The following is a 114,177-nucleotide window of genomic DNA, read 5'->3' as shown; positions in this document are numbered from 1 at the left end:
GGGGTGGTAATAATTTAAATCTCTCGAACCAATTAAACGCAAATGTCCGATACCCTTCTTGTCGGTGAAGACAATGTGCTTTCTGTCTTCTGAAAGTTTCCAACCCGAAACTTTATACTCGACTGAACGAGTATTCCTCTTGAATTGAGGATAACCTTCTCTTGGTGCGCGTTCCCTTCGACTAAGCTCAGGGCAAGCCCTAGCGCCGTGCGACGGCGCGGGGTCGCACCGCTTCTTCCCTTTGACTTGGTTTTTACAGTTTTCGTAAAAACGAGTAATAGCTCTCAGGGTTCGCTCAACCGCCGTTTGACAAGCATGAGAGTTGAGTTCTTCGACGAATTTAAACTCTTTTCTCAGTCGTGTGTTGTACCGAAATAACTCAGTCTTACCCACACCCCGATGGTCCATCCAGTAACGCAAAACTTTATTGCGGACGAACTGAGTCGTCCGAATTGCTTCGTCGATGGCTTGGACTTGGTGAGGCTTTGGATTAACTTTGTACTCGAGAACAAACACGACTTGATACTTATTGACCTAGTATCATTCTACTATAGCTAGGCTGAAGCCGCAACATCTCTCACCCCGCCCTGGAAGGACGGGGCTTGTTGGTGTCCCGGTCATCTTCTACACCGGCTCGGTCGTCGATCGCCATACAAGAATTCGAGGGTTTCGTTCTCCAAGCTTAATGGGCGATTAAATGAGATAGGCGATCGAAAACTTCTTGCAGACGCGATCGATCGGTATGACCCAACCCCATTTCGAGGAGGGACATTCCGAGTTCGACGGCGTCGTCCGCTTCGAGGATAAAATCGAGTTCTTCTGCACCGCAGGCCATATCCGACGTTCCCGATTGGGGTTGGACTTTAAATTCCAAATGAACTGAGGATTCGCCGGGATCGGGGGAGGTTTCGAGACGGGAAATGCGATCGCCCGTCACAGTCGTACTCGAAATATTACTGGTTAAGGTAATTGCGTGGGTTTTTAACGGATGGGTTGTGGCGCGAACAGTCATAACATCCTTTTCTCCTTACGCTCTTAACACCACCATATAGCCAGTTAGTAATATTTGGTGAAATTTGTTAGGAATCTTTAACCTCCGACGAATGACTCGGAGGGTTTGCCGCCGTTACGACGATCGCGGAAACACCTCGACGGGATAGCCTTTAGGAATCGAGGCGATCAGTTGTTGCGTGTAAGCCTGCTGGGGTTCTCGGTACACGCGATCGGCCGCGCCGATTTCCTCAATTTTGCCGCGATTCATAACCATGATGCGATCGCTCATAAACTTCACCACGCTCAAATCGTGGGAAATAAAAATATACGTGAGTCCGAACTCTCCCTGAAGCTCCTTCAACAAATTCAACACCTGCGCCTGCACCGAAACGTCGAGTGCCGAAACCGACTCGTCGCAAATCACGAACTTCGGATTGAGTGCCAACGCCCGCGCGATACATATCCGCTGTCGCTGTCCTCCCGAAAACTCGTGGGGATAACGGTTCGTGAACTCGGGACTCAACCCCACCCGTTCCAACAACCACGCCGTACGTTCTCGCCGTTCCGTATCGCTGCGTCCGAACCCGTGAATTTTCATCGGTTCCACGATCGCCGCACCCACCGTCATCCGAGGATTGAGAGAACTAAACGGATCTTGAAAAATTACCTGCATATTGCGACGCAAAAACCGCAACTGTTTCTGCGTCAACTGCGCGACGTTGCGTCCTTCAAACCAAATCTGGCCGCTGATGGGTTCGATGAGGCGCAGTAACGTACGGGCGAGGGTGGTTTTCCCGCAACCCGACTCGCCTACCAAGCCCAACGTTTCCCCCGGATATACCTGAAACGAAACCCCGTTGACGGCCATTGCGTAGCGTTGCGCCTGTCCGAACAAACCCCGAACCGGATAGCCCACTTGTAAATCTTTCACCTCTAACAAAGGGGATTGACGCTGGAGGTGAGCGAGTCGTTGCGCCATTTCCAAATCCGAAACGATCGCGTCTTTAGAAGTCGCAGGTGGGGAAGCCGGGGACGCCGTCCGTTCGGACGACAGACGTTCGACGTCCTGGGGATCGACGCGACGGGCTTCTCGAAGGTCCGATTCCGGCGACTCCGATTCCGGCGACGAGGCAGCCAGCGAGGTTCCGTCGATCGTTTGCCCGTTCGCCTCCATAAAATCCGCCACCGTCGGAAGATAGCGCAGGCGTCGTTCCGGCTGCGGGCGACAGGCGAGGAGTCCTTTCGTGTAGGGATGTTGGGGACGCGTAAACAGCTCGCGTACCGAGCCGGTTTCGACGATTTTTCCCCGATACATGACCGCCACCGTATCGGCAATTTCCGCGATGACCCCCAAATCGTGGGTGATAAAAATCATCGACATTTGATGGCGTTGGCGCAGTTCCCGCAATAGGTTGAGAATCGTCGCCTGAACCGTCACGTCGAGGGCGGTGGTGGGTTCGTCGGCGATGAGGAGAGCGGGATCGCAAGAAATCGCCATGGCGATCGTCACCCGTTGCAGTTGTCCCCCCGATAGTTGGTGGGGGTAGCGATCGAGCAGAGCTTGCTTGCGCCGTTCGACGTGTTTGAGAACTTCCCGTTTTCCCGGTTTGTCCAGGGTTTGGCTCAATTCCTCGATCGCCTGTTCCCGCAGCGTATCCTCGTCGGGGAGAAGTTGCACTTCTTGCAAACGGGCGATCGCCTGTCGCTGCGCCTGTTCCTTCGTGACGTTTTGATGGAGTCGAATCGCCTCGATCAGTTGAAACCCGATGGTATAGACCGGATTGAGGGCGCTCATGGGTTCCTGAAAAATCGTGGCGATGCGTCCTCCCCGATACGATCGCAACTGCTTCGGCGACAGACGCAACAAATCGACCGACTGGCGATCGCTCGACTGAGGATCGTCAAACCAGATTTCACCGCCACCGATACGACCCGGAGGCGTCGGGATCAGTCCCATGACGGCCAGAGACGTAACCGATTTTCCCGATCCCGACTCGCCGACCAGGCCGAGGGTTTGACCGTGTTTGACTTGTAAGTCGATCCCGTCCACTGCTCGAACGAGTCGATCGTCAGTTTGAAAGTGAACCTGTAAGTTGCGAACGTCGAGGACGGTATCGTTCATGGGGAAATTGGAGGTCATACGATAGTGAAACAGTGACGGGGGGTGGGGAGACCGACGGCCATTCAAAGAAGCGATTAAAATTTCAGTATCGCAAACTCTTCCATCTTTATCAGCAATTTAGGTCACATCTTCTCACCCCATCGACCCCGCTTTTGACGCTCGAACCAACGCATTAAAACACGTGCTAACCGGGAACTATTGTGACGAACCGAGCCAGAAGCCGGATCTTCAGACATGATATTGGCCAGGAAAATTTGGCGTCCGAGCCGTTCGACCACGTCGCGATCGAGATCCACGGGATGGGATTTTTTTTGAGCGTAGCGAATTAACGCCTGGGCTGAAGGCTGTTGGTTTTGGACGAGAACCGTCTCGAAAAGTTGGCGATCGCCGCAAGCGCGATCGATGGCTCGCACGTGATCGGAGACCGTATAGCCGTCCGTTTCCCCCGGTTCCGTCATGATGTTGCAGACGTAAATACAGGGAACGTTGCGTTTGGCGATCGCCCGGACGATGTCGGGAACCAAGAGGTTGGGAATAATGCTCGTGTAGAGACTGCCCGGCCCGATGACGATCGCGTCGGCCTCGGCGATCGCATCTAGCACGCGGGGCAGTGCGGGGGGACGTTCGGGCAGACAGCCGATTTCCGCGATTTTGCCGCGAGCTTCCGTAATGCTCGATTCTCCTTCAATGCGGCGTCCGTCCTCGAGCCGGGCCCAGAGGGTCACATCCGTTAGCGTCGCCGGAAGGACTTGTCCGCGCACGGCTAGCACGCGAGAACTCGCCGCGACGGCCTGCTCCAAATCGCCCGTAATTTCCGCCATCGCCGTGAGGAACAAATTACCGAAACTGTGGCCGCTCAAGCCGCTCCCCCCGCGAAAGCGATATTGAAACAGCTCCGCCAACAGGGTTTCCTCGTCTGCCAAGGCCGCTAAACAGTTACGAATGTCTCCGGGGGGCAACATTCCGAAATCGCGGCGCAAGCGTCCCGAGGAGCCGCCGTCGTCGGCCACCGTCACCACGGCGGTAATGTTGGCACTATAGGCTTTGAGTCCTCGCAGCAACGTCGAAAGTCCCGTTCCGCCGCCGATGGCAACGATTTTCGGACCGCGATGAAGGCGTCGGCGTTGGATGAGAGCGTCGATCAGCTCGCCGTCGCTTTCGGGTTGCAGGGCGTCGCGAATCGATCCCATGCTGCGGGTTTGTCCCCAAAATACGAACAGAATCCCCGCTAACACGACCAAAGGACCGCTGATGTAATTCGGAATCAGGTTGGTAATGGTGCCGAGAAGACCTTTGGTGAATTGGAGCAGATAGAAAACCGGCGTGAGTTTCGTCCAAATCGCGACGCCCAAACCCACGAACAACACTCCCGTCGCGCTGAGCAGCAACCAGCGTTTGTAAGATAAGCCGGGAGAGAGCCATTTAAACCACTGTTTGGCACGGTAGGGAGTACGAGTGCGGGATTCCCGCTTAATATCCTTCAAAACTTGTTTCATCGCGAAATTTCGACGCTGCTGTAGAAGGGAGATCTCGTGACGCCGAGGGGAGAAGGCGCTCGGAGATCGAGATCGACCCGGATGTCGGCTCGATCGATATGGCAACATGATAGAGCAGTCGTGCTGGTGGACGAGGCGAGATCGATGGACGAGCGATCGAACGGCGATCGGGTAGATTGTCCTCACGAACCGATCGTGGAACTGAAGGGCGTGTCGAAGGCGTTTGGCGAGAACGTCATCCTCGATCGCGTAGACTTGACAGTCTATCGCGGTGAAGCCCTGGGAATTATCGGCCCCTCGGGGACGGGGAAATCGACGATCCTGCGGTTGATTGCGGGGTTGATGCCGCCAGATGAGGGAGAAATTTACGTTAAAGGTCAGCTCCGAAAAGGGCTGATCGAAGACGGTCGCGATCCCATCGGCATCGGTATGGTGTTTCAACAGGCGGCATTGTTCGACTCCCTGACCGTAGACGAAAACGTGGGTTTTTTACTGTACCAGCACTCGCGGCTGTCGCGTCAGCGTATTCGGGAATTGGTCGAAGACAGTTTAGAGCGGGTGGGACTGCCGGGAACGGCGGACTTGTACCCGTCGCAACTGTCCGGGGGAATGCGAAAGCGGGTCAGTTTCGCCCGAGCGATTATCGCCGATCCCGACGATCCGACCCATACGCCCGAGGTATTGTTGTATGACGAGCCGACGGCAGGACTCGATCCCATTGTTTCGACCGTTGTAGAGGATTTGATTCGCGATTTACACCGGGGAAACCGCTACTGTAGTTGTGGGACTTACGTGATGGTGACGCACCAGGAAAGTACGATTCGTCGCACGACCGATCGCCTGCTTTTCCTGTATCGCGGTAAAGTACAGTGGGAAGGCAACGTTGACGAGTTAGATATGACGGAAAATCCGTTAATTCGCCAGTTTCGTACTGGGAGCGTCAGCGGCCCGATTCGAGCGGCGGTGTAGTCGTCGGAAGGTTGACAGGAAGGCACGAGAGGCAATCTATGCGATCGCGAACGCTTCAAGAAGGCTCGTTAGGGCTGTTTGTGATTTTAGGATTGGGGTTGTTAGGCGTGCTGGTGTTGTGGCTGCGCGGCGTCAGTTTGGGACGGCGAACTTATCAGTTCGTCATCGAATTCGAGAACGTGGTGGGGATGCAAGCCGGGGCGCCCGTGCGCTATCGCGGCGTGACGGTGGGGCGATCGACTGAAATCGTTCCCGGTGCTAACGGGGTAGACGTCCACGTGGAAATTTCGTCGGCCGAGTTGAAAATTCTCCGTCCCCAGCGCATCGAAGCCAATCAGGGGGGGTTGATTGCAGAGACGACGATCGATCTGATTCCGCCCCCTCAGCCGATCGTCGATCCGGTGTCTTTGGCGTCTCCCGTGTCGTCGGACTGTAATTCTGAGGCGATCGTGTGCGACGGCGATCGCTTACCGGGACAGGTCGGCATCAGTTTCGAGGAGTTGATGCGGTCTTCGACACAGTTCACCCAAGCTTTCGCCGATCCCGAAATGGTGAGGAACCTACAGGCGTTGCTCGAAAGTACGACTCAGGCGACTGAGGAGATCGCACAACTGGCTCGGGATATGTCGGCGTTGAGCGAGTCGTTCCAAGACGAGATCGCAGTGCTGTCGGATTCGGCGTTGGCGACGACGCAAACCGTCGGACGCGTGGTCGAACAGTTTGGAGCGACAGCACAGGAGATGGAGCGGTTGACGCGAACGGCTAATGAATCCCTCGAAACCAACCGGGCGAGTTTAGTCTCGACTTTGGATAACGTCAATCGCTTGAGTTTGGAGTTAAATCGCGCGGCGGCGGAGTTGACGCCGTTGTTACAGCGCAGCGATCGCACCTTGGAACTGGCCAACGCGAACTTGAGCCGTTTGACGGAATCGCCGGTGTTGGCGGATCTCGAAACGTTGATGGCCAACGCGACGGTGTTGTCGGCCAACGCAGCGGCCGCATCGGCGAACTTGCGCGACTTGTCCGATTCTGTCAACGATCCCTCGACGATCGTGTTGTTGCAGCAAACGTTAGATTCGGCGCGATCGACCTTTCAAAACGTCGAAAAAATTACCTCGGATTTAGACGATTTAACGGGCGATCCGGCATTTCGGGAAAATTTACGGCGCATCGTCAATGGATTGAGCGGTTTGGTCTCGCTCACTGAAGAGTTAGAACGGGAAACTCAACTGGCTCGAACGCTCGTTCCTGGGGAACTGTCGCCTCCGCGCGAACGCGACAGCGATACGAGACGGGTACAGCCTGAAGATGCAGAAAAATCCAGGCGATCGCACCGGGACGATTGAAACTTTGACAGTAACTCGTTAACTGCTCCATCGATCGGGGAAATCGTTGTGGTTTCCAGTGCGATCGCGATCGATTTCGCCATGACAAGCTGCCCATCGGGATAGTAGAGTGTGAACGATTGTTACAAGATTCGCACGTCTGGAGTGCGGCGTTTTGGATGGAGTCTGGTAAGAAATAAATGACCGTTGCGATCCGAAAAAATTGGTTTTCTAACCTACCTGCCGACTTGCTGGCGGGTGCTGTCGTGGCGTTAGCCTTAATTCCCGAGGCGATCGCCTTTTCGATTATTGCCGGTGTCGATCCCAAAGTTGGATTGTACGCCTCTTTTATCATGGCGGTAACGATCGCCTTTTTCGGCGGACGGCCGGGCATGATTTCGGCTGCAACGGGGGCGATGGCGTTGTTAATGGTAACGCTGGTACGCAACCACGGTGTCGAATATCTGTTAGCTACCACACTTCTAACGGGAATTCTGCAAATTGGTTGGGGTTTGTTAAAAGTCGGCAAATATATGCGTTTCGTGTCCAAAGCCGTAATGCTGGGATTCGTGAACGCGTTGGCAATTTTAATTTTCGACGCCCAACTTCCCCAACTGATCGACGTTCCGTGGGTTGTTTATCCGATGGTTCTCGGCGGCTTGGCGATTATTTACATTTTGCCGCGTTTTACGAAAGTGGTTCCGTCGCCGCTGGTGGCGATCGTCACTTTAACGGCGATCGCGGCGATCGCGGGTCTCGAAGTTCCCACCGTCGGCGATATGGGAGAACTCCCGACGACACTTCCGACCTTCGGCGTTCCCCAAGTTCCGCTCGATTGGGAAACCCTAACGATCGTGTTTCCCTATGCTTTACCCCTATCGATGGTGGGATTGCTCGAATCGTTTTTAACGGCCAGCGTCATCGACGAACTGACCGACACCTCGAGCGACAAAAACCGAGAAGCAACCGGTCAAGGTATCGCTAACATTCTCGTGGGATTGTTCGGCGGGATGGCTGGATGTGCCATGATCGGCCAGTCTGTCATTAACGTAAAATCCGGCGGTCGGACGCGCCTGTCTACCCTCAGTGCCGGAATTTTTCTGTTGTTCTTTATTTTGGTACTGGGAACCTGGGTGCGACAAATTCCGATGGCAGCACTCGTCTCGGTCATGATTATGGTATCGATCGGAACCTTTAGCTGGTCGTCGATTTCCCATATCCATCGCCTCCCTCGCGGCGAAACGGCGACGATGGTGACGACAGTTGTAGTGACGATCGCGACCCATAACTTAGCCTGGGGCGTTTTGGCAGGTGTCGCGTTGAGTACGATCTTTTTCTCGCAGAAAATCGCTCAGTTGGTCTTTATCGATTCCGTGTCGAGTCCCGACAAAAACGAACGAATTTATAGCGTCGCCGGACAGATTTTCTTTGTCTCAGTCGAGCGGTTCGTACGAGCCTTCGATTTTAAAGAAGATCTCGATCTCGTGGCGATCGATCTCTCCCACGCTCACCTATGGGATCGCTCGGCGGTGGCCGCTGTCGATAAAGTCGTCTTAGGCTTCCGTCGTAACGGCGTCGAAGTCAAACTCATGGGGTTGAACGAAGCCAGTGCGACCCTCCTCGACCAACACGCCGTTTTCGATAAACCCGAAGCACTGCAAGATTTGAGCAATCACTGAGTTCGTAGAGTTAGTGTTTTGAGTCGGCGTGGCGACCCCAACCGTTGGGGTCGCGGGAACGCTCCATCACTGCTCCATCAAGGCTTGCATTTTGGATTTAAACGCCTCGACTTCGGCGGGAGTCGGTTGCGTTTGCTGCCAACTGTCCCGCTGGCTGAGGCGATCGTTCCAGGCGTTGACGCGAGGGTGAGCCTCCAGGGAAACCCCGAACTGGGGCAACCACAACACCAGGGTTCCGCTGACGATATCTGCCAGCGAGAGGGTTTTGCCGCCGAAATAGGGGGCGTCGCCGAGTTTCTCCTCGAAAAAGTCTAGAACTGTGTGAATCTCTTTGTGGGCTTTTTCAAGTGCCGTCTCGTCCACGGTGCTAAATCCCATCCCGTGACGAATTAGCAGGTTCATTTTGGGCAACAGTTCGTTGGTGGTGACACACTCTACCATTCGGGCGATCGCCAAGGCTTTCGGTTCCATTGGCATTAACGGCGGTTCGGGAACTTTCGCCTCGAGGTAATCCAAAATTGCCAGAGATTCCACCACCACGAAATCGCCATCTTCCAATACGGGAACGTGATGGAACGGATTTAACGCCACGAACTCGGGCTGCAATTGATCCCCATTGAGTTCTAACCGCGATAACTCGAACGAAACCCCTTTTTCAAACAACGCGATCCACACCCGGCGAGCGTTGGCTGAAATCGGATGGTAATACAGTTTGAACTTTGTCGGGGCCGACTCGTGGGCTGTCGGCGTTGGAATCGTTTCAGGTTGCGGAGATGCCCCTTGTAACGTTCCGTCGGGAAGAATTGCCTCGCTGAGATCGGCGTTTTCTAGATTAGCTAAACTCAAATCGGCTTTGAGTAAGTTGGCGTGGGTGAGGTTAGCGTCGGTTAAATCCGCACGGGTGAAAATTGCCCCGCGCAAGTCCGCTCCGCACAAATTGGCACCGCTGAGATCGGCCCAACTGAAATCTGCCCCGCGCAAGTCCGCACGACTCAGGTTCGCGTCGTTGAGAATGGCTTCGCTGAGGTCGATCCCGTGCAAAATGGCGTTATGTAAGTCCGCTTCGCTCAAGCGAACCTGCTCGAACTCGCGTTCTCCGGCGGCGTACCGTCGTAGCAGTTCCTGGGGCGATCGAATTCCTTCCTCGGGTGGGTTTATCATCGGTTCGACGTATCTCGTAATCTCACCACTCCATCATCTCACTCCATCATCTCATTATCCTCCCGTCGTCGAGTCGCTCGGAGAAGCCTTACAATATGTGAAGTCGCCTTGATTTTCGATCGATCGCCGATCGCTTTTGCTCTTACCCTTCGATTGTATGACCGACGTACCCGTTTCCCACATTCGCAATTTTTCGATTATCGCGCACATCGACCACGGCAAATCGACCCTTGCCGATCGCCTGCTCATGCACACTGGAACGGTCGAACAGCGCAAAATGAAAGACCAGTTCCTCGACAACATGGATTTGGAACGGGAACGGGGTATTACGATCAAGTTGCAAGCCGCTCGTATGGACTACAAAGCCCGAGATGGCCAGCACTACGTCCTTAATTTGATCGATACGCCGGGTCACGTAGACTTTACTTACGAGGTGTCGCGATCGCTAGCCGCTTGCGAAGGGGCGTTGTTGGTAGTAGACGCTTCCCAAGGGGTGGAAGCCCAAACCCTGGCCAACGTCTATTTAGCTCTCGAACACGACCTCGAAATTATCCCGGTTCTCAACAAAATCGACCTTCCGGGGGCAGAACCGGAACGGGTTAAGGAAGAAATCGAGGAAGTTATCGGACTCGACTGTTCTCAAGCCATTCACGCCTCGGCCAAACAAGGTATCGGCATTCCCGAAATCCTCGAATCCCTGGTGCATCTGGTTCCGCCACCGCAAGACACGGTTAAAGAACCGCTGCGGGCGTTGATTTTCGATAGTTATTACGACCCCTATCGCGGCGTCATTGTCTATTTCCGGGTCATGGACGGAACCTTGAAACAGGGCGATCGCATCCGCTTGATGGCCTCGAAAAAGGAATACGATCTCGACGAAATCGGCATTCTCGCCCCGACACAACAACCCGTCGAAGAACTCCACGCCGGAGAAGTGGGCTATCTGGCCGCCGCGATTAAAGCCGTTGAAGACGCCCGTGTGGGGGACACCATCACCCTGGCTAAAACCCCCGCCGAAGCCCCCCTTCCCGGTTACACGGAAGCCAAACCGATGGTGTTTTGTGGTTTGTTCCCCACGGACGCCGACCAATTTGAGGATTTGCGGGAAGCCCTGGAAAAGCTGAAACTCAACGACGCCGCCCTCAATTACGAACCGGAAACCTCTAGTGCGATGGGATTCGGCTTCCGCTGCGGCTTTTTGGGGCTGTTGCACATGGAAATCGTGCAGGAACGGCTCGAACGGGAGTACGATTTAGATTTAATTACTACGTCCCCCTCGGTGGTCTATCGGGTGACGAAGACGGACGGGGAAGAGATTCAGGTGGACAACCCCAGTTTGATGCCCGATCCCGTGCAGCGGGAAAAAATCGAGGAACCCTACGTGCGGATCGAGTTGATTACGCCGGAAGAATACGTGGGAACGCTGATGGAGTTGTGCCAGTCCCGGCGAGGCGAGTTTACGGATATGAAGTATCTGACGCCGACGCGAACGACGCTGGTGTACGAGTTACCGTTGGCGGAGGTGGTGACGGACTTCTTCGATCGCATTAAGTCACGATCGCGCGGCTATGCCAGTATGGAATATCAGCTCATCGGCTACCGTCCCAACGATTTGGTCCGTCTCGACGTGATGGTTAACGGCGACCCCGTGGATGCGCTGGCGGCGATCGTTCACCGCGATAAAGCCTATCCGGTAGGACGGGCGTTAGTCGAAAAACTCAAGGAATTGATTCCCCGCCATCAGTTTAAGGTGCCGTTGCAAGCGGCGATCGGTAGTCGGATTATTGCCAGCGAACACATTCCAGCGTTGCGAAAGGACGTGTTGGCCAAGTGTTACGGCGGCGATATTTCTCGGAAGAAGAAACTGTTGAAGAAACAGGCCAAAGGGAAGAAACGCATGAAAGCAATCGGTACGGTAGACGTGCCGCAAGAGGCGTTTATGGCCATGTTGAAACTCGAACAGGAGTAGGGGAAACCGACTGAGGTGGTCAATCTCCCAAACAGATGCCCAACCCGCGAGCCGTTGTGACGAGCGTATCGTTGGGATCGACGGCGCAGTAGGTTTTTATCGCTTCTTCGATGGGAACGGTAATAACCTCGCGATGCTGCCACGTCACCATGCGATCGAACTCTCCTCGGGCGATCGCTTCGACGGCGGCGACGCCGAACGAGGAGGCCAACAGGCGATCGAGTGGAGACGAAATCCCGCCCCGTTGGGTGTGTCCCAAAACCGTTACGCGGGTTTCAGCCCCCGTACAGTCTCCAATTTTATCGGCGAGGTACTGGCCGATACCGCCGAGGCGACATTCGCCAAACTGCTGCATTTTGGTAATGTGTTCGCCGTTCTCCGTACAAACGGCTTCAGATACGATGACGATCGAATAGTGTTGTCCTCGTTGCTGGCGACCTTGAATGGTCTTACAGATGTTTTGTAACCTGTAGGGAATTTCGGGAATGACAATAACGTGAGCGCCCCCTGCAATCCCGGCGTTGAGGGCGATGTGTCCGGCGTCCCGCCCCATGACTTCCAATACCATGACGCGGTTGTGGCTGGCGGCGGTAAAGTGAAGGCGATCGAGGGCTTCTGTGGCGATGTTGACGGCGGTGTCGAAACCGATCGACCGTTCGGTAATGCCCACGTCGTTATCGATAGTTTTGGGAATACCGATAAAGGGAATGTTACCCTCGGTGGCAATGCGATGGAGAATGGCGAGGCTACCGTCGCCGCCGATCCCGATGAGGGCGTCGAGTCCGAGTTGGTGGTAGCCGTTGATGATGTCTTGGGAGCGATCGCAAACGCGACCGTCGGGCATTTTAAAGGCAAACGGATCGCCTTTGTTGGTCGTCCCGAGGATCGTTCCGCCCATCGTCAGGGTGCGATCGACATCGTCGATACTTAGGAGTAGGGCTTTCGGCGGTCGTTCCATCAGCCCTTGGGTCGCTTGGGAGATTCCCCACACCTCCCAGTCATAGGTTCTGGCGCAGCGCACGACGGCGCGAATGGCGGCGTTGAGTCCGGCACAGTCGCCGCCACTGGTGAGAATTCCGATCCGTTTGCGTTGTCCCACGGTGAAGTCTCGCTCGAACACAGAACGATTCGAGTATGAAGCACAGACTTTCTATTCACTGGAAAACTTTTGGGAAACTTTAGGATCGTTATTGCGATCGTTTGCTGACAGGACAGGTTAACTGCTGTTAACACATGGTTTCTAGTGCCGATCGCACGAGATCTTCTGTGATGCGATCGCTAATCGTCGCTCGTCCGATCTCGGTTGGCAATACGAAGCGAACTCGACCGTCTTTGACTTTTTTATCGGTCTGTAATTTCGCAACGATGGCGTCGAAATCCACACCTTGGGGAATTCGGGTCGGAAGTCCGGTTTTCTCGATTAACGCCAACTGGCGATCGTCGCAACGGCGATCCCACAAGTCCATCGCGACGGCGAGACGACTGGCGGCCACCATACCGATTCCGACCGCTTCGCCGTGTAACAGTTCGGTGTATCCCGTCAAGCTTTCGACGGCGTGACCGATCGTATGGCCGTAGTTGAGAATTGCCCGCAGTCCCGCTTCTTTTTCGTCTCGACTGACCACGTCGGCTTTGGCCTGACACGATCGCACTAAAATCTCTTGTAGCAGCTCGGGCGATAACTGGTCGAGGCGATCGAGCTTTGCTGCCGATTCTAACTGTCCGAACAGCTCTGCGTCCCAAATGACGCCGTATTTGATGACTTCTGCCATTCCCGCGCGAAATTCCCGATCGGGAAGGGTTTTCAAAACGTTCGGGTCGATTAATACCAGGCGAGGCTGATAGAACGCCCCGATGAGGTTTTTTCCTTGGGGGTGGTTGACGCCGGTTTTACCGCCGATGGAAGCGTCCACCATCGCCAGTAACGAGGTGGGAACCTGTACGAAGTGAATGCCTCGCAGCCACGTCGCCGCCGCAAAGCCGGTCATATCCCCGACGACACCCCCTCCGAGCGCAACGACGGTCGAAGACCGTTCGAGTTTTTCGTTTAAGGCCGCATCGTAAAATCCCCGAACTGAATCGAAGGTTTTGTATTCCTCGCCGTCGGGGAACAGATAGTGAGACGCCTCGAATCCCGCTGCTTCTAAAGCCGCGATCGCCCGTTTTCCGTAACGATCGAACACGGTCGGGTTCGACACTAGCATCGCTTTTTTACCGAGGTCGAGGGATTTCATCCAACTTCCAAGGCGATCGAGTCCGTCGGAAGCGATCGCGATTTCGTAAGGGTCTTGCGGCAAGTTCACACGAATAACGGGCTGCGTCATGGTTTAATGAAGTTCGATCGGTATTGAGAGAAATAAAGGAGATAGCCAAATGTCTGGTGTTCTGGCGTATCTGTTCATGCTCGGCGGTGCGTTCGGTCTGGCCGTCGTGCTGCTGCTCGGATTGCGTGCTGTTAAATTGATCTAGACCGGCCGCGTTGTCGCTTTGATTCGGACGCGATCGACACTGCGATCGCGTCTGCACTTTTGCCTGCCGAAATTTTCTGCACGGACTCCAGCGCTCGAGCATTTTCGATAATACCGGATGGCTCGAGCCTTCTGCGAGTTCCCGCGTCGATCGCGTTTCGAGGTCGAAGTTTTCGGTTTCGTTCGCTGCGATCGCTATCTAAGTTAATTTATATTAAAAAAACATCCCAAATAACTCTATTTGTGGTATCGAATCCTTCGTTGCGAATCTCACCGTTTTCCCAACACCCGAAGAACCGTTAACGCCGCTCCGTAAGCGGGTTCGTGGCGCGGCCAGACGACCGCTGAGGCGGGAAGCTCTGTCGTAACCTGTTGGGCGAACTGTTGGCGTAACGCCGAGGTTCCGTGCCACAAACCGCCCACCGTCACGATTTCAAAGGGTTCGAGAGGGTCGAATAGCTGTCCCGCGACAGTTTTCGTCGCCAAAGCTAACTCCGACGCCGCGCGATCGACGATCGCCTCTGCGACGCGATCGCCTTGGGACGCGACTTTATCCACCACGGGGGCTAAGGCGGCGATATCTTTGGCCGTCCACCCCCGTCGATAAACCCGTTCCACGAGGTCGCGCAAATCCTGCAATCCCAAATGCGATCGAAAGGCGTCCGATAGGGCTGTGGGTTGCGATCGTCCGTCGAACGCCCGTGCGATCGCTTGTAACCCCTGTCGGGCGATATCGTAACCGCTCCCCTCGTCGCCGAGGAGATAGCCCCATCCCCCCGATCGCGCCGTGTGTCCGAGACGGTTGCGGCCGTAAACGATCGACCCCGTTCCGGCGATGGTAGCGACTCCCACCTCGCGCCCCAAGCCCCCAGCCAAAGCGATCGCGCAGTCGTGACAGACGCAAACGCCCTTCGGAGGTAACGACCACCGTAGCGAGAGGCGATCGTCGTCTTGCAGCAGTTCCACCCAATCTCGAACGATGGCTTCGTCTTCCGGTCGTCCGATTCCCGCCAAACCGAGGGCGATTCCCCGTACCGTTACCTCTTGTCCGGCGATCGCCTCTCGGATCGCATTGAGGAGCGATCGATACGCCGCCTCGCCCCCAACGCTTTGATAGTTCGACGCCCCAGCTTCGCCCCGTCCGAGAATTTTTCCCGTCGTATCGGTCAACAGACAAACGGTCTTCGTACCGCCCCCGTCCACTCCTAAAACTGCTTGCATTGCACGCCAAATAACGATATCCAACAATGATAACTTAGTCACAGCAATCGATTTAGGCAGTTTTAGCCCAAGTCAATATTTAGATTTAGCACGACCAACGAATTTTTAGGTGTTTCACGTCTCAAAATCCAATTTCTCTCTAAAACTATAACCCATTGCAACGTTAATTACCGGCTCTGATTCAGTCCATTTAATGATTTTAAAAGTTATTGCCTTAATTCTTAATCCGATCGAGCCACAAACGATTAAAAATACAGATTTATATCGCTTTTTATTTAAGCAAAATCTTTCTTGCAACACCTTAAATATCTCGAGAAGTCTAATTAAGTGTTCCACAAAAAATCTCTGAAACGATAAAACTTTATTTTCTTCTTTTTGCTCTTTCGTTAATTCTCCATTTTTTGGCTTTTTCGATGGGGTTCTAATTTGCGATTCTCCTAGATAAGCTTTATCGCCACTAACACCTTGCTCACGATCGAACTTCTCGAGAACTTCTCTACAAATCCTAACATCACTCGTGGGTCTGGTTTTTCCGACTACCACATCGACAATATCTTTTCCTTCGGGTAACACAATTAGCTAATTTTTTAATGTATGTCTTTTTTTCTTGCTTGAATAATATTTTTTTCTCTTCATAGCTTGAAAGCCTTTATATGGGCTGCTCTACGCTATCGACTATAAGTTCATAGTAAGTCAATTTCTCGCGAATTTTTTCGAGTTTTTCTGGAGAATTTTTGAGTTTTTCCAAAAGACTAGGAGGTAAACTTTCTTGAAATATTATTTGTCAATAGCTAAAGAATTTATGTCCTGTTGACTCACTGACTTGAAATAGCAGTCCTAAAATTTGGAAACTTAAATTATGTCTCAAATAAACTAGCATCAAAGCAATTTGAGATTCTTCGGATAGTTTAGGATGATTCCCTCCGCCTGCTTTATTGATTCTTATTTTCTGTTTTTCCTGTTCTTGCTTTTTTCGTTGATGGAGAATCTTCCGGGTGCATCTCACTTTTGCAAATACACAAGTTCGGCAATTTGTCAATATCTTCCTCAAGGACTGCTAGAAGGGGATTTACTCCTTTAAGTATTTATACTTATCGCAGAATTGAGATGCACCCAATCTTCCCGAATTCTATCAGAGCTTTTAGGAATTCATAATCGAGTCCCAGCAATCTTTTAGTTTCTTTCGGATGAGATTGAATATAATTCCAAGTGTAATTATTCATTGTTCCGATTCCTTACAAGTAAATTTAATAAGTTTTAGCACACTTTCGTATTTTTATGATATCATGAAGATGTCTACCGTAGTAACTCTGGAAGAACTAAGATATCAAGATTCGCAATGAGAGGTAAGTCTTAGGCTATGGGATGGTTTTTTGGTCTCTGTGTAGAATGTTGATCTGAGCGAGAGATTAAGGCGATCGCTGCCCACTTTGAAAAGCTAAATCTACGACTCTCGAACGGACGTAAGTTCAAATATCGCACGTATATCTACCGAACTGGCGATCGCGCCTTAGTTGATTGGTGGTTCAACCTAATTCCTATTGGACTGAGTGAATCGGGTATTCGGAGTCACGAAGATGCAAATGAAATGACAGAGATTGGCTTTCTACTATATCGGCATTTAAAAAAATCGCCTTCTTTTAGATATGCTCTTGTCGGTGTAGAAGTTGACGCTTTTAGATTCTATCACGAGCTAATACCGAGAAACGGTAAAGCTGATGTAGACTTGAATGGATTAGTTATTTCTGAAAAAATATATGAAGATGCAAATAAGCCTCTTGGGTTCGTTCCTTTTAAGACGGAATACTTTTGGAAGCCTTATAAGGGCGAAGTTTATACGCACTTCACAGACTGAGGTAATGTCGTTCGGAGGATGCCTGAAAAGAAGTTAAAGCTAAAAATTGGAGAGCAAGAGCGTGTCATCAAACACAAATTCTCAGGAGTCAGAATGGGACGGACACATCTCACGATGGAAAGCCGCCTTCGAGATGCCCGTATTGTCTTGGGTGGAGCCATTCCTCCCTTTATTAGGTTTGCCTGAAGTGCTGGTCGATAGACCGTCAGCTTTGAATGGTTTGCCCCAACAACTGAGAGCCTCTTATGATGAAGGTTTTCAAGCGGCGACACAACCGGTTTTTTTTGAAGCAGAAAGTCAGATAATCCGTAGGAGTTTGACTCAAGCACTTGAAGAACTGGCAAGTCGAACATCCGATCGTGTTGCGATGGATTTTGAGCTTTGGGCAAGACGGCACTTCATCAACAATAAAATCCAAGAAACTTTAGCGGCATGGCGTGCTATTTTCTGTGCCAGCGACAGACCCAAACCCGAAAAATCTAGTCATTTATCTACTCGCCTAGTTGAGGCAAATGCTGCCGCCCTGAAGAGAAAATCCAAAGAGCTAGACATAGAGGTTCAGCGTGTTGCGCCTCCACCGACACAAGAAGAAGCAGAGTCGGGTTTAGATTATTCTGAGTACGGCTACATGATTTTATCGATCGCCAACGCTGAATGGACAATTCAATCTCTCAATATTCTGGCCAACAACTTGAGTCCTTCCGAGCGGGATGAGTTGCTAGAGTGGGCGAAGAAGGTGGCAGACCACATTGCTCTCGATGTGGAAAGTTTACAAGGAGAAAGATACTTACAACAGAAAAAACCTTGGCTAGATCTCCCGACAATTCTGACTGGTGAATTCAACTAGCCTAGAGCTACAAAAGAAAAGGAAATCGTGTCAACTTTCAAGGAAGCAGATGCCGCTTACGAGTCTGGAGACTATAAATCAGCATTTTCTATTTTTCTAGCATTAGCTGAAGCGGGTAATGTTAGAGCGCAGTCAATAGTTGGAGGAATGTATTCATTAGGTCAAGGTACTTCAGTAGATTTTGAAAAAGCGATATATTGGTATAGTTTAGCAGCCAAAGCAGGGTATTCTATCGCTCAAAACAATTTAGGAATGATTCTCCTTTGCCGAGATCCCCAAGAGGGAATACACTGGCTGTTATCTGCTGCAGAACATGGAAGTCCGTTCGCTCAACAGGTTTTAGCTGATATCTACTCTGGGCAACTCAACTTACCCGAGCGTTTTCAATCCCAGCATGAAGATTATACTAAGGCTTTAAACTGGTATTTACAAGCTGGAGAAAATAACTCTTCTTATGCCTATCACCGAGTCGGAGAAATGTATTTAGAGGGACAAGGTGGCGATCGAGATATAGCTAAGGCAATACTCTACTTTACCCAAGCCGCAGAAGCTGGGCGGAAATCATCACAAGAATTTTTAGAACGAGCCTATCGTGAAGGACTGCCCGGTTTAGAATCTGATGAAGAAAAAGCCAATTATTGGGCGAGTCGCCTCCAGTCTTTAGAGAATGAGTAGTGATGAGGAGTAATGCTATTTGGATTCTTAAATCCTTGCCACGGAAGAATTTTGGCTGACCAGCATCATTAGAGTGCAGCACTACCCCCCCTTTAGGCATGAGTCCCAAAGAAGTGGAAGCCAAAAAGCAAGATTTGGCAATGCTGAAGAAGTGGGCAGAAATGGGTTTAATCACCTTAATGTATTTAGACGAGTCAGGATGTTGTCCTCAAAGTCCGTTGGTTTATAGTTATGGAGAAGTGGGAAAACAAAAAATAGTCAGGCAAAAAGAAAGAAGAGGAAGACGAATAAATATTATGGGAGTCTGGGAACCCGATCGGAAATTAGAGTATGGACTGATCGGATGTAGTTTTAATGCCCAGAGATATATTCAATTTTTAGATGCCCAAGCTAAACAAGCCAGCAAGAGACTGTTTGAGACCGGACAATTCACAGTAATTGTCAATGACAATGCCTCAATTCACCGAGCGTTAAAAGCCAAAGAAAGGCAGAGTTATTGGAAAAAAACAAGGATTACTAATCTTTTTTCAAGCCAGTTACAATCCGCAAATGACTAGAATGGAAGATCAGTGGTTACACCTGAAGAAAGATGAATTAAGAGGGCGAGTATTTCAAGATGAATATGATTTAGTTGAAGGAATTATAGAGGGAATGAAGCATCGAGGAGAACAGGGTGAATTTGAAGTAGAGCGTTTTATTTTTAATTAAGTGGAGCTACTTATTGTCGGAACTTGCGATCGGTGTCAGGAAGAGGCGAAGGTTTCAGATGCCAAAGAAGCTCTATCTCCAGAGGCAGCTCCAGACGAATTTACGAAAGATAATCCTATAGAGGGCATTTATGGAAGGGGTATTGAGATTTTGGCTGAAGGAAGTTGCAATCACTTACTTCAGAATTCTGCTTGGTCTAATGATTGCGATCCACCAACAGTCTTATTTGCCTGCGATAACAACTGTGAAAATGCTCGAAGCTTAGGATGCGATGACAATGACAATTGGATGGCAATTCCTGGTCCTATGTATGATGCAGATCCTGATGGTTTATGTGGCAAAAATTACTGGATTTATGCTATTGAAACTGGCAAAGTAGCATTAGGGTACGTACGAGATCGATCGATCACCAGAGACCAATATGAAGTGAGCAATGGAATTTTAGCAACACTTGGACTACCCCCAGATGCAAGCTTTGATGGATATGTATTTGACGATCCAAGCTTTATTCGCCAACTCCAAGACTGAATTAGCAATCTTATCTGAAATTTCCAAAAATGCTTTTTCAAGTTTATAATAAAGGGCATCTCGATTAATTCAAGATTATTGAAAAATAGGCTCTACTATTAAGAATCAAGAACGAGATTTCAAGTATTTTAGCTGTTAGGTTTCGAGCCAGAATCAATTTTTCGAGGTTCCCTAAAATTTATTTATCTCGCTTTAATACAAGGGTCTTATGGATATATTAATTTGAGAGAGTTTTTGGAGATTTCCCTAATTTCAATAAATTCAAAAAGTATATCAGTTCAACACTGAAAATATCAACCACTATAAATCATCAAAAAAATCCAGCACATAAGGTTCGATCTTAGATTTTCTTAAGCTATAGCAATCCCTAAATGTTTCATCGTTTACCTCAAATAAAAATTGTCAATCGATGACTTTTATCCAAATCCTAAAAAGATTCTATCGAACTATAATCTCAAGTAGAGAAAAAAAACTGCGATATCATTTCGTCATACTTTTGGGATTAACAAGTCTCGCGATAAACCTCGGAGTCTGGGGTTGTCAAAATGCCTCCACTCCACTCTCAGAAATCAATAATAGTCCCCAACGCTTTGCTGATTGGTGTCTCTCTCAAGATAGCCTTCCCCCAGAAACTCAACATACAGTCGAGATACTCTTGAAAAAGGCAGAAACAGAAGATTGTCAGAAAGCTGACAAAGTATTGAGTCAAGTAAAAAGCTTAGATCTTTCAAGACAAGATATCACCGATCTGCGTCCAATTTCAAGCCTAAACCAACTCGAATCTCTCGCAATTGCCGCGAGCCAGATTAAAGACTTGAGTCCTTTAGTTTCACTGACTCAACTCACTTTTCTCAATCTCGCCAACAATAAAATTACAGATCTGACTCCTCTTTCAGCTTTAACAGAGCTTTCCGCTCTTAGCCTATTCGGAAATGAGATTACAGACTTGACTCCGCTTTCCCAACTGACTAAGATTCATGCTCTCGAACTCTCAAATAATCAGATTCGCAATCTGAGTCCTTTATCAAATTTAACGGAACTTGGCGAACTCAATGTTAGTCTAAATCAAATCGCAGATATCAGTCCATTATCGGAATTAATGAAATTGCGTTTCCTTTATTTTGGCGACAATCGAGTTACTGATATTCAGCCTGTATCGACTCTTTATAATCTAAAAATCCTCTATGCTTTTGACAATCAAATTAGCAATCTTCAACCCTTGTCAGATTTAGTGAAGCTAGAAAAACTCCATCTCGACAAAAATCAGATTGTTGACTTGCGTCCCTTGTCAAATTTATCTAATTTGAAGAGACTTTTTCTCAGCCACAATCAGATTTTCGATATTCAGCCTTTGTCAGAACTATTAAGTTTGAGAGAAGTGTTTTTAAGCCACAATCAAATCGAAGACTTCAGTCCTCTCTTAGCTTTACCCGAGCTGGTTTTTGTTTCTAGTTATGAAAATCCTGGCAGTGAAGAGAATCAATAAAATTAGCGAGATCGATCGAGTTCAAAATTTTAGGGTTGTTGGTTTTTGAGGCTTCACCACCTGAGTTTTTCTAGATATTTCGCGATTGAACTATGACTAAAAACATCAATTTAATCAAAAGGATAACATTAGGACTCGTCCCTGTTTTGATGACTGGCTGCGTTCAACTGCTGGATTGGTCGGGTAAAGTTATGTTGAGGGGAGATATCCGCGATCTGTTTGAACGGTTTGAGGTCAGCTCAGACGATATCAGGTGTTATCCAGTTGCAGAATATCGAATGGGATTCTGTACTTCTACACTGTCTTCTGAAGAAGTCGATCGGTTAGTAGTAGGATTAGCTCTCGAGTCTGAAGATTTCTATAGCGATCCCAATGAATTACAAGATCCGGATGAATTACGAGATCGAGTGAGACAAAGAATAGAGAGAGGAAAATCTCTCGAATCTGAAAATGTTGATGGTGATGTGAATTCTTTAGAAGATCGTTCAACAGCAATGCGACCAATGAAAATTGATTCGTTACGAAACGCAATTCGTGACCTAGAAAGAGGATGTAGGAGCCTAACTCCTTTTGAAAAGGGAACCTCTGTCGAAGCTTATGGAGCTTACGGACAGGATGCTTCAATCCGAGAATTAGAGTTAAACAGTGCTGGTATCTTCGATAGTTTTTTCTTACTCTACAATGTAGAGACTGGTGAGGCTTGTCTTCAAGCTAGCTATGCTTATGGTATCTAGGCTTGACTTTGAAGTCGAGTGGATCTCCTGAGTTTGTGGGTAGTGATGAGGAGTAATGCTATTTGGATTCTTAAATCCCTCCGTGGCAAGAATTCTGACCGAACAGCATCATTAGAGTGCAGCACTATTTGCAAATATACGAGTTGACCCGAAATGGGCAAGTCTCGAACTCTAACGGTTCGTGTTTGGTTAAGTTCGCCCGTCTTTTTGCCACAATGAGGACAGGCAACTTCCTCTTCTCTAAAGCCTAGCTGCAAAAATATTGCTTCGCGTTCCCTGACCACGCTTCTCACTCTTACTTTGGGTAAGTTGATTAAGTCTTCTACAAAAAAGTTCATCTTTAGATCCGCCTGCATTTGTTTTCTATTATACTATTATCACCTCAAACTCCGAAGACCCTAATTTGATTGCATACGATACCAAAATCCTTGTAGGGCGCACTGCCGTGACGCCCCCACGCCAACGGTTTCGGAAATTCATAAACTTTGCTTATCACCTTAACTCCAACAGACCCAAAAGTTTTCTACAAATAAGATCGGTATCTTATCTAGATGGCTTGTCAAATCTAAAAACAATGAATCAAATAACTGCTCGAATCACTCAAATAATGTTTGGACTCGTTCCTGTTTTAACAACTGGCTGCGTTCAAATTTTCGATTATACGGGGCAAATCGCACTGACCGGAGATGTTTATGAGATTTTTGAACGCTTTGAGGTCAACTCAGACAATATTAGTTGTTATCCAGTTTCAGGACGTCGAATGGGATTTTGCACTTTTACACCGTCTTCCGAAGAAGTCGATCTGTTAGTGAGAGAACTCGCTCTCGAACAAGGGTCTTCGGAGTTTGTGGTTAAAAACGTATAAAATGATACAAAAAATCGAAAATTCGAGAGCCAAAACCCTTGAAATCTCGTGAAGTTAGTTTTTCTGTCACCCTAAATTCCGAAGAGCCCGAACACAAGAAGATGTCTATACCTATCCAATCCCTTTACCAGATCGATCGGAGCGCTCAGAACCCATACCGGGGAGTGTAATTCTGGAGATTACGGCTTTAGAAACAGAAATTTTCGAGCTAAAGATGGGATGTATAACTCTAGAACCTTTTGAAGAGAGAACTTCGGTTGAAGCCTATGGCTCTTACGGACAGGATGCTTCGATCCGAGAATTGAGTCTAAGCGGTGGTTCTCGCTTTGAAAGTCTTTTCTTGCTCTACAATGTAGAGATGGGCGAGGCTTGTCTTCAAGCGGGTTATGGCTACGGTTAATGTCTAGATTTAACTTTGAAGTCGAGTCATGAAACTCATTAGAGTTCCGAACAGCTTACCAGATCGCCCAGATCGCTGGCGGAGTCTTGGGAATGGACGAAGCGAGTCAAGCTGTTGAAAATTATGGAAGAAGAAGCGGAGTTACCGCCGTATTTTTCTAGGGATTCTCGGGAAGCGATTTAACGGCGACATTTCCCCGAGAGACGAGTTAATTCAGCGGTTGCGACAGTGCGGCTATCCCACGGGACGGACACATTTAGAGTCTCAGGCGATTAAAACCGGTAAGGATTCAGGTAGGGGGGTTGACAAAAGGGAAAAGACAGGTAGCGTAGAGCTATGGAAATCAAGCTACCAGAAATTCCCAAGGACAGAAAAGCCCTAGAAAAGCGGACCAAATCCGTTCTAGTAGAGCTGGTGTTGCAACAGCAAGCAGTACTCGAACAACTGGTAGCCGAAGTCGAACGACTCAAAGGACTGATAGAAACAGACAGCCAGACCTCCTCCAAGCCTCCCTCAAGCGACCTCATCCAACGGTCGGAGAAGGCAGAAGCGACGTACCTGGAATTTTCACTGGGCTGGTGTGATTATGAAAAGTGATAACGGTCGGGATACAGTAACCCTAGAGAATTACGCCATTAGGGGGCAGCCTGACGCAATAAATACTCGCTGGATCTTTAGCATGTATGGCTCTCCTTATGCGGCTGAGGAAGATCCGCGTAAACGAGGGCGGACTTTCCATGAAGAACATCGAGCTACAGAAACGCATGGACTCACACCTACGACTATAGTGGCAGAGCCCTCTTCATGAAATTGACTGATGAGTATCTGGATAGCGTTATTGCTTTTCTTTCTGAGAACGACTTCTGTTCTAGATTTGAAATCTATCTCATTAACATCCGTTTGGCAGACCTTTGCTTGCGAAGAAAACATGGCACTCCCAACGATCTCTAGCTGGAATGATTTTCACACACTTTTTCCCTCTTCCTACTATGGAGAAGGATTGGAGGTTCGAGTTGTTGGGGTTTATCAGCGGACTATGGTTCGCACCCCTAGACCTGGCCCCCCTATAGAGGTGTATCTGGGAAATTTCGAGATTGGTCTAGACTCTCGTGGAGGTATTTTACTCTACCCAATGTGGCATCCTGACGCCATTCGACCGGCAGAGGAAATTGAACGTTACGAAGGTCAGCGAGTCGTCGTTACCGGTCGAGTTGTACCTCGAGCTCCGGATGACCCTAGCTATGCTGCAACTCTAATTGGCCCTTGTTTCATGACAGTAGATCGGATCGAGCTTGCCCCTTTAGAAGAGAGTTCGGACTCAGCTACACTGGAGCGACAAGGGAGCGATCTTGAAGACCACACAACTGTCCCTTTACCACCCAGAATTCCGAGATATTTAACAACCCTTGCCAGTTGGGACGACTTTCAGACTCATTTTCCCTATCCTTACACCGATGACGATCTAGAACAATTGGATGCCTTTGAAGTCTTAACCGCTCGAGTGGTTGGAGAATACCGGCAGCGCCCTATTCGGCAGGAACCCAACTCACCACCCGAGTCGAGGGGAAGTATTGAGATTGCCTTCGACTCAAATGGAGGTATTTTACTCGAGGATCCCGAACGTCCAGAGACTCTCCGATCCGACGAAGAAATTGAGCGTTACAAGGGTCGTCAGGTTGAAGTAATCGGTGAAGTCTTGCCGAGCGTTCCCAGACACCTGAGCGACAATCGAGCGAGCCTCGGCCCTTTCTTCACGACAGTCGAGACAATTCGACTCGTTCCTTAGAATAAAGAGTCACATTTCGTTACAGAGCCAAGGCGTCAGCTTCGCCGTTCATCTCCCCAACGTTCGCACCGCCTCGTAGACCAACTCGTCAAATCCAACCTTCCGTTTCGCTCTTGTGCATCTGTCGTCCCGTTCGCTGAGCATCCGCTTTGGCGGCGGCGAGTATGTGTTTCATTTGGATGGCTTCTTCCTCAGCGGCGGCTCGAAAGGCGGCTTCTAAGGCAACGTTCGCTAAATTTCCGCCGGAAACGTTTAACTTCGGCAGGAGATCGAAATCTAATCCTTGCGTCGGCGTTTCTAGCGGGAACATTCGCTCCCACATCTCTTGGCGCTGCCAATAGTCAGGTTTGGGAAAGTCCACAATAAATTTGAACCGTCTTTCAAATGCCTCGTCGATCGCCTGTTTGAGGTTGGTAGTCAAAATCGTCAATCCGGGATAAGTCTCGATTCTTTGCAATAAGTAACTGACTTCTTGATTGGCGTAGCGATCGCGAGCTTCCTTAATTTCGCCACGCTTACCAAAGAGGGCATCGGCTTCGTCAAAAAGCAGTACTACGCCGCCGCCTTCTGCGGCATCGAATATCCGTTTGAGATTCTTTTCGGTTTCGCCGATGTATTTACTGACAATGTTGCTGAGATCGACCCGATAGCAATCTAGGTTTAACTCTTGGGCGATAATTTCGGCGGCGGTGGTTTTGCCCGTACCGCTATAGCCGCTAAAAAGAGCGCAAAGACCTAAACCGCGAGGTCTTTTTTGCGTCAAGCCCCATTGATGGTACACCCGAAAGCGAGCGCGGGCGGAATTGAGGATTTGTTGCAGGGTTTCTTTGGTTTTTTCCGGTAAAATTAGGTCGTCCCAAGTCAGGGGAGTTTGCACTCGTTGAGCGATCGCATCGAGGTGAGTTCGAGCTTGGAGACGACAGTGTTGCCAGAGATGTTGGGTGCATCCCAGTTATGCAATAAGCAAAAATGCTTACCCTTAAAGAGCAGCATAAGAGCTAAGCTTTGGGCAGTTCATAACGAAACCGGTCAGACCCATGGATGCATCTAAGCAAGCCCGCCTCAAAGAACTCACTCAGGAGTTAGCCGAATTGCTCTACGAAGAGACGGCTCCAGAAGCCGTCAAGAGCTTGGAAGGGATAGAGAAAGCAGTGCGTGGGCATTGGCTAGAGCATGTCGGGCCAGAAATCGGTCTTTTTTTATCCGCACAAGTAGCGGCACAACGCGGGGACGACAGCGGGCAGTCGCCAGCATCGTCGGACGGCTAAGCATCAGCGAGCAGCAAGGTCAGCGCTTAGGGCTCAAAGCTCAGACCCGTTGGAGTCCCTATTTAGAGAAATGCTGTCTGCTCCTGAGTGCCAACGAATCCTACCAGCATTCAGCCGATGATCTGGGTGTGCTCACGGGTGTGAGCGTCTCCAAAAGTACTCAGCAGCGGCTCGTCCATCGCCAAGACTTCGAGCCAGAGATTGCCGATTGCGGCATCAAGGAGATGAGTATTGACGGGGGGAAAGTGCGCCTGCGCACCCCCAAGGGTGAGCCGAGCCAGTGGCGTGACTACAAGGGAGTGAACCTGCATCAGTGCAGTGTCGCTGCGTTCTTTCGAGATCGCGAGGGCTTAGTTGAGTGGGTCAACCAGCAGCCGTTGGCCTCTCCATTAGTGTGCTTGGGCGACGGGCATGACGGGATTTGGAATTTATTTGCCCAACTCGACCCGCAGATACAGCGGCTTGAGATTCTAGACTGGTACCACCTGATAGAGAATCTGGGCAAGGTGGGCGGGTCGCAGCGGCGGCTCGATGCGGTCGAAGCTTGTCTCTGGCAGGGGGATCTCGAGGGTGCCGTCAAGCTGTTCGATGATTGGCCCCATGAGCGGGTCGACCGGTTTATCGCCTATCTGACCAAGCATCGACACCGGATTGTCAACTACAGCTACTACCAAGCTGAGGGTATTTCAATTGGCTCGGGTGAGATTGAGTCAACGGTCAAGCAAATTGGGCGACGGGTTAAGATTTCAGGGGCTCAGTGGCACGAAGACAACGTGCAACAAGTGCTAAAGCACCGATGTGCCTACCTGAACCATCAATTCTCAGACTGAGTCTTGCAAGATTGGGATGCACCCGAGATGTTCGGTTAAATCGTCCCGAGAGTGGCTCTGAGGAATTTGGCGACAGACTGTTGCGATACTCTGGGGAGAAAGGGAAAAATTATCGGCAATCAGATCGAGGTTGCTGTTTAATGAACGAGCGCGATCGCCAAGATAAGTCAACCAGATAGCTTTTCTTTCTTTGAAGCTGGCTGAAGGAATTTCAAAAATGAGAAGAGAAAACTCAGGCAGGTTTAAGCGATCCTCTGCCGATAAAATGAGGGGAGTTTTAATTTCTTCTAATAGAGTTTTTAATATGAATTGAGGAGTGGGCTCAGTTAAATCCACGCCTTGACATTCGAGTAAGAGAACGCCGTTAGTTAAACGGGCGGCTCGCTCCCACCGTCGGGCAATATTTCTCAGTCCTGTAGGATTCGATGCCAGACTGGTATTGAGGGTGAAAGAAGATAAGGTTGCTCGATGAGGAGAAGATCCACTTTTTTGTGCGGCGGCTAGGACGATCTCGCGATGAATGGGTAAGTCTGTACCGTGAAGCTGAAGAGTTTGTGAGGGATAGTGTGAGGACTGTGGAGTCCAAAAGGAACTAATAGATGTAGCGACATCCTGTTGGGGAGAGGTTAAGGGTATTGTATTTTCTGGAAGAAGGGGTTTGACCAGTCCATCGAGGTAAGGATCGATGTAATTTTCACCCAAAAGGTAAAGGAAAATCGAGCGATCGATACTGAGGGGAGATAGGGTAAAGATTTGACTGTCTTGGAAATGAATGAATTGCCAGTGTCGTAAGGGAGAATTAGCATTGAAAGCACTCCAGCTTGGTTGGGGAAGAAGTTGTAAAGTCAGATAAGGTGTTGGACAAGATAGCTCGCGATTTTGAACTTGTGAACAAAGCTGGGCGATATTGGGTTCGAGTTCAATTGCTGCACATAGCAGTAAAATATATGACTCAAATTCAGAAAATTTAAAGCGGTTACTGATTTGGAGAAGAGCCGGAGGACGAGCAATGCTTGAGAGTCCAACTTGCTCGTGAATTTCGGAAATTGAAGGAATCCCGGAGTGATTTGTATTTTCTTGCTGGGTCGTAAGGTAGTTTTGTAGTAATTGGTAGAACGACTGTGTGAATAAAAGTAATCCTTCAAAGTTTTCCATCACTTTCTTTCCTATGCCGGTTATAAATTTTGGCCATTTGGCTTCTTTTTCGTAACCTCAGAAACTACTATATAGTCAGACGGGGAGCAGCATAACGCCCTTGTCGATCGACCGTCAAAGGACTTTCTGCCCCATCTATCTGAACGCGAAACAAATAGGTTCCTGGTAACACTTTATGAAGTAGAAAATAAAGTTCTCGGGTGTCGCTCTCTCGCCGCTCTGCTTTAAAGATAAAATTCATGGGATTCTCGGAGTTATCGATCTGATTCAACAGCAAAAAGACCCGCTGTTCTGGACTCACTACTGTATCCACTGAAACGATCGCACCGATTTCAGTTTTCAATCCTTGACGATCTCTTTCTTCACGACTTGACAATCTCGACTCTCCCACAATCCGAGGACAAATCACAATGGGGAAGGCATTTGAAGCTGAATGGGAGACCATCGGTGACCGAACATCTGACGCCCTTGAATTATTGTGTTCGGAAGTCAATGCTGTATTCGTATGAACCTGCACGCTTTGCACTCCTGCGCGTAATCCTGGTAACTCTGGAGAAAATCGCACGCGGATTTCTGTTTCCGCCATGAAATCGGGGGTGAGAACGGCATCTCCTAGATGAACTCGCAAACTATCCCCGCGAAAATCTCGACCGCGAATGAGAACTGTGCTATCTGCAAAAATGACCCGATCGGCTTCTTTTTCCACTTCCACCTGAGTCACTATCGGTCTCAAAGGCGAGATGCTAACTTGCCGCGATCGCACGGGTAAAGCTGCCTTCCCTGATTTTTTCCCTTGAATCAGCACCGCTGTCGCCTGGTAAACAAAAGAGAGAGAATAGGGAGTTTGAAAAAAAGACGACCAGATGCGCGAGAGTTGTTCGGCATCCATGACTGAGGGTATAAATTTTACCAATTGAACCTGATGGGTGACAGTCGAATTTTGTAAAAAGCGATTTTCCTCTTTCGCCAAAATTTGGCTCTTCGGAGTTTAGGGTGACAGAAAAACTAACTTCACGAGATTTCAAGGGTTTTGGCTCTCGAATTTTCAATTTTTTGTATTATGGTATACATTTATAACCACAAACTCCGAAGACCCCAAAATTTCCTCAATTTTCTCAACAGACAAAATGGGATTGTCCACCATTGCCTGGAGTGCCATTCCCAGCAATCTTTGTGGTTATAATGTTGCTGGATCGCCATAAAACGTCAGTAAATAATTTAAGTCGAGTCCTGCTTGTCCGTGCTTAATTAAATCCCCTTTAGGACGGCGAGTCCGCAGATCGGCATTTCGCCATGCTGGGTTAGCTGCGGCATGATACAGGTAGATATTGATTCTGGTTTTGGGAGGATTAGTTGTGGGGGCATCTGGCCGATCCATTGTTATTGTTAAGTCAGGGAGTTCATGACTGAGTTCGTCAACTAAAATGTTTGATAAAGCCATAGTTACGGTAGCGATCGCGAGATGATTGGTCATCGTACTTTTAACTAAACGAACAAATAAGTTAATGTGTTCTTCTGACTTTTTCGAGAAGATCGAAACAGCTCTTGACACTCGATCGTTCAGGCAATTTTCAAGACAAGCGCTGAAACCTCTGATTTCTCATTTGCTAAACGACTGTGAGAAAGAGCTAAAACTCTTCAATATCGCGTTTCATTTTTGAATTGGCGAGGAAAAAAACAAACGTATTCAAATTGAGTAGAGCGATCGCGCTAGGTGTCTCTCACTTTTGCGATCGCAACCCCACCCATCCTCCCCGCAAGCTTGGGGAGGTGCTGAAGGACGTTCGGCGAGCGCGGTTCGGCTGAGCGCTCACCGTCGAAGCCTCCGTCGAGGCGCGGAGGGGTCGTTCTACGAATCAAGCGTGAACTATTCATGTTTTGTGTATTTTGTCAATCTTTTGTTTTGAAAAGTTTTCTGAACTCCTAAGACTGAAAGACTAAAACCCCTCTAGAAGAATACTTTTGGGATTTGCAAAAGGGAAATTGCACAGAAATGGCTTTGTCTGCTCCTCAATTCCCTGCTGTTCAAGGGTTCAATCCGATTTTGACAGCTCGTTAACTATCCCCACTCTGGAAGAGCCGAATAAATATTTATGAATTGAGCGAATGGTTCGTTTTATAGTTTGAGTATATTAAAAAATATTACCTTAAAACAGCAATCAATATGAATTGTCATTATTATTAATACAAGTCTAGACAAATATATAAATAAAAAAACTAAATTTATCTTTCCAAGTAATTGGAATTATCATATTTTTACAAAAAAAATTACAAAATAAAACATTTCTTTACAAATATCTCCCTTATGTCAAATTGGGGTGAGATCCGATTAGGAAAAACGTCTAAACATCCTGAAGGACTTAACTTTGAGGGGCTTTATGAGCCAAAAGTCTACCAATTGTAGAATTAGAGCGGAAGCCCAGCGTACGAACCAGAGTCCGATCTATAGGGATCTCGATGGCTGGCTTGGATGTTCGAGCCTCCGATCGCTTGACAAGGTTAGAATCTTGTAGTAAATTCCACAAAATTCTATCTCGATCGAGTTGAGCTGCCGTGTTTGCTTCTAAACTTCCCAAACCCTCCTCTGCCCCGCCCGTTCACCACGTGGCCCCGCCTCAAGTCGGCCCGTTTCCCACTCAAGAATCCCCCAGACGGCTGGCTCCTTCCGTCAGCCCGTTGATGATGAAGAGTTTTGGCCAGGGCAACCAACGAGTCCTGCAAACCCTACGGGCCCAGCAAGAAGCCGAGCAACAAGGTAAAGGGGTGCAAAATGGAAAGACCCGCGACCCCTCAGCCGCGTTTCAGGGGAGCGGCCGTTCGCTCAGCCTAGCCCTGATGGCGAAGAGTGATGAGCCAACGGAGTTTCGATCGGCAAAGCTTCCGGATAGCATTTCAGAGAGAGATCTTTTATTACAACAGCTACAATCTGCCGCCCCAGCACAGATGGTCGCTTCAGTTTCGCTTCAAAAAGAAACGTGCGAAGAACTCGACGATTTATATGAAAATCCGGTTTATTCGGGAAGGGAGTCGGGATTGGGAATCGAGCGTTACATCCCTCAAATTCAACGGGTCGTTAGGCAATACAACCGTATCTTACAACAAGGTGCGCCTGACCGTGTTCCTATTCCCCGTCCGATAAATTGGCGTTGGATTGCAGCAATGGTCATGGTAGAAAGCAATCCAGAAGCGACTCCAGAGGCTCGACAGTACGATCCGATGCAAGTCGCCAATGAGGGCGACACTGCTTTAAGTGTATTACGAGAGCGAGGAGAGCAAACCCATCGATTTGTACCAGAGACTCTTGCTGTAGACTTAAGAGATATACAGCATACTCCGTTTGATGAGTATGGTTTCCCGGATTATGATGAGAGCAACTTTCAAGATGGGCAGCGGATTAACGCTACTTTAAGTATCGAAGCGGGTGTGGCATGGTTAGTTAGGAAAGCAATGGTCACTAATAACCAAGGTTATATTGTAGGTTGGGTTCCCTGGAAAGAGGCTATTGCTGCTTACAACAGCCGACCTGGCTACCTTGAAAAGGTTGAATGTGCCTTTGACACGCTAGCGGAATGGTATAGCTAGCCAAGCGGGCAGAGTAAAAATGAACAAATATCAGATATCGATTGGCTGTATTTTTCTAGGAATAGGCATCTTCGTCTATGTCTTCCTCAATCTCAATAAAAAAACCGCTGGGATTGTTCGCTCGGATTCATCAGAGACTTCGAGCGAGTCACCGGACACCTTAGAGCTAGAAGACCAGGCAGAAGAAACTACCTCATTTTCGTCCATGTTCTTCCCCCCTTCAAGCGAACCGCCATATCCAGACATATCAAACGCCTCTGACCTGAGCATCGAGCTTCTCGATTATCTTTACGAAAACATAGAGGAACTCGATGTCTGTGATGGCCGGTTAGACTTCTTTGCTAATCGGCGATATCCTCGACTCTATGAAGTGGCAGAACAACGGTATATCGTTGAGTTAGTTTGTGGCTTGGGAGCTTATAACATTGTCTATCAATACTTTCTCTATGAAAGCCAACCTGAAGCATCAGAAATGATTCCATTGACATTTGACCAATTCAAACGAGACGACTACACAGAGGAGAGTGCAAGAGCGTGGGTTCGGTATCAACATCGAGATATTTGTGGTCGTCGAGTTTACGATACCGAGGAACAGATCTTTAACTTTTTCTGTAAAGGCATAGGGCAAGCAACCTGTGGAGATTTTGCTCGATATCAATGGGATAATGTAGAGTCGAGGTTTCAACTGCTGGAGTATCGAACTAAGGAGGATTGTTATTCCACGACTAGAGTTTTTCCCGAACAGTATCCTCTTATCTATCAAGCGCCATGAAGTTGTAGGGTAAAGAATAGTGGCGATCGTATTGAGGCATTTAACGATTGGTATAATTTAGGATCTTCGAGATATACGGTGATTTTTTGTGTCTAGATAACGTGATACCGAGGGTTTCAGCGATTTAAGATCGACTATTATATAGTCTGGGATACATTTATCATCACAAACCCAGAAGACCCTTATGGAGGAAAAACTGTGGAAAATCTCGATCCCAGATTTGCTTTGCTAGTTTTGTTCTCGTTCGTCTTTGTATTAATATCTCTGGGCTCTAAAATAACTCAACTCCGTTCAAAACTGCTCGCAAAAGAAGATGAAATCAAGGAAATAGAATCCAAATTGCAAAAATTAGAAGAACAATTTCAAGATCGATCGGATATCGGTAATAATGAATCGTAGCTAATCCGAATAAAATCAACGAGTTTTGCTGAATTAAGATGAGGTTAATATGAAAAATTGGGAGGTTGTGTACAAGTGGATAACAGTAGGAGTGGCTTTACCACTTTTCATATTGTTTATAATCGATGTGGGCAGAGGTCTTGAGGTAGTTTGGCTTCCGCGATTCATATCATCACTCACAATAATCGTTGTAGCTTTAGACTCCAGGAGCGATTCTCCTGGCTTCGCGAGCAAAATGTCTGAGATCGATCGAAAAATTTCCAGCATAAAAGTTAGGCTACAAAAGCTCGATGAAATAAACAGCAAATAGCATTCAAGGTTGATTACTGATTGTTGGCGATTTTGACCTTGGTATGTCGGGTGAATGCCCATATTTTTTATCTAGAAAGGGAATTCGCGATTTATTCCATAGTAACTTCGGAAGAGCCTCAAATTTGCAGCGATTGTCCAGATGATGTTAAAACGAGGTCAACCTTAATCATGAAAGATTTAATTTTGTTTTTTTTGCAATTTATCGGATGGTTTTACAGTATTAAAATCTTCGGGATTGTTGCTATGGGAGATTTAATCCACAGTGCTTCAATTGTTGCAGGATTAATACTTCTCCTTCGATCGAGTAAGAAAATTAATCAGAATATGTATATTGCAGCAGGTGCTATTCTTATTGCTTTTGGCGTAGGCTACTTTAGTGTGCTCTTGTCCTGGGGTGATAAGTGAGATTTATGTTGATTCTGGCAAGAGTTTCAGTCTTTTTTGAATATAAATATATATTTTTTGATACATTTTTCACCATAAAACGAGAAGAGTCCTTTAGTGAATATCCGATGGGCTATAATAAATTTCAGGAAATTATCGAAAGAAAAATACAGGAAGTCAACTAACAATCTGATTGGTAAGAGAAATCTTAAAATGCTAAATTTCTTTGAGAAAAAGTGAAAAAGAGTAACGATCGAATTTTATCGTTTGCGAGTTGGGCTTCTGGGTTGAGGATGGCGTCGATCGCAATTTTGGCGTTGGCGATGAGTTGGGGAGTCGCGCAAGATTTATCGATGGTGCGTTGAGTTCGATTTGAGGGAAGATCGTTAAAATGAATGCAAGTCCAGCCCTAACAGTACTACTTATTGGTCACTACCTTAAGAGGAAATTCGATCGTGAGCAACTCTGACTCCCTAGACTTGTTTGGTGTTATGGGAATAAGTCCCGAATCCCTTTATGAGATTGTAAAAGAGGATGAGGAAAGAAGAAAAACAGGGATACCTAGATACACCGATCTCGTTCTAATTGCAATTACCTTGGGACATTCAAGAGAAGAATTTTTCTCCGAACGTCTATACAAAAAAGTAACTGAAGTTCTGAATTTTGTGAACCGAAAAACATTCTTCGTTCAGTCCTTAGCTCCGGTTCCTTTTCTGTGGGCTGGCTATAAAGGAATTATAGAGGATACGTTAGCGTCTACTCTCCATGAAACTGCGAGTTGGGTAATGGAAAGTAAAGGAGAAATCCGTATGGTAGTAGGTAGAGGGATAGTTGAATGTGAAAATCAAGGAGATGACAGACAAAGAGGGATTTATGGCTGTTGGGCGTCGAAACTCGGGGCTAGCGGTTCGCTAGTTTCGAGTATCCTTCAAGGATGTGTATCTCTTCCCAAACAACAGAGTTGGGGAAATCAAGCAGTCATAGAACTCATGCAAATCGAGTCACCTGAAAAAATTACTGTTGGTAGTGAGGATTTTTATTCCATGTTTTAGAGTCGGTTGAGTCAACGAAGTGGTTTGTAAGGTAACTCAAAAAAATAATGTCTCGCCTTGAAAAACTCAAACAAAAACTAGAGAAGTATAGCCAGATGTCTCCATCTGAGATGAGGCCTCTATCCGTTGCCGAATCTAGAGTTGTTGCGGGCATCACTTTAGGTTCGGCTTATGAAGATTATGTCTCATCGAGATTATACAAAGAATGTTCTCGATTGTTGTACAAACAACCCTGGTCGCGCGAGGCACTAACTCCTCTGCCTTTTATTAGCATTCCTACAGACGATGAAGCGGTAGATAAGGTGAATAAAATTTTGAATTTAGTCCTAAATAGTCAGGGGGAACTAAGAATCGTAGCAGCAGAAGGTTGCGTAGAACACGGACTGCATGGAGATCCGGATGTTTATATGGACTTTGGATCGATTGGCTTGGTGGTTTGCTCCATGATTCGAGGTTGCATTTTGTTACCTAAGAACAGTAGTTGGGTCAATCAGTCTCTAATGGAACTTCTGCAATTACAATGCTCCGACAGTGTTCGGGTCGGCACAGAAACTTTTTATCGTCTATCAGGTACAATTTAGACAATAACCGTTTTTAACTATGCTTTATGGGCAAAATCAAACCTTCAGATACGACTCTAAAAGGTATTCGATCGAGAACGATAACGTTACGTGTACGAACCAAATGGAAGCGATCGCCATTTTAAAATTGAATGGGGAGTGAAAGCATTAGATGATGAGAGTAGCCTTTCCTAGTCTGCTGCTCTTTGAATACTACGCAACCTCTTTAAACTTTCCGAATTCGAGCCATACATCTTTTGTTGGCTCTTCTGGATTGGGTGCATCTCACTTTCGTAAAAACACCAAAATCATGGTAAAATAAAATGAGTATATATCTCTAAAGAATTTCAAAATGAACTTAAACTCCGAAGATCGAGAAAAGCTACAAGAACATCTCAGAGCAGTGGCTGACATCTTGCATCGTAATACGTCTTCAGATAGACTCCAAACCTTTGAGAAGATTGAAACCACTCTGAGAGACCAAATACAAGAAGAAGTTTCTCCCGAAATTGCTCGGTTTTTTTTCAGCAGTTAGCCAAATCAAAATTGGCAGGCCCCGAAAATTGAAAACCATTGTCGGGGAAGTTGAAATCACTGACAAACAAGCCTATTATTTTAACTGGCTCTTCCGACCTTGGTGTGTAGGGTAAATGCTTGTAAGTAGCCCCAGAGAAAAAAAGGAATGTGTGTAAAGGATTATTTCAGACCTCGAAGGTTGACATACTTAACAGAATGTCCGTGGCGCTCTCCTCGGGCTTCGAGTCCCTCGGTCACGTGAAAAGCCAATTCGGACTCGGATTCAAACATCTGTCCGACTAATTCATCACGTTTAAGATGCTCCCACTCCAATTCAATGGGATTCATTTCGGAACAGTAGGGTGGCAAGAAGAATAAGTACAGTCCTTGAGCTTCCCATTGAGAGAACTTCTGCTGAACTACCTTACTCGTGTGAATCGAACCATTATCGAGTACGATGACGCGGATTCGACCCGTAAGTTCGTAAATTTTCTGGGCTTCATGGGCTTGCTCGTCCATCAGCTTGATGAAGTCTTCACTTTTCCAACTGCCCAAGGCCAAACTACAGACAAAAGTCACTAAGGGTTGCCATAGCCCTAACAGACTCACTCGTTTCCCTCGTTTCTTCGTCTGTTCTTGCCGTTTCTGTTCTCCCTTGAAGTAATAGCTGTAGCTGGCGGCACTCCACAAACAGCATCCCGATTCGTCCGTGTAGAGTAAGTCAATCTCTCCAGCCGCGGCAGCGAGTTCGAGCATTTCCAGGTCGTTTTGCTTAGCTAGGCGCTTTTGGGGGTCTTGTCGTTGTTGATGGCTTATTCGGGTCCGCTTCCAAATGACCCCCTTTTTTTGAGGATCTGACGCAGATACTCAGGACTCAGGTTCACTTGTCGTTCGCGGCGCAGTTTTTCCGCCAGTTGCTCGCTGTTATAGGTTCTTGGGTCATTTCTGAGGCAGTTTTCTAGATATTCGATGTCTTCTTCATTCCAAGTTTTTTTCCGTCCCCGTCCTTGGGCTTCCCACAGTCCCCCTAATCCCTTATCTATCCAAGTCTTGAGAGTTTTCCTCACCGTCTTGACCGTTTGGTGCAGGTGCTCGGCTATCTGTTCGACATACCACCCTTGGTGGCTCAGACGAACGGCTTCGGCTCGGTCTTTGACTCGCTGACTCACCGTCGTTGCCTTCCTCATCTCCCAGAGCGTTCTTTCTTCTTCACGGTTGAGAAACACTCTCAGTCTGGCTCCCATACCTCTGACTCCTTTCTGGGGAAACACTTTATAATCTGTAATATACCTCCTTTTTTTTTGTATGACCTGCTTAGCCTATATCTGAAAATGAATTTCGCGATTTGAGCGAACTTTTTATACAGTTTAGCAAAAACTTTTATCCTGTAAGGGTTTCAGTGATTTCTTGCATAGTAAGTTCGGAAGAGCCTCATGATATAGAGATCTAACTGCTTGTATAAAACCCCAACCTCTCAAACTCAAAAAAATGTCAGAAACACTTTGGAAGCCAGGAATAGACCTTTACTGGCTCGAGGCATTTAAAATACCGACCTTAATCTGGGCCAAACCCTTGTTGTCCCAGTTGAACTTACCTCCCGATATTGTCGCCAACCTTTCCCGGCTTGAGTCGCTCCACCCACAAATTTATAGCGAAATCGGACAAGGCTATAAATGGGTGAGAAAGAACTACCAAACGACTGAGGAGATCGCGCCCCAGGATGTCAAGGTATTAGGGCAAGTTATCTGTAAAGCCTTCCGACAACTGGATAGGGAGCTAGGGAATCAGACAGCCCGAGATTTTGAACGCTGGGCAAGACGGCATTTTGTCAACAATGACGCGATCGCACCTTTGTTTAATTGGGAATCTTTATTCCACACTTTTTCGGTTGTTAAAAGAAAGGTAGGAAGCTTGAGTCGTATTCCACGTTTTCCCGAGCGTGCCAGAGAAAGTCAACCGCAATGTTTGGATTCTATGCTGCTCTGTGTTGAAGAATTTTGGGGAGGAGATCGAAGAAACCAACTCACCCAACAAGCGGCAAGTTTAGCCCCTCCACCGACACCGGAACATTTAGAATGTGGCTTGGAGGAAAATGCAGAACAACTCACGATAGAGGGGATAATAACCCGAGAATGGACTATTGCCACTTTGAACTGCACGGCCGCTCAGATCGACTCTCAGCAGAAGCAAGAGTTAATGGAATGGCTAGTCGAGTATGCAGACTATATTTGCATGGGTCTCAAGCTGGATCTCGAAAGGGAGGGGCAGTATTTGGATACTCGAATGCCACTCTGGGATTGTCCAACTATTGTTTGAGTGCTATCTCAAATGGCTGAGTGTCTTGAGAATCGATCGCCAATTCCCAAAATACAGCCTTGTTACGAAATCTATCGATCGAAACCGAGGTCAAACCCTTGTCGAGCAACTAAGAGGCGGTAAATATTTACAATCGACCCTCCCAAAGTTCGAGGGTATTTTAGCCCACATTCCGCACCACCATAGATAGAGTTGTTGTGGGTCATTTAAATGCCAAATGTAGCGTAAGCAGTAATACTCATACACGACAGATAGTGCGTTAAGTTTTGCAAAACGCTATCCCTCCTCTGTCAAACCGGGGTGAGCTCTTGTTAGAAAAAGATTCTGAAGCTCCTAACGTGCTTGAACTTCGGAGATTGTATTCGCCAAAAGTCTACCAATTGTAGAATTAGAGCGGAAGCCCAGCGCACGAACCAGAGTCCGATCTATAGGGATCTCGATGGCTGGCTTGGATGTCCGAGCCAGCCATCGCTTGACAAGGTTAGAATCTTGTAGTAAATTCCACCAAATTCGATCTCGATCGAGTTGAACTGCCGTGTTGGCTTCTAACCCACTTTCCGCACCACAAGCATACTACAACAGGATTTTTAACGAAGAAAGTACATTACAGCCTTCGTTGTTGAAATTTATGTTCAACAACTTGTGTAGTATGTATTTTTACTTGCGATCTTGATAAAGCTTTCTGCATAAAGTAAAGTTTTGACAGATCGGACGAACATACTACATTTTGAAGTGCGGAATGTGGGTTATTAGGAGGATAAGGGGGACAAGGAAAACAAGCCAGCAACTGACCTGTTAGCTGTCTCCACTGCTGACTGTTTCCTAGTCGAATTGTTGGGCGTAAAATCGGGCGTAGCGTTCCCCGCGTTGCAACAGTTCTTGGTGGGTTCCCGATTCGACAATGTTTCCCCGTTCCATCACCAGGATACGATCGACCCGACGCACGGTCGCCAAACGGTGAGCGATGACGAAGACGGTGCGATCGCGTGCGATGCGTTCTAAGGCTTCCTGTACCAAGGCTTCTGACTCGGAATCTAACGCCGATGTCGCTTCGTCTAAAATCAAAATCTGCGGGTCTGACAACACCGCCCGAGCGATCGCCAACCGCTGACGCTGACCGCCTGAGAGGTTGATTCCCCGTTCTCCCAACATCGTATAATATCCGTCGGGCAGTTGGCTGATAAAGTCGTGGGCGTTGGCTACTTTCGCCGCGTCGATAACCGCTTCTAACTCGAAGGCGACTCGTCCGAAGGCGATGTTTTGCGCCACGGTTCCGGCAAACAACACGGTATCCTGGGGAACGATGCCGATTTGTCGCCGCAAACTTCTCAACGTGACATCGCGGACATTAACGCCGTCGATGAGAATTTTTCCCTGTTGGAGTTCGTAAAATCGCGGGATGAGATTGACGAGGGTTGATTTTCCCGCCCCGGAAGATCCCACCAAGGCGATGGTTTCGCCGGGAGAGACGAGTAAGTTTAAGTCTCGTAATACCCAATTCGGCGATCGCGTGGCTTCGGTGGCGTAGGTGAAAGAAACGTTGCAGAATTCGACTTTTCCGGTGATGGGAGGAAGTGCGATCGCCTCGGGAGATTCGACGACGGACGGTTGAATGTCTTGGAGTTCAAAGACGCGATCGACAGAGGCTTCGGCTTGTTTGAACTCGTTATAGTTGCTGGTAACCAGGGAAATCGGGTCGATGAGCATCGCCACCCCCGCAATATAACTCACGAATCCCGCACCGGTGAGGTTTCCCCTCGAAATCTGCCAACCGCCGAGGAAAAATAGCAGTAAAACGCTCATGGCTTCGAGGAATCCCACCACCACGAACTGCAAGGCTTTGACGCGTTCGGCGGTGTATTTGGTGTTTCGGTTGCGTTCGGCTTCCTGGGAAAAGCGATCGATGGCGTAGTCTTCGGCGGCGAATCCCTGCACTAACCGCATTCCCGCGAAAAGTTCGGTGAGAAGCGAGGCGAGGTTCGACACTTGCGCCTGACTGCGACGAGACACTTGCAACAGTCGGTTTCCAAACCAACCGATTAAACCCGCCATAATTGGTGCAATGACAAGGGTGGCGAGGGTCAATTGCCAGTTTAACCAAATCATATAGCCCAACACGACGATTAGCTGTAAGACGCTGGGAACGAATTGGTGAAAAATTTTGTTGATGACTTCGCCGATGCGATCGATGTCTTCGGTGAGGCGGTAGGACAAATCGCCAGTTTTTGCGGTGGCGAAGTAGTCGAGACTCAGTCGCTGGAGGTGCGCGTAGGTTTGTTTCCGCAAGTCCAAGGCTGTGGCGAGGGCGGCTTGGGCCATGAGTGCGTCTTGTCCGTACTGTACCGCACCGCGCACGATAAAGATAACTGCACTCCACCCCGCCAGTTGCGCGATCGCCTGTACGTTTCCTTCGCCGATGTAGTTGGCGATGCGTCCGGCCAGCCATCCGAGAACCGGCCAGAATAGTGTAAATCCTAGCGTACAGGCGAGGGCTTGGGCGATCGTACCTCGGTGGGGACGCAGGTAGGGAAGAAGTTCTCGGTAGCGCGATCGAAATTTCAAGGGCGGTTCGTCACAACATCGCCTCGATTTTACGGCGAATTCCCGCGCGATCGGCATTCGCGACCCTTTTGCAAATATCAGTTCGGCTGATACAGGAGACCTCTTCACATCTCGGGATTTCCGAGATTCGTGTGAGATCCCCGGCATCTCTGACTGACCGACGTATCTGTTTAGCGTAACGGCCAAAGTACGACGAAAGGGGAATAGCACAAGCCAGGATAAGTCGCCAAGCTAAAAGAAGAAGCCAGTCGGCGGAAGCGAAAAAGCTAGCCCAAGCGCCCCGGACGAAAAGTCGGCCGACGAACACTACGAAATGCCCCTGGAGAAATGTCCCGATTGCGGTCAACCCCTAAACCCAGAAGAGCTTCTATTATCATTATGTCCTTTTTGTGTCTAACTAGCGGCTACACTCGGACGCTCGACAAACACTACTGCTTCTTCAGACATTCTGAAATCAACGAGATTCTTGTAAAAAATATTTACACAAGCGTCAATATACTTTTAGTGAATATCGAGCCAAAATGGATCTTGAGAATGGATATTCTACAAGCCGAATGCTAGAAATTTTACGCGATCGCTGTCGATATTTAATCGAACGCGGTTCGACGTTAAATAATCCCCATATTCCAGGCTCGTATTTTCAAGATTGGGAACAAATTACAGTGTGTCATGCTGAACGGTTGCGAGAACTCGTTCGAGACTCTTTTTTAAGATAACGCACGATCGATCGCACGAGCGACGTGATACCCTAACGGCGGTGGAACCGCATTTCCAATTTGCCCTAACGCCATATAAACTGCACCGTGAAACTGCCAAGATTCGGGAAATCCTTGTAAAATTGCACAATCGGGAACTTGCCCGAACGAATTCGGGAAACATATCGCGATCGTCCTGTTTTCCTTCTTGGCGTCCAGCAACAGAAAAAGGCTGACAGGGCGGACCGCCGTGAATTACATCTACTTGGCCGCGATAGGGCGTCCAATCCACGTTTCGGACATCGCCAGCGTCGCTAGAAAAAACCGTCCAGTTCGATCGATTGCGTTTGAGAGTTTTTCCGGCGTCTTCTAAGACTTCATAGGATGCGGTATGTTGAAATCCAGCGCGATCGAACCCTAAATCTAAACCGCCACCACCACTAAATAAAGAAAGCGATCGCAATCCATTTGTAGGCAATTGAGGCATTAAATCCTCGGGATTTAATTTCGGCTGGTTAACCTCGTGAACGGGGGCTAAACCTTCTCCTCGCATGGCTTTTGCTTTCGCTTGACTCGACGCCTTCGAGATTTGTCGGTATTTTTCCCGCTCTGCTTCGCTGAGATTCCAGCCTCGATAAGTTGACACGCTTTAATTGTAAATCGATTGATTTCTGATTCTATCACAAATTTTAAATATTTTCAACTCGATCGATCGCTTTTTGAACAATCTTTTCAAACTCTACCATTTTCCCAATCTCTTCAGCTTCGTAACGCCCCTCAAACGCCTCTAACGCCGCTTTTTCCAACGCCAACTCGTAAGCGTCTTCCAACGTTTCTCGTAATTCGTCTTTCGTTAAATAGGTTCCTTTTGATTTCCGCCGTTGGTTGGTTCGCTGAATCTGCTTCACGCAATTTTTAATCGAAACCTCCCACGATCGCGTTGTGCGTTGTTCCGCCTCTTGCTTGATGAGATGCAACAACACCACCACACCATAGCTGAAAATCTTATTCAGTTTGTCCGATTTGCTCATTTCCTCAAGTTCTTCTACCAGCATCAACGCCTCGTCTACGCGACCTCGATGCAGGAGTTCTTTGAGTTCTAATAGTTCTTCCATCGTTTAGAATCCCAAATCTGATTTTGCTGTTTCTGCGGCTTCTAAAACCTCTTCCGTTGCCATTGAATCTAAATCCAAATCGCCGATTTCACGATAAAAGTCTTCATCGTAAGGACGAGTCCGAACCACAACTGGCATCGGAACAGCGTGTCCTAACACCAACGCCTGTTGTTTTGAATCCAATTTCGACAACACCGATCGCAGATTTTGTCCGCCAGAAACGCCCGTAAAAATCGCTTCGATATCTTTATCATCGTTCAACAACGCCGTAATCCGCGTTCCTACTTGCGACATCACTTCGTTATCGATTCCAGAAGGCCGTTGATCGACCACTAATAGAGTGACGAAATATTTTCGCATTTCTCGGGCGATGGTTCCAAAAATGGTACTGCGAACGGACGCAGTATCGAGAAAACGGTGAGCTTCTTCGATGGTAATCACCAATTGCTGAGGTTTGTCAACGACGTTTTTCGTCCTTAAAAACTTTTCCGATCGCTTGACGTAGTGGCGGTGAATGCGTCGCGTAATAACGTTGGTTGCCAGCATATAAGACAACATATTCGACTGAGAACCAAACTCAATAACGACGTGCTTTCCGTTTTCGAGAGATTCGATGATTTGTTTGACGTAGTTTTGAGGACAGGTGTTGCGAATATATTTCAGTTCGTCCAGGCGCAATAATTTTCGCTGCAACGCCATAATTGAGGATTTATTTCCTCGTCGAACTTCGCAAAATTCTTGAATTTCTTCGTTGTCCATCGCCAACAGTTGAGAAATCCAAGTTCGCCCGAATTCGTTGCGTAAAATAATGGCGTTTTCGATGCTGGCTTCTGATAAATTCAACTCTCGCTGAACCAGCGAAATATCTTCAACTTCGATTTGATCGTAACTCAACAAAAGTTCCTGTGCGCCTTTAATTCCCCGCTCGGTTGTCGATTCGGGATCGAGGGTGTACATTTCAACTTTTCCGGGGAACAGTTGACGCAATCCTTTGACCGTGTTGATGTTTTTTCCTTCACATTGCGCTTCCCAACCGTATTCCGAGTGCATATCGAAAATGAGGTTGACGGCGGCGTTTTTACGAATGACGCCGGAGAGCAACAATCGGGTTAAAAAGGATTTCCCGGTTCCCGATTTTCCGAACACGCCGTTACTGCGTTCGACGAAGCGATCGAGATCCAAACAAACCGGAACTTCCATATCCAACGGTTTCCCAATCGCAAAGTTTTTTCGCTGGGGATCGTCTTCCCAACCAAACACCGCTCGAAAATCGCGATCTAGGGCTTCGTAAACTTGGGAAAAGTGGCTGGGAATGGTTTTAACTGGAAGTAAATCTAAATCGACGCTGGTATTGGCTTGAAACGATGCCAATTTCCCGCCGTTGTTGCCGTTATTTTCCAGATTGCGGAGGACGTCGCGGGCGGCGTTTTCGTCCTTGAGCGACAACATCAGCATGGGGCTGAGTTCGATGGTTCCGTAGGTTCCGCCCCCCATGAGAACCGATTGTAAAAAGTCGTCTTCGGGTTGGGGAGGATTGGCGGAAATGCGCTGGCTGGCGGTTCCGAGAGATACGTCGGTAAGCAAGCAGAAAAAACGGGCGCGGGTTCCTTGTACGACGAGAAATTTTCCAACGCGCATATCTTCAACCGAAACGTCCGGGTGAAGGCGAACTTCTAAACCGTCGCTAAGCGAACCTTGAATGACGGAACCGAGAGGGCGATCGAATGTCATACCGACGTGATTTTAAGGTGAGGAATTCACGTTGATTGTAGAACAGTATTTATTGAATTGGTGCGGTTCTTCTCGACAGCTCGTCCGTTTTGGGCGGTGAGTCGTCCGTCTTCCATGCTGACGATGCGATCGGCGACATCTAAAATTCGGTTGTCGTGAGTGACGAGTAAGATGGTACAGCCTTCTTCTTTCGCCAGTTCGTGGAGTAAATTCACCACTTCTCGCCCGGAATGGCTGTCGAGGGCGGCGGTGGGTTCGTCAGCCAGGACGATCGCCGGATGGCTGACTAACGCTCGTGCGATCGCCACCCGTTGTTTTTGTCCGCCAGAGAGGTTTTCCGGGTAGTAATCGGCGCGATCGCTCAATCCCACTCGTTCCAATATACGAGCGGCGCGTTCTTCCATTTCCCGTCGGGGAATCTGAGAATGTAACTCTAACCCCATTTGTACGTTTTGCGCTGCGGTGAGGCTGCGGTGGAGGTTGTGGGCTTGGAAAATGTATCCGTTGTGGCGTCTGGCTGCGACGAGTTGCTTTTCCTTCGCCCCGCAGAGTTCTCGCCCCAACACGCACAAACTCCCCGATTGTACGGAACGCAACGCCCCGATGAGCGTCAGCAGCGTGGTTTTACCGGAACCCGAAGGCCCCGTCATAATGACGATTTCCCCGGTTTCGATTTCTAAGTTGATGTCGAACAGGACTTGTTTGTGTAACGCCCCGTGTCCGAAGTAATGGTCGAGATGTTCGATGGTAATTGCGGCCATGTTCGATAATTGATAGGGAACAGGGAATCGGGAACAGGGAACAGGGAATTGGGAACAGGGAACAGTCGTAGGGTGCGTGACTTGAAAAATAGGGTGTAAATTCTTAGACCGATCGCTCTGTCACGCACCGCCAATGCACACCGCCAACTCATCTCATCATCCAAAAATATCGGCGGGATCGGCGGCTTGCAGTTTGCGGGTGGCGATCGCTCCGGAAATACCGCACATAATTAAGGTGATGGTGAGGACTTGAATCGCTCGGAATAACGTCATATATAAAGGTAGGTTCGTGGCGTTGCGGGTGAGGGCGTATAAGCCCAGGGAAACGCCGACGCCGGGAAAGAAACCGATGAAAGCGAGGATGACGGCTTCTTCAAACACGATTCCTAGGAGATAGCGGTTTCGATATCCCATCGCTTTGAAAGTGGCGTATTCGGGAAGGCGATCGCGCACGTCGGTTGAAAGGACTTGGTACACGATGACGATTCCCACGATGAACCCCATGATGGTTCCGAGGGTGAAGACGAACCCGATGGCGGTGTTCGTCGCCCAGTAGTGTTTCTCGAATTCGATAAAGCCTTCTTTGGTGAGAACGTCTACGTCTTTGGGAAGGTATGCGTCGAGGGCTTGGGCGACGGCTTCGGGATCTCGTCCGGGTTCGACGTGTAGAATTCCTAGGCTCACTCCTCCGGGGCGACGGCGGGGAAACAGTCGCAAAAAGTTTCGATCGCTCGTCATCAGGGTTCCGTCTGCGGCGAAAGACGCCCCCATTTCGTACAATCCGGCGATGGTGAGGGTGTGGTTCTCCAGTTCGGTTTTGACGGTTTCACCGCGATCGATCGCCGCGATCGCTTCGTCGTAGGCTCCCCTGGCGTTGCGATCGAACGTGACGGTATTCGGAAGTTTCATCTCGTCGGCGTACTCTTGCAGTTCCGGTAACTCGAACGCCGGGCGATCGGGATTGAAGCCAATGACCAAAATCGAGGTTTTTTGCCGAGTTTGGGGATTCTTCCAATCGGAAAACTGCACGTACATGGGATCGGCTGTTTCGACGCCAGGAACGTCCATCGCTTGATACAACCGACTCCGGGGAAACGTGGATAAGTTGACGAGGTTGCGAGCGTTGGGACTCAACAACACGATATCGGCGTCGAGGTGGCTTTGCAGTCGGGTGTTACTGGCGTAGAGAGCGGTTTGAAATCCCAACTGCATGAAAATCAGGATGTCGGAAAAGGCGATTCCGGCTAACGCCACCAACAAACGGGTTTTTTCGTGGCTCAGTTGCAACCACCCTAGCGGCGTTCGGCGTTTTAGGGATTTGATGAGCTTGAGCATGGGGGAGGGGGAGAGGGGGAGAGGGGGAGAAGGGGAGAGGGGGAGAAGGGGAGAGGGGGAGAGGGGGAAAATACATTGTCGGTGCGTGACGATTTTTCGGTCTTACGATTGACACCCTATTTTTCAAGTCACGCACCCTACGGATTGTTCACTGTTCACTGTCTTCGTCTAACGCAATTTCGGCGATGACGTGCAGGTTGGTGAAGGGAGCGGCGATCGCACTGGAATTTTCGTCGAGGGCGATGCGAACTTCGACAACGCGAGCGTCTACGTTGGCGGCGGGATCGAGATCGAGTTCGCTTTGACGCAAAACTTGCCAACCCACACGCTCTACGGTTCCCTGTAAGTCTTGGGGGAGAGCGTCGCTGGTGATGGTGACGGATTGTCCCGGTTGCACTTTGCGAACGTCGCTTTCGTAAACTTCTGCTACCACTGTCATCTCGTCGGTTTGTCCGATTTTGACGATTCCTTCTGGGGCGATGGTTTCGCCGGAATGGGTGTAAATCTCCAGAACTCGCCCAGCTTGGGGCGATCGCACTAGCGACAGTTCTAAATCGGCTTCGGCTTGGGTAACGGCGGCTTGGGCGGAGATGAGTTTGGTTTCGGCGAGGCGCACGTCTTGGGGGCGCACTTCGGCGACGGCGTCGAGGGTGGCTTCGGCTTCGGTGATTTCGCTCTCGACGGTGGAAACGGTGCGATCGAGGTTGGCTTGGGCTTCGGCGATTTGGGCTTGGTAGGTACTCACGATGCGATCGAGGTTGGCTTGGGCTTCGCTGAATCGTTCGCGAACGCTTACGGCGTCGAGACAGGTGCGATCGCGATCTTGTTCGGAAACCGCACCGTCTCGATACAACTGTTCGTATCGCTGACAGTCTTTGTTCGCCACGCGCAACTCGGCTTGTAATCGTTCGACGGTGGCTTGTTGCGCTCGCCGTTCGCCGTTGAGGGTGGCTTGCAAACTGGCGATGGTGGCGCGTTGGGTGGCGATTTGTCCGTCGAGTTCGGCTCGGTTGCGATCGAATCTCGCCGCTTGCGCTTGGATTTCTCCGGTTTTCGCCCCAGCTTCGACTTGCGCCAGTTCCGCTCTTGCGATTTCGACATCGGCGAGGGTGCGATCGAGGGCGGCTTGTTTGCGATCGTGGCTGTCGAGTATCGCGACGACTTCTCCGGCTTCTACCCAGTCGCCTTCGCTGACTTCGAGGCGATCGACTCGGCTTCCTTCGGCGGATTGGGAGGCGGAGAGATCGATGGTTTCTCCTTTGGGATCGATCCATCCCATCGCCGTGACGGTTTCGACGCGAGGCGGTTGAACTTCTGTCACCGCAGCAGGTTCGGAGGAAGACGCACTCAGGCGCACTAGGGCGTACCCGATGCTTCCTCCTAAACCCAGTAATGCTAGGGAAATTAGGGCGATCGCCGTTTTCGATACCGGAAGGGAGGTAGGAGCCTGTCTGAGTTCAAAGCCACGCATTGCTGTCGAACCTCTCGAATGCTACTGAACGGTTTAGTTCACTTTTGAGTATAACACTAAACTAAACCGGGTAGTTTAATTTTTGATGAAATTCACAACTCCTTGAAATCTAAACTAAACCGTATAGTATAATTAAAAGTGGGATCGAAAACGATTCCGTTTTCTCGCCAAACACGCACCATGATTCAAAAAAACGCCCCAACCCTCGAACTCGCCCCAAAAGCCGAGCAAATCCTCGACGGTGCGATGAAAGAATTTCTCCAACGCGGCTATGCTGCCACGAGCATGGATCGGGTAGCGGCAACCGCAGGCGTCTCGAAAGCCACGGTATACAACCACTTCGGCGACAAGGAAGGCTTGTTCGAGGCGTTAGTGAAGCAACTGGCGGAACGCAAATTCGCCCAAGTACAGCGATCGCAACCGTTGCAAGGAGATCCGAAAGTTGTCTTACGCCAATTTGCCATGACGTTAATGAATAACGTGGGCAAAGATAGCGACTATAAAGCCTTCGTGCGGCTGATTATCGGAGAATCCGGGCGGTTTCCCCATCTCGCCCAAACCTTCATTCGGAACCTCTTCAAGCCAGCGTTAACAATCGTGACGCAATATCTCGCCGAACAACCTTCGTTAAGATGTACTGACGCCGAAGCAGCGGCGCGGGTATTCTTGGGTACGTTAATTCACTTTGTCATTTCTCAAAATTTAATGTACGGGGATGAAGTGGTTCCCATCGAGCCAGAACGCGTGATCGATTGTGTTCTCGAGTCGCTGTTTCAATAGTTACCAGATGCGATCGAGTTTCAAACTAAACCCCGGTAAAACGGTTTCTCCTGAGAGTTCGTCGGGGTTTTGTACGACTTCAATGGGGCGATCGCGTCGGTAAATTTCGACAGTTTTCGAGGAGGGATCGAGAAGCCAACCGAGTCGAGTTCCGTTATCGCGATATTCCTGCATTTTACGTTGTAAATTCTCCAGATTGTCGCTGGGCGATCGCAACTCCACCACAAAATCGGGACAAAGGGGGAGAAACCGCTGTTTTTGTTCTGGCGTTAAAGCGTTCCAGCGATCGCTGGCAATCCAAGCCACATCGGGAGAGCGATTCGCCCCGTTGGGAAGGATAAACCCCGTCGAGGAGTCGAACGCAACCCCGAGATTCGTTTGACGGTTCCAAATTCCCAAATCGATGTAAAGCTCGAAATTGCGGTTTCCCGTTTCTCCGCCAGTGGGGGGCATAATCACGAGATCTCCGTTGGCGTTGCGCTCGAATTGCACGTCTCGGTTATCCTGACAGAGTTGAAAAAACTGCTCGTCTGTCAGTTGTAACGCCGATGAGTTGAGGGTGAAAGCGTTCGTCATAGCAACTTCACCAAATGCGATCGAGTTTCAAACTAAACCCCGGTAAAACGGTTTCTCCTAAGAGTTCGTCGGGGTTTTGTACGACTTCAATGGGGCGATCGCGACGGTAAATTTCGATAGTTTTCGAGGAGGGATCGAGAAGCCAACCGAGTCGAGTTCCGTTATCGCGATATTCCTGCATTTTCCGTTGTAGCGTTTCCAGGTTATCGCTCGGAGAGCGAAGTTCCACCACAAAATCGGGACAAAGGGGGAGAAACCGCTGTTTTTGTTCTGGCGTTAAAGCGTTCCAGCGATCGCTGGCAATCCAAGCCACATCGGGAGAGCGATTCGCCCCGTTGAGAAGGATAAACCCCGTCGAGGAGTCGAACGCGATTCCCGTTCCCCCTGCGTCTATCCAGTTAAAAAGCTGTTGCGTAATGCGTCCGTTTCGATATCCGGTTTCTCCGCCAGTGGGGGGCATAATGACGAGATCTCCGTTGGCGTTGCGCTCGAATTGCACCTCGCGGTTATCCTGACAGAGTTGAAAAAACTGTTCCTCTGTCAGATGTAACGCCGACGAGTTGAGGGTGAAAGCGTTCGTCATGGCATCAGTTTCGGGGAGGGCGATCGAACCTTTACCGACATTATGCCCGACGAGAAACGGGCGATCGCCTTGCTGTCAGTGATTTTAACTTTTCCAAAACCAGCGCAACCGCGTCATCCCACTCGCCAGCAACGCCACAATTAGCGTATAAACCGCCGCCCGAACGACTCCTCGCCTCGGCGACATCGTAAAATCCTCAATGGTTTCTCGCCAACCCGTCAGCATCAAAATCGGTAACAGTAAATTGGCATAACCCACATAACCCACGAGCGGATTGCGCCCGGTGGCGACGAACAAACCGAACGCCCAGGTTTGACAAAATACGTCCGACACCACAAATAACGCCGCCAACAACAACGCCGACATCCCCACGGTGACGAACAGATAACTTAAGGTAGCGGGATCTTTTTTGATACCGCCTTCATAGGGTTCGAGAGCTAACCCCAATAGAATCCAGTAAACGCCCCACCGCCCGCAAGTCGCCAGCAACCGTTCCGTCGCATCGACTGGAGAACGCACCAGACGCAACAGCACCGTTCCTAAAATAGCGGTAACAACAGTGGTTTGCCACACCCAGCGAGCTTGTAATCCCACCAGTAAAATCAGAGAGATGGTAATTCCCAAAAGGGCGATCGCACCGTATTCCCAACCCCGCCACTCCGTCGCCCCCTCCTCCCTGGGCTTGACCTGCAAGGTTTCGACGACATCTTCCGCAGGTGGAACCGGTTGCGACGACTTCATCCACCGCAACACGCCATCGCCGACGATCGTTCCGGGTAAAACCACCAGCAGATATTTCCAATAGGCGAAATTGAGCAAACTGGGAAGTGGGGACATCGAAAACACCTGCTTCACCCATCCCGGTTCGCTGTAGGAAAACAGCAACGCCAACACCCACGCCATCACCCCCAACCGCCACGCCACGCTACGACGCGTCAACCACCACACCAACGCCCCAACCACTGCCACGTTTGCCAAGACGACTAAAATAATGTCGTTTCGCGTCGGTGAAAATCCCGTTCCGTCGGGATACTGCAACTGCGACAGCAGCAGGATTCCCATCAGCCATCCGGCGACATTGATGCCTTTTTGCACGATCTCGGGAACCCATTTGGGAAATCGCCCGAACGCCAAGCCTAAAATGAGGAATCCCGACAAGGCCAACCACCAGCGTAAATCGCCCAACGCCGGATCGAGAATATTGGGGCGCAGGTGTTGGAGAAACACCGCAAACGCCAACAGAGAGACGCCTCGCCAGAGAATTGAGGGAACGATGCGCCACCATTCCCAGCCTTTTTCGTGTCGTCGCGACTGTGCCAGGGGAATCGCCGCACCCATCGAAAAGAGGAAAATGGGAAATACCCAATCGACCCAGGTTAAACCGGGAACGTCGGGATTAAAAATATGTTCGGGGGGCGGAACTTGGGCGTGGTACATCCAACTGGGAAGGGCGCCGCCAAAGGGAATAATGCCGGAAAACACCATCGCTAAAACTGCAATTCCCCGCAAGGCATCGAGGGCGTCGGCACGTTTTGAAACTGGATTTTCCCGCGTCACGGTCGGACTCCTATTTGGTTGAGAGTTGGGGAGGGATGCACCACAGAGGCACGGAGGACACAGAGTTTTTGGAAAAGTTTTTGGAACCCAATCGCGTTCGTCAAGCTAACCTACCCCAAAAGACATACTCGATTATCAAAGCCATCCTCCCGAGGCGATCTTTAACAGTTGCTCGACGCTGTGGTTGCGGTTGACTGTGATGCGAGGGAGAAAGTAGCGATCGCGAAACCAGTCGATTCGTAAGGTTTTACCGTTGTAAAGATAGCCGGATTTATAATATTTCTTAACTTCTTTTAACGCAAATCTATTGACAGCACCAAAGGGATATGCTAAATGATTTGCAACTTGGTTTGTTGGATCTAAATTGTCTGTGCAGGCTCGAAGTAAGTTTTGAGATCCGAGCAGTTCTTTTTTGAGGTCTTTTGAGTCGAGTGTCGTGAGATTTTCGTGGTTTGAGGTGTGAGATTGTAAGTCGTAATATCCTTTTTCGAGTCCGGTACGGAAGTCTTGGCAACTGGCGCGATCGAGAGCAGTGCCGGGAATTCCCATGAAAGCGGGATTGATAAACCAAACGATTTTAATTGGCGTATTGTAGGTGCGATCGAGCTTTTCTAAAATCGGTAAAATATTTTGGTGAGCGCTTTTATAACCGTCATCAAAGCTAATTAAAACTTTTTTCTGTTTGCGCTTTTCAGACGGAATCGGCTTGGGTGGATCGGCTAAAAAGTAATCGTAAAGTTCCTCGGTCGTCAGAAACCAGTATTTTTTGCGAACGAGTTGTGTGAGAAACGCTTCAAAATCTTGTTTGAAATAGTCGCTACTCCACTCGAGGCGATCGGGCGGTCGTTCTTGGGGATTGTCGCGATCGATAATATCGTGAAATCCGAATATTGGAATTTCTTCAAAAAGAAGTTCTGTGGAAATCCGAAATAAACCGAGTCCGAAGAGAAAGGCTAAAACAATAACTGTAACTGTTTTAAAAAATTTGCGACGCTTGAAGTCTTTCCAACCATCGAATAGCAGTTTCATAGAAGTTTGTGAAACAGAAGAAAGGGAACTCGAACAATTCAGGTGAAGCGATCGCGTCGATCGATGCGAGTACGAGAAAGACGGCGGGTTGCCGTCGATAAATCACTTCTTACTTTGACATCCTCTCCCAGCAACCCGTTCCGGGTATGCAGGGAGATTCCTTGGGTCGCCCCAAAGATTTCCTGCTTCACAGCCAGCCAACTAGAATCAGTGACCCGATCCCCCGTCGCCTCGACTCCACAGGCATTTTCGATTTGCCGTTGCCCACGGCTACAGATGACTTGTCCACTCGCCACATCACGGGGCTTTGTTGACCCGCAGTTGTGGCAGTGATGGATTCGAGTTGAGAGGTCTTTACGAACCTCTGCCCCACAATCGGGACATTCCTGAGAAGTGCCCCGCGCATCCACCTTGCCGTAATACACATCGCGCTTCCAGCACACCCAGGGAAGGATCTGATTCACAAATTGACCCAATCCAGCATCGAGGGTGTGCTTGCCCAGCATTCCCTTAGCCATAATGCGGAAGTCGAGATCTTCGACAAAAATCATCCCTGCACCGTCGCAGAGGTGATGAGCCAACTTGAAATGCCAGTCTTTTCTCGTATCGGCAATCCGTTGATGGACTCTGGCAATTTTCTTCTGGAGTTTCAGCCAGTTAGCTGACCCCTTCTGCTTTTTCTTCAATCTGCGTTGCAGCGATTTCAGCTTGCGATGCAAATTGTTGAAGAAGCGAGGTCGCTTGACCTGTTCTCCATCAGAAGTTGAAAGAAAGTACTCCAGACCCACATCAATCCCTACCGGATGTCCGTGAGGGGCTACAGCAGGAATATCGACGTCAGCCTGAAGGCTAAGCATGACAAAGTACCCGGATGCCTTACGCACAATTCGAGCTTGCTTAACCTGAAATAAATCAGGAATTTTACGCGACCACCGAACCCGAACCCAGCCCAGTTGCGACAGCTTTATACCCTCATCAGACACACAGTTTTTGAGCATCTGGGGGAAGACAAAGCTTCGCATCCGGTTGGTTTTTTTGAACCGTGGAAGACCCGAACGTTTTAACCGCCACGACTCCCAAGAAGTCTCAAGTTTTCTAAGGACTTGCTGAAGAACCTGAGCGTTGACCGTCTTGAGCTGAGGAAATTCAGTCTTGGCAGCGGTCAAACGCTTAGCCTGAATGTGGTAGTTCGGGAAGGGTGCATCTGCTGGCAAGATAAATTCCTGCCGAATTGAGCACGCATTCACGGGCGACTTGCGGGATTTTAGCCAGTCTTTACGTTCCCGCAGAGCAAAATTCCAGACATGGCGGCACACCTCAAGAATGTGTTCGATCTCTGAAACCTGCTCCGCACTTGGCTCTAGCTTAAATTCCCACGTCATGTTTAGCATATCTAAACTGTAGCAAATCTTTTGTAGGTTACTCCCCTCGGTCGCGCTTCGCAGTACACCATCCATAGCTGAAAGCTTGGCTGGTGTACTGCGAAGAATCTGGATAGCAACGCGATCGCCAAACTCGCGATCGCCCCCTAAAGTTGCCACTGAAACCACAGTCCGACTCGTCCTCGAATGCGTTTCCACAGCGATCGCCCCTTCCAGCTGCGGCGGGAAACGAAGTGACTGCGATCGAAAGCCGACTGAAAAAACGCCTCGACGCGATCGACTAAGTTTCGATCCTCGACGATAACGTTCAACTCCTCGTTGTGGAACAAACTGCGAGGATCGACGTTAGCACTGCCGAAATTCAACCACCCATCGTCGGCGAGAACCATCTTCGCGTGCATCATACTCGGCGCGAACTCGTAAATGGAAACATCGCCGTCTAACAACTCGCCGTACCGTTCCCTAGCCGCATCGCGAACTAAGGGCTTGTCGCTGCGAGATCCCATCGTCAACACGCGCACGTCAACACCGCGTTTTCGGGCGGCGACGAGGGCGCGACGCAAGCTACTGCTGGGAATGAAATAAGGACTGGAAATCCAAACGCGATCGCGCACGCTTCCCACCAACGCCTGCATCAACCCTAAAATCGACGAATCTCGATACGTCGGGTGCGTTCCCGGTGCGATCGCCAACATCACGCGATCTCCGGGTTTTCCGTCGCTCGCCCAGGTGGGGGCGGTGAGATCGGCTTCGCCGTCGGTGAGAATCCAGTGGTGGGCGAACATTTTGCTGAGAATCGAAACCGCCGGACCCTCGATTTGAAACTCGATATCCAACCAAGCCGTTTCGTCCTCTTTGCGTCCGTCCCACAAATCGGAAATTCCCGCCCCGCCAATGAGAGTTCGGTGTCCGTCGATGACGAGAAGTTTGCGATGGGTGCGATCGAGATAGGATAGCGGCGATTTCCAATCGAACGCGTTGAAGCGGCGCACCTCCACCCCAGCGTTTTTCAACTGTCGCCAATAGGACTCGGGTAACGTTTGGGTTCCGTAGTCGTCTACGAGAACTCGGACGCAAACTCCCGAAGCCGCTTTCGCCCGCAACACTTCAGATAACTCGCGAGATCGCCGACCGGGAGTCATAATATACGTCTCGAACTGGACGCTGCGTCGGGCCGATCGGATAGCATCGAGTCGCGCCTGTTGGATCGCGTCGATTTCCGTCCACACTTGCGTTACGCAGCCTGCGGTGGGAATGGCTTCAGCGAGACTCGCCAACGTCGGTATAAATTCCGGGGAATCGAGATCGGGAGTTTTTAAAAAGCGATAGGATTTCTGTTCGCGGAACGATCCGGTCAATCGCCAGAGGGCAACCCCCACAAGAGTTGCGGCGATGGAAACGAGTGCAACGGCGATGATGGCAAACACGAGTTTTGTAGAAGATAGTGGGCTGAGGAGATAACGAGGCTTTTTACAGTCACCAGTCACCAGTTACCAGTCATCAGTCATCAGTCACCAGTCACCAGTGGGGAAATGAGGAGATTTTACATTATCCGGTCATCCCATCATCTCCCCCATTTCAGCTATTCCTTCAACGCTTAAAACTGATTTTGAGCGTTTTCAAAGGCGTTTTGCAACTCATCTAGAGCGGATTCGATGCCATTTTGCAGGTTTTGTCCGGCGTTTTCGGTGTTAGACCCGAACTGTTGGAGTTTCTGGCGCACGTCTTTCGCCCGATCCTCCAAGTTCGCCAGCGTTTTTTCGGCTTTATCGCTGAGTTCTTCTTGTTGTCCTCGGGCGCGATCTTGAAGGCGATCGATTTTCGATTGAAGCCGTTCTAAATCCCGTTCTGCACGACGTTGAAAGTCGTCGGCTTTGGTTTCAGAGTAATCGCCGAGGGTTTCGGGAACATCGCGAACTTCTTCCATTACGTCTCGTTCGGTCGTGACAGTCGGATTGAGATCGCGTAAACTCGCTGTCGTATCGGAGGAACAAGCACCGACGAATACCATCAGTGACAGAGCGATCGCGACGAACAGATTTCTAATTTTCATTATTTTTACGATATTTGAGTGAGTGCATCTAAATTTACTCTGGCATAGCGTTTTACGGTTTCTAACCCTCTCCAGAAGGAGTTCGATCGCACTCACATCGTTGGAAAGTTACTGTGTTTATCTCTTGTCTATCTGAAGACAGATAACTTAACTCGCTCGAAAGAGTTCGTCGCGGTAACATCTCAATTCGCTCTGTGCCGGTTGCCGTTGAAAGTCCTGTCTGTGTTTGTTTTTGGTCTCCGTGTAAACTATTCTCGCACTTTGGTAAATCGAGTGCGAACTCTTTCTATTTCTTTGGGAAGATGTAAGAGCCGTGATGTTTGGACTAAGCTAATAAGCAAGATTGAAGTTTTGGAGATTTTCAAACTATGAGTATCGAAGATAGAGCTGACGCAGTGAAGAAAAATATCGAAGGTAAAGCTCAAGAAGCCATCGGTGAATTGACTGGAGATCCTGAAGATAAGACGCAAGGTAAAGCTAAGCAAATCGAAGCTGAAGCCGAACACGCGAAAGAAGACGTAAAAGATAACGTCAAGAAAACCATCGACAAGGCTTAATCTTCGGTCTAGATCGAAAAGTCTAATTTAAATGGGGCTATTAAAAAATATGCCCCATTTTTTGTTTTTGTTGGCTCTTCGAGACTGAATACCGAACAGGACGATCGATCTCAAAAAAAAATGAATGAAGTCCTTGCATGACAATATTTTGGATTTAATAAAAGTCTCTTTTTGAATTTCTGAATTCTCTGCTGTTTGCTGTTTGGGGTGTTCGGCCGATCTTGATGGTTTGTTGGGTATATCCACTCTAGAAGAGCTGTAATAGATTAGAGAACGATCGCCCTAAATCGGCTATACTCCATCCTTCCTCGATAAGCTGGGTTTCAAGAAATATTCACCACATCCCCCCTTAGCTCCCCTTTCAAAGGGGGGGAGGATAGAACTTGTCGCGTTCGGAAAAACCACTGTTAGAAATTTCGTATTAGTTCCTGTGAAGAGAATTCAAAAAAACGAGCGGGGATTTCCCGCCCGATATTTAATAGAACAGATCGACGCGATCGCCCGAGTACACGATCCGAGTTTTATGCAGGCATTAACTGCTTCGACTTTTCTTCCAACGTATCGAGAAGAGATTGATAGGGTTGGACGAACTTATCGATTCCTTCATCGAGTAACTCTTCCATCACGCGATCGAGATCGATATTAATGTCGCGATCGTGAAGACTCTCGAGCGTTTGAGATGCTTCTTCGACGTTACTTTCAATGCGATCGGCTTGGGGTTTACAGTGGTCGAAACAGGCTTCGATCGTGTCGGGAGGAAGCGTGTTTACCGTGTTGGAGGCGACGAGTTCTTCGACGTACAACACGTCGCTGTAGTCTGGGTTTTTCGTACTCGTACTTCCCCACAGCAAGCGTTGCGGTTTCGCACCTTTGGCTTCAAGAGCTTTCCAGCGATCGCTCTCGAGAACTTTCTGATATTCTCGATAGGCAACTTTAGCGTTAGCGATCGCAACTTTCCCTTTCAACTCTTGCAAACGAGCTTCCTCACTGAGATTTTCCGTTCCAATTTGCTGAAGGCGTTCGTCGAGAAGTTTATCGACTTTCGAGTCGATGCGGCTGACGAAAAAGCTCGCAACCGACGCCACGCCATCGATCGATTGTCCGTTTTGAACGCGGGTTTCGAGTCCCCGTAAATAAGCCCAGGCTGCTTGTTTGTAGTTTTCAACAGAGAACAACAGCGTAACGTTGACGTTAATTCCCTCGGCGATACACTGTTCGATCGCCCCGAATCCCTCTAAAGTACCGGGAATTTTAATCATCACGTTCGGGCGATCGACGGCTCGATACAAACGGCGAGCTTCCGCGATCGTCCCTTGCAAATCTCGAGCCAAATAGGGCGATACTTCGAGGCTGACGAACCCATCTCGTCCGTCGCTTTCGTCGTAGACCGCGCGAAAAATATCGCAAGCGTTTTGAATATCGGCGATCGCCAAAGATTCGTAAATTTCCTGGGGCGATTTGTCAGAATCTGCCCCCGTCTGAATGTCACTGTCGTAGATTTCGTTCCCAGAAATAGCTTTTTCAAAAATGGAGGGATTCGAGGTGAGACCGCGTAAATTGCGCGTCTCGATTTTCTCTTTCAGTTCTCCAGACTCGATTAAAGACCGATCGAGATAGTCCATCCAAATGCTTTGGCCGCAAGTGGTAATTTTAGAAAGAGGTGTGTTATCCATGAGAGTTTCTCCTTATGTGCGTTTTGTGTTTTTTGCGATGGGAAGTGGGTGCAACTGTTGCTGTGGCGATCGCATATCGTTGACAAGTCGCGATCGCCTCAACTCACGGCTCGCCGTAAAAACTGTCTGACTGCTCGATCTCGACTCGAGTGTCTGAATTCATCGCGATGAAGAGGTTTGCGAGTACGTAAAGTCCTAACATTACGGCGATGCTCACAACAACGTATAAAATTACGTGACTCGGACGGTGTTGTCCCATATTGACAAAGATTAATATCGCCGTTCGAGCGCTCGTTCGCAGATTTCATCAATGGGCGATCGGCAATTTAGCAAAACCGACACTACCATCACTCTATCGAATCGATCGCGGGTTCGGTCTCTTCCAATAGAGGGATTTTTAGAGGCGCGATCGCTTCAAAGAGGAGAGTTCGAGGCGTCGGGAAATCTGCGTCACGCTTTCAGTAAAGAGGTAATCTTATTGAGTTTTATCGCACTGGTAGAATCGGAATCGTTGCGTTAACCTCGGACGAGTCTGCGCGATCGGCTTCCCACTTACGATAGACGCCAGACTCCCCTAACATCGAGTACGCTCGAAATGTTTGCCACTTAACTTTCAGCACACAATGCCCCATCCCCTCATCAAAAGCGTCAAAAGGCAGTTTTCCAGCACCGGTCAACGGACGTTAGAGTGGATGGTCGCAACGCTCTCGAGCTTGTGGATCGGTGGGTTAGCCATTGCCATGCTGTCGTTGTGGGCGTTTGCTGAAATCGCTGAAGAACTGCTCGAAAACGAGGCTCAAACCTTCGATCGCACCGTACTGCTGGCCATCGGTCAGTGGCGTACTCCCTTCCTCGATCGCGTCGCAGTGGCCGTCACCACACTCGGCGATCCCAGCATTTTAACCGCCATCGCGAGCGGTTTCGTGTTGGTGTGGTTGTTTCAGCGTCATTGGAAACGCGCCTTGTCTTTAGCGATCGCCTTGCTGGGGGTTTCGGGATTGAACCTGCTATTGAAACACCTGTTCGCGCGATCGCGGCCGCAACTGTGGGAACGCGTCGTTGACGTTCGATATTACAGCTTTCCCAGCGGTCACGCGATGGTGTCGCTCGTCTTGTACGGTTTGCTCGGTTACGCACTCGCCCGTCAGTTTCCGCGATGGCGAGTCGGTATCGCTGGGGGGACGATCGCGATAATCGTCGCGATCGGGTTGACTCGGCTGTACCTAGGCGTCCACTGGCCGACCGACGTAATTGCAGGATTTGCAGCGGGTTTAGTGTGGTCGATCGCCTGTATTCTTGCCTTTGAGGTATCTCAAAATGCAGACCTTAAAACACAACTCGATCGCTTTCTTCAAAAGAAATAAGGAAGTTTTGCGCGTCGTTCTCGCAGTGTGTATGGTGGTGGCGGGAACGCTTCATTTTCTCGTCCCCGACCCCTTCGTCAAAATCGTTCCCGCTCCCCTGCCCGAACCGGAAATTATCGTTTACGTCAGCGGTATTTTTGAAATTCTCGGCGGTTTGGGATTGCTCGTCCCCCCCGTATCTCGTCGCGCCGCCTGGGGACTGATTGCAATTTTCATCCTCGTATTTCCCGCCAATCTCAACATGGCCTTTAACGACATTCACATCGACGGTATTCCAGACGGTTGGTGGTTTCAAGCGATTCGCCTACCGTTTCAAGCCGTGTTAATTGCCTGGGCGTACTGGTATACAAGTTTCGATGACAATCCCGATCGCGCCTCGATTTTACCGGGATTTCCCAAGTCCGATCGCTCTTAAAAAATCCCCGATCGACCGTTAGAATTTCGACAAAAACTGGCAGTGTCAAGCGATCGCTCTATTTAGCAACAGATCGAAGAACGGCGATCGCTCGATTCTCGATGTTTGTAAAAATACAAAACCTTCGTTCTTCAAGCCTATAAAAAAATGCCTAGATCGACAAAGTATACCTCGAGACAGAGGAAAAGTCGAGACCGATCGCCACATACTCAAGGTAGGGGTCGAGCGATCGTAAAACGCGTCTCATCCTTCAGAGGCGATATCAAATCTTGAAAAAGCGATCGCAATAAAAACCCATCCTTAAAACCGACAAAAAGACACCTAGGAGGTTGTCATGGGCGAACCCTTCAAGATTTCTCTAGAGCAAGAATTCAATCTCAGGAAATTTGCAGGAGAAGTCAAAAAGCTATCGCGATCTGAAGCGCAAGAGCGTTTAGTCGAACTCCACCGACAAATGATGCTTCAAGACAACCTCTACCGAACGCTCGTCGCCCGTCAGTGGGGAATCGACGCCCCACCTGCATCGGGGTAAATCCGCGATCGCGATCGACATTTTCTTCAGAAGGGAATCTGAAAAAGATTCCACCACTCAAAAGACGTTTACTTCAAGGAAACATTATGGTTACAACGCACAACACCTCACGGCCGAAAATCGGAATTTTACTCGAAAATCACTTTGAAGATTCTGAATTTCAAGTTCCCTATCGCGCCCTACAAGATGCAGGAGCAGAAGTTGTCGTTCTCGGCTCCCGCATGAACGACGAATACACAGGAAAACGCGGTAAAGTCAACGTTCGCCCCGACGCCACTGCAACCGAAGTGCGATCGGACGACTTCGATGCCATCCTCATTCCCGGCGGAGCTGCCCCCGATCGCATCCGCACGAATCCCAACGCCGTGAGTATCGTCATGGATGCGATGGCACAAGGAAAACTCGTCGCGGCTATCTGTCACGGACCGCAAGTCCTCATCGAAGCCGACCAGTTGCGAGGCAAACAAGCCACAGGATACCGTGCGATCCGTAAGGATATGCAAAACGCCGGTGCTACCTACATCGACGAACCCCTGGTGATGCAAGATAACCTCATCACCGCTAGACGACCCGGCGATACCCCTATCTTCACCACCGCAATTTTAATAAATCTCGGTCTCTCTCTCGAAAATACCGAGTTACCCGATGTTGCCAGCGAAAATTACGAATGGTGGCAACTCGGCGAAACCTGGGGCGGTTCGACTCGCGACGAAATCGTCTACGCTCTCAATACCGCCATCAGCGGTGAAAACTACACTCTCAAAACCTTTGAAGAGTACGGTAAACGGGCGCGAGACACCGAGCTAGGCGTCATCCTTGCCGAAGTCGTCACGACCAAACAGCGTCATATCCAACTGCTCGAAGCGCGTCTGTCGGCCTTTGGCGAATCCGTGACGTGGCAAGCCGTCGGCGGAGACGCTCTCGCCGCATTGCAAAGCTGGTTGCAGTCGAACGACAGCGATATGGAAATTGCCCGTCGCGCCTTGGGTGACTTACAAACCGGGGTCGTCGATGCGTACCATCTCAGCAGCCAACTGACCGACCCGATTACCGCTGCACTCTTCGACGATATCGAGGAACGGTTGGCACTTCACGAACGGCGGTTTGGCGATTTCTGTCGCGCCCGCTCTCAAGCGACGGTCGAGCCTCCGATGCCCACCACTCTGGCGTTCGCGTAATTGGGATTTGCATGGATAAGGTGAACGATGAGGGTTGAGGGTCGATCGTTTCTCATCTTCTCCTCACCTCATCATCGCCTCATCTCCCCGAACGCCCTCCCCCAGCAATGGCCGAATTAGCAAGTTCGGTCATTTTTGCACGGGCTACCGTATCGTCACCGCTGAGTCCTTTGAGAGACATTCGATAGCGAACGCCATCGATCGCCCATTCCATCACCGGCGGCGCACAAGACGCCCCGCACATCATCGGGTTGAAGTATCCCGTCACGCCGTTGGCGAGTTCGACGGTTTCGGCAAAGGTTTCACCCACACCGTAATAGTCGCTGTCGGTACGTTTGGCAGCGAACATCCCGTAAAAACAAGCACTCGCACCGCGACAGTTGGGATCGAAGGCTAACTCGATTTCGTAGCGATCGGCTTCGGCATCGGCGATCGCGTAAATCGGCGGATCGTCGGGAAGCGGAACCTCCCTCGGAAGGAGGATGGGAATTTCAGTAATGGGTTGGATTTCCGAGACAGCAGACTCGAAAATCGGCGCGACTTCAGCGGCTGTCGGGCTGTCGCTTGGCGGTGCTTCGGAGGTTTCTGTTTCGGGGGTTTCTGTTTCGGGTTCGCCAGCGGTATCGAGGGGAACCTCTTCTGCGACGGGAATCTCGGAGATATCCGGCGACGCAGGTTCTGGGGTAGCGGTGGGCGTCGGTTCTGTGGCGATGTCGCCCTCGGGTTGCATCGATTCGGCCGAGGGACTGCTACCGTTGCAGCTACTCAGCAGCAGTGTCGCGCTGACGAGAACCACGCTGAGAGCAGTTTTAGAGTTCAACTTAAATTTCAAACCCCACGGTTTCATCTTCGTTCGGCAGGCGATCGCGACTCCATTACGGTAGCACAGCCCCCTCGAGATCGCCCTGGTCAACTGTCCGAACGCCGGAAGGTCAGTTAAACGTTAAACTAGAGTGTTGAGATTCAACAGAGAGAGAGTCCGCACTTATGCAAAAGCGCAACACCGTCGAGACGCCCCATTTAATGCGTCGCGCTGAAGAACTCGTCGATGCCGCGTCGAATCGCTATCGCATCACCGTACAAGTGGCCAATCGAGCGAAACGCCGTCGTTATGAAGATTTCGACAACCTCGAAGAACCGGGAATGAAGCCGATCGTACGGGCGATCGTAGAAATGTCTGACGAACTCACACAACCGGAAATTATCGGCGACACGCACTAATACAGGGAACAGGGAACAGGGAACAGGGAACAGGGAACAGGGAACAGGGAACAGGGAACAGGGAACAGGGAACAGGAAAGGAGCGATCTTCAATTTCGTAGAACGACCCCTCCGCGCCTCGACTGAGGCTTCGACGGTGAGCGCTCAGCCGAACCGCGCTCGCCAAACGTCCTTTGGCACCTCCCCTAGCTCACGGGGAGGATGAGTGGGGTTCCGATCGCAAAAGTGAGATGCACCCGAGGGAAGAGTTTTTTCAGGTTAGGCTTGGGAATGCTGTTTAGCTTTTTCCCTTCCCTCCGAAAACTTTGAGATAAGATAATTTTAAAAAATTAGCAGCAAATCAAAAGTCAATTGTTTTTTAACCTTTTTTTATTAAAAAACATCTTTTTTGATTTGTTTGTGAAAAGGGTTTTTATTTTTTTATGATGAAACACACGAAAATAGCGAACTTCTTTGTGGTGTTTCTCTGCGTGATGGCAATTACCGTCATCGGGGCAACAGCTACAGAAGTCAATTCCAACGACACGGCTTCCTCGTACCAACTCGCCCAACGACCTCGGGGAACGAGCGATGCGTGGCAGCGGGTTTACGAGATTTTGCCCGAAATTCCCCGCGAAAATCAGTATACCCACGTCGAAACGGGAGACATCGAGACCGATAACACCCTCATCGGGCGGTTGATTCGCTATCACCTTTACGTGAAAGGACGCCCCTATCAGTATCGCCTCGACTGGAAGCTCACCCTCGCCGATTACCTCGGCGAAAACGAAATTATGAACGAGGGGGTTTATCCCGGTTACGATACCCTAGAAACCAATCCGTTGTTGGGCGATCGCGAAGCAATTCAAAGTCTGACGCCGCAACAACGAGACGATTTGGTTCACGTTCTCGTCAGCATCTTCTATCCCACCTATCTCACCCTACTCGAAGAACAGGCGAATCTCGAGGGCGACCCGGCCGCGTCGGCTTCAGAACCCACCGATCTCGACACGCCACCGCGACGGGGGAGCGACGTTCCGCAACTGCCTCGTTCGGGAGATGCTGAGTTGTTGCTTCCGTGATGGCAGGCGATGAGTGATGATGGAGTGAGGGAACGGGGCGGCGCAACGTCGCGATCGCCACTGCTGTCTTCCCAGTCTAAAACCCGTTATACCGAAGTGTTCCATGTCCGATCGAGATCGCTATTTGGCTGTAATCGATAAACTCGTCGAAACCACGTTGGCGGGAAAAATTCGCTCTCAAGAGCAGATTTATCAACGACTGCTGCGGGAAATTCGACCGGGAACCGGGGAAATTTTCGAGCGGTGTCTCGCCGAACGCCTCGGTGAAATCGAGGCGTCTGTGGGAACAACGACGAAAGTAAGTCGGATGCTGCGAGCGTTACAGACGATCGAGAAGCAATGGGAACGCTGGGAGAAAGACAACCAAGAGACTGCCGCGATCGCCTCAGCAGTGCGATCGATTTTAGCCTCGGAACCTGAAGATCGCTTGGAGGCGTTGTTAGGGGCGATCGATCCCAACCAAAACACCCCCTGGACAGCCGAACAGTTACGCCAACTGGCAACCTCCCTCAAGGCTGAAGCCGAAGACGACTCGCAGGTTTGGCAGTTGGCGGCGGGACTGATTGAAGGGTTGACGACGTTCGCTCGCCTCGAAGGAAGCCTCGTCAGTTGGATGTACGAAACGCGCCGCAATATCGGGTTTGGCGGAACGGAAGAGCGGCCCGGCCCCTGGAGTTTGTGGGCGAGAAACACCGAAGCCTATTTTCCCAGCGAACTCTTCCAAACGTTAGCTCGAGGGGAATCGGTCGGGGAACTGGCGGCGCGACATTCTGATTTAAGTTGGCAGCAGTTGGTGGAATTGGCGATCGCCTTACAGGGATTGCAGCGAGGGTTAGTCACCTGGTTCGATCGCCAACCTTACGACGTTAAAATGGGCAAACAGCTCTCGGTCAGTACGTTTTTAGTTTTTTCCTCCGTTTGGTGTCAGCTCTCGGAGGGCTTTTCGAGTCGTCCCGTACTCGCCGACGCTTGCTTTCAGATAGCGTTGCAAATTCTGCGGACTTTCGCCGGACGAGAAACGTTCCCCCTTTACGGTGGCGTGTTCGCCTCGTTCTCCGGGGAATATCTCGAGCATACGTTGGAGTATTTGGAACTCCCGTTAAAACGCATCGAAGGAACTCAGGAAAAAGCGCGAATTTTAACGCTGTTGGGCTATTCGCAACGGGCGGCGGGACAGCTCGATCGCGCCCGAGAATTTCACGAAGAGGCGTTAGAGATTGCCGGAAAAGCGGGAGATATCGCTTGTGAAATCGCCAATTACAACCATCTCAGTCGTTTGAACGCGGCGACGAAGGACTATCGGGCAGGACTCGATCGCGCCCAGCGTGCGTTAATTGTGGCACGACAAGCTGGCGATCGCCGAGGGGAAGCTAACGCCCTGGCCAACTGGGGCTATAGTCGCGTGTTGCAAGCTCAGCAACTCGAACGGTTAGATGAAGAGACTTCAGAACAGGCGATCGCGTATTTGCAACAAGGGTTGACGCTTTCGGAGAAGCTGGGCGACCGTCAGAGTTTGGCGTTGTGTGCCTATAGTTTGGGTTTGGCGTACGTCTTGTTGCAACAGCCTTCGAGTGCTGTGGGTTATTTACAACAGGGGTTAGACGCCGCTCGTGCTTCGGGAGATTTGTATTTACAGGGATTGAATTTCTCGACGCTCGCAGAAGCTTATTACAACTTACAGGATGTCGGACGGGCGATCGTGACGGCAGCAGTCGCGGCGTTTTTGCTCGATCGCATTCAAGCCAGCCAATGGCGACAGGCGGCGGGATTGCTGGTAATTTTACAGGGACAGTTGGGAGAGGAGGCGTTTCAAACCCATCTCGAACGGGAGCGATCGCAAATTATCCCTTTTATCGGTGTAGACGGGTACGACGACATCTCGAACCTCATCGACCGACATCGCGGCGAGGGTTAGTTAACAGTTAGAGTTGGGGAAAACGAGGACGATTCCAGACCGTTTTTCAGCCCGTCGACCAGCGCAACGAGGGCGATCGCCCGTTTGCGATTCACCTCAAAATTTCAACTTTCTTCGACTCAACCCTCCACTGGCTTGGAATCGTGCGTTTTTTTGTTTTTTGTTTTTTTTGAATCGGCGAATTTAGGCGATCGCCGGTTTTAAGTGAGTGCAAAAAGATCGGATTTTAACAGAAATCGAAGGTTTTGAAACGTCGCGATCGCCACTTTTTTAGGAAGCTTATTAACTATACAATAGTGCAAGCAAACAGACGAACAGAACGAATCCCATAAGAATGGTCAGAGTTTTTGTCTACGGAACCTTAAAACCGGACGGACGATTCCACAAACCCTATTGCGGCGATCGCGTCGTCGCGACCCAAACCGGGAAAGTCCGGGGCAAACTGTATCACCTTCCCCCCGTCAACTATCCCGCCATGACGACGGGTGACGACTGGGTCGAAGGCGTGGTGTTGTCTTTCAACGACGATCTGGCTTTAGCCAAACTCGACGAACTCGAAGGATACCAGCAACATCGTCCCCCGTCCCAAAACGAATACAATCGTTACGAAATCGACGTGTTCGACCTCCACGATTCGAGCAAATCTCTCGGAACGGCTTGGGCGTATTTTATGAGTGTCGAGCGAGTGCGATCGTTTGGAGGAATTTGGCTCAAAACCGGCAACTGGCAGCAACTTCACCGATCGTCACCTCGTCAGTCGTGACGTTTCGGGCAGTCTCGAACGTCCGCGAGACTCTCATCTGGCCACCACCTCGTTACGAGATTGCCATTCCGTGCGATCGTCGTTCGTCGCCAGTTCCTTCGGCGGGGTTTCGACGGCTCCCCATTGCGATTCAAGCGTTTGTAACAATCGTTCTTGGGTCGATCGCAAGGTTTCCGTATCCGTTCCACCGTTCATCATGGCAAACCAAACGACCCCGCGATCGCGCGTCGGTAACCCGCCAGAAATCGTACTGACACCGTTCAAACTTCCCGATTTAATCGTCGCCAACCTCGGAAGCGGACGGGCTAATAAAATTCCGTTATCGAGTCCCGCGATCGCGACGACATCGGAAACCGTCATCTCTTCGGATTCGAGTTCCCGATTGATGGCTAAATACATCGCCACCGCCGTTCGTGGAGAAATCTGGTTTTCTTCTCCCAACCCCGAACCGTTGATGAGTTGAAGTTCGTCAGCAGGAACTCCCGTCGCGGCCAGGACTTCACGAACGACGACCTCCGACCCTCCCATGGCCTTCGCGAACGTATGGGCGATCGCGTTGTTACTGTAGCGGTTCATCAGTTTCAGCAGTTCGGCGACGGGAACAGATTCGTGGCGAACCAGCAACGTGGTCTCCGCTGGTGGTTCCGAGACGACGCGCACCGTTCCCGCGATTTCGACCTGCGGACGTGGCGTATCGGAGGGAAGAGTTCGATATTGCGTTTCGGCTTCGAGAGTCCACAACTTCGCGTTCAGCCCCTGTTGGAGCAGTTCTCCCGAATACGCCACGTCTTCCTCAAAGTTCATATAGAAGTTTCCGGCGATAATTAAATCACCCGAAACGCGATCGATCCCCAAGTCGTGGAGTACATTTCCCACCTCGATGGCGTCTTCCCAGACGAACATGGGATCGAAATCTCCCACCACCACCAAATCTCCCTCGAGAACCCCGTTTTCGACCGTTCCCGTGGTTTTGAATTCTGTCGCGAAGCGGCGATCGACCTCGAAAACCCGCAACGCCGCCAGAGTCGTCGCGATTTTAGTGACGGAGGCCGCCGGAAACGGCTGCGTTCCGCGAACGTTGGCTAACAGGGTTTCGTTCGTTTGTATCCAAACCCCTTGCTTCGTCACATCGAACCCCTTGGCGGCTAAGGTATCGAGAACCTCGAGAACCTGTTGCTGAACTTCGACGTCGGGATTGTCTGACGACAGCAGCGGTAGCGGCGATGCGTCTGCTTCAGAAAGGGTTGCGTGTCGAACGGCGGGTTCCTCGGTGGAGTCGGGGGTTGGGTCGGCGACGGTGTCGGAGGGGGTCGTACATCCGAAAAGACCGGCCAGGAGAACGGCGGTGATAACGACGATGCGATAGCGAAAGTGATACATCACGAAGCGATCGAATTTATCTCAATATTTGAATTTTAAATACTGGTTTTGCTCAACCCGACAAGCCCCTCTATCCCCCCAACCCCCCTTTGAAAGGGGGGCTAAGGGGGGGCTAAGGGGGGATGTGGTCAAGATTTCTTAAAACCCAGCTTATCAGAAATGGATTCCGTATGAAAGCCATACCGCCATAGAAACCCGCCCGTCTCAAAACACAGAAAAAACGGGTTGACCCGTTCGAGAAGTCAACCCGCAAGCTTGGGAACGCGCAGAGGTTTTATTTTTGAACCATCAGTTTAACGTTGGCATTTTGCAGTCCGGGACGACGGACTTCAGCCAAGGTTTTGTTAACCGCGTATTTTTGATTGATGGAGTTGATGAGTTCGGTTTGATTGTGTTTTTTAGCAACACCCCAGAGGTCGGCGATGAGGTCGAAAGACCCGTCGCTGTTGCGAGACCAACCGAGGTCGTAGTCGCCTTCGAGAACCGCCACGATGTCGGCACGAACGCGCTGACCGTTATAACCGCGAACGTCAGCTTCGGTTTTCACCGAGATGCCCAGGTCGCGCAGAGAAGATTGCAGAACTTCAGCGTCGGTGATTTTGGTCCGCAAGGTGCTAAAGTGAGACATGAGTTTCCTCCTAGTGGAACTTGGTTGAGAACAGATAACGTGGTTGGTTGGTTAGATTCCACACCGAAAACCGGTGTTGGACTGAATCGTTAGCCTGGTTGGGGCTAACCTTTCCCCCCGGTGGCAGCCGGGAGAAAGCTTGTTACGACTCCATGCGCTGGTAGTCAGCCATGGAAGAAGCAGCCGGACGCGCCCGCTGTCTTGCCCAATCTCGTAGCGCCGTGACCTGTTCGGTCATCGTCTTGGACAGAGGCAGCGTGGATTTGACGGCAGCGATAATATCGAGTTGAGTGAACTCGCGGTCTTGTGCGAACGCTTCGTACATCGCAGCAATGACCGCCTGCTCGATTTCCGCGCCCGAGAAGCCGTCGGAAACTTTGGCCAGTTGTTCCAGGTCGAAGCGACTGATATCGCGGCGACGCTTGGACAAGTGGATGCGGTAAATATCTTGGCGCTCTTCGGTGGTGGGCAAGTCGACGAAGAAGATTTCGTCGAAGCGTCCTTTCCGCAAGAACTCACCGGGGAGGCGTTCGACGCGGTTCGCCGTCGCCATCACGAACACCGGAGAGGTTTTTTCCTGCATCCAGGTCAAGAACGACCCGAAAATGCGGCTCGATGTCCCGCCGTCGGAGTCGGAAGACCCCGCACCCCCAGCGAAGGCTTTATCCAACTCGTCGATGAAGAGAATTACCGGGGAAATGGACTCGGCGGTTTTCAAGGCGTTGCGAAGGTTGGCTTCGGAACGCCCCACCATCGACCCGTCGTAAACCCGTCCGATATCCAGGCGCAGCAGGGGCAGCCCCCACAAACGGGACGTGGTTTTGGCGATGAGGGATTTTCCGCAGCCGGGAACGCCGAGGATTAACATCCCTTTCGGTTGCGGCAAGCCGTACTCTCGGGCTTTTTCGGTAAACGCCCCCGAGCGTTGGCACAGCCACCGCTTCAGCTCTTCCAAGCCACCGACGGAATCGATGGTTTCGTCTTCCTCGATATATTCGAGGATGCCGTTGCGACGAATCAGTTGCCGTTTCTCGGACAGGACGATTTCCATTTCGGCTTCCGTCAGACGGTTCGCCGTGACCTGGGCTTTTCGGTAAACTTTTTCGGCTTCGTCTTTCGTCAAGCCCAAAGCGGCTTTGAGTAGCTTTTCGCGAGCTTCGGTACTGATTCGTTTGTTGCGACCTTCGGCAAGCTGTCGGGACAAGACTCGGTTGAGTTCTTTCATGTCCGGCAGCGGGAAATCCATCACCACTACTTCTTTTTCTAGCTCGATGGGGATTTGCTGCACCGGAGACATCAACACGATGGTTTTGTCTGTGCCTTTGAAGTAGGCGATCGCATCGCGAAGGGCGCGAGTGACGTTGGGGTTTTCTAGGAACGGGTGCAGGTCTTTGAAGATGTAGACGCCCGGTTCCTTATGCCGAATCGCCCAGTCGATCGCCGCTTCGGGAGATAAGGTGTTGTGAGGGTTTGCCCCGCCAGTCTGGCTGTAATCGATCGTCCCTTTGGTCGAAGTCCAGGTGAAGACCCGGCGTTGAGGTTTGACGGCACCAGCGATCGCGGCGATGGCTTGCTCGGCACGTTCCTCTTCAAAGGTGACGAGGTAGATTAAGGGATATTGAGCTTGTATGAGGATGCTTAGCTCTTCTTTCATGACCATCGACCGACTAAAACGGAGCAATTCGAGCGGAGACTTTTTTTAATACTTAAACTTAGCAAGTCACTAAGTCTTCTTCGGATTGTTCGTTGAGACTCGCGTTGACTTTTTCGACGGAAATGTCGTCGTCTTCGAGAACGTCTTGGCGATCGCCTACGGCTACTAAATCGCCTTCTCGTAATACGCTTTTCGTCTCGCACGCCGGACAACTATAAACCCGGTGCGTGTTTCCAGAAACGGCGTCGAGTTCTTCAACAACCTCTGGATGCGCTAGAAAAAACTTTAAGGCTTTCTGCGCTAACGCCGACATGGGTTCTCCATCGACCGCCGCTCGAATTTTGAGCTTACGGTGGAGTTCTGGCGTTAGATATAGCGTTACTTTCTGTTTGTCTTCCATCTGAAGTTCGGGTGGGTTTACCCAGGTATGTTTCTGACTTTAAGGGGTACTTTCGGGACTGTCAAGACGGTTTGCTGGTTTGACGTCTATTTTGTAATATTCTGTTACATTGAGATGGCGGTCGATCGCTTTGTCCGAGGGGTGCGATCGCACTCAATGCAGGGGTTTCAGCGTAATTTCCGCTCGATCTCTTCACCACAGAGACACAGAGGACACAGAGGGGTTGAGAGGGGGAAGTTGAGAAACTGCTGGGATTCTGGCTCGGACGCCCCGCAAACGGATATCTTGGAAGACGTACTCGATAACGCCTTCTGCTGTTGCCAGATGTATTTCGACCCTATTTTTGCTGTTTTGACGCCAGATGACTTTCTAAAAGCCACGGTCTGGTCTCTCGGATTTACGGGATTTTTCGCCCTGCTGGCCTTGGTGGCGTTCCTCTTTAAGTGGGGACTTCGCTTCCGTCTCGTGGGGGTGACGGGCTTTATGGTAGTGCTGACGAGCGGGTTGTTCGCTCTGAGTATCTTTCCGATTACGACGACGGTAGTGCCGGGAGCGGTGAATTATTCGGTAGTGTACGATGACGGCGGCGGACAGGTCGTCATTACCGTTCCCCAGAACGTGACCGAATCGCAATTGGAAGCGACGTTGCGACAAACGGCGATTAATAAGTTTTCTCCCGGTCGTTTGGGGCGAGATCTGTTAATTCGCGCCCGCACGGTGTTACATCCAGAACCTGGCGTGTCCGAACCCTTGTATCTGGGTCAGGTGACGCGATCGCTCTCTAACGCCGACGAATCCCAATTCGAGATCGAAATCGATCGCGATCGCCTCGCACGACTAGAACGTTCCTAAGCTGAGACTCCGGACGCTCCTTCCCCATCCCGTCCGGGGCTTTTTATCATATTTTTTTCAAAAAAGTGGTTTCTGTCACATAAATTAATAGAAAAATACGTTACGTTAAAGGAGATGCGTTCGCGACAGCGGAACGGAGTTCTTTCGTAGCAGGAGCCAGCGAACCATGAGTCTCGTCCGTCAAATCGAGATCCGTGCCTTAGACTCGTTCAAAGGGGGAATGGCAGCATTCTATACACCCCAATCGAGCCACGAAACGATGCTTGTAGAGGTAGCGCCTCACACGGTAGACGATCTGTTCGTCCACCACTTCCAAACCGACCAGTTGCTCGTCGTGCGAGGCAGCATGGTTTTAGTCACTTTACAGAACCGTCGCTACGACTATATACCGCTGAGCCAATACAAGCCAACAGTGGTTAAAATTCCTCCCGGCATTCCCCACGGTGCCATCAACCTCAGTCAAGATCCGTGCGTCCTCGTCAACGCCGTTCTCCGCCACGGCGACCCCTGCGATAAAGATTACCGTCCCCTCAACCTACCCTTTCCGTATAACTTACAAGCTGCCCAACAGAGTCTAGAGCGGTTCGAGAAGGCGATCGCCCCAGTTTCGGCGTAGGCTTAGCAGAAAGGCAAGGGAGCAGGGGAGACAAGGGGACAAGGAAGGCACTGTTATCTGTTCGCTGTCTTCACTGGTGACTGGCGACTGGTGACTGGTGACTGTCTTCATCCCCTCATCACGCCTCTTGCGTGGCTTCGGTGGACATCAGCACCTCACCGTCGAGCATTCGTTGGGCAGCATCGAGTAGAACTTCCTCGAGATAGGGTTTCGTGAAATAGCCCCGCGCGCCTAATTCGCCCGCACGACGTTTCATTTTCTCCGCAGTCCGCGACGTCAGCATGGCAATGGGTAAATCGTGCAAGTGTTCGTCGGCGTACATTTTCTCTAACAACTCCATGCCGTTCATACGGGGCATTTCCATATCGCAGAAGACTAACTCGCACGGCAAACCCGAGCGCAGTTTTTCCCAGGCTTCCTGGCCGTCGCGAGCCTGTTCGACACGATAACCCGATTTTTTGAACGTCATCGACAGCAACTCGCGCACCGTAATCGAGTCGTCCACGATAAGCACCATCGGCTCGCTCTTGTCGATAGGGGATTCGATCGCCTCGATGGGGGGGCGGTTGTCCCACAGCAGAGTCCCAGAATCGTGACGGACGCGACCCATAGACAGGTCGATGAGTTCGAGAACGTCGGCGATGGGAACGATCCGTCCGTCCCCCATGACCGTCGCTCCAGTAATACCAGTCGGCTTGGGAACTGGCCCTTCGAGTTGTTTGATCACGATTTCCTGTTCGCCGACAATTCGATCGACGGAGATAGCCAGATAGCTGCCCGCAGAGTGCAGAACGACTACCGAAATCGTATCTTCTTCAGCGTTAGAACCGTACACCTGCGATCGCCGCGAGATGCGATTGTAGGTAAACAGGTCTCGTAGGGGTTGATAAGGCACTTTGCGATCGCGCCACTGAACGAACGCTCGTCCGTCGGCTTCCCGCACGATGCGATCGACCGGTAAGTTATCGAGAACTTCGCCGACCCCGTCCATCGGAAAGGCAATGGGTGCGTGGTCGCTGATGCAGCAGAGGGCTTTCGAGATACTCAGAGTCAGCGGTAGGCGAATCGTAAAGGTAGTGCCTTTGTTGGGTTTCGAGTCCGTGTTGATGACGCCTCGAATTTCGTTGAGTTTGGTTTTCACCACATCCATACCCACACCGCGACCGGAGAGGTCGTCGGCTTTGTCCTTGGTACTGAAACCGGGTAAAAACAGCAGGTCGTAGACCTCTAAATCGCTCATCGACCGAGCTTGGTCTTGGGTAATCAACCCTTTTTGGATGGCTTTGGCTTTCACGCGATCGACGTCGATTCCCGCTCCGTCGTCAGCAATGGAGATAATAGTTTGGTTGCCTTGGTGGAAGCTGCTGACGGTGATTTTTCCAGTGGGCGGTTTGCCCTTGGCTTGGCGTTCTTCGGGGGGTTCGATCCCGTGAGCGATGGCGTTGTTGACTAAGTGTGTCAGCGGGTCGTACAGGTGTTCGAGGATCATGCGATCGATGGACGTATCGCGACCGTCAATTTGTAACTCGACTTCTTTACCGAACTTGAGCGAGTTGTCGCGGACGCCTCGGGGCAAGCGATCGGCGGCTTGCGAGAAGGGAACCATGCGCGATCGCGTCAAGTCCTCCCGAAGCTGGTTCGTAATTTGCCGCAGTTGACGCGTGACTTGGTCGTTTTCGTCCACCAAGAACTCGATATCCGACGCCGACTCGCGCACTCGGACGACCAACTCGATAATTTCTTGAGCGTGTTCGTGGAACGACGTAAAGCGATCCATTTCGAGGGCGTCGTATTCACCGTCTTCGTGAGTCGTATCTCGCGCGTGAGTCCCGGCGGCCATGAGTTTGCGGTGCTGGCGACTGGCTAACAACGCCATTTCCAACAGCGTACGCTCGTACAAGTCTTGCATTCGCTGACCGACTTCTGTGAGTTGGCTGACTTGATGTAACAGGTTGTCGAGAAACTGTCGCAACCGTTCTTGATCCTGTTCGAGACTGTTACGATTGACGACCAATTCCCCAACTAAGTTACTGAGGTTGTCTAATTGTTTGATGGGAACCCGCATCGTCTGTTCGACGATCGATCGCTGTCGTTTCGGGGTCGATCGCGTCGGTTTGGGGATTGTCGGAGACGGAGAAGACGGCTCGATGTCTAACAGCAATTTGTTGAGGTCGGCAAACTCGTCCTCTACCTCTTGTGTGGAGGCGGATTCGGTGGTTGGGGACGTCGCGGCGTGAGGTTCGACGGGGCGATCGAGATAGGCTTCGAGAGCGTCGAACCCCTCTTCTCCTAAAAATTCGGGTGCGATGCTCAATAAAATTTCCAGTTCGGGAAATTCTGTGACGTCTTCTTCGATTTCACTTTCGAGGGTATCGTCGGTTTCTTCGAGTAAGGTGTCTAAGTCGAAGTTCTCGTCGCGATCGACCGTTAGATTAACTTCACCTAAGAGATCGTCTAAGGAGAGTTCTTCGATCTCTGCTGACGGTTCGGCCAGTAAGTCGAAGTCTTCGGTTTCGCTGGCTTCGGAGTCTTCGGTTTCTCCTAAATCAAAGTCGAAGTCGAACGCTTCCACTTCGGTTTCGCTGGCTTCGGAGTCTTCGGTTTCTCCTAAATCAAAGTCGAAATCTAAACCTCCATTATCCGAGCGTCCTTCTTCAGATTCTGAAGATTCTAACGCTTCAAAATCGAAATCTAAGGATTCGGCTTCGTCTTGCTCGGTGTCGGCGTCCGCCGTTTCTTCAACGTCAAAATCGAGAAGGTCTAAGGCTTCTGTTTCGGATTCCAGTTCTTCTGGTTCTTCTGATTCTTCAACGTCGAAATCGAAAATATCTAAGGCTTCTTCAGTGGTTTCAGTGGCTTCAGGTTCTGGTGTTTCTTCAAAATCGAAGTCAAAGTCAAAGGCTTCCGGTTCGGATTCCACGCGTTCGGCGGATTCTTCATCCTCGGTTTCTTCGAGGTCGAAATCGAGGATGAAGCTTTCCGTTTCTGTTTCAGTGGCTTCAGGTTCTGATGTTTCTTCAAAATCGAAATCTAACTCGAACGCTTCCGACTCAGGTTCAAAACTTTCCTCACCCTCGGTTTCTTCGAGGTCGAAATCGAAGTCTAAGCTTTCCGTTTCTGTTTCAGTGGCTTCAGGTTCTGATGTTTCTTCAAAATCGAAATCTAACTCGAACGCTTCCGACTCAGGTTCAAAACTTTCCTCACCCTCGGTTTCTTCGAGGTCGAAATCGAGGTCGAAGCTTTCCGTTTCTGTTTCAGTGACTTCAGGTTCTGGTGTTTCTTCAAAATCGAAATCTAACTCAAACGCTTCCGACTCAGGTTCAAAACTTTCCTCACCCTCGGTTTCTTCAAGGTCGAAATCGAGGATGAAGTTTTCCGTTTCCGTTGCTTCAGGCTCTGGTGTTTCTTCAAAATCGAAATCTAATTCAAACGCTTCGATCGAGGGTTCTCCTTCCCGTTCTTTCCCTGTCGCACGAGATTGTCCGAACAGAGCTTCGAGTTCGTCAGTACTGTCTTGTCCGAGACTCAAAGCTTCGCCGAATTCGTCGTTTTCAGTTTCAGTTTCATCCGTCTCGTCAGCGTGTTCTAATAGGTCGTCGATCGACAGATCCTCGTCGGCCGCTTCTTCGATCGGGGGACTTTCGCGATCGCCGTTATTTTCTTCACCTCCAATATCGAGAAGGTCTTGAAAATCGGCATCGAGGTCTTCGTCGTCGCGATCGCCTGTAGATCGATCGTTGGGTTCGATCGCGTTGAGGAGGTCGTCGAGTCCCGTGTCGTCCTCGTCAGCATCGACATCGGGGCCGTCAGGACTCTCGCCAAAAAAGCTATCGCCAAAGAGTTCCTCAGCTTCAGTTTTCGCCGGTTTATTTGAAATGTCGTCGGCGTCGTCGTCGAGGAATAAATCGGAAAAATCGTTATCGACTTCACCTCGAGTATTGCCGTTCGCCGCCCCGGCCATACCCGAGGGATCGAAATGTTCGACGTCGTCCCAATCTTCGAGGTCTTCGGTATCTCCTTCAAAGAGATCGGCTAGGCTGTTGAGTTCGGCCATCCCCACTTGAGGGCCTGGGGCTTCTCGCTTCTGCTTGCGAGGCTGGTCTGAAGTCGGTCGAGAAATCGGCTGCGAGATCGTCTCGGGTTGGGGCGGACGGGACGATCGCCCGTTCGCTTCGACCTCGTCCTCAGTGGTATCCGCAGCGGCCGGTTCGGGAACGAGATCGCGCAAGCGTTCGCTTGCAGAAATTTCCCCAGCGCGATCGGCCAGCACCAACTCTTGAGCCTGTTTGATATCCTTAATGACGACCGAGGCCAGGCTGGCGAACGTATTGCTCGGGGAGGCGATCGCCGATCGTACAGTTTTCAGGAGTTCGACCCAGGCGTCGAGATCGAACTGTTCGCCGACTCGACCCAACAGGCGACAGAGTTGTTGGAGATTTTGGCGGACTTGAGGGGTGTCGGGTTGTTTGAACAGTTGCAGCATTTCCCGCAGCCGCGCCATCACGTCGCTTTGAAAAATCAGGTGCAGGGCGCTATCTTCTTCCGACTGCGTGGGTAGGGGACTGGTAACGGGGAGCTGGGAGGAGTGAGGTGCGGCTTGCGGCGTGGGAACCACTTCACCTCGGACGAGGCGATCGAGGTGAGCGATCAGGTCACGACAGACGGGTTCGATATCGGCCACGACCCGTTCGGCTTCCTCGGGGTTGAGTCCGGTGGGACTTTGCAGGCGATCGAGCAGTTCTTGAAGGCTGTCGAAAATCTGTAAAAACAGCGATTCGAGTTGTCGGTCGGCAGTAACGGGGGCGTCTTTGAGAATTTTAAAGCAGTCTTCGAGGCGATGGGCAACCGTTTGAATCGAGTCGAGTCCCAACATGGCCGCACCTCCTTTGACGGAGTGAGCGGCGCGGAAAACGGCGTTGAGCAATTCGGGATCGTCGAGGGTGCCTTGCAGGTCGAGCAGTCCGCGCTCGATGGTATTGAGATGGTCGCGGGCTTCCTCGATAAAGAACCCCATGATTTGCGATTGTTCGGGTACCATTTTTACAGCGAGCGGTGAGCGGTGAACAGTGAGGGCAGTTGGCAGATAACCGTTTCGTTCCTCTCCCCTTTTTGCCTCTTGCCTCTTTGCTTCTTGCCTCTGACCGGAAGGGAGAGCGTTAGCGTTCGTTGGTTTCGACGCGGAACCGTTCGACGGAGGTGAGCAGGTCGCGAGATACGCCCACGAGGTTTTGCAAAGCACCAGAGACGCGGTGAGCTTCTTGGGAGGTTTCCTGAGCCGTCAGCTCGACGGCTTGCATCACCTGAGCCACCGCGCGGGACGTTTCGGTTTGTTCGACGGTGTCGGCGGTAATCGATCGCACTAGGACGTCGATGCGGTTAGCCACTTGAATGATGTCTTCGAGGGAGCGTTTGGCTTGTTCGGCCAGTTTCGTCCCGCCGATGACCTGTTGCTGACCTTCTTCCATTGCCATCATTACCGACCCGGTTTCGCTTTGGATCTGCATCACGATCTGTTCGATCTCTTTTAACGCCTTGGCCGAGCGGTCGGCTAGCTGGCGCACCTCGTCGGCAACGATGGCGAAGCCCCGTCCGGCTTCCCCAGCTCGGGCAGCTTCGATACTGGCGTTGAGTGCCAACAGGTTGGTTCGGGAGGCGATACCGCTGATGAGGGCGACGATCTTGGAAATTTCTTGGGAAGATTCCGCCAGGCGCTTGACTTTTCGAGTCGTTTCTGCTACCGTTTCTCGAATTTCTAAGATACTGGCCACCGTCCGTTCGACAGCTTCGCCCCCTTTGAGAGCCGTCGCCGATGCCGATCGCGCCACTTCTTCGGCTTCGCGAGCGCTCTTGGCCACCTGTTGGATGGAGTTGGTCATCACCTGCACCGAGTTCAAGGTCGCCGCCAGTTCTTCGGCTTGACGCAGGGCGTCGGAGGCCAAGCTACGGGCGAACGACTCACTATCGGTTGCCCCTTTACTCACCTGTCGCGCCGCCTGTTTCACCTGCAAGACGATTTCCCGCAGGTTTTGAATCGTCAAGTTAAACGAGTCGGCAACCGCCCCGAGAACGTCGGCCGTCACCTCCGCCGTCACGGTCAAGTCTCCTCGCGCGGCTCCTTCCACGTCGTCGAGGAGGCGAATCACTTGCCGTTGCAGGTCTTCTTTAGCCTGCTCCATTTCTTCGGCACGGCGTTGGGCTTCGTTGGTGGTGGTGTAGACAATGCGAGCCATTTGGTTGAACTTGGCCGAGAGTTGCCCCAGCTCGTCTTCAGACAGCACCGCCGCACGCACGCCGAAATCCCCTTGAGAGATCGCTTCAAACGCGCCTTGTAAGTTCGTCGTGGTTCGTCGGACTTGTCCGGCGCTCAGGCGTCCCAGCAGCCAGGTCGCGGTTCCTCCCGCCAAGCCAGCCGTGATGGACATCGCCAGACTCGCCAGTTGTGCTTGGGGGAGCAGGCGATCGCGCAAAGCCAAATCGAGGCGATCGTTGGTCGCCAGAAACTTCGTCGTGACGTGACCGATGGCCGCTACGGCCACAGCCGAGGCGATACCGGCCACGAACGCCGCCAAACGCGGTTTGGTTTGTAAGTTAGCGTTCTCGAAAAAGGCCAGCGGCCCCTGTTCGACGTTAACCGACGGTTCGCTGGTGCCACTTTCAGTTTGGGCGAAAGCTGGCAAGCGTTCGGTACTGCTGGCAATGGCAAACAACTCTTCGTCGCGGACGATCGAGCCGTCGGTCATGTCTGCGAAATCTTCCGTTTCGGCGCCCGTCGTGTGTTCCAAAAAACCCGATGTCGTATTGAAACCCGAAGAATCAGTATCTTCGTCGCTTTCAAAGCTGGGCATATCCCCGAGATCGTCGAATTCGTCGAACTCTTCGAGAAAATCGACGCTCGAGGTGCGATCGTCGATCTCGTCAGCCGTGAAATCGTCGTCGTCGAGGTCGAACTCGCTATCGCCGAAATCTCCTTCAAAACTCTCGAAGTCGAAGCCATCGCCCCCCGGTCGGGCAGTTTCGGGGGTCACGAGGGTCGGGTCGTCTTCCTCGGTATCGTCAAAACGCGGTACGGACATTCGCCCCGAAATGGGGGGTTCTTCATGGTCTGTCGCCGTCCAACTCGACGCTTCGGCTTCGTCAAACGCTTCAAATTCTTCACTTTCGTCTTCTGGCGGCGAGGTTAAAAAGGTTTCTGCACCGCTATCGTCAGTCATATCGGTGGAAACCCGATCGAACTCTTGGCTGTCCGTATCGGGGTCGAAGTGTCCGAAGGGGGCTTCTTCCAACTCGTCGTCCCAATCTTCTTCGACGGGTTCGTCGTCAAAGTCCGACGGAATACCGCTCGTCGGACTGGCAAACGGCTCGTCTTCGACATCGTCGAACTCGGCAAACGGTTGTGGAAGCTCGATTTCGTCGAGTCCGTCGTCGAGGTCTTCACCGCGATCGTCATCGTGTTCTCCGATCAAATCCGGCATTTCTTCGCTGGGTAAGAATGCCGGAAGTTCGTCCCAGCTATCCTCTTCGTCGGGTAGGGACGCATCGTCGACGGCAAAGGGATTGTCAGCTTCCAGACCGCCTTCTTCGTCCGGGGAAACGTCGTCGAACTCTCCAGTTTTGAGGGCTTCTTCGGCTGCGTCTAAGTCGAACGGCTCGAAGGCTTCTTCTCCGTCTTCAGCCTCTTCCCCGACCTCAAACGGCTCGAAGGTTCCGGCTCCCGAGCTGGGGTCGTCGAGGTCGAAGTAGCCCAGTTCGGAGTCTCCGGGGAGTTCGTCGTTCGCGGGTGTTTCGGGGCTGAGGTCGAACTCACCCAATTCCGCTTCTGCTTCGGCCTCGTCTAAGAGTTCGTCTTCAGCAGACAAGTCGAACGGCTCGAAGGCTTCCTCTTCTTCGTCCTCGGCGATCGCGCCGTTCTCGAAATCGAACGATTCGGAGGCTTCCTCTTCGAGATCGAAGGCTAAATCGTCCCAAGCTTGGGGGGACTCGAGTTCTTCTTCCGATTCGCCGTACTCGACATCGCTGTCGTTGACGTCCTCGTTTAACAGTTCTGTGCCTTCGGAGTCGAAACCGTTATCGAAGGCTTGTGTGGCGTCGGCGTCGTAGTTCTCGAAATCTGGGGCTTTGCCGTTCCCGGCAATTTGCACCACGTAATCGATCCCCTGTTGGGCGTGGTCGTGGAATTCCGAATCGCTGGTGATTTGAAAAACGCTCTGATATTCCGTCCGGGCAATGTCGTAAGCTTGAAGCCCACAATAAATATGCCCTCTCAGTAGCCGAGTACTGGGATCGTCAGGATATTTTCGGGCGAGTTCGTCCACTAGCGGCGCTGCTTCGTCGTAGTTTCCTTCGACGTAAGCTTGCTCGACACGCTCGTATTCTCGGGCAAAGTCAATACTTGGTTCCATTTGCCTCCCCCAGTTCTACGGTCAAAACTCCTCCATCATCTCCTGTGGCGGATGCGAGAGGTGGACGCCCGAAGATCCTCCTCGCCGCAACGAGGAAGTCGATGACGGCGATGACGGCAACCCCCTTCATCCACACCTCGGGTTCAAGCCGCCCACCGTGCCGAACGCAGGATCGAGACTTGATCGAGCAGTCTCAGCGTTACAGGACGTTCGTTTTCCTCAAATGTCCATTCTCCTTTTAAGAACGGAGCCATGCCATCTGGCATATTGGCGGACATTTGCAGCTTCTCGAGATCGAGCCACTGCATTTTGACGATCCGTTCGACGGCTAACCCTAGTATAGTGTCTTGGTCTTCGACGGCAATCACAAATATTTCTGCGCGATCGGAGTTGAGAGGAACGTTGTCGCCGAGAAACTGTCCTAAGTCTGCTACCCAGATGACGCGACCGCGCACGTTAAAGGTGCCGAGCAACAACGGCGACACGTTGGGCATCGGGGTGATGCGATCGGGCGGTGGGTCTAGCACTTCGCGAATTCCCGTCGCGGGTAAGGCGAATTCGTTTCCAGAAGGGACTCGAAACCGCAGGTGCAGTTCGCCTTCGGGAGTCTCGAGTTCTTGGAATTCCGGCGCCTGTATAGAGTCCGCCTCTCCCATTAAAAAGTCTGGGTTCCCGACCATTTCCTCGATCTCTTAACCTCTTAGCATTTGTTTGACCGTTCCGATCAGCTCGGTGGGCTGGAACGGTTTGGCCACGTAAGCATCTGCACCCTGCTTCATCCCCCAGTATCGATCGAATTCTTCGCCTTTAGACGAACACATGACCACAGGAACGTTTTGCGTTTTGGGATCGGCTTTGAGTCGCCGACATACTTCATAACCGTTCATCCGGGGCATTACGATATCTAAAACGACGAGATCGGGAGGATTGCCCTGAATTTTGTCGAGAGCTTCGACGCCGTCGGTGGCTTCGATGACTGTTAGCCCACTTCCACGTAGGAGGTTGGCGATCATCTCTCGCTGGGTCACGCTGTCTTCGATAACCAGAACTCTACTCATTACTGTCTTACCTGCTCGCAAACGCGCTTGACGAACTCCGCCCCGCTCGCCTCTTTGTGCCATCGGCACTCGGGCGATGCGTTCGTCTGGGGAAAGCCAACACTATCGTAAACGCCAACGGTTTTCGATTCCATCGAACTGGGTCGTTTTTTGCCGAAGATTAAGTATTATTATATTTCGACTTGGATGTCTACTGGGGTCGAGGGGGCTTCTTCAGGGAAGAGGGTAGAGGGAAGAGTGGGGAGTGGGGACAGGTAACAGTTTCTCATCATCTCCTCACTGGTGACGGGTGACTGTAAAAAGCTTCCTCATCACAATCCCAACTCGGGATCGTCAAAGGACGTCTCAGACGAGGGGCGATCGCTCGGGACGCCCGGTCCGACGTATTTTTCGACGAGCATCAACAGTTCTTGTTCGCCGAAGGGTTTGGTGAGGTAGTCGCTAGCACCGACCATGCGAGCGCGCACGCGATCGATAAAACCGTCTTTTCCCGTCAACATCACGATCGGCGTCTGGCGAAAGGCCGCCGATTTGCGTAACATGGCGCAAAGTTCGTAGCCGTCAGGTTCGGGCATGGCGATGTCGCACAAAATTAAATCGGGCTTGAGAGGAAACACCAACGAAAGGGCTTTGAGAGAACTGCCAAAGGAAGTGATTTCGTAACCGTGCTGCTCGAGCATATACTCGACGGTCTTGCGGATAGTTTTTTCGTCGTCGATACAGACGATACGAGGGACTCTCGCCGTCGGCGGACGCAGGCCGGAATCGAATTTAGCAGCGGGGGAGCTGTCGGACTGGACGGAAAATAACTGTACCCAGCCCTGTTTGACGTAGGGATAGATGGCTTTGGCGATGGGGACGATTTCTCGGTGCAGGTATCGAGACATTTGCCGCAGGGACGTTTTGCCGTCGGAAATGCGGCTGAGGGTGGTAAAGGCTTTGGGAGGTAAGGCTTCTCGCAGGCGATCGACATCGGAGATCGACGGACATTGGTTCGGTGACTGAACGTGGGGATAAAACTGCTTCCACTCTTGCACCTGTTTGGCAATTTTCGCGATCGAGGGAGTGATTTCTAAAGTGGTGAGTTGGGGGGCTAAGGCCGGCCCCATGTCGAAGATAAAGCTACCTTGATGCAAGCTCAACAGGTCGAAGAGGGTCTCGTGAATCATTTTTCGGAGAATGCTTCGCCCCTGCATCGGTGTCAGGCGATGGGTTTCGAGTAAATGCCATAAAAACCCGTATTCGGGAGCGTTCGTCGAAGCCAAGTCGGGGCGTTCGATGCCGTCGAGGACGTTATTGAGTTGGTAGTAACGCAAGTAATCCCGCAGCCGTCCGAGGTTCCCGTCGCGGCTTTCGGCAGCGTAAACGATTTGTCCGTTGAAGAAAAATACAAACCAGGAGTTTTGAGAGGCGGCGTCTCGGCTTAAATGCACGGATGGATAAATTCTCGAGACGGTGGGGAGCGCACTGTATGTCTCCACGAAGAGTTCCCCCGTGCGCTGACCGAGTTCGATCAGTTGCAGGATGCTCCGAATATCGATTTCGTTTAAATTTCCCTGCATTTAGCTCACAACTCGTGCTGTGTTCGTATAACATACCCGCCGAGGGCGATCGCGATAGCCTTTGGGTCGAGATATCGGGTGACGGTCTGACGCGAGCGTTCGGATTAGGAGGGTGCGTCGGAGTCTCGAGCTACCTCGCCACTTGTGTTGTTCGTTCGTTCTCCAACTCCCCCTTAAAATTTACCCTCGAACGGTTCCCCGTCCAACAGAGGTGTTTTTGGGGGTCGCCTCTCGTGCCAGAGACAAACGAGCGGGTTAGGATAGGAGAGGTCGATCGCGATCGCACCTGCCGAATCTGGGTCGCTTCGGCTCCCCTGGTGTCGTATCAGTGGGTTAAACGATACTAATTTACTATTATGGACTCGATCTCGACGTTCGGTTTGAGGGCGGCGATCTTGTCGGTCGCGCGACGCGACGGTGCAGCGCCCCCCTAAACTGGTCGTGCAGGCATCTCTGCCTGTCTCTCAATCGGGTTCTCCTCGGCATACGATATTCGGGAAAGGAAGAGTTAGCGTGCTGTATCTAGCGGAAGTCCTCAAGAAAAGTGGCGTTTTCGGAAGTGGCAAAACAGAACTGAAGCTGCTGGCAGTTCAGCGAGGCGAGTATAACTGGATCGCTGTGACGGGTGACGACGTGGTTCCTGCCGACGATGCGGGGAATTTTAATTCCGGAGCGCTGGTGTTTGCCGAACTCACGGCGAACAAGCAGATTCAAGGTACCCCCAAGGAAGCTGGGGGACAATTGGTCAAGATCCTACAGAATTTTTCTCGGTTTCAGGAAAAGTTCAAAACCCAAGAGGAAGAAATCGAACAGTGGAAGCAATCGCTGACGTACCAAAGCCAGGAACTCAACCGCCGTGAGATGGAAATGGAGGCGCGACGGGAAGAGGTCGAAAACGTACAGCACGAACTGAGCGAACTCGAAGCCAAACGCAGCGAAATCGAAGCGAGTAGTTCGGAAATGGAGCAGTTGCGGGCGGAACTCGATCGCTCTCGCCAAGAACTCGAAGCCGCGTGGGAACAGCTTCAAGGGGAACGGGAAAGTATCCACCAGCAGCAGTCGGAACTCCAGCAATCTGTAGGATTGGATGCCGAACAGGCCGACAATTTTCAGCAGTGGTTGCAATATCTGTCTGAGAACGTGGGCGAGAGTGCCGCGTTGCGGGAACCGCTGGCGGGTTTGGAAGGTCAAGTCGCCGCGCAGCAAGGGTGGCTCGAGGAACGGACGGCGCAGTTGGAACAGTGGCGATCGGACGCCGAACGCCAGCAAGGAGATCTCGACAGTGCGGTCGAAGACCTCGATCGCCGTTGGGAAGAGTGGCGTCAATTGCAATTGGAGTTGGAAGGAAAACGGGTCGATCTGGCAGCTAAGGAGCGGCTGTTGGAAGCCAAACAACAGTTTGTTGAAGTTTTGCGCGCTCAAGTGCAGTCGAGCGACGAGTTCGCCAACACTCTCTCGACCCTTCCGACGTCGGGGGGCGAGTCTCGCGACGAGAGCGGCGTCGATTGGGGACAGTTGGAACGGATGCCCCTCAACGACTTGCAACAACGGGTTCGGGAACTGCAAAGCGAGTTGGAAACGGGGCTGCGGTTGGTCATCGACGAGCAGGAAGAGTTGATGATGCAACGTCTCGACCTCAACGAACTCGAGGCCAAGTTGGCTCGGGCTGGGGACGCCGATCGCCCGTCGCTTCAGGCGGAACTGGCCGACCAGCAGGAAAGTTATAAGTTCCTCAACGAAACTCTTATCGGCCAGCGTCGCAGCCTGCGCGATCGCGAGCGGATCATGAACCAGCATCAGAGCGTGTTGTGGCGTCGCTTGGGCAATCCCCCGGAACCGCAAACCTCCGGCGGCGGCGTGGACGTGACGCCCTTGCAACAAAAGATTTCGCAACTGCGCCAGCAACTGCTCGATCGCCTGCAAGCTCTCGAAGGGGAAATTAACGGCTTGCGACCGGAAATCGAGGGACTGCGACAAGACGTCGATCGGGAAAACGCGGAGGGGGAAAGCCGCCTCGGGGAACTGCAACAGCAAGACCGGGAACTGCGCGATCGCCGCGCTCAGGTCGCGCAGTTGTGGGGTAAGGTCAATACGTATCACGAGGTATTCGATCCCCTGCGCGATCGCGTCAACGACATCAAAGGCAGCCTCGAAGCGTTCTCGCAACGCTTGTCTGAATTCGAGGAGATGGCAGAGGCGCAGCGAAACGCGGTGACTCAGCTACAAGAGTCGATCTCGGGATTGATGGAGGAATCGGCCTCGGCTTGAGGCGGCTGAGACCAGTAAATCCAAGGACGCTCGACATAGGCGATCGCTCCTCCAGGAAAGGGATCGGTTTGGCTGCGATTGGGGGCTTCGATGAGAGCAGTAAGTTTTTCGATGTGGGCGAACGTCGGCGCGATCTCCAGGTGAGAGGTGAGAAATTGACGCATCGCCCGCCGTCGCAGTGTCAGGGGTGCGGCTTTCAAAGGACGGCGATGGAGTCGCAGGTGAAAACGGCCATCGGAATCGTCGTCGGGGGGGACGATCGCCAGTCGCAACAGAATTTCGGCTTGTCGTTCGAGATACGCCACGTCAGCCCGCAAGAGTTCGGCGGTTTTGGCCAGACTGGCTTCGACGCTGGGGTTGAATTGCTGTTTGAGATAGGGCAGCAATTCGAGGCGAATGCGGTTTCGGGCGTGTTTTAAGTTCTGGTTCGTGACATCTTCCCACACGGGCAAGTCCCGCTCTCGGCAAAAGATGCCCGTTTCGTCTCGGGACACCTCGAGTAACGGACGCACCAGAGACACGCCCTCGGTGAGTTCGCGACTCCACCCCAACGCCTGCAAGCCATCGGCTCCCGCGCCGCGAATCAGGTTGTAGAGTAAGGTCTCGGCGCGATCGCTTTGGGTATGTCCCGTTACGACGGCGGTGCAGTTCTCCCGACTCGCAATTTGCGAGAGTTCGTCGTACCGCCACTGACGCGCTGCGGCTTCGCTAGGGAGGTTCTCGGTGGCTACGGCGCGATAAAACGGTAGGTTCCAAGCTCGTGTCAGACGTTCGACTCCATTGGCGTTGGCGGCCGAATCGTCTCGCCATCGATGATCGCAGTGGGCGATCGCCAGATGCCATCCCCACTTGGGCTGTAAATCGAGTAACAGTTGCGCCAAACACAGAGAATCCTGTCCTCCCGATACGGCGACGAGCAGTCGTTGGCGTTCGGGCAAGAGTCGGCGCTGTCTGAGGGTTCCATGAACGCGCGCGTGTAGGGAAGTCCAAACGTCCATCACTTCAGTCGGGGGAATTTTACTGAAACGGCTAACCTAACATCAACAACTGCGGTTTGGCAATCATGACTAATCCGAAAAATAGCATGAACAAACCCCCGACGAGTTTTAACACGCGTCCTTGTTTTTCGGTTACGCGAGCGGATTTAAAGGAGTAAATAAAGTTGAAAAGAATGGCAAATAAAGGAATGACGTAAATGGCGGCGTAGGCGGCCGTCCACGAGATGCCGCAGAGGGTGAGTCCGCCGCGACAGTATTGGACTAAACTTGCCATGTACACTGTGGGCAAAATTGCGGTACATCCGAGTTCGATGAGGTTTACGAACGCGGCGAGGACGATGGTTCCGCCTAATGCCGTGGCGAGAAAACGGCGATCGCGATTCGATTGTTGAAGGTGACGAACGATGGAACTCGCCCGTTTGGTGATGGCAAGTTGCTGCTCTTTGGAAAGTGTCAAAGAAATATTCTTTTTAAAGAAAAAGTAGTCTTTGATATTAATGAGTCCGGCAAGGGTTACGAGAATACCTAAAATCATTAAAACCCAACTTCCGTATCGTTCGATAAATACCGATCCGACCGATACCATCAACATAATGAAAATAAAATACATCACGGCGGATGTCGCGATAAAAGTCGTTCCCACGATCGTCATATTACGACGACTTTTTGTATACGTCAGCAAAGAAAGTAAGATGATTAAAACGGTAAACGCACAGGGATTAAATCCATCTGCTAAAGCCACTGTGGAAACAAACAATGGGAATGGAAGTTGTCGCGCGAACTGCTGGACGAGGGCGTCTGGAACTAAAGTCACGAATCCAAACAAGCTCAGGATTAATACTGCAAAAAAACCGCCAAACCAGTAACGTTTTTTTTGTGATGTTTTTAAGTAAGGGCGCACGAAAGGATAACTGACGAGATAAATTCCCGACAAGCTAAAGACGTACCACGGCAATCCAGACGTATTTCGAGAGGCATCTTCGGGTAGGACGATATCGATATTGGCTTCGTTTTCGATCGCTCGAATAATTTGGTTGCGATAGCCAGCATATCCGTGATAAACCGGGTTGTATTCGAGTTCGCCGTCTTCTTCGGTATAGCCGATAAAGGACATCTCGCCGACAAAGGTTCGAGGAACTGCGGCGTTGGCGATGCCGTACTCTTGACGAAATTCTTCCCAAATTTGAGAGTGTTGCGTGACCTCGTAAGCCATTACTTCGACTTCGTCGTAAGTTTCGTCGATGTATTCCATCAACGGTTCTTGTTTCATGCAGTGGGGACAGGTGGCACTGTAAAAAAAGTAAACATCTAGCACGTCGTCAGCCGCGCGAGCCGTACCGGGTAATACGGCAAACCACAATCCGATCAATAAGAGAAAAAACAGTATAAATTTGACAACGCGATCGAATCCCATTCTCATATTTACTCTCCCTGCAATGCGAGTTGCGACTTTTTTCAAGACCCTCGATCGGACTCGAGTAGACTGGCTAAAAAAATCGATTCTCGACCGTGGTTGAGAACGTTGCTAAAACACGTCGAGAATCATGACTGACGACCGACATCGGTAAATTGAGATCGGGCATCCGAACAAAAAAATCGATCGCCCTCGTTGGCAATCCTCGATCGACTCCTTAGTCGCTCGTTCGACTCTCAAAAAGACGACCGGTCGATTTTCGAGAGCGTCACGATTCGGGCGTCTCGACTTCGGCGTCTGCGAGATCTCTATTTAATTTTAAGTCGTCTTTTCTCGAAAATCGATCGCGATATCGATAAGATTTTTAAAGTAAATATGAGTTATTGAATTACACAAAAATTCACGATAATTAACTCAGACGAGCCGTCAAATTTTCATAAATTAAAGAAATGTGGCGTATTGACCCATTGCCCCTCTTCGACCGTGCGATCTTTAGATTTCTTGGTATTGTCGTCACGGTTGGGGGTCGCACCGAGGCGTCGAGAGCGAGTGTCTCGCTCTCCAAAACGGTGAATCGACGATCGCGATCGCAGCCCCGCAACACCGAGCGTACGAACGACGTCGCAATGCTCAAAGAGCTGGCCGCCTCCCACGACACGCGGCGGTACGAACGCCCCTGACGCCGCCGCGTCTCGAGTTGTCCTCGGAAACCCGTCAAACTCTCCTGATGGGTTTAAGCGTATAATGGTGCGAACGTGTCAGCACGACGGTCAGATCGACTGTTGGAACGTTTTGAGGTGTTCTGAGTGCTGGGCTTGGGCTTCGAGATGAACCGACAGGCGATCGCAAACCAACTCACACAGTTGAAACACCACCGGATCGCTGATTTCGTAATACACGCTGACCCCTTGGGGCGTCCGCTGGATAAAACCAGCCTGGGTGAGAATTTTTAAGTGTTTCGAGACGTTAGCTTGACCGAGTCCCGTTGCCTCAACAATTTCGGAAACGTTCTTCGTCCCCGACTTCAACGTACAGAGAACGAGCAAACGGCTGACCTCCGACAACACTTTAAAGTAATCGGAGACTTTCGCCAGGGCCGCAATAGAAGTGGATTGCATCTGTCTTAATTTTCGTACTATCTTAAGTTATTGTTAACATCATATTGTCATATAGGTTTAGAATCCGGTGGCTCGGGAGACGGTTTCGCTGCAAGATTTTCGCTTTGCCCCGAGACTCGCTAGGATCGAAACAGTTTTCAACGCATCGAACGCAAACGTTCGAGATCGACAACTAGGGAGAAGATTTCAATGGATCTGGTATCGCTCCAGAACGGACTGGACAATATTTCGTTCGCTGTTCTGTTTGCCACCATGTTGGTCTACTGGGTGGGCGCCGCCTTTCCCCGCATTCCATACCTGCAAGTTTTGGGAACGACGGGTATTGCCGTGGCGAACCTCTGTATCGCGACCCTCTTAGGAGCGCGATGGCTCGAAGCCGGTTATTTTCCGATCAGCAACCTGTACGAATCCTTATTTTTCCTAACCTGGGGGCTGACGGCTATCCATCTCGTGGCGGAATACACCAGCCGCAGTCGTCTCGTTGGGGTCGTTACCGCACCGGTGGCGATGGGCATCACGGCCTTCGCGGCGTTAACCTTACCGGACACGATGCAGGTGGCGGCGCCGTTGGTTCCCGCCCTCAAATCGAACTGGTTGATGATGCACGTCAGCGTGATGATGATTAGTTACGCCACTTTAATGGTGGGTTCGCTGCTGGCGATCGCGTTTTTGGCCGTTACGCGAGGGCAAAATGTAGAACTGCGGGGAAGTTCGGTCGGGACTGGAGCGTTCCGCGATCCCAAACGTCAAATTCAGACCCCGCACGCTAACGCGTCTCGAGTTGAGGCGACGGTCGAAACCTTCAGCGCCGACAACCTCGGCGGTGGCGTCGCCACGGTCGATCGCGTCGCGACAGCACCGAAAACGGTCGCTCTCTCGCCCCAACGGTTGAATTTGGCAGATACCCTCGATAACGTCAGTTACCGGATTATCGGCTTGGGCTTTCCCTTGCTGACGATCGGTATTATTGCCGGGGCAGTCTGGGCTAACGAAGCCTGGGGAACGTATTGGAGTTGGGACCCCAAAGAAACTTGGGCCTTTATCACCTGGTTGGTCTTCGCGGCGTACCTCCACGCGCGAATTACTCGGGGTTGGCAAGGTCGTCGTCCTGCGATCCTCGCTTCGGCGGGTTTCGTGGTGGTTTGGGTCTGTTATTTGGGCGTTAACCTCCTCGGTAAAGGGTTGCACTCCTACGGCTGGTTCTTCTAGAACGTCCGATCGGCTCGGGTCGAAATTCGCTTGGAACCCCGGTATCTTGACGGATATCGGGGTTTTTAGGGTTTTGGGACGCGATCGCGGTTCAGCCTCTGCTTGGATTTATATTGTTTTTATTCGATAGGACTAGCACGAACAATCGATTTTAATCTATGGTTAAGATAGAACCGAACGTTCGAGCCTCGTTCGTCGCGTCAAACTGTCCGACTGCCCCATCGACTCGTCGAGAGCCGAGGGGCAATTTAGAAGACATCGCGACCCTGTCACGAAAAACATCATGATTCAAGCCACTCTCCACCAACTGCACGTTTTTGAAACCGTGGCTCGCCACGGTAGTTTTACTCGCGCTGCTGAAGAACTCTCGATTACTCAACCGACGGTTTCGACCCAAATCAAACAACTGACCAAATCGATCGGACTTCCCCTGTTCGAGCAAATTGGCAAACAACTGTATCTCACAGAGGCGGGAAGGGAACTCCTAGAAACCTGTCAAGACATTTTCACGAAACTTTCCAATTTCGAGATGACCGTGGCAGACTTGCAGGGGAAAAAGCGAGGACAGCTGCGCTTGGCGGTAGTCACGACGGCCAAATACTTCGTTCCGCGCATTTTAGGCTCGTTTTGTCAGCAATATCCCGATGTCGATATTGCACTGCAAGTGACGAACCATCAAAAATTAGTGCGTCGGATGTTAGAGAACCAAGACGACCTCTATATTCTCAGCCAACCGCCCGAAGATCTCGATCTCGTGGCTCGACCGTTTCTCGACAATCCGCTCGTCGTCGTGGCCTCTTCGACGCATCCTTTAACCCAACGCCAGCGGGTTTCGATTTCAGCGTTACAGGGAGAAACGTTTATCATGCGGGAACCCGGTTCGGGAACGCGGCGAGCCGTGCAACACCTGTTCGAGCGCGAGGGAATTTCGGTCAACGTGCGCTTGGAACTCGGGAGCAACGAAGCCATCAAACAGTCGGTCGCTGGCGGTTTGGGCATTTCGGTACTGTCGGCTCACTGTTTGCTTCCCGAGTTGGTCATCGGCGATCTCGCGATTTTAGAGGTCGATCGCTTCCCGATTCCCTGTCGCTGGTACGCCGTTCACCTCCAAGGAAAACAGCTTTCCGTTCTCGCGCGATCGTTCCTCGACCATCTGCTCTCTGAAAGCCAAAACATCCCCACCGTCGAGAACTTCGTGAAGAAACACGCGTTGCAATTGAGTTGACGATCGCCGACTTAAGCGATCGATCGCACGGTTGCGACTAACGCCTCGATCGCCAACACGTGTTCTCGGTTCGCCCGATCGATCTGTTGGGTCGTCGCGGCCATTTCGTCGATGGCGCTTTGGATGTCGTCGAAAATCTCGGAACTGTTTCGCGCCATCTGCACGCCGGAATCTGCCGTTTCGTTGCTGTCTTCAGTGGCGTTAGCCGTGCGACGAATTTCGTTTTGAATCTCGGTTATCAGCGTGCGAATTCGATCGGATGATTGCTGGCTTCGATCGGCCAGTTGGCGAATTTCTCCGGCCACGACGCCGAATCCCTTCCCCGAGTCCCCCGCCCGTACTGCTTCTACCGCAGCGTTCAACGCGAGCATATTCGTTTGGGCGGCGAAATCTCCCACTAACTCGACGATGGTACTGACGCGATCGATACTCTCGCTCAATTGACCCATGCGATCGACGATCTCGCGAACTTGTACTCGCACTTGCTGCGTTCCGTCCAACGCTCGCTCGACGGACGACGCCCCCGTTCTCACTAACTCTAACGACTGTTGCATACACTGTCTCGCCGCCCGAGCCTGCTGGGACACCCGATCTGAAGATAACTGCAATCCTTCAATTTGCTGCAACGCGTCTCGTACTAATTCCTGTTGGCGCTGTTTCTCTTGCAGCGCTCGATTTTTCAACGCCAGCAGCGCGTTAGTTTCCTCGATTTGCTGTTCTAACTTCCTCGCTTGTTGGATCGATCGCTGGGCGAAAGGACGCAACAGTAAAACCGTCGCCCCAGTTCCGACGACCGTGACACCTACGATCGTCCAACTGAGGGCCGTTAAATCCCGATAAATCGGTTCGTAGAGTTCCTGACGACGTATCGCGATCGCCAGACCCCAAGTGCTAGCTTCTACGGGCGCGAACGCCACCACTTGCGGCGTATCGCCGGGAACGATCTGCGTACCGCTCTCGCCGTCCGCCACAGCTTGCTCGATGGCTGTTTGAAGCGCCAAGTCTGCCACCTCGTCGTATTGCGAGAAAAACAACTCGACGCGATCGTTGCGCCAAGTCCCGAGTGCTGTCGTTCCCGTTTCCCCGAGTCCCGTTCGATCGTCGACGATCTCTCGCAACCGAAATACGTCAAACAGCACCACATCCGTTCCGACGCGCTGTCCGTTCGAGTTGAGAATCGGCGCGCCGACAACGAGGTAGGATTGCCCCGACAAGGTAACAGGATCGCGCACGAGTGACGTTTGCGCGGTTGCGGGAGGAACGACCCACCACGCTCGAGGAATCTCCCGTCCGACGCTGACCGCCAAATTTCCCTCTTCGTTAAGGCGCGTAATACCGACCACTTCTTCGGATTGGTTGAGGGCGTCTGTTAAAATCCGCTGACTGGTGGTGACGAATTCCGAGCGATCGATCTCGCCGCGATCGTAGGCTTCGAGAACTTGGCGAGCGCGAGTGCGACTGGTAATCTGCATGGCGATGCTTTGCAGGCGGGAGAGCAATTCTTCAACGGTGAAAACGCGCGTTTGGGCGGCAAATTTTAATTCGCGGCGAGCTTCGACTTTTAACTGTCGCGACAGGGGAAAGACCGCCACCGCCGCAACGATCGCACTGACGAGGAAAATTCCGAGCGCCGATGCCGCAACCAGGTATCTTTGAAAATGTCGAGTATGGGCTTGAGAGGTTTTGTTCGTCTGCACGACTCGCGTTCCTAGAGGCTCTTTGCGATTTTTTCTTATTTTGTCTCGAATCTCTGACGGGGGAGCATCTTTCAGTTTAGAGGTAAGAGTCAAAAGTCAAGAGTCAAGACACTCTGCCCTGAGTCCACACTCTACCCTCTTCCTTCTGCACGCTTCACCGTCAAGGGGGAGCAGGGAGAAACTTTTTAACTCTTCACGGTTTGTCACTGTTCTCTATTCCCGATTCCCTGTCAACTATCAACGGTCAACGATCTATTACGATGGATTTTCCTACCTACCAACCTCCTTTCTGGCTCAGTAACGGCGTTGTCATGACAGCGTATATCGCATTGCGATCGCGTCGGACTTGGGAAAAGACGATACGCGAGAGCGCCCCATCGCAGCGGGAAGTCGAGTTTGTGGGAGCCGGGGGAACGCCCCTTTACGGCCGCGTCGCCCTTCCCGACAACCCGAAAGGAACGTTCGTCGCGACTTACGGGATCGTAGGAAGTCTCGACGATCAGTGGTATCTGGAACTGTTGCGGCGCAAAGCGTATCGTCTGGGCTACGCGGTGGTGACGTTCGACTGGCGAGCCCACGGACGAACGGGGTTACTTTCTCCGGCGCTGACGTCAGACGGACTGTATGAAGGAGAAGATTTCCTGAGAATTGCAGCGAAGGCGTTGCAGTTGGGATGTCCGGCACCGATTTGGTTTTCGGGCTATTCGTTAGGGGGTCAACTGGCACTGTGGGGGGTTCGCATCGCCGAGCGAGAGCCGGAACGGTTGGCCGATTTACCCAACGCTGAGGCGGTGTTACGGGGGTTGGGGGGCGCGGCGACGATCTGTCCGAGTCTCGATTCGACGCGATCGCTGACCTATTTAACGTCGCATCCGATCGGCCGGTATTTGGAAAAGTCCATCGTCCGACAGTTGAAAAAACTCCTACACCAGTTAGAAGCGGCTCGTCCGGGGACGATCGATCCCGACGCCATCGCTCGAGCTGATAGTATTTGGGGATTCGATCGCGAATTCGTCATTTCGCCGTTAGGATTCGAGTCGGTCGAAGCCTATTACGCCGCTAGCAGTCCGCTCCCTTGGCTCGAGGAACTCGAACATCCGACGCTGATTCTCTATGCTGCCGACGATCCCCTCTTCGACCCGACGATCCTGCCCGACCTTCAAAGTGCTTGCGCCGTGAATTCGGCGGTCGATTTGTGGCTGACCGACCGGGGCGGTCACGTCGGTTATATTGCCAGCGATCGCGCTCGACGTCAGGCGGGAGACGAAGATTGTTGGTGGGCGTGGAATCGAGTTCTCGAGTGGACGGAGGCGAGGGGGCGGACGTCACAATAGGTATAACCGATGCGAGATCGGAGGGTGCGATCGCCAGGCCGGTCGTCGAACCGGCAGATCCTATCTCGAGTTTGATTGAAGTTGGCTATGGGGCAACGATCGTGAAGAAAGCATTTTTAATCTTGGGCGAACTCAACAATGAAGATATCGATTGGCTCGCTCGCCAAGGTCGCAAGCGCACGCTCGAACCTGAAGAAACGCTAATTTTCGAGGATCAGCAAATTAGCGCCTTGTATTTCGTGTTGAGGGGGGAGTTCAGCGTGGTTCTCGATCCGCCCGTCGATCGCGAACTCGCTCGCATTTCTACCGGAGAGGTCATCGGTGAAATTTCGTTTGTAGACAGCCGGTTGCCCATCGCTACCGTCAAGGCGATCGCCCCGTGTGAAGTGCTGGAAATTCCTCGATTTCGATTGACGTCGAAGCTCAACCAAGATTTGGGGTTTGCCTCTCGCTTTTATCGCGGGCTATCGCTGTGTTTGTGCGATCGGATGCGGGCAACAGTGCGCCGTCTCGGGTATGGAACTGCTTTAGACGCCCCAGAACTGTCGAACCCCAAACCGCTCACCCTCGACCCGCAGGATTTAGATTTGGTACGGGCGAAGTTTCAATGGCTCGTGCAACAAACGCGATGAGGAGAGGAGTCGAGGGGCGATCGATCTCCTCGTCACGCTTCGATCGTTGGGGTGCGGTTAACTTTGCGGCTCGAAGTCATCTTTCGCAGCTCCACAAACCGGACAGACCCAATCGTCGGGAATATCCTCAAACGCCGTACCGGGTTCGATGCCACTGTCGGGATCGCCTTTTTCGGGATCGTAGACGTAACCGCATACTGTGCAGACGTATTTAGTCATGGTTTGAGTTGCCATAGAACAGTTTTGAAGACTACGGTTTCATCCGTAGCGCGGGATGTCCATCGAGGCTGCAAACTTCAGAAAGATTTAAAGGTTTACGAAGTAGCTCGCAACTCGTCTAATCGCGTTAACACGTCTTGGCTGTGAATGGAGGGATTGACTTTCACGAATCGATCGCGCAGCATCCCGTCAGGATCGACGATAAAGCTGTGACGTACCGATCGCGAATAAATCCAAGATCCGTAAGCTTTGCTAACGCTGCCGTCCACATCGGAAAGTAGGGGAAATCGCAAGCCTTCCGAGTCGCAGAAGTCTTCGTGGGAATTCACGTCGTCGGCACTAATGCCGAGAATTTGTGTGTTGCGATCGCGATATTCGGGTAAGTCTTGTTGAAAGCGTCGCGCCTCGAGCGTGCAACCGGGGGTAAAATCGGCGGGGTAGAAGTACACCACCACCCACTGACCCCGATAGTCGGATAGCGAAACCTCTCCGTCTCCGGTATTTGTGGGTAAGGTAAACTCGGGAGCAGGTGCGTTCAGCGGTGGCAGCGTTCCCCCCATCGCCGACGCCGGTTGCGCGATCGCCCCCCAGACGGCGACAATGGCGAGACAACTCGCCCAGGTCAGTTTCAAAATCAGTTGTAAAAGATTGCGACGAGATTTCATGGGTTCTGTAAAATATCCGAACGATCGGTTCGATTACTTCATATAAGTTTACATTTTTCGCGATGACGCTTGCAGTTCTGTCTCTTCCCGATGCTGACGCGACACGCCGTTTCGGGGTCAAGTTGGGAAAACATATCCCGCCGTTGACGACGTTACTCCTCGAAGGGGAGTTAGGCAGCGGTAAAACGACGCTGATTCAGGGAATCGGCGAAGGTTTGGGGATTTCTGAGGCGATCGTCAGTCCGACGTTTACCCTGATTAACGAATATCTCGACGGTCGGGTGCCGTTGTATCATTTCGATTTGTATCGGTTGCAGCCTGAAGAGATCGAAGATTTGCAACCGGAAGTTTATTGGGAAGGTGCAGAAGTTCGACCGGGAATTACGGCGATCGAATGGGCCGACCGTCTGACATATTTACCGAACGTTTACGTTCGTATTTGCTTGAAACACGACGGAAACGCTCGCCAAGTAGAACTTTCTGCTGTGGGAGAGATTCCAGATGGGCTAAACGCCTATTTTTGAGCTTGAGTTTCCTCGATCGCAGCGATCCCCCGGTATTCGATCGATCCCGAAGGCGGTTAAATACTGTGCGTTTCAATTTAAATCTCGGGATGTTGCAGTACTGCTGCTGCAATGCAACTATCGTTGCACGACACGAACGCTCTCTCATCGGAAACGCGACGAGGAAGGCGATCGCGTGTTAGATTGACACGCCAATTTCTCAACCCGAGTGAAATCCGGTTGCAATCATGTTGCAATGCAACTTAACTTCACGCGATCGTCTCGAACCTGACGCACGAACCTCCCCAGTACAGCAGATGTTTAAATAGCGTACTGGGGAAGTTCAGCCGAAATTTAAGCTTACGCTAGCGTTTTGTTAAAATTACTCGTCTTCCCACACTTCAACGGCTAACAGCTCGCTGAGGGGATCTTGCATGGAGAACTCGAATTCAAGCAGTTCTTGCTTGAGACGGGGCCACTCGTCGCCAAACAGGAAGGCGACTTTCCAAATGCGATCGCTAGGTTGAACGACCTTAGAATCGACGAGCGAGCGTACTTGACGCTGCATTTTCACCATAGGATGAATTACCTGATGGTTCATACGACCTCTTGAATTGTTCAAATCCTCTTGACTTTATGGGGTTGCTAGAGCGGCGCTTGATGAGTTCTTGCTTCGACAAAAAGCGCCGACAAATTTCCAATACTATACTTATACCTGAATTCACCCCGATTTGACAAGCACTGTCGGAAAAAAAGGCGAAATTTTAGGCACTCGCGCCGATAATTGGGTTTGATCGATAACAAAAACTAATCCAACAGAAAGGGAAAATGCTAATTTTCTCAACACTTGCTCTCTTTGTGGAAAGAATACGAAAAAGTCGGCGATCGCGCTTCTGCGAAAATCGCCCCAAAATTCCGTCACGACGTTCTCTCAAAAGGACGAACGATCGTCGTGGGGGAATTGTCGAGAGCGATCGCGAATCCACTCCGAGACAATGGCATTGACTTCTTCGGGGGCTTCGTCTTGGGGACAGTGTCCGACACCGTCTAACACGATAAAGCGATCGACCGCCTCGTAGTTCTCGAGCGATCGCGCCAGTTCCAGGGGTTCCCAGGGATCCTCTGCTCCCCACAGGATCAGCGTCGGACAGGGGAGGCGATCGAGTAACTCTTCTGGAAGCGGACCTTGAGAATAGCGAGTAAACGCCACAAAAACATCGCTAGCGCGGGGATCTTTTGCTGGAGCCAGGAGGAGTTCGACGAGTTCTTCGGTGACTCGATCGGCACGTTTGTACGCCTGCAAAAGAATATTCCGAACCGTTTTCGGCGTCGCCAGTCGCGCGAAGAAAAAGTCGCCGATGGGTTTAATTCCCAGTAAATTTTGCAACAGCGGCGCACCCATGCGTTTCAACCAAGATCGATCGGTGCGTCGTTTGTCGTGAAGCAGGCGCAACGAACAATTTAATTGCACCACGCCGCGTACGAGATCGGGATGCATCACCGCCGTTTGCATGACGACGATACAGCCGATCGAATTTCCCACGAGAAACGCCCTATCTGCGACAATTTCGCGACAAAAATCGGCCACTAAATCGCCCCAGGTTTCAAACGTGTAATCGATCGCCAAACCGGGAGTGGGTTTGTGAGATTTCCCGAATCCCAGCAAATCTAGGGCGTAAACGCGGCAAGATCGAGCGAGAACGGGAATGTTATCGCGCCAATGACCGAGTGACGCCCCGAAGCCGTGAACCAATACGACCGCCGGGCCGGTATCGCCCGCTTGTTGGTAGCAAATGCGAAAACCGCGCCAACGCCAAAAGCGATCGACCTCGGTGGTGGGGGGAGAACTGGCAGAGGAAACAGACACGATAGTTTACAAAACTTAACTTCCGTTCTTATAGTGTAGTTTCTTGCAGAAGGTTTCTTCACGGAAGTTCGATCGCCACAGTCAGATCCCCGTGTCGTTTTAATACCCGCGCCACGATCGCATCGGCGACACGATCGAAGGCTAAATCTACTGTCGCCGATCCCAGCGTAATTCCATAGAGTTTCAGGTGGTTCGACGCGGGCAGCAAACTCGGCGATCGCAAAGTCAAGCGGCGATTTTCGGCATCGGGAACCGGATTTAGGATAACCTGCAACATTTGAAATACCGTTCCCGTCGCCCAGGCTTGGGGGGAACAGGCCACCGGATAGGGAACGGGAGGGCGGCGATCGTGGCGATCGAGCCCACAAAAGAGTTCTGGCGGCCGTCCGTCGCTTTGGTGGCGAGTCATGTCGAACATGGCCTGCGCCACCTTAAGCGCACTGTCGAGATGTCCGATGCGACGCAACCCCAACGCGGCGATCGCGTTGTCGTGAGGCCACACCGATCCCAAATGGTAGCCGATGGGATTGTACGCCGGGGACTGGCTGCTGAGGGTACGAATGCCCCAACCGCTAAACAAATCCGGTTGCATGAGTCGAGATCCGACCGCTTGGGCTTTCTCGTCGTCGAGAATTTCCGCAAACAAACAGTGTCCTGGGTTGGAAGTCAGGCTATCGACGGGGTTTCCGTCGCCGTCGAGGGCTAAGGCGCAATAACTCTCGTCTTCGAGCCAGAAATCTCGGTTAAAGCGCCGTTTGAGGTCTTCAGCGTCTTTACGCCAACGCTGTTGTAAATCGGGGCGATCGCATTTGGCCGCCAACTCGCTCGAGCGGATTTTCGCCGCGTAGACATAGGCTTGCACTTCGCACAAGGCGATGGGACCCGAGACCCGTTTTCCGTGGAGATCGACGATGCAATTGCCCGAATCTTTCCAACCCTGGTTGTCGATACCGCGATCGCTGCGCCGCCAATAGGTTAAATAGCCCGTTTCGCGGGACGTCGCATCGATCCACTCCATCGCAGCGACGGCGTTATCCCACAGTTGACGCAACGTCTCGACATCTCCCGTCCAGGCGTAATAGTCGGACAACAGCACCAACCACAGCGGTGTGGCGTCTACCGTTCCGTAATAAGGCGTATGGGGAATTTCTTCGCATCGCGCCATTTCCCCGAGGCGCAGTTCGTGCAGGATTTTACCGGGATCTTCATCGTGCCAGTCGCTCTCGCGCCGTCCCTGATAGCGGGCTAAAATTTTGAGAGTATCTCGGGCGATGAGGGGATCGAACATCAGGGTTTGCCAAGCCGCGATAATCGAATCCCGTCCGAACAGTGTTGAAAACCAAGGAATCCCCGCTGCGAGGACTTTTTCTTCTCCGAAAGACTGACGCAACACGTAAAGGTCGCGCTGTGCGCTGGTCAGAATGCGATCGACCTCCCGATCGTCGGTTTTCGGTTGGGCGGTTTGACTGCGCCAAGCATTCCAAGCCTCTCGGGCTTCCTGTTTCGCCTCAGATAACGTATTCGGAATCGCCACCGTCGGACTCGATCGCCGATTTCGCAGCAGGCGTACGCGATACCCGAGTGTTTGTTTAACGTGGGGATCGAGCGTCAGTTGCCAAATTGCCGTATTTCCGACTTTTCCGTCGGGAAGACGATGTTGGAAGTCGATTTCCGATTCCATCACTTCCCCGTCCAATCCTTCGTACGCAAATTGAATCCTACTGAGATCGGGATGGGCGACTAACGCTCGACCGCGTTGCGATCGCCGTTGGTACTGTCGGACTTCAAACAGATCCCGAAAATCCGCATCGACGCTAAAACTCAGTTGAACTGAAATCGGGTGGCTGTTGTAGTTCGTCACCTCGATTTCCTCGAACAAGCCGCCGCGAAGGACGAGATGGCGGAAAATTCCTAGGGTTTCCAACGGAATCCGTTCCCCGAAACTGGGATTGGTACAAGAGACCGTCATTTCCCCACCCGAGAGGGCTTCGCTACCCAAGAGAACCAGCGATCGCCCCTCGATTTGCAGTTCTCCGCGACTGAGAAACCGCGTGTCTTGACAAAACAAGCCCGTCATGCTAATCCGGTTCGTCTCGGGTTCCCCAGGCATCGGGGACGTAATATTTCCGAGTCGATCGGTGACGAGAAAAATATCGTCGTCTTTAAGAACTAACGTCGGTTGGCGGGGTTCGCCTTCGGCTTCGGGCCAGCGAACTTGTTCCCAAGACGGTACGTATTGATGACTTAACAACTTCTCAGAAGCCATTGTTGGGTCGTTCGAGAGGGGGAGCAGGGGAGGGCTTCTTCAGTGAAGAGGGGAAAGGGAAGAATCAAGAGTGGGGAGTTCTCCTCATCCCCTCTTCACTGGTGACTGTTTTTATCACCTCATCATCTCAAAATCACGCTGCGGTTTTGCTGGTCGCTGCGGGGGTGCGGCTTGGGGTGTCGAGAGGCGAGATCCCCCACTGGCAGGCATGGCGAAGGTGCAAGAAGAACAGAACCATTGAAGTTTGCTCGATCGCACGTGCTGCAACATCGATTTTCCACAGCAGGGACAAGGTTTCACAGCCATGTTGTTTCTCTTTTCATATTAAGCGGCTAAGGTCGGTTCGCTCACAGCGCGGCCGTTGCGAGACCAGAACTCGTTCAGGACTTTTTGATACGCCGCTTCGTATTTCTCCACCATGCTGGAGACGCTGAAATGGCGTTCGACGAAATCCCGACAGTTTTCGCGATCGAGATCCTCAACGAGAGAAACGGCATCGACAGCATCTTCGACGGTTTCGCAAATAAACCCAGTTGCGCCGTGGGCGACGATTTCCGGAACCGCGCCCCGTTTGAAGGCGATAACGGGGGTTCCCGCACACATCGACTCGATCGAGACCAATCCGAACGGCTCTTCCCAAGTAATGGGAAATAAGGTGGCCGTGGCGTATCCCAACAACCGCACTTTATCGCTATGGGACAGTTCCCCGTGGTATTGAATTTGTCTGTCGTCGAGATGGGGGGCAATTTCTCGCTCGAAATAGGCGAGATCGACCGGATCGACTTTTCCGGCAATTTTCAGCGTCCATCCGGTTCGTTTGGCGATTTCGATGGCGTGGTGGACGCCTTTTTGGGGAGACAGTCGCCCTAAAAAGGCCAAATACGGGGGATCGTCGGCGGGAACTTCCACGAAGGGATAACTCTCGGGATCGATGCCGTTGTGAACCGTTCGCACGTAGTTAAGATTGGGAATGCGCTGCTGTTGCGCGTCGCTGATACTGATAAACGGTTGATGTCGGTAGTGTTGGAATACTTTCTGGTTTTCGCGAGTAAAGCCGTTATGCAACGTGTGAACGACGGAAGTTTTCAACATCTCGGCATAAGGTAGTGCCGGATAGCTGGTGTGGAAGTGAACGATGTCGAACTCGCTGGCGGCGTCTAAGACGCGCTTGTATTGAAGGACTGCATAGACTTCGGGTTCGAGGGTTTCGGGATCGAGACGCAACGCCTTCGGACAAATGGGTTCGAGGTGGGCTAGGGTTTGGGAATCTCCCGAGGCAAAAAGCGTCACTTGATGACCGCGTCGGACGAGTTCGTCCGTCAGATGTCCCACGACGAGTTCGATTCCACCGTAACCGGGAGGAGGGACACGCTCCCATAACGGTGCAACTTGAGCGATACGCATAGCTGTTTTTCTCTCCTGTAAGCGATCGAGGACACAATCGAATTGCCGTCGATCGGCGATGAATTTAACGAGGCGAAACCGATACGAATTTCGCGGGAAATTCGGAACGAACAAACGGTCGCGTTCGCCTGGGGGTTGAGTTGGAAAAGTTTCGTACGAGCTGACTTAACCGAAAGCGCCTAAGGGCATCGTGACTGCCTCCTGGAATGAATTAGGCTATCGGGAGTTGCGGCATTCCCATCAAACCGGCAATGGTTTGTGAGTTGGGAGAAACAATGCGTCACACTCCGCCAACGATCGAAATTGTTACCGATACCCTTGCAAGCTGTCGAGGGCGGTTAACCGAACGGAAGCGGTCGATCGAGCGAAGCTTTTCCGCGATCGAAAGCAACCGTTTAAGATAGAAAATGCAAGTTGTGGCGATCGAAAGGCTCTAGATCGGAGACGATCGATCGCGCCGCTTTATCCGTTAAGCTCGTAAAGTTCCGTTTTCGATCGAATTGCCCATGTCACCCTCAGCGTCCCAATCAGCCGAAGCCGTGGAACAACAACCGATTCGCCTGCCCCGTACCAGCGAATCGGACAAGCTCAAACGCATCCGTCACACCGCCTCTCACGTCATGGCGATGGCGGTACAGCGGTTGTTTCCCGAAACCCAAGTCACGATCGGCCCGTGGACTGAATACGGGTTTTACTACGATTTCGATCGCCCGGAACCGTTTACGGAAAAAGATCTCAAGGCCATCAAAAAAGAGATGGTCAAAATTATCAAGCAAAAACTGCCCGTGATTCGGGAAGTGGTGACGCGAGAAGAAGCTGAAAAGCGCATCACCGAGATTAAAGAACCCTACAAACTGGAAATTCTCGGGGATATTAAACAAGATCCCATTACCCTTTACCATTTAGGCGATCGCTGGTGGGATCTCTGCGCCGGTCCTCACGTCGAAACCACCGGGGATCTACACCCGAAAGCCTTCGACCTCGAAAGCATTGCCGGGGCGTACTGGCGCGGCGACGCCAACAACCCGCAACTGCAACGGATTTACGGGACGGCGTGGGAAACCCCCGAACAACTCAAGGAATACAAACGCCGTAAAGAAGAAGCCCTCAAGCGGGATCACCGCAAAGTCGGTAAAGAACTGGGGCTGTTCGTCTTCTCTGATGCTGTCGGCCCCGGTTTGCCCATGTGGACGCCGAAAGGCACGATCCTGCGATCGACCCTGGAAAACTTCCTCAAAGACGAACAGCAAAAACGGGGCTATTTCGGCGTCGTTACCCCCCACATCGCCCGAGTGGACTTGTTTAAAACCTCGGGACACTGGCAGAACTATAAAGAGGATATGTTCCCGTTGATGGCGGACGACGAAGAGGCGTTACACGCCGAACAGGGATTCATCCTCAAACCCATGAACTGCCCGTTCCACGTGCAGATTTATAAAAGCGAACTGCGCTCTTACCGCGATTTACCGTTGCGCCTCGCGGAGTTTGGTACGGTTTACCGATACGAACAGTCCGGAGAACTGGGGGGATTGACGCGAGTTCGCGGCTTTACCCAAGACGATTCTCACCTGTTCGTCACCCCCGACCAACTGGAAACGGAGTTTCTCAACGTCGTCGATTTAATTTTGTCGGTGTTCGAGAGTTTGCGCCTGCGTCAGTTTAAGGCGCGATTGAGTACCCGCGATCGCTCCTCCGACAAATACATCGGTTCCGACGAAGCCTGGGACAAAGCCGAAGACGCCATCCGCCACGCCATGAACGCTAAAGGCATGAGTTACTTCGAGGCTCCCGGCGAAGCCGCGTTCTACGGTCCCAAACTCGACTTTATTTTCCAAGACGCTCTCGAACGGGAGTGGCAGTTGGGAACGGTACAAGTCGATTACAACCTACCCGAACGCTTCGAGTTGGAATACGTCGCTGAAGACGGTTCTCGCCAACGTCCGGTCATGATTCACCGCGCGCCGTTCGGTTCCCTAGAACGGTTGATCGGCATTCTCATCGAAGAATATTCGGGCGATTTCCCCCTGTGGCTGGCACCGGAACAGGTGCGGTTACTGCCGGTGAGCGATGAATTTTTACCCTTCGCCAAAGATGTCGCGGCGAAAATGTTACAAAGTGGAATTCGCGCCGCCGCCGATACCAGTGGCGAACGCCTCGGAAAGCTAATTCGCAACGGCGAAAAAGCGAAAATTCCGGTGATGGCGATCGTCGGTGCGAAAGAACAGGAAGCCAATAGCTTGAGTATCCGCACTCGCGCGTCTGGGGAATTGGGTTCGATGCCGGTTGACGAGGCGATCGAGAAATTAACGGGAGCAATTGAATCTCGCGGCGATTTTTAAAGCCGAAATCAAGAGAATCTTGAAACCCCGGTTTTTAGTCAAGACCGGGGTTTTTCAATGCTGAAACTTTTTCGGAAACGTTGGGTGCATCTCAATGAGTGCAAAAACATCAGTTTTGCAAAAACATCAGTTTGGGGTGGCAAAATTCCCGATTAGCACTTCCGGTATAAGATCCCCGGCATCTTGGAGATGCCGGGGATCTGGAAATTGAGTGCGCCCAATTCGATGAATTTACATTTTTGAGATGCACCCGAAACGTTTCTCTGGGCTGTGCTATAACAGAACTGTATTAAAAATACAAATCCCAGATCGGTAAATGGTTGCCGGAGATCTGGCTCGAATCTCAATACAGATTGTATGTGTTTTGTCAATCCTAGATCTCGAAAAGTTTTCTGCACCACTTAGATAACAGAACTATTTTAAAAATACAAAAGTGGTTCTAAGAATCAATTGTTGAATTTTTAAATTTTATACGAAATCCGAATCTCAAACACTGGTTTTACCCAGCCAGACAAGCCCCTCTCTGTGTCCTCTGTGTCTCTGTGGTGAATAAAACACTCCTCGAATAACCCAACAAAGAGATTTCAAACTCGACATTATCAAAATTATCGGTTTAACTGGAATCTCGATTTTGTTAAGATAAAGCCAGTCTTTGCCCTCTCAACTAAAAACCCTGGACACGAACCCTATGAATCCCGATACGTTAATGCAATCGCTCCAAACTGGTTTTCGCGTGACGATCGGTGCGGCCAGTTCCGCCATCGAGAGTTTGCAAGATCCCCAGAAGCGAGAGGAGAACCTGCAAACGTTCCAACAGCAGGATTGGAACGCGGTTGTAGAAAAGTTAGCCGCCAAAGGTGAAGTGACCGAACAGGAGGCTCGCAATTTCGTCGATAGCCTGATGGGTCAGACCTCTGGGGGAACGACGACAGCCTCGACTTCGACGAGTGCGAACGCACCAACGACCGCCGCTCCGACGGGAACAGAAGCGGAGTTACAAGATTTGACAGCTCAAGTAGCGACACTGCGTCGCGAACTCGAACGACTTCGGGAACAGGATGCCCGATCGTAGTCGTTCGGTTTTATCGGACTCCTGCGAGATCGCTACGATCGCCTTGATATGGGAAGTAGAGACGTTGTACGATAACGTCTCTACTGCTTGTTTTTTAGAGGTGGCGATCGCGAAGCGGGAAAAAAATAACAGACGGTAACATTCGTTACTTCACATTGCCCGCTTCCTTGATTTAATAATTTGGCAAGAGTTAAGCTGGGCGCACTTGTTAACAGACTGCTCGACAGACAAGCTATCCGATCGAGTAATTAGTCGTTTTCCCAGGTTTCGGGGCCGATCAGGTCGCCAATGCGATCGCGTAACAAAAAGTCATGGTTTTCGAGTTCAGTTTCGACCGAAGACCATTCGCGAGCGGGAATATGTCGGCAGAGGGTATAGATCGGTTGTTGTCTGCTAACTGCGCCTTGCTGGACGAGCTGTGAGGCTTCGTCTTTAATTATAGCGATAGTATATCGAGCAGTTGTTGTAAAAGTCATAACGATCCCTCGTTTTCTTAGCTGGCTGGCATCAGGAACAGGTGAGACAGGATAGCCGATCTCGAACTCGTGACTAAGGGGCAATTGTGATTTTTTTATCGGCTAGAACCGGACAAGCAACAAGCCTTACACCCTGCGTTCGAGTAAAGCTTGGGTAAAGTGCTTGTAACCCATGATACTGAAATTATTTGGTTTTTTGTCCTTGTCACTTCCCAATTATACTCAAGTTTAATGAAGTTTAGTAAAGTTCGCTACCGCTGAGGGGCTGAAACTGCGAGTTTCGGAGATTTGCCGATCGCACGCTCGCTTTTTTGTTAACAGACGATCGCACGAGCCAAGCTTCCGACCGACGGGCTTTTCTCCTAAGCTAGAGGCTTGAGAGCAGACCACTGTAAGGGAGTTTTTCCAAACAAGGCTTCGAGGGCGATCGCTTGAGCTTCAGGCATTTGCCCGAACGAAAACCCCACTGGAAGCGAGAGCGGCAGCTTTTGACTAATTTGCTCCTGAGTATAGGGACTACCATAGATCGAAAACCCCACGAGATCGCCAGTTTTTAATAATTTATTAAGCCAGGTGTCGGCGAGTTCGGCGATCGCTCGACTACTGCCAAAGGGATTACCTCGGACGAAAACCTGTACGATTGTCGGTCGTCCCGTTCCCATTTCTGGAGGTTGGCAGTTACCACCGAGATCGACTAAATAAGGTGCAAATCCTTGTTGTTTGGGAAGTGCGATGGCAGGAGTTTGGTGTCCGAGAAAAGAACACCGCAACCAATCGTCTACGATAACGACATTGTATCCCGAGGACACTGTAGATAGGCGCTGTCCTTGACGGCGACCCGATTCTCGCAAGATCGATCGGGTGAGATCGAGCGTGTCTGGAGTGGCGATGCGATCGAGATCTTGCTGGGGCGACGTTGGCGAAAGGGGCTGAGAACAGACCTTCATTTTCGCCTGCCAAATGCGATCGAGGGATTGACAAAGGCGATCGCGAGAAATGCGTCCCGATTCGATCGCCTCGCAAACCGCCTGAATTCCCCCCTCGGGATCGCTAGGCATCAAGACGATATCAGCTCCCGCCTCGATCGCCAAAATCGGAGCTTCGTTCGCATCGTAACGTTTGGCGATCGCCCCCATCACCAAAGCGTCCGTCACCACCAACCCTTCAAAGCCCAGCTTTCGGCGTAACTGCTCCGTTAAAATCCGTTGCGACATCGTGGCTGGTTCGTCTGCGTCCCACACCGGAACTCGCAAATGGGCAGTCATCACAGCATCGACACCGGCGGCGACGACTGCTTTAAACGGCGGGAGTTCTACCGCTGACAGGCGATCGATATCGTGAGGAATCGTGGGAAGATGATAATGAGAATCGACGCTCGTATCGCCGTGACCCGGAAAATGCTTGGCCGTCGCCAACACTGAAAATCGCTGCGTTCCCCGTAAAAACGCCGTCGCCAACGCCGATACGACCTCTGGCGTTTCGCCAAACGATCGCACGTTAATCACCGGATTGTCGGAATTGTTGTTAACATCTACCACTGGGGCGAGAATCCAGTTTAACCCCGTCGCAACCGCTTCTCGAGCCGTCATCGCCCCCATCAGTTCGGCATATTCGATCGCTTTATCCCAATCCCGACGGGCAATTTCCGACAATGCCATCGGCGGCGGAAACCAAGTCGCCCCGGAAAATCGCTGTCCCACCCCTTCTTCGATATCCGCACACAGCAACAGGGGAATATCTGCCCACTCCTGTAGCTGCTGGGTTTTCAACCGTAACTCCGCCGCACTTCCGTCGATGAGTAACACGCCGCCGAGTCCGAGTTCGCCAATCCACCGCTGTAGGGTTTGACGTTGGGGTTCCCACGCCGGATAGCGAATTTGCGAATCGAATAAATGTCCCGATGCCCGAACCACAAACATCTGGGCGACTTGCTGTTGGAGGGGGAGAGTGTGGAACGGCGTTAAAGCAGTCATAGAACGTTCGGGGAATCGGTTGAGTCAATTGAAATTAATTGTATAGCAGCATCATTTAAATTGTGTGCCGACTCTATAAATGAAAAACTGGAGATTTAAGTCGTAAAGTTTTACTGCTTTGCAAGATCGACAATAAGACAAATTAAGCCTTCGATCTGAAACTTAAAATGCGATCGCAATCGTTTTAAGGCGCGATCGCATCTTGTTTAGCGCGATCGCGCTTGAGTGAATTTTAGGTTTTGAACGTTCTTTTGAGTCTGGCATCAATGTGTATCAAAACAAAATAAATATTTTCAATCGATCTAAATCTAATTTAAAAACAATAATTCATATAAAATTTAAATTCACACAAATCGATATTATCAATAATTAAAAAAAATCAATTTATATTCATACTTTTGGATAACAACAAATATGAGTGCTTAAAAAAAATGATTTCGATCGATACAAACATTTAGTCGTTTTGAAATCGAAAAAAATTCACGATTTTTTTGGAATTTGAATTTGCGCGATCGCACGCGTTTATATAAAAACACGAGTTTTAAGTAAATCGAATAGAATAAAAAGCTAAGTCAAATATTTTTGTCAAAAATATCAAATATAATAAATTTACTTTTTAAAAAATATTTTATTTTGTAGTTTTTATTTCTCGCCGATCGGACAAATAGTTGCTTTTTACGACTTAACAAAACGAGCAAACTGTCGTATTATTACAAACTTAAATCGACGAAACTCCTGATTTTTTATTGCTTATGTCCCAAAACCAAAAAATCAAGTGAGTCGCGATCGATCCATATTAAAATATGTTAAGATTCGATACTAACGTGCCATTTTTTTGCCTGGCAGATCGGGACTGAAGGATAACCGATCGATCGTTACAGCTCCCGATCTCCAAAATATACAGACCGACTAATCATGAGCCACCTTTCACAGCGATATAACCTCCAAATTGAAATTCGCGAATTTTTAAAACTTGCCGTTCCCCTCGCCAGCGCCCAAGTTGCTCAATCCGCAACAGGATTTGCCGACACCATTATGATGGGAAGAATGGGGCCAGAAATTTTAGCGGCTGGTGGACTCGCTTCAATCATTTTTATTTCGATTATGACCATGGCTAGTGGTGTCGTCATGGGAATCAGTCCGCTGGTTGCTGAAGCCTTTGGAGCGGGACAGAAAAAACGTATCGAACAAGTGGCTCGTCAAGGATTATGGTTGGGATTGTTAGTCGCGATACCGCTAACGATCGCCACTGGAAATCTCGAAACCATTCTCGCTCGTAGCGGACAAACGGAAACCACCGTAAAACTCGTTCGGACGTATCTCGATATCATGTCGTGGGGCTTATTTCCTGCCATCGGATTTGCGGCGTTGCGAGCGATAGTGGCTGCTCTGTCTCAAGCTCGTCCTGTCATGATAATTATGGTTTTGGGAACGGCATTAAACGTGACTGGAAACTATATTTTAGGATTTGGGAAATTGGGGTTTCCGAGATTAGAGTTAGCTGGCTTAGCGTTGTCGAGTACCTTAGCATTATGGGGAATGTTTTTAGCCCTAGCGATCTACGTTTTTGTACATCCAAAATTGAAATGCTATCGCATTTTTCAAAAGCTTCATCACATCAGACTACAAGTCTTAAAAGAGGTAGCATGGGTGGGCATACCTATTGGTTTATTTTCGGGATTAGAAGCTGGTTTCTTTTTAGTCATGATGTTTTGGATGGGAACATTAGGCACGGATGCCTTAGCCGCACATCAGGTTGTCTTTCAAACATTAATGGTCGTATTCATGGTGCCGTTAGGAATTTCTTATGCGACGACTGTACGAGTCGGACAATGGTTAGGACAACGCGATCGCACGGGAATTCAACAAGCTGCATGGGTGAGCGTGAGTGTCACTGCTCTATTTATGCTTGGAGTATCGATCGCGTTTTTACTCTTTCCCAAACAAATTATTGGCATTTATTTAGATGTGCAGAATCCTGAGAATGCAGTAGTGTTCGAGACAGCTTTACCACTTCTAACGATCGCCGCGATCGCTCAAGTTTTAGATGGCGTCCAAAAGGCAGTCTATGGATCGCTTCAAGGACTTCAAGACACGCAAATTCCCATGCTAACGAACGTACTCGGATATTGGGGTGTGGGTTTATCGGTCGGTTACGGACTGGCGTTTTATTTCAAGTTAGGAAGTATTGGACTGTGGCTCGGACAAGCCGTTGCCGTAACTGTCGTGGCGGGGTTGTTTATCTGGCGCTTCCAGAAATTGCTGTCGAATCTAATGTTTCATCACTTAAACGAGCGAGACGGACGCATATCAAAACTTTAAATCGATCTGTCGATTCCAACACGAATCGGCAGCTTTGTGGTTCGCTCCCATCGATCGGACAGCGTTCTAGATTAAGAAGAGATTTAAGAAAGATTATCTAAAATTTAAAAATTAGATGTTTGACTGTTAATTTACAGTTCGAGGTATTAGAGTAAAGACGTGTTTGTTTATTGCACGAAGGCAAGCTACAATGTCATCCGCTAAAACCTTTGAAAAAGCTGTCAAAAAAGCTGCGAAAAGCATCCTAGTCGATAAGGGAATCGATGTTAGCAATCGACGGGGAAGCAAAGAATTAAATTTTATCGTGCGGAAAATTGCTAGCGTCTCTTCGGGAAACTTACAAGATGCCGAGCAAAAGGGACAAAAGTTAGGTGAAAAAATCTCCGAATTGTCCCAACAGCGAGGCAAAAGAAATCTCGATCGTGGTGTAATCCGACAAATCGCTCTTGAAGGCGAATTTTTCCCGGTCACGAAATCCGATCGAAATGCAGCCTCGCCAACAACAGCGACATCAGAACCTGTCGCTACTTCTGCGACAGAAGCCACCGCCACCACAGAACCGGAATCGGAAATCTCCGTCACTGAAGAAACAGTTCCCGTAACCGAACCCCCCAGCGAAGCAGAACCCGAACCCGCTGAGGAAGCCACCGCCTCCACAGAACCGGAAATCTCCGTCGCTGAAGAAACAGTTTCCCTAACTGAACCCCCCAGCGAAGTGGAACCCGAACCCGCTGAGGAAGAGAGCGAGGTACGATCGCCAGAAGGCGAACCGTCTAATTCCGAAGACTCCGAATCCGAAGCAGAGTTAGAACAAAATACTCCATGACGAACATTCCCACTCCGCGCCTTCTCCTGTCCACCTTGCTACCCTATCTTAAAACCGCTGGGGCTTACGCTCGCGAGATTCAATCTCGGATCGGCGTCCGTCCACAGAAAGACTACCCGGAAAACGCCTTTGCAGCGGCGTTAAGCGATGCGGACTTGTCGGTTCAAAACTTCGTAGAAGTGGCACTGTTGGCGCATTTCCCGCAGGTGCGCTTTTTCGGCGAAGAACACGAACAGTCCGCCAATACCAAGTATTTTCGGGCGATCGATCTCGGGGAGGCGGGAGATTATCTCGTCACCCTCGATCCCATCGACGGAACCCGGTTTTATCTCGACGGACACCCTAACTATCAGGTGATTCTCTGCGTCCTCGATCGCGACGAATTTCAGGGGGTTCTGGCCTTGTCTCCCAGCGAAAACGCCTATTACTACGCCTTGCGGGGTGAAGGGGCGTTTCGAGGAACTCTAGACGACGCATTCGAGGCGGCGCAGCAGTTCCACATAGAATCCAAGCACCCGACGGTGTATTTGGGACTGGGATTAACCCCCATCGCACAGGCGTTAAAAGACCGCTATACCGTGGTCGATTTGGCGGTGGCTTACTCCCCAGACGTAGCGGTTCCCAATTTCAACAAAATGTTGGCGAACGAGTTGACGGGGGCGATTCTCGATTCCGGTAAGTTCATCGACGGCGCAGCCTTAGCGTTCGTGGCGCAGGAAGCCGGATGTATCGTCACCACTTTCGACGGTTCGCCGCCACCACCGTTACACGAATGCGACAACTACGAACGTCCCGGCCTTCTCGTGGCTGCTTCGGAAACGGTTCACCAAGATCTTCTCGAGGCGGTGCGTTCGCGATAGCGGTGCGTAGCACTTTCGCGATAGCGGTGCGTCGCACTTTCGATAAATCCCCCTGAAACCTCCCCCAAATCCTCCATTGGCGGAGGTTTAGCTTGTTTTGTGGAGGGAGCGATCGCCCTCACGATCGCCCGAGCCGCGTTATTAATAAATAAAAGACAGTTGGCGCAGTTGTCAGCGACGAACAACAGACGCCGCTGTTTTTGACTATCACTGTAATGAGGTTTACCAAAAAAGGGGGATTTGCGGTGAACGCTGCCGAACAAGCCAAAGACTTCCAAATTGCCAGTAAAATCGCGGCTGTGGTGAACGTGTTCAAAGGCGAGTTTCCCGATTTGCGATCGGATCTCAAACCTTGGACGAACGATCCCGAAACGCGAGAAATGCTCGATCCCGACTCGATCGACATGAGCTTTCACTTTCCCGGCTACAGTTTTCGGTGTCACAGCCGTAGCATTCTCATTCAAATTCGCTTTCATACCGTCGAATCCGAACCTCGCGCCATCGGTGTCGAAGTGGCCGGATTCAGCGGACTCGGCCGCCAATGGGTGTTTTCAACCATCGAAAACTGGCAGTTCGTCGGAAAAAAAGAACCCGTTCCCGACGTGCAAGAAAAACTCAAACATTGCTGTCGTCAAACCTTGGAAATCTTCAACCGTCCGAACGAATCTCTGGCGAGTTGATGACCCGTGAATTAACGATAGTCCTCGAACCTATCCCCTTTCGCGATGTCGATAGGGGATATCTCGATGTTTTTTTGGCTGGACTTACGCACTTAAGCGCTACCCACGTTAAATGTTAGAGGCTGGTGGGCATTGCCCACCCTACAAATAGAGTGAATGCGGTTGTTCTATTGGGAGTTATGCTGTTGTTGAACAAAATTAGCCCGCATTCAACCACATAGGAACAGGTGGGGGTTAGGGCGACGAATTGCCAACGAACCTATGTTAGAATTGCCCTATCCTGAGCGGTACGGCAAAGGGCGGAACGAGATTCCGAACCACCTGGAGGCACGACCTCTCAGCGAAAGGGAAACCCAACCTATAAGTCCTCTGAGTCGGTTCGTACACGTCGGACTCTAGGCGAAAGAAACTAACCAAAAGCCCCACAGCGGAAACGACTTGGGGGAGCAGTCCAGCCAAAGTTCTGGCTGTTCGGAGAGAATACCGCCTGTCGGGAGGGATAAGCCCTTCTAACCAAGACACCGCCACCTCGAGGGACGCAGGTGGAGGAGTATTCATGATTGCGATCGCAGCGCATCCAAAATCGCCATTTCGTAATCTTGAAACTGAGGCGATCGCTTGATATGATAGTCGCGATCGAGCGATAAATCCACGAAAACCTCTTCGCGAACTTGCCCCGGACGAGCGCTGAGAACGTAAATTCGCTGCGCCAAAAACACCGCCTCAGCGACATCGTGAGTAATCGTGAAAATGCTCGTTCCCGTGCGTTCCCACAACTCCAACATAAACTGCTGCATCGTCTCTTTCGTCTGCACGTCTAACGCCCCAAACGGTTCGTCCATCAGCAGAATTTTCGGCTGTGACGCCAACGCGCGAGCGATCGCCACCCGCTGTTTCATCCCTCCCGATAACTCCTTCGGTAAGGCTTTAGCGAACTCCATCAATCCCACTACATCGAGATAGTATTCCACCAACTGACGGCGCTCGAATTTAGACGCCCCTTGCAGTTCTAAACCAAACCCCACGTTATCCGCCACAGTCATCCAGGGATACAGTGTGTACCGTTGAAACACCATCCCGCGATCGCTTCCCGGCCCCGTCACCCGTTCCCCATCCACGAGAATTTCTCCAGACGTGGGCGTTTCCAACCCCGCAATCAGCCGTAACAGCGTCGATTTTCCCGACCCCGACGCCCCCACCGCACAGACAAATTCCCCTTGTTCCACGTGTAAATTGATATCTTTCAACGCCAACAAAGAACCGCGCGGCGTTTGGAATTCTTTGTGCAGGTGATTGACTTCTAAGTGCATGGTTTTTAACGGGACTTAAACGGTAAAAAAGGTAAAATAAAAGCAAAACCCTTGACTGACAAGGATTTAAGGTGGAGAGTGTCCCCATGAGAGAGACCACCCCAGCCGCTATGCCACCCTGCTTTGAGAAGTGGTGCAAGCGTTTCGACCCCGACTTCAAAACCCAAGCACAAAAAAAGGGGTTTAGACACTATTTGGGAGGATTACTC

The 114,177-nt window shown here is 50.8% G+C and carries 107 protein-coding genes and 2 pseudogenes (1 of these 109 only partly in view); 53 read left to right on the top strand and 56 right to left on the bottom strand.

Translation table 11 applies throughout. The annotated features are described in order from the left end of the window. From GEI7105_RS32875 to GEI7105_RS0127835, 4 genes are all read right to left on the bottom strand, one after another. Positions 1–516, bottom strand: the 5' portion of a protein-coding gene (locus GEI7105_RS32875; RefSeq protein WP_017663635.1) for an RNA-guided endonuclease TnpB family protein. The gene continues 465 nt to the left of window position 1, outside the view; the window shows 516 of its 981 coding nt (coding positions 1–516); the start codon lies at positions 514–516; its stop codon lies beyond the left edge, outside the window. A gap of 166 nt (positions 517–682) precedes the next feature. Continuing rightward, positions 683–1,012: a hypothetical protein gene (locus GEI7105_RS0127845; RefSeq protein WP_017663634.1), complete on the bottom strand. Its 330-nt coding sequence runs from the start codon at positions 1,010–1,012 to the stop codon at positions 683–685. Positions 1,013–1,126: 114 nt separating this feature from the next. Continuing rightward, complete coding sequence (locus GEI7105_RS0127840) at positions 1,127–3,115, bottom strand: ABC transporter ATP-binding protein (protein WP_017663633.1); 1,989 nt, start codon at positions 3,113–3,115, stop codon at positions 1,127–1,129. Positions 3,116–3,237: 122 nt separating this feature from the next. Further along, positions 3,238–4,611 carry a gluconeogenesis factor YvcK family protein gene (locus GEI7105_RS0127835; RefSeq protein ID WP_017663632.1) on the bottom strand — a complete coding sequence of 458 codons (1,374 nt, stop codon included), beginning with the start codon at positions 4,609–4,611 and terminating at the stop codon, positions 3,238–3,240. A 144-nt stretch (positions 4,612–4,755) separates the two neighbouring features. Between GEI7105_RS0127835 and GEI7105_RS0127830 the strand changes: the two genes are divergently transcribed. The 3 genes from GEI7105_RS0127830 (at position 4,756) to GEI7105_RS0127820 (ending at position 8,584) form a co-directional block, all read left to right on the top strand. Continuing rightward, positions 4,756–5,580 (top strand): ABC transporter ATP-binding protein, encoded by an 825-nt coding sequence (locus GEI7105_RS0127830; RefSeq protein WP_051044256.1) that lies wholly within the window; start codon positions 4,756–4,758, stop codon positions 5,578–5,580. Between the two features lie 38 nt (positions 5,581–5,618). After that, positions 5,619–6,926, top strand: a complete 1,308-nt coding sequence (locus tag GEI7105_RS32870; protein ID WP_017663630.1) for an MlaD family protein — start codon at positions 5,619–5,621, stop codon at positions 6,924–6,926. Between the two features lie 179 nt (positions 6,927–7,105). Then, positions 7,106–8,584 (top strand): SulP family inorganic anion transporter, encoded by a 1,479-nt coding sequence (locus GEI7105_RS0127820; protein ID WP_017663629.1) that lies wholly within the window; start codon positions 7,106–7,108, stop codon positions 8,582–8,584. A 66-nt stretch (positions 8,585–8,650) separates the two neighbouring features. Here the strand turns inward: GEI7105_RS0127820 and GEI7105_RS40850 are convergent, their stop codons facing one another. After that, a complete protein-coding gene (locus GEI7105_RS40850) occupies positions 8,651–9,745 on the bottom strand; it encodes a pentapeptide repeat-containing protein (RefSeq protein WP_017663628.1) in 1,095 nt (364 codons plus the stop codon). Between the two features lie 157 nt (positions 9,746–9,902). Here GEI7105_RS40850 and lepA point away from each other — a divergent pair, with 157 nt between their 5' ends. Then, positions 9,903–11,714, top strand: a complete 1,812-nt coding sequence (gene lepA / locus GEI7105_RS0127810; RefSeq protein ID WP_017663627.1) for a translation elongation factor 4 — start codon at positions 9,903–9,905, stop codon at positions 11,712–11,714. Positions 11,715–11,733: 19 nt separating this feature from the next. Here the strand turns inward: lepA and GEI7105_RS0127805 are convergent, their stop codons facing one another. Then, positions 11,734–12,813: an ATP-dependent 6-phosphofructokinase gene (locus tag GEI7105_RS0127805; protein ID WP_026098021.1), complete on the bottom strand. Its 1,080-nt coding sequence runs from the start codon at positions 12,811–12,813 to the stop codon at positions 11,734–11,736. A 127-nt stretch (positions 12,814–12,940) separates the two neighbouring features. Then, positions 12,941–14,038: a 3-dehydroquinate synthase gene (gene aroB / locus GEI7105_RS0127800; protein WP_017663625.1), complete on the bottom strand. Its 1,098-nt coding sequence runs from the start codon at positions 14,036–14,038 to the stop codon at positions 12,941–12,943. A 49-nt stretch (positions 14,039–14,087) separates the two neighbouring features. Between aroB and petL the strand changes: the two genes are divergently transcribed. Next, positions 14,088–14,183 carry a cytochrome b6-f complex subunit PetL gene (gene petL, locus GEI7105_RS0127795; RefSeq protein ID WP_017663624.1) on the top strand — a complete coding sequence of 32 codons (96 nt, stop codon included), beginning with the start codon at positions 14,088–14,090 and terminating at the stop codon, positions 14,181–14,183. Positions 14,184–14,452: 269 nt separating this feature from the next. Here the strand turns inward: petL and GEI7105_RS0127785 are convergent, their stop codons facing one another. The 3 genes from GEI7105_RS0127785 to GEI7105_RS41170 form a co-directional block, all read right to left on the bottom strand. Then, positions 14,453–15,445, bottom strand: coding sequence for an N-acetylglucosamine kinase (locus GEI7105_RS0127785; protein ID WP_342662874.1), 993 nt, complete (start codon positions 15,443–15,445; stop codon positions 14,453–14,455). Positions 15,446–15,517: 72 nt separating this feature from the next. Next, the gene (locus tag GEI7105_RS0127780) at positions 15,518–15,976 is read right to left on the bottom strand and encodes a transposase family protein (protein WP_017663621.1); all 459 of its coding nucleotides are present in this window, start codon (positions 15,974–15,976) and stop codon (positions 15,518–15,520) included. A 211-nt stretch (positions 15,977–16,187) separates the two neighbouring features. After that, positions 16,188–16,409, bottom strand: a complete 222-nt coding sequence (locus GEI7105_RS41170) for a helix-turn-helix domain-containing protein (RefSeq protein ID WP_071592157.1) — start codon at positions 16,407–16,409, stop codon at positions 16,188–16,190. Between the two features lie 582 nt (positions 16,410–16,991). Between GEI7105_RS41170 and GEI7105_RS32865 the strand changes: the two genes are divergently transcribed. The 8 genes from GEI7105_RS32865 to GEI7105_RS0127740 all read left to right on the top strand — a co-directional run bounded on the left by GEI7105_RS32865 (position 16,992) and on the right by GEI7105_RS0127740 (position 22,236). Further along, positions 16,992–17,258, top strand: a complete 267-nt coding sequence (locus GEI7105_RS32865) for a hypothetical protein (RefSeq protein WP_017663620.1) — start codon at positions 16,992–16,994, stop codon at positions 17,256–17,258. Between the two features lie 61 nt (positions 17,259–17,319). Next, complete coding sequence (locus GEI7105_RS0127765; protein WP_218959093.1) at positions 17,320–18,105, top strand: hypothetical protein; 786 nt, start codon at positions 17,320–17,322, stop codon at positions 18,103–18,105. Positions 18,106–18,132: 27 nt separating this feature from the next. Further along, the gene (locus tag GEI7105_RS0127760; protein ID WP_144054086.1) at positions 18,133–18,780 is read left to right on the top strand and encodes a tetratricopeptide repeat protein; all 648 of its coding nucleotides are present in this window, start codon (positions 18,133–18,135) and stop codon (positions 18,778–18,780) included. A 98-nt stretch (positions 18,781–18,878) separates the two neighbouring features. Further along, on the top strand, positions 18,879–19,337 hold the full coding sequence (locus tag GEI7105_RS32860) for a transposase (protein WP_051044249.1): 459 nt from the start codon (positions 18,879–18,881) through the stop codon (positions 19,335–19,337). Position 19,338: 1 nt separating this feature from the next. After that, the gene (locus GEI7105_RS38930; RefSeq protein WP_158413282.1) at positions 19,339–19,488 is read left to right on the top strand and encodes a hypothetical protein; all 150 of its coding nucleotides are present in this window, start codon (positions 19,339–19,341) and stop codon (positions 19,486–19,488) included. Then, positions 19,489–20,016: a hypothetical protein gene (locus GEI7105_RS0127750; RefSeq protein ID WP_017663616.1), complete on the top strand. Its 528-nt coding sequence runs from the start codon at positions 19,489–19,491 to the stop codon at positions 20,014–20,016. Between the two features lie 655 nt (positions 20,017–20,671). Then, the gene (locus tag GEI7105_RS32855; RefSeq protein ID WP_158413281.1) at positions 20,672–21,502 is read left to right on the top strand and encodes a leucine-rich repeat domain-containing protein; all 831 of its coding nucleotides are present in this window, start codon (positions 20,672–20,674) and stop codon (positions 21,500–21,502) included. Between the two features lie 92 nt (positions 21,503–21,594). Then, positions 21,595–22,236 carry a hypothetical protein gene (locus GEI7105_RS0127740; protein WP_017663614.1) on the top strand — a complete coding sequence of 214 codons (642 nt, stop codon included), beginning with the start codon at positions 21,595–21,597 and terminating at the stop codon, positions 22,234–22,236. Here the strand turns inward: GEI7105_RS0127740 and GEI7105_RS34110 are convergent. Next, complete coding sequence (locus GEI7105_RS34110; protein ID WP_245555511.1) at positions 22,233–22,574, bottom strand: transposase family protein; 342 nt, start codon at positions 22,572–22,574, stop codon at positions 22,233–22,235. The genes GEI7105_RS0127740 and GEI7105_RS34110 overlap by 4 nt on opposite strands. Before the next feature lie 236 nt (positions 22,575–22,810). On the opposite strand from GEI7105_RS34110, the gene GEI7105_RS36415 reads away from it, so the two are divergent. The 4 genes from GEI7105_RS36415 (at position 22,811) to GEI7105_RS32845 (ending at position 25,287) form a co-directional block, all read left to right on the top strand. Next, a complete protein-coding gene (locus GEI7105_RS36415; protein WP_192816711.1) occupies positions 22,811–23,101 on the top strand; it encodes a hypothetical protein in 291 nt (96 codons plus the stop codon). Positions 23,102–23,315: 214 nt separating this feature from the next. Then, entirely contained in the window at positions 23,316–23,501 is a 186-nt protein-coding gene (locus tag GEI7105_RS38025) for a hypothetical protein (protein ID WP_144054085.1), read from the top strand. A gap of 336 nt (positions 23,502–23,837) precedes the next feature. Then, positions 23,838–24,098, top strand: a complete 261-nt coding sequence (locus tag GEI7105_RS0127725; protein ID WP_017663611.1) for a DUF6444 domain-containing protein — start codon at positions 23,838–23,840, stop codon at positions 24,096–24,098. Positions 24,099–24,318: 220 nt separating this feature from the next. After that, positions 24,319–25,287: a hypothetical protein gene (locus tag GEI7105_RS32845; protein WP_017663610.1), complete on the top strand. Its 969-nt coding sequence runs from the start codon at positions 24,319–24,321 to the stop codon at positions 25,285–25,287. Positions 25,288–25,375: 88 nt separating this feature from the next. Here GEI7105_RS32845 and GEI7105_RS32840 read toward each other — a convergent pair whose 3' ends face one another. Further along, positions 25,376–26,164 (bottom strand): ATP-binding protein, encoded by a 789-nt coding sequence (locus GEI7105_RS32840; protein ID WP_017663609.1) that lies wholly within the window; start codon positions 26,162–26,164, stop codon positions 25,376–25,378. A gap of 160 nt (positions 26,165–26,324) precedes the next feature. Here GEI7105_RS32840 and GEI7105_RS0127705 point away from each other — a divergent pair. After that, positions 26,325–27,385, top strand: a protein-coding gene (locus tag GEI7105_RS0127705; RefSeq protein ID WP_144053965.1) for an ISKra4 family transposase whose coding sequence is annotated in 2 segments (ribosomal slippage) — positions 26,325–26,481 and positions 26,481–27,385 — 1,062 coding nt in all. Because the reading frame shifts where the segments join, the coding sequence is not laid out codon by codon here. Here the strand turns inward: GEI7105_RS0127705 and GEI7105_RS0127700 are convergent. The 3 genes from GEI7105_RS0127700 to GEI7105_RS35665 form a co-directional block, all read right to left on the bottom strand. Further along, positions 27,377–28,540 (bottom strand): ATP-binding protein, encoded by a 1,164-nt coding sequence (locus GEI7105_RS0127700; RefSeq protein ID WP_017663608.1) that lies wholly within the window; start codon positions 28,538–28,540, stop codon positions 27,377–27,379. The two genes, GEI7105_RS0127705 and GEI7105_RS0127700, sit on opposite strands and share 9 nt — an antisense overlap. A 67-nt stretch (positions 28,541–28,607) precedes the next feature. Next, entirely contained in the window at positions 28,608–29,510 is a 903-nt protein-coding gene (locus tag GEI7105_RS0127695; RefSeq protein ID WP_158413280.1) for a DUF8756 domain-containing protein, read from the bottom strand. A gap of 207 nt (positions 29,511–29,717) precedes the next feature. Further along, positions 29,718–30,014, bottom strand: coding sequence for a Pvc16 family protein (locus tag GEI7105_RS35665; protein WP_158413279.1), 297 nt, complete (start codon positions 30,012–30,014; stop codon positions 29,718–29,720). A gap of 1,205 nt (positions 30,015–31,219) precedes the next feature. Here GEI7105_RS35665 and GEI7105_RS0127680 point away from each other — a divergent pair. From GEI7105_RS0127680 to GEI7105_RS35660, 7 genes and pseudogenes are all read left to right on the top strand, one after another. Then, complete coding sequence (locus tag GEI7105_RS0127680) at positions 31,220–32,122, top strand: hypothetical protein (protein ID WP_144054082.1); 903 nt, start codon at positions 31,220–31,222, stop codon at positions 32,120–32,122. 19 nt (positions 32,123–32,141) lie between these two features. Then, a complete protein-coding gene (locus GEI7105_RS0127675; protein ID WP_017663603.1) occupies positions 32,142–32,894 on the top strand; it encodes a DUF1176 domain-containing protein in 753 nt (250 codons plus the stop codon). A gap of 879 nt (positions 32,895–33,773) precedes the next feature. Further along, a complete protein-coding gene (locus GEI7105_RS0127660) occupies positions 33,774–34,010 on the top strand; it encodes a hypothetical protein (RefSeq protein ID WP_017663600.1) in 237 nt (78 codons plus the stop codon). 215 nt (positions 34,011–34,225) lie between these two features. After that, positions 34,226–34,354 (top strand): hypothetical protein, encoded by a 129-nt coding sequence (locus tag GEI7105_RS40685; protein ID WP_017663598.1) that lies wholly within the window; start codon positions 34,226–34,228, stop codon positions 34,352–34,354. A 90-nt stretch (positions 34,355–34,444) separates the two neighbouring features. Further along, positions 34,445–35,041: a hypothetical protein gene (locus tag GEI7105_RS0127645; RefSeq protein ID WP_144054081.1), complete on the top strand. Its 597-nt coding sequence runs from the start codon at positions 34,445–34,447 to the stop codon at positions 35,039–35,041. Between the two features lie 47 nt (positions 35,042–35,088). Further along, a complete protein-coding gene (locus tag GEI7105_RS38020) occupies positions 35,089–35,622 on the top strand; it encodes a hypothetical protein (protein WP_144054080.1) in 534 nt (177 codons plus the stop codon). Positions 35,623–35,953: 331 nt separating this feature from the next. Further along, a pseudogene (locus GEI7105_RS35660) lies at positions 35,954–36,218 on the top strand (ISKra4 family transposase); the annotation flags it as partial. Positions 36,219–36,297: 79 nt separating this feature from the next. Here the strand turns inward: GEI7105_RS35660 and GEI7105_RS36410 are convergent. Then, positions 36,298–37,361: pseudogene (locus tag GEI7105_RS36410) on the bottom strand (IS630 family transposase). A gap of 244 nt (positions 37,362–37,605) precedes the next feature. Here GEI7105_RS36410 and GEI7105_RS0127630 point away from each other — a divergent pair. Next, positions 37,606–38,433, top strand: a complete 828-nt coding sequence (locus GEI7105_RS0127630; protein ID WP_017663596.1) for a hypothetical protein — start codon at positions 37,606–37,608, stop codon at positions 38,431–38,433. Between the two features lie 822 nt (positions 38,434–39,255). On the opposite strand, the gene GEI7105_RS0127625 is transcribed toward GEI7105_RS0127630, so the two are convergent. The 7 genes from GEI7105_RS0127625 to GEI7105_RS0127595 form a co-directional block, all read right to left on the bottom strand. Further along, on the bottom strand, positions 39,256–41,052 hold the full coding sequence (locus tag GEI7105_RS0127625; RefSeq protein ID WP_017663595.1) for an ABC transporter ATP-binding protein: 1,797 nt from the start codon (positions 41,050–41,052) through the stop codon (positions 39,256–39,258). A 600-nt stretch (positions 41,053–41,652) separates the two neighbouring features. Next, positions 41,653–42,336, bottom strand: a complete 684-nt coding sequence (locus GEI7105_RS41320) for a DNA cytosine methyltransferase (RefSeq protein WP_017663594.1) — start codon at positions 42,334–42,336, stop codon at positions 41,653–41,655. Between the two features lie 43 nt (positions 42,337–42,379). Next, positions 42,380–42,805: a DUF29 family protein gene (locus tag GEI7105_RS0127615; protein WP_017663593.1), complete on the bottom strand. Its 426-nt coding sequence runs from the start codon at positions 42,803–42,805 to the stop codon at positions 42,380–42,382. 3 nt (positions 42,806–42,808) lie between these two features. Then, on the bottom strand, positions 42,809–44,536 hold the full coding sequence (locus GEI7105_RS0127610) for a helicase HerA domain-containing protein (protein ID WP_017663592.1): 1,728 nt from the start codon (positions 44,534–44,536) through the stop codon (positions 42,809–42,811). Between the two features lie 26 nt (positions 44,537–44,562). Next, positions 44,563–45,297, bottom strand: a complete 735-nt coding sequence (locus GEI7105_RS32830) for a DevA family ABC transporter ATP-binding protein (RefSeq protein WP_017663591.1) — start codon at positions 45,295–45,297, stop codon at positions 44,563–44,565. A 156-nt stretch (positions 45,298–45,453) separates the two neighbouring features. After that, positions 45,454–46,632, bottom strand: coding sequence for an ABC transporter permease DevC (devC, locus tag GEI7105_RS0127600; RefSeq protein ID WP_026098018.1), 1,179 nt, complete (start codon positions 46,630–46,632; stop codon positions 45,454–45,456). A 148-nt stretch (positions 46,633–46,780) separates the two neighbouring features. Next, positions 46,781–48,103 carry an efflux RND transporter periplasmic adaptor subunit gene (locus GEI7105_RS0127595; RefSeq protein ID WP_017663589.1) on the bottom strand — a complete coding sequence of 441 codons (1,323 nt, stop codon included), beginning with the start codon at positions 48,101–48,103 and terminating at the stop codon, positions 46,781–46,783. A 180-nt stretch (positions 48,104–48,283) separates the two neighbouring features. Here GEI7105_RS0127595 and GEI7105_RS0127590 point away from each other — a divergent pair, with 180 nt between their 5' ends. Continuing rightward, positions 48,284–48,883: a TetR/AcrR family transcriptional regulator gene (locus GEI7105_RS0127590; RefSeq protein ID WP_026098017.1), complete on the top strand. Its 600-nt coding sequence runs from the start codon at positions 48,284–48,286 to the stop codon at positions 48,881–48,883. Here GEI7105_RS0127590 and GEI7105_RS0127585 read toward each other — a convergent pair whose 3' ends face one another. From GEI7105_RS0127585 to GEI7105_RS0127555, 7 genes are all read right to left on the bottom strand, one after another. Then, complete coding sequence (locus tag GEI7105_RS0127585) at positions 48,884–49,459, bottom strand: Uma2 family endonuclease (protein WP_017663587.1); 576 nt, start codon at positions 49,457–49,459, stop codon at positions 48,884–48,886. Between the two features lie 7 nt (positions 49,460–49,466). Next, a complete protein-coding gene (locus GEI7105_RS0127580; protein ID WP_017663586.1) occupies positions 49,467–50,042 on the bottom strand; it encodes a Uma2 family endonuclease in 576 nt (191 codons plus the stop codon). Positions 50,043–50,126: 84 nt separating this feature from the next. Beyond that, positions 50,127–51,599 carry a DUF5009 domain-containing protein gene (locus tag GEI7105_RS0127575; RefSeq protein WP_017663585.1) on the bottom strand — a complete coding sequence of 491 codons (1,473 nt, stop codon included), beginning with the start codon at positions 51,597–51,599 and terminating at the stop codon, positions 50,127–50,129. 135 nt (positions 51,600–51,734) lie between these two features. Further along, positions 51,735–52,628 carry a polysaccharide deacetylase family protein gene (locus tag GEI7105_RS0127570; RefSeq protein WP_017663584.1) on the bottom strand — a complete coding sequence of 298 codons (894 nt, stop codon included), beginning with the start codon at positions 52,626–52,628 and terminating at the stop codon, positions 51,735–51,737. Between the two features lie 38 nt (positions 52,629–52,666). Further along, positions 52,667–54,019, bottom strand: a complete 1,353-nt coding sequence (locus tag GEI7105_RS32825) for an RNA-guided endonuclease InsQ/TnpB family protein (RefSeq protein ID WP_245555518.1) — start codon at positions 54,017–54,019, stop codon at positions 52,667–52,669. A gap of 137 nt (positions 54,020–54,156) precedes the next feature. Continuing rightward, the gene (locus tag GEI7105_RS0127560; RefSeq protein ID WP_017663582.1) at positions 54,157–55,437 is read right to left on the bottom strand and encodes a phospholipase D-like domain-containing protein; all 1,281 of its coding nucleotides are present in this window, start codon (positions 55,435–55,437) and stop codon (positions 54,157–54,159) included. Between the two features lie 170 nt (positions 55,438–55,607). Next, positions 55,608–56,063, bottom strand: coding sequence for a sll1863 family stress response protein (locus GEI7105_RS0127555; RefSeq protein ID WP_144054079.1), 456 nt, complete (start codon positions 56,061–56,063; stop codon positions 55,608–55,610). A 368-nt stretch (positions 56,064–56,431) separates the two neighbouring features. On the opposite strand from GEI7105_RS0127555, the gene GEI7105_RS0127550 reads away from it, so the two are divergent. Next, a complete protein-coding gene (locus GEI7105_RS0127550; RefSeq protein WP_017663580.1) occupies positions 56,432–56,620 on the top strand; it encodes a CsbD family protein in 189 nt (62 codons plus the stop codon). A gap of 521 nt (positions 56,621–57,141) precedes the next feature. Here GEI7105_RS0127550 and tal read toward each other — a convergent pair. Continuing rightward, the gene (gene tal, locus GEI7105_RS0127540; protein WP_026098015.1) at positions 57,142–58,293 is read right to left on the bottom strand and encodes a transaldolase; all 1,152 of its coding nucleotides are present in this window, start codon (positions 58,291–58,293) and stop codon (positions 57,142–57,144) included. Between the two features lie 310 nt (positions 58,294–58,603). Between tal and GEI7105_RS0127530 the strand changes: the two genes are divergently transcribed. From GEI7105_RS0127530 to GEI7105_RS0127510, 5 genes are all read left to right on the top strand, one after another. After that, complete coding sequence (locus tag GEI7105_RS0127530) at positions 58,604–58,813, top strand: hypothetical protein (protein WP_017663576.1); 210 nt, start codon at positions 58,604–58,606, stop codon at positions 58,811–58,813. Positions 58,814–58,916: 103 nt separating this feature from the next. Next, positions 58,917–59,657, top strand: a complete 741-nt coding sequence (locus GEI7105_RS0127525) for a phosphatase PAP2 family protein (protein WP_017663575.1) — start codon at positions 58,917–58,919, stop codon at positions 59,655–59,657. Further along, positions 59,611–60,072: a DoxX family protein gene (locus GEI7105_RS0127520; RefSeq protein WP_051044248.1), complete on the top strand. Its 462-nt coding sequence runs from the start codon at positions 59,611–59,613 to the stop codon at positions 60,070–60,072. Before GEI7105_RS0127525 ends, GEI7105_RS0127520 begins: the two co-directional genes overlap by 47 nt. Before the next feature lie 334 nt (positions 60,073–60,406). Beyond that, on the top strand, positions 60,407–60,604 hold the full coding sequence (locus GEI7105_RS0127515; protein WP_017663573.1) for an NblA/ycf18 family protein: 198 nt from the start codon (positions 60,407–60,409) through the stop codon (positions 60,602–60,604). An 86-nt stretch (positions 60,605–60,690) separates the two neighbouring features. Next, the gene (locus GEI7105_RS0127510) at positions 60,691–61,782 is read left to right on the top strand and encodes a type 1 glutamine amidotransferase domain-containing protein (protein WP_017663572.1); all 1,092 of its coding nucleotides are present in this window, start codon (positions 60,691–60,693) and stop codon (positions 61,780–61,782) included. A 79-nt stretch (positions 61,783–61,861) separates the two neighbouring features. Here the strand turns inward: GEI7105_RS0127510 and GEI7105_RS0127505 are convergent, their stop codons facing one another. Beyond that, positions 61,862–62,629, bottom strand: coding sequence for a hypothetical protein (locus GEI7105_RS0127505; RefSeq protein ID WP_017663571.1), 768 nt, complete (start codon positions 62,627–62,629; stop codon positions 61,862–61,864). Positions 62,630–62,769: 140 nt separating this feature from the next. Here GEI7105_RS0127505 and GEI7105_RS0127500 point away from each other — a divergent pair, with 140 nt between their 5' ends. The 4 genes from GEI7105_RS0127500 (at position 62,770) to GEI7105_RS0127480 (ending at position 66,742) form a co-directional block, all read left to right on the top strand. After that, positions 62,770–63,003 (top strand): DNA-directed RNA polymerase subunit omega, encoded by a 234-nt coding sequence (locus tag GEI7105_RS0127500; protein ID WP_017663570.1) that lies wholly within the window; start codon positions 62,770–62,772, stop codon positions 63,001–63,003. 422 nt (positions 63,004–63,425) lie between these two features. Further along, positions 63,426–64,064 carry a hypothetical protein gene (locus GEI7105_RS0127495; protein WP_035494072.1) on the top strand — a complete coding sequence of 213 codons (639 nt, stop codon included), beginning with the start codon at positions 63,426–63,428 and terminating at the stop codon, positions 64,062–64,064. Between the two features lie 103 nt (positions 64,065–64,167). After that, the gene (locus GEI7105_RS0127490; protein WP_017663568.1) at positions 64,168–65,979 is read left to right on the top strand and encodes a tetratricopeptide repeat protein; all 1,812 of its coding nucleotides are present in this window, start codon (positions 64,168–64,170) and stop codon (positions 65,977–65,979) included. 334 nt (positions 65,980–66,313) lie between these two features. Next, positions 66,314–66,742, top strand: a complete 429-nt coding sequence (locus GEI7105_RS0127480) for a gamma-glutamylcyclotransferase family protein (RefSeq protein ID WP_017663566.1) — start codon at positions 66,314–66,316, stop codon at positions 66,740–66,742. Positions 66,743–66,775: 33 nt separating this feature from the next. On the opposite strand, the gene GEI7105_RS0127475 is transcribed toward GEI7105_RS0127480, so the two are convergent. The 4 genes from GEI7105_RS0127475 to GEI7105_RS0127460 all read right to left on the bottom strand — a co-directional run bounded on the left by GEI7105_RS0127475 (position 66,776) and on the right by GEI7105_RS0127460 (position 70,804). Continuing rightward, the gene (locus tag GEI7105_RS0127475; protein ID WP_017663565.1) at positions 66,776–68,122 is read right to left on the bottom strand and encodes a D-alanyl-D-alanine carboxypeptidase; all 1,347 of its coding nucleotides are present in this window, start codon (positions 68,120–68,122) and stop codon (positions 66,776–66,778) included. Between the two features lie 274 nt (positions 68,123–68,396). Continuing rightward, complete coding sequence (locus tag GEI7105_RS0127470; RefSeq protein ID WP_017663564.1) at positions 68,397–68,750, bottom strand: DUF1257 domain-containing protein; 354 nt, start codon at positions 68,748–68,750, stop codon at positions 68,397–68,399. A gap of 142 nt (positions 68,751–68,892) precedes the next feature. Then, complete coding sequence (gene ycf46 / locus GEI7105_RS0127465; protein WP_026098012.1) at positions 68,893–70,404, bottom strand: stress-responsive protein Ycf46; 1,512 nt, start codon at positions 70,402–70,404, stop codon at positions 68,893–68,895. 58 nt (positions 70,405–70,462) lie between these two features. Beyond that, positions 70,463–70,804 (bottom strand): slr0373 family blue light stress response protein, encoded by a 342-nt coding sequence (locus GEI7105_RS0127460; protein ID WP_017663562.1) that lies wholly within the window; start codon positions 70,802–70,804, stop codon positions 70,463–70,465. A gap of 237 nt (positions 70,805–71,041) precedes the next feature. Between GEI7105_RS0127460 and GEI7105_RS0127455 the strand changes: the two genes are divergently transcribed. Beyond that, entirely contained in the window at positions 71,042–71,656 is a 615-nt protein-coding gene (locus GEI7105_RS0127455; RefSeq protein ID WP_245555510.1) for a Ycf51 family protein, read from the top strand. 166 nt (positions 71,657–71,822) lie between these two features. Beyond that, entirely contained in the window at positions 71,823–72,272 is a 450-nt protein-coding gene (locus GEI7105_RS0127450) for a cupin domain-containing protein (protein WP_017663560.1), read from the top strand. Positions 72,273–72,390: 118 nt separating this feature from the next. On the opposite strand, the gene GEI7105_RS0127445 is transcribed toward GEI7105_RS0127450, so the two are convergent. The 6 genes from GEI7105_RS0127445 to GEI7105_RS0127415 form a co-directional block, all read right to left on the bottom strand. Further along, entirely contained in the window at positions 72,391–77,310 is a 4,920-nt protein-coding gene (locus GEI7105_RS0127445; protein ID WP_017663559.1) for a hybrid sensor histidine kinase/response regulator, read from the bottom strand. A gap of 118 nt (positions 77,311–77,428) precedes the next feature. After that, on the bottom strand, positions 77,429–80,671 hold the full coding sequence (locus tag GEI7105_RS0127440) for a methyl-accepting chemotaxis protein (RefSeq protein ID WP_017663558.1): 3,243 nt from the start codon (positions 80,669–80,671) through the stop codon (positions 77,429–77,431). A gap of 143 nt (positions 80,672–80,814) precedes the next feature. Continuing rightward, positions 80,815–81,351: a chemotaxis protein CheW gene (locus GEI7105_RS0127430; RefSeq protein ID WP_017663556.1), complete on the bottom strand. Its 537-nt coding sequence runs from the start codon at positions 81,349–81,351 to the stop codon at positions 80,815–80,817. Positions 81,352–81,363: 12 nt separating this feature from the next. Further along, a complete protein-coding gene (locus GEI7105_RS0127425) occupies positions 81,364–81,729 on the bottom strand; it encodes a response regulator transcription factor (RefSeq protein WP_017663555.1) in 366 nt (121 codons plus the stop codon). Continuing rightward, a complete protein-coding gene (locus GEI7105_RS40680; protein WP_017663554.1) occupies positions 81,729–81,863 on the bottom strand; it encodes a hypothetical protein in 135 nt (44 codons plus the stop codon). The genes GEI7105_RS0127425 and GEI7105_RS40680 overlap by 1 nt, the downstream gene beginning before the upstream one ends. Positions 81,864–82,040: 177 nt before the next feature. Beyond that, complete coding sequence (locus tag GEI7105_RS0127415) at positions 82,041–83,291, bottom strand: response regulator (RefSeq protein ID WP_017663553.1); 1,251 nt, start codon at positions 83,289–83,291, stop codon at positions 82,041–82,043. Positions 83,292–83,804: 513 nt separating this feature from the next. Here GEI7105_RS0127415 and hmpF point away from each other — a divergent pair. Continuing rightward, entirely contained in the window at positions 83,805–85,559 is a 1,755-nt protein-coding gene (gene hmpF, locus GEI7105_RS0127410; RefSeq protein WP_017663552.1) for a pilus motility taxis protein HmpF, read from the top strand. Here the strand turns inward: hmpF and tilS are convergent. Together tilS and GEI7105_RS0127400 are read right to left on the bottom strand one after the other, a co-directional pair. Continuing rightward, a complete protein-coding gene (gene tilS, locus GEI7105_RS0127405) occupies positions 85,508–86,557 on the bottom strand; it encodes a tRNA lysidine(34) synthetase TilS (protein ID WP_017663551.1) in 1,050 nt (349 codons plus the stop codon). The two genes, hmpF and tilS, sit on opposite strands and share 52 nt — an antisense overlap. A gap of 31 nt (positions 86,558–86,588) precedes the next feature. Further along, positions 86,589–87,977 (bottom strand): glutaredoxin, encoded by a 1,389-nt coding sequence (locus tag GEI7105_RS0127400; protein ID WP_051044247.1) that lies wholly within the window; start codon positions 87,975–87,977, stop codon positions 86,589–86,591. Between the two features lie 443 nt (positions 87,978–88,420). On the opposite strand from GEI7105_RS0127400, the gene GEI7105_RS38015 reads away from it, so the two are divergent. Further along, positions 88,421–88,651, top strand: a complete 231-nt coding sequence (locus GEI7105_RS38015) for a hypothetical protein (protein WP_144054078.1) — start codon at positions 88,421–88,423, stop codon at positions 88,649–88,651. A 90-nt stretch (positions 88,652–88,741) separates the two neighbouring features. Here the strand turns inward: GEI7105_RS38015 and GEI7105_RS0127380 are convergent, their stop codons facing one another. Beyond that, positions 88,742–89,089, bottom strand: coding sequence for an ArsR/SmtB family transcription factor (locus GEI7105_RS0127380; protein ID WP_017663546.1), 348 nt, complete (start codon positions 89,087–89,089; stop codon positions 88,742–88,744). Positions 89,090–89,278: 189 nt separating this feature from the next. On the opposite strand from GEI7105_RS0127380, the gene ccsB reads away from it, so the two are divergent. Both ccsB and GEI7105_RS0127370 read left to right on the top strand, forming a co-directional pair. Next, positions 89,279–90,298 carry a c-type cytochrome biogenesis protein CcsB gene (gene ccsB, locus GEI7105_RS0127375; protein ID WP_017663545.1) on the top strand — a complete coding sequence of 340 codons (1,020 nt, stop codon included), beginning with the start codon at positions 89,279–89,281 and terminating at the stop codon, positions 90,296–90,298. Positions 90,299–90,581: 283 nt separating this feature from the next. Next, the gene (locus GEI7105_RS0127370; protein WP_017663544.1) at positions 90,582–91,523 is read left to right on the top strand and encodes a LysR family transcriptional regulator; all 942 of its coding nucleotides are present in this window, start codon (positions 90,582–90,584) and stop codon (positions 91,521–91,523) included. 11 nt (positions 91,524–91,534) lie between these two features. On the opposite strand, the gene GEI7105_RS34105 is transcribed toward GEI7105_RS0127370, so the two are convergent. Beyond that, positions 91,535–93,220, bottom strand: a complete 1,686-nt coding sequence (locus GEI7105_RS34105) for a methyl-accepting chemotaxis protein (protein ID WP_017663543.1) — start codon at positions 93,218–93,220, stop codon at positions 91,535–91,537. 260 nt (positions 93,221–93,480) lie between these two features. Here GEI7105_RS34105 and GEI7105_RS0127360 point away from each other — a divergent pair, with 260 nt between their 5' ends. After that, positions 93,481–94,554, top strand: coding sequence for a YheT family hydrolase (locus GEI7105_RS0127360; RefSeq protein ID WP_017663542.1), 1,074 nt, complete (start codon positions 93,481–93,483; stop codon positions 94,552–94,554). After that, positions 94,521–95,186, top strand: a complete 666-nt coding sequence (locus GEI7105_RS0127355; RefSeq protein WP_017663541.1) for a cyclic nucleotide-binding domain-containing protein — start codon at positions 94,521–94,523, stop codon at positions 95,184–95,186. The genes GEI7105_RS0127360 and GEI7105_RS0127355 overlap by 34 nt, the downstream gene beginning before the upstream one ends. A gap of 57 nt (positions 95,187–95,243) precedes the next feature. On the opposite strand, the gene rd is transcribed toward GEI7105_RS0127355, so the two are convergent. After that, entirely contained in the window at positions 95,244–95,405 is a 162-nt protein-coding gene (rd, locus tag GEI7105_RS0127350) for a rubredoxin (RefSeq protein WP_026098008.1), read from the bottom strand. Between the two features lie 95 nt (positions 95,406–95,500). Then, positions 95,501–96,070, bottom strand: a complete 570-nt coding sequence (locus tag GEI7105_RS0127345) for a peroxiredoxin (protein ID WP_017663539.1) — start codon at positions 96,068–96,070, stop codon at positions 95,501–95,503. Between the two features lie 62 nt (positions 96,071–96,132). Between GEI7105_RS0127345 and GEI7105_RS0127340 the strand changes: the two genes are divergently transcribed. Beyond that, positions 96,133–96,594, top strand: a complete 462-nt coding sequence (locus tag GEI7105_RS0127340; RefSeq protein ID WP_017663538.1) for a bifunctional alanine racemase/tRNA (adenosine(37)-N6)-threonylcarbamoyltransferase complex ATPase subunit type 1 TsaE — start codon at positions 96,133–96,135, stop codon at positions 96,592–96,594. A 361-nt stretch (positions 96,595–96,955) separates the two neighbouring features. Here the strand turns inward: GEI7105_RS0127340 and GEI7105_RS0127335 are convergent, their stop codons facing one another. The 4 genes from GEI7105_RS0127335 to GEI7105_RS0127315 form a co-directional block, all read right to left on the bottom strand. Further along, complete coding sequence (locus tag GEI7105_RS0127335) at positions 96,956–97,174, bottom strand: DUF4327 family protein (RefSeq protein ID WP_026098007.1); 219 nt, start codon at positions 97,172–97,174, stop codon at positions 96,956–96,958. Between the two features lie 330 nt (positions 97,175–97,504). After that, complete coding sequence (locus GEI7105_RS0127325; protein WP_017663535.1) at positions 97,505–98,440, bottom strand: alpha/beta fold hydrolase; 936 nt, start codon at positions 98,438–98,440, stop codon at positions 97,505–97,507. Between the two features lie 58 nt (positions 98,441–98,498). Beyond that, positions 98,499–100,706 (bottom strand): amylo-alpha-1,6-glucosidase, encoded by a 2,208-nt coding sequence (locus tag GEI7105_RS0127320; RefSeq protein ID WP_017663534.1) that lies wholly within the window; start codon positions 100,704–100,706, stop codon positions 98,499–98,501. 324 nt (positions 100,707–101,030) lie between these two features. Then, positions 101,031–102,110, bottom strand: coding sequence for a glycosyltransferase family 4 protein (locus tag GEI7105_RS0127315; RefSeq protein WP_017663533.1), 1,080 nt, complete (start codon positions 102,108–102,110; stop codon positions 101,031–101,033). A gap of 506 nt (positions 102,111–102,616) precedes the next feature. Here GEI7105_RS0127315 and thrS point away from each other — a divergent pair. The 3 genes from thrS (at position 102,617) to GEI7105_RS38925 (ending at position 105,660) form a co-directional block, all read left to right on the top strand. Then, positions 102,617–104,449: a threonine--tRNA ligase gene (gene thrS / locus GEI7105_RS0127305; RefSeq protein WP_017663531.1), complete on the top strand. Its 1,833-nt coding sequence runs from the start codon at positions 102,617–102,619 to the stop codon at positions 104,447–104,449. Positions 104,450–105,137: 688 nt separating this feature from the next. Next, a complete protein-coding gene (locus GEI7105_RS0127300; RefSeq protein WP_017663530.1) occupies positions 105,138–105,521 on the top strand; it encodes a hypothetical protein in 384 nt (127 codons plus the stop codon). Continuing rightward, positions 105,508–105,660, top strand: coding sequence for a hypothetical protein (locus GEI7105_RS38925; protein WP_017663529.1), 153 nt, complete (start codon positions 105,508–105,510; stop codon positions 105,658–105,660). The genes GEI7105_RS0127300 and GEI7105_RS38925 overlap by 14 nt, the downstream gene beginning before the upstream one ends. 109 nt (positions 105,661–105,769) lie before the next feature. Here GEI7105_RS38925 and GEI7105_RS0127290 read toward each other — a convergent pair whose 3' ends face one another. Further along, positions 105,770–105,997 (bottom strand): DUF4327 family protein, encoded by a 228-nt coding sequence (locus GEI7105_RS0127290; RefSeq protein ID WP_017663528.1) that lies wholly within the window; start codon positions 105,995–105,997, stop codon positions 105,770–105,772. Positions 105,998–106,359: 362 nt separating this feature from the next. Then, a complete protein-coding gene (locus tag GEI7105_RS0127285; protein ID WP_017663527.1) occupies positions 106,360–107,970 on the bottom strand; it encodes a glycoside hydrolase family 3 N-terminal domain-containing protein in 1,611 nt (536 codons plus the stop codon). Positions 107,971–108,885: 915 nt separating this feature from the next. Between GEI7105_RS0127285 and GEI7105_RS0127275 the strand changes: the two genes are divergently transcribed. The 3 genes from GEI7105_RS0127275 (at position 108,886) to GEI7105_RS0127265 (ending at position 111,978) form a co-directional block, all read left to right on the top strand. Continuing rightward, the gene (locus GEI7105_RS0127275) at positions 108,886–110,292 is read left to right on the top strand and encodes an MATE family efflux transporter (RefSeq protein WP_017663526.1); all 1,407 of its coding nucleotides are present in this window, start codon (positions 108,886–108,888) and stop codon (positions 110,290–110,292) included. 190 nt (positions 110,293–110,482) lie between these two features. Beyond that, entirely contained in the window at positions 110,483–111,118 is a 636-nt protein-coding gene (locus tag GEI7105_RS0127270) for a hypothetical protein (protein ID WP_017663525.1), read from the top strand. Then, on the top strand, positions 111,115–111,978 hold the full coding sequence (locus tag GEI7105_RS0127265) for an inositol monophosphatase family protein (protein WP_017663524.1): 864 nt from the start codon (positions 111,115–111,117) through the stop codon (positions 111,976–111,978). Before GEI7105_RS0127270 ends, GEI7105_RS0127265 begins: the two co-directional genes overlap by 4 nt. Here GEI7105_RS0127265 and GEI7105_RS38010 read toward each other — a convergent pair. Beyond that, positions 111,942–112,163 carry a hypothetical protein gene (locus tag GEI7105_RS38010; protein WP_144054076.1) on the bottom strand — a complete coding sequence of 74 codons (222 nt, stop codon included), beginning with the start codon at positions 112,161–112,163 and terminating at the stop codon, positions 111,942–111,944. The genes GEI7105_RS0127265 and GEI7105_RS38010 overlap by 37 nt on opposite strands. Before the next feature lie 60 nt (positions 112,164–112,223). On the opposite strand from GEI7105_RS38010, the gene GEI7105_RS0127260 reads away from it, so the two are divergent. After that, positions 112,224–112,658 (top strand): Tery_1686 family protein, encoded by a 435-nt coding sequence (locus tag GEI7105_RS0127260; RefSeq protein WP_026098006.1) that lies wholly within the window; start codon positions 112,224–112,226, stop codon positions 112,656–112,658. A gap of 554 nt (positions 112,659–113,212) precedes the next feature. Here the strand turns inward: GEI7105_RS0127260 and GEI7105_RS0127250 are convergent. After that, positions 113,213–113,968, bottom strand: a complete 756-nt coding sequence (locus GEI7105_RS0127250) for an ABC transporter ATP-binding protein (protein ID WP_017663521.1) — start codon at positions 113,966–113,968, stop codon at positions 113,213–113,215. Positions 113,969–114,177: the final 209 nt, after the last annotated feature.

The organism is Baaleninema simplex PCC 7105 (genome assembly GCF_000332355.1).
GTDB lineage: Bacteria > Cyanobacteriota > Cyanobacteriia > Cyanobacteriales > Geitlerinemataceae > Baaleninema > Baaleninema simplex.
This window is presented reverse-complemented; position numbering and strand designations above follow the sequence as displayed.

What these genes read in the sequence shown, in the direction of transcription:
- GEI7105_RS0127845 (WP_017663634.1), bottom strand. Translation starts at nt 1,012, where the DNA reads ATGACTGTTCGCGCCACAACCCATCCGTTAAAAACCCACGCAATTACC.
- GEI7105_RS0127840 (WP_017663633.1), bottom strand. Translation starts at nt 3,115, where the DNA reads ATGAACGATACCGTCCTCGACGTTCGCAACTTACAGGTTCACTTTCAA.
- GEI7105_RS0127835 (WP_017663632.1), bottom strand. Translation starts at nt 4,611, where the DNA reads ATGAAACAAGTTTTGAAGGATATTAAGCGGGAATCCCGCACTCGTACT.
- GEI7105_RS0127830 (WP_051044256.1), top strand. Translation starts at nt 4,756, where the DNA reads ATGGACGAGCGATCGAACGGCGATCGGGTAGATTGTCCTCACGAACCG.
- GEI7105_RS32870 (WP_017663630.1), top strand. Translation starts at nt 5,619, where the DNA reads ATGCGATCGCGAACGCTTCAAGAAGGCTCGTTAGGGCTGTTTGTGATT.
- GEI7105_RS0127820 (WP_017663629.1), top strand. Translation starts at nt 7,106, where the DNA reads ATGACCGTTGCGATCCGAAAAAATTGGTTTTCTAACCTACCTGCCGAC.
- GEI7105_RS40850 (WP_017663628.1), bottom strand. Translation starts at nt 9,745, where the DNA reads ATGATAAACCCACCCGAGGAAGGAATTCGATCGCCCCAGGAACTGCTA.
- lepA (WP_017663627.1), top strand. Translation starts at nt 9,903, where the DNA reads ATGACCGACGTACCCGTTTCCCACATTCGCAATTTTTCGATTATCGCG.
- aroB (WP_017663625.1), bottom strand. Translation starts at nt 14,038, where the DNA reads ATGACGCAGCCCGTTATTCGTGTGAACTTGCCGCAAGACCCTTACGAA.
- petL (WP_017663624.1), top strand. Translation starts at nt 14,088, where the DNA reads ATGTCTGGTGTTCTGGCGTATCTGTTCATGCTCGGCGGTGCGTTCGGT.
- GEI7105_RS32865 (WP_017663620.1), top strand. Translation starts at nt 16,992, where the DNA reads ATGACAGAGATTGGCTTTCTACTATATCGGCATTTAAAAAAATCGCCT.
- GEI7105_RS32860 (WP_051044249.1), top strand. Translation starts at nt 18,879, where the DNA reads ATGAGTCCCAAAGAAGTGGAAGCCAAAAAGCAAGATTTGGCAATGCTG.
- GEI7105_RS38930 (WP_158413282.1), top strand. Translation starts at nt 19,339, where the DNA reads ATGGAAGATCAGTGGTTACACCTGAAGAAAGATGAATTAAGAGGGCGA.
- GEI7105_RS0127740 (WP_017663614.1), top strand. Translation starts at nt 21,595, where the DNA reads ATGACTAAAAACATCAATTTAATCAAAAGGATAACATTAGGACTCGTC.
- GEI7105_RS34110 (WP_245555511.1), bottom strand. Translation starts at nt 22,574, where the DNA reads ATGAACTTTTTTGTAGAAGACTTAATCAACTTACCCAAAGTAAGAGTG.
- GEI7105_RS36415 (WP_192816711.1), top strand. Translation starts at nt 22,811, where the DNA reads ATGAATCAAATAACTGCTCGAATCACTCAAATAATGTTTGGACTCGTT.
- GEI7105_RS38025 (WP_144054085.1), top strand. Translation starts at nt 23,316, where the DNA reads ATGGGATGTATAACTCTAGAACCTTTTGAAGAGAGAACTTCGGTTGAA.
- GEI7105_RS0127725 (WP_017663611.1), top strand. Translation starts at nt 23,838, where the DNA reads ATGGAAATCAAGCTACCAGAAATTCCCAAGGACAGAAAAGCCCTAGAA.
- GEI7105_RS32845 (WP_017663610.1), top strand. Translation starts at nt 24,319, where the DNA reads ATGAGTATCTGGATAGCGTTATTGCTTTTCTTTCTGAGAACGACTTCT.
- GEI7105_RS0127700 (WP_017663608.1), bottom strand. Translation starts at nt 28,540, where the DNA reads ATGGAAAACTTTGAAGGATTACTTTTATTCACACAGTCGTTCTACCAA.
- GEI7105_RS35665 (WP_158413279.1), bottom strand. Translation starts at nt 30,014, where the DNA reads ATGACCAATCATCTCGCGATCGCTACCGTAACTATGGCTTTATCAAAC.
- GEI7105_RS0127680 (WP_144054082.1), top strand. Translation starts at nt 31,220, where the DNA reads ATGATGAAGAGTTTTGGCCAGGGCAACCAACGAGTCCTGCAAACCCTA.
- GEI7105_RS0127675 (WP_017663603.1), top strand. Translation starts at nt 32,142, where the DNA reads ATGAACAAATATCAGATATCGATTGGCTGTATTTTTCTAGGAATAGGC.
- GEI7105_RS0127660 (WP_017663600.1), top strand. Translation starts at nt 33,774, where the DNA reads ATGAAAGATTTAATTTTGTTTTTTTTGCAATTTATCGGATGGTTTTAC.
- GEI7105_RS38020 (WP_144054080.1), top strand. Translation starts at nt 35,089, where the DNA reads ATGTCTCGCCTTGAAAAACTCAAACAAAAACTAGAGAAGTATAGCCAG.
- GEI7105_RS0127630 (WP_017663596.1), top strand. Translation starts at nt 37,606, where the DNA reads ATGTCAGAAACACTTTGGAAGCCAGGAATAGACCTTTACTGGCTCGAG.
- GEI7105_RS0127625 (WP_017663595.1), bottom strand. Translation starts at nt 41,052, where the DNA reads ATGCCGATCGCGCGGGAATTCGCCGTAAAATCGAGGCGATGTTGTGAC.
- GEI7105_RS0127615 (WP_017663593.1), bottom strand. Translation starts at nt 42,805, where the DNA reads ATGGAAGAACTATTAGAACTCAAAGAACTCCTGCATCGAGGTCGCGTA.
- GEI7105_RS0127610 (WP_017663592.1), bottom strand. Translation starts at nt 44,536, where the DNA reads ATGACATTCGATCGCCCTCTCGGTTCCGTCATTCAAGGTTCGCTTAGC.
- GEI7105_RS32830 (WP_017663591.1), bottom strand. Translation starts at nt 45,297, where the DNA reads ATGGCCGCAATTACCATCGAACATCTCGACCATTACTTCGGACACGGG.
- devC (WP_026098018.1), bottom strand. Translation starts at nt 46,632, where the DNA reads ATGCTCAAGCTCATCAAATCCCTAAAACGCCGAACGCCGCTAGGGTGG.
- GEI7105_RS0127595 (WP_017663589.1), bottom strand. Translation starts at nt 48,103, where the DNA reads ATGCGTGGCTTTGAACTCAGACAGGCTCCTACCTCCCTTCCGGTATCG.
- GEI7105_RS0127590 (WP_026098017.1), top strand. Translation starts at nt 48,284, where the DNA reads ATGATTCAAAAAAACGCCCCAACCCTCGAACTCGCCCCAAAAGCCGAG.
- GEI7105_RS0127585 (WP_017663587.1), bottom strand. Translation starts at nt 49,459, where the DNA reads ATGACGAACGCTTTCACCCTCAACTCATCGGCGTTACAACTGACAGAC.
- GEI7105_RS0127580 (WP_017663586.1), bottom strand. Translation starts at nt 50,042, where the DNA reads ATGACGAACGCTTTCACCCTCAACTCGTCGGCGTTACATCTGACAGAG.
- GEI7105_RS0127570 (WP_017663584.1), bottom strand. Translation starts at nt 52,628, where the DNA reads ATGAAACTGCTATTCGATGGTTGGAAAGACTTCAAGCGTCGCAAATTT.
- GEI7105_RS32825 (WP_245555518.1), bottom strand. Translation starts at nt 54,019, where the DNA reads ATGCTAAACATGACGTGGGAATTTAAGCTAGAGCCAAGTGCGGAGCAG.
- GEI7105_RS0127555 (WP_144054079.1), bottom strand. Translation starts at nt 56,063, where the DNA reads ATGAAAATTAGAAATCTGTTCGTCGCGATCGCTCTGTCACTGATGGTA.
- GEI7105_RS0127550 (WP_017663580.1), top strand. Translation starts at nt 56,432, where the DNA reads ATGAGTATCGAAGATAGAGCTGACGCAGTGAAGAAAAATATCGAAGGT.
- tal (WP_026098015.1), bottom strand. Translation starts at nt 58,293, where the DNA reads ATGGATAACACACCTCTTTCTAAAATTACCACTTGCGGCCAAAGCATT.
- GEI7105_RS0127530 (WP_017663576.1), top strand. Translation starts at nt 58,604, where the DNA reads ATGGGCGATCGGCAATTTAGCAAAACCGACACTACCATCACTCTATCG.
- GEI7105_RS0127525 (WP_017663575.1), top strand. Translation starts at nt 58,917, where the DNA reads ATGCCCCATCCCCTCATCAAAAGCGTCAAAAGGCAGTTTTCCAGCACC.
- GEI7105_RS0127520 (WP_051044248.1), top strand. Translation starts at nt 59,611, where the DNA reads ATGCAGACCTTAAAACACAACTCGATCGCTTTCTTCAAAAGAAATAAG.
- GEI7105_RS0127515 (WP_017663573.1), top strand. Translation starts at nt 60,407, where the DNA reads ATGGGCGAACCCTTCAAGATTTCTCTAGAGCAAGAATTCAATCTCAGG.
- GEI7105_RS0127510 (WP_017663572.1), top strand. Translation starts at nt 60,691, where the DNA reads ATGGTTACAACGCACAACACCTCACGGCCGAAAATCGGAATTTTACTC.
- GEI7105_RS0127505 (WP_017663571.1), bottom strand. Translation starts at nt 62,629, where the DNA reads ATGAAACCGTGGGGTTTGAAATTTAAGTTGAACTCTAAAACTGCTCTC.
- GEI7105_RS0127500 (WP_017663570.1), top strand. Translation starts at nt 62,770, where the DNA reads ATGCAAAAGCGCAACACCGTCGAGACGCCCCATTTAATGCGTCGCGCT.
- GEI7105_RS0127495 (WP_035494072.1), top strand. Translation starts at nt 63,426, where the DNA reads ATGATGAAACACACGAAAATAGCGAACTTCTTTGTGGTGTTTCTCTGC.
- GEI7105_RS0127490 (WP_017663568.1), top strand. Translation starts at nt 64,168, where the DNA reads ATGTCCGATCGAGATCGCTATTTGGCTGTAATCGATAAACTCGTCGAA.
- GEI7105_RS0127480 (WP_017663566.1), top strand. Translation starts at nt 66,314, where the DNA reads ATGGTCAGAGTTTTTGTCTACGGAACCTTAAAACCGGACGGACGATTC.
- GEI7105_RS0127475 (WP_017663565.1), bottom strand. Translation starts at nt 68,122, where the DNA reads ATGTATCACTTTCGCTATCGCATCGTCGTTATCACCGCCGTTCTCCTG.
- GEI7105_RS0127470 (WP_017663564.1), bottom strand. Translation starts at nt 68,750, where the DNA reads ATGTCTCACTTTAGCACCTTGCGGACCAAAATCACCGACGCTGAAGTT.
- ycf46 (WP_026098012.1), bottom strand. Translation starts at nt 70,404, where the DNA reads ATGAAAGAAGAGCTAAGCATCCTCATACAAGCTCAATATCCCTTAATC.
- GEI7105_RS0127460 (WP_017663562.1), bottom strand. Translation starts at nt 70,804, where the DNA reads ATGGAAGACAAACAGAAAGTAACGCTATATCTAACGCCAGAACTCCAC.
- GEI7105_RS0127450 (WP_017663560.1), top strand. Translation starts at nt 71,823, where the DNA reads ATGAGTCTCGTCCGTCAAATCGAGATCCGTGCCTTAGACTCGTTCAAA.
- GEI7105_RS0127445 (WP_017663559.1), bottom strand. Translation starts at nt 77,310, where the DNA reads ATGGTACCCGAACAATCGCAAATCATGGGGTTCTTTATCGAGGAAGCC.
- GEI7105_RS0127440 (WP_017663558.1), bottom strand. Translation starts at nt 80,671, where the DNA reads ATGGAACCAAGTATTGACTTTGCCCGAGAATACGAGCGTGTCGAGCAA.
- GEI7105_RS0127430 (WP_017663556.1), bottom strand. Translation starts at nt 81,351, where the DNA reads ATGGTCGGGAACCCAGACTTTTTAATGGGAGAGGCGGACTCTATACAG.
- GEI7105_RS0127425 (WP_017663555.1), bottom strand. Translation starts at nt 81,729, where the DNA reads ATGAGTAGAGTTCTGGTTATCGAAGACAGCGTGACCCAGCGAGAGATG.
- GEI7105_RS40680 (WP_017663554.1), bottom strand. Translation starts at nt 81,863, where the DNA reads ATGGAATCGAAAACCGTTGGCGTTTACGATAGTGTTGGCTTTCCCCAG.
- GEI7105_RS0127415 (WP_017663553.1), bottom strand. Translation starts at nt 83,291, where the DNA reads ATGCAGGGAAATTTAAACGAAATCGATATTCGGAGCATCCTGCAACTG.
- tilS (WP_017663551.1), bottom strand. Translation starts at nt 86,557, where the DNA reads ATGGACGTTTGGACTTCCCTACACGCGCGCGTTCATGGAACCCTCAGA.
- GEI7105_RS0127400 (WP_051044247.1), bottom strand. Translation starts at nt 87,977, where the DNA reads ATGAGAATGGGATTCGATCGCGTTGTCAAATTTATACTGTTTTTTCTC.
- GEI7105_RS38015 (WP_144054078.1), top strand. Translation starts at nt 88,421, where the DNA reads ATGTGGCGTATTGACCCATTGCCCCTCTTCGACCGTGCGATCTTTAGA.
- GEI7105_RS0127380 (WP_017663546.1), bottom strand. Translation starts at nt 89,089, where the DNA reads ATGCAATCCACTTCTATTGCGGCCCTGGCGAAAGTCTCCGATTACTTT.
- ccsB (WP_017663545.1), top strand. Translation starts at nt 89,279, where the DNA reads ATGGATCTGGTATCGCTCCAGAACGGACTGGACAATATTTCGTTCGCT.
- GEI7105_RS0127370 (WP_017663544.1), top strand. Translation starts at nt 90,582, where the DNA reads ATGATTCAAGCCACTCTCCACCAACTGCACGTTTTTGAAACCGTGGCT.
- GEI7105_RS0127360 (WP_017663542.1), top strand. Translation starts at nt 93,481, where the DNA reads ATGGATTTTCCTACCTACCAACCTCCTTTCTGGCTCAGTAACGGCGTT.
- rd (WP_026098008.1), bottom strand. Translation starts at nt 95,405, where the DNA reads ATGACTAAATACGTCTGCACAGTATGCGGTTACGTCTACGATCCCGAA.
- GEI7105_RS0127345 (WP_017663539.1), bottom strand. Translation starts at nt 96,070, where the DNA reads ATGAAATCTCGTCGCAATCTTTTACAACTGATTTTGAAACTGACCTGG.
- GEI7105_RS0127340 (WP_017663538.1), top strand. Translation starts at nt 96,133, where the DNA reads ATGACGCTTGCAGTTCTGTCTCTTCCCGATGCTGACGCGACACGCCGT.
- GEI7105_RS0127335 (WP_026098007.1), bottom strand. Translation starts at nt 97,174, where the DNA reads ATGAACCATCAGGTAATTCATCCTATGGTGAAAATGCAGCGTCAAGTA.
- GEI7105_RS0127320 (WP_017663534.1), bottom strand. Translation starts at nt 100,706, where the DNA reads ATGGCTTCTGAGAAGTTGTTAAGTCATCAATACGTACCGTCTTGGGAA.
- GEI7105_RS0127315 (WP_017663533.1), bottom strand. Translation starts at nt 102,110, where the DNA reads ATGCGTATCGCTCAAGTTGCACCGTTATGGGAGCGTGTCCCTCCTCCC.
- thrS (WP_017663531.1), top strand. Translation starts at nt 102,617, where the DNA reads ATGTCACCCTCAGCGTCCCAATCAGCCGAAGCCGTGGAACAACAACCG.
- GEI7105_RS0127300 (WP_017663530.1), top strand. Translation starts at nt 105,138, where the DNA reads ATGAATCCCGATACGTTAATGCAATCGCTCCAAACTGGTTTTCGCGTG.
- GEI7105_RS38925 (WP_017663529.1), top strand. Translation starts at nt 105,508, where the DNA reads ATGCCCGATCGTAGTCGTTCGGTTTTATCGGACTCCTGCGAGATCGCT.
- GEI7105_RS0127290 (WP_017663528.1), bottom strand. Translation starts at nt 105,997, where the DNA reads ATGACTTTTACAACAACTGCTCGATATACTATCGCTATAATTAAAGAC.
- GEI7105_RS0127285 (WP_017663527.1), bottom strand. Translation starts at nt 107,970, where the DNA reads ATGACTGCTTTAACGCCGTTCCACACTCTCCCCCTCCAACAGCAAGTC.
- GEI7105_RS0127275 (WP_017663526.1), top strand. Translation starts at nt 108,886, where the DNA reads ATGAGCCACCTTTCACAGCGATATAACCTCCAAATTGAAATTCGCGAA.
- GEI7105_RS0127270 (WP_017663525.1), top strand. Translation starts at nt 110,483, where the DNA reads ATGTCATCCGCTAAAACCTTTGAAAAAGCTGTCAAAAAAGCTGCGAAA.
- GEI7105_RS0127265 (WP_017663524.1), top strand. Translation starts at nt 111,115, where the DNA reads ATGACGAACATTCCCACTCCGCGCCTTCTCCTGTCCACCTTGCTACCC.
- GEI7105_RS0127250 (WP_017663521.1), bottom strand. Translation starts at nt 113,968, where the DNA reads ATGCACTTAGAAGTCAATCACCTGCACAAAGAATTCCAAACGCCGCGC.